The following is a 115343-nucleotide window of genomic DNA, read 5'->3' on the forward strand; positions in this document are numbered from 1 at the left end:
CACGCTTACTAGTAGCTGGACCTAATCAGCTTGACCAATCTTCAGATGAACAATTCCAAAACCGGGTTCATCGGCGGGTTTCGTCAACCAGGCGTTTGAAAACTTTCTCAACGGGCTTGGTTAAAGTCTAGTTCCCCATGTGTAATGATAATTCGCGTTATGAAACGAAGTTTGGTCATACGTTAATTGATTCGTACTTCTTGCAATAAATATTATAGCATATTAAGAGTGCTACTGTATACGTAGATTCATAAAAACAAGGAAATTTATTGGCAGGTAATTATCGTTTATTAGCCGTAAAAACGGGGGCAATTCATCACGTCCTTAAAAGAACGTGTTTTCTTTCCCTATCTCATAAAAAACCAAAGCACATTTTAATTGTTAATAAATATGTAAGCGATTACAATATGGCTGTAGAGACAGTTAGTCACTAGACACGGAAAGGACGTGTTCGGTATGGCAAGATTCGATAATAAAGTTGCCATCGTAACAGGTGGCGCATCCGGTATCGGTTTGGAAACCGTCAAATTATTCTTAAACGAAGGTGCCAAGGTCGTTATTGGTGACTTTTCAGATAAGGGCGACGACGTTGTTGCCGGCCTAAATGCAGGTGGTAACGCCTTATTCGTTAAAACCAATGTGACCAACGAAGACGACGTTAAGAACCTAATCAATAAAACAGTTGATGCATTCGGTCATTTGGATATTATGTTTGCCAACGCCGGTATTGCAAACGACGCTAACATTACAGAATTGCCACTGGATAAATGGCAAAATACCATCAACATTAATTTAACCGGTGTTTTCCTTTCAGATAAGTACGCTTTGGAACAAATGCTCAAACAAGGAACCGGTGGCGCCATTGTCAATGCGGGTTCTATTCACAGTCTGGTTGGGCTTCCTAACGTAACGGCCTATGGCGCAGCTAAGGGTGGCGTTAAGATTCTCACTCAAACATTGGCTGCAACCTATGCAAAGCAGGGTATCCGGGTTAATGCAATCGCCCCTGGATACATTGACACCCCGCTGCTGAGCAAAATCAACCCCGGACTAAAGGAAAAATTGGCGCAGCTTCACCCACTCGGACGTTTAGGAAAACCTGAAGAAATTGCCAAAGCTGTGGCGTTCCTGGCAAGTGACGATGCATCGTTTGTGATCGGTGCAACGTTGGTAGCGGATGGCGGCTATACGTCAGTATAGGAACTGAGTTTCATAAGAAACCTATCACGGCACAAACATTTCAATCAGGTAAATATGACGACAGGGAAAGACCGAGACACATATTCTATTTGTGTCTCGGCCTTTTACTATATCAAAAACACTCTTCCACCCCAAAAGGCTCGACGTCTCTCAACGAGCGTGATAATGTTATCTATAACCATTTCTATTTAAGGAAGTGAAATCAAATCAAAGCACTTTATTTCGACCGTTTCGGCGGTCCCGAAGTCTTACAGTACGGGACTTTGCCAGACCCGTCTTTATCAGATAACGATGTCTTGGTTAAAATGTCCTATATAGGCCTTAATTTCGCTGACATTTATCGAAGAAAGGGAACCTATCATATCGAAAAAAGAGTCTCATCCCCTTACATCGATGGCTACGAAGGACTGGGAATGGTGATTGCAGTTGGTAAAAAGGTTACAAAGCATCAGCTTGGAGAAAAGGTCTTTTTCGTAGATGTACCGTTTGCGAACGCTGAATTAGTGGCAGTTCCGGAAGATCATGCCATTGAAGTCCCAAGCGATCTCGATAATAAAGTAATCGCGTGTGCAGGATTGCAGGGACTGACCGCCGACTTTCTGGCTCATGATTTGGGCAGGAATCGACCGGGACAAAACGTTTTTATCCATGGCATTAGTGGTGGAGTCGGCCAAATTTTATCGCAGATGCTCACAGCAGATGGTATCAACGTTTATGGTGTGACTTCAACTAAGGCAAAACAAAAAATCGCACTTAATCAGGGGGCCAAAGCCGTTTTTCTCAGAACGGATCCCTGGCTTCAGAATTGGCTCGAAAGATTCGATACCGTTTATGATGGCGTTGGCATTACTTTGGAGCAAAGTATTGAATTACTTAAACATCGCGGAAATTTGGTTTTCTTTGGCATGGCAGGCGGTAATCCTCCAAGAGTCGATTTGGTGACGTTATTATCTCAATCCAAAAGCATCTTAACCGGCGATCTGTGGGATTATCTAACCGATTATTGGGAAAGAATTGCACGCAGTAAACGCCTATTCAACTACTTTACCGATGAAAAAATCAAAGTCAGTGAACCCACGGTTTTCCCTTTGAAAGACGGTATTCTTGCCCACAAGTTACTGGAATCAGGAAATAATGTTGGAAAAATTTTGTTAAAACCTTAATTAAGCAGCTTGGCATTATCATTAATGCAAGCCGTTTTTTATTTCAAATATATTCTTGACATGTTTTAAAAGAACTTTATTATAATAACTATGGTCAAATATAATGAACACCGTCATTATAATTGTTAAAATTTTATAACACTTAAACGACTTTTGTTCATCTAGGACATAGCTTTTTAGCAATTCATTTGACAAGCACACATAAACCAACTACCTTGCAATTAGCAGCAATCCTGTTAATAACTGCTTATCATCCATCATTAACCACAGAAGGGGTTTAAAAATTGAGTCTTGCAATCGACATTTTTATCACACTCTATGCTCTACTCACCATGGCTGCAGCCATTGCACATCTTCTCAGTAAAGACATCTCGATTACCCTCATTGTTGGGTTATTTCTATCCGCTTTCATTACTTTGACCAGTTTGATGATTTCTTCCAGGTTGCTTTCACTTGATACCCTCTTACTCGGATTGCTTGGTATTTCAGTTTTTACACTGGCAAATGGCTACCATCTTTATGGTCGACCACACTGGTCACATCATCTGATTCGATTAGTGGTCCACATTGCCATCTTCGTCATTGCACTCATGACATGGTAGAACCACCAGAACCAACCTGATTCAAAGATCCATTGTCAAGTTGCGTGGTTCAAATAATGAGTGTTATCCTGTTTTATAGTGACATATATTCTGATGGGGAACTTTAAATCATTTGATGAAAGGAGCTTCCTCTTGAAGATTCAATGGCGCTACGGCTTGATTAACAATGCCTATTTGCTTGTCACTATTGCCACCGGGTCACTTATTTATCCATTGTCAGACAAGGGACTTTGGTTTCTTCTAACCATTCTTATCCTATTTATCATTTCATGGTTAACCTATAGTTTGATATTTCAGCGGTCATATTTAAGACAACATCCTGAAGATAAAGCAAGTCACCATCAATTGAGAGGTCTTGGTATGATCATGACCGTCATTGTCACTCTCTTAGCATTACTGTTGATGTTAACAACCAATGCGTCAACATTAACCTTCTGCTGGATCATTTTCACATTGCCATTTATTAGGGATTGCTTATCGGTCCTAAAAACAGATTAACGTTTAGCATGTATTTTAGAAAGAAGTCGACTTATTTTTATGAAGATTGAATGGCGTTACAGCCTGGTTAACAACCTGCCGCTTATTGCATTGTGGCTTACTTTTTTGGCATTTAACGGATTAAGTCCCCGGGGATGGGATCGGGTTTCGGTTCCGCTCGTTGTTCTTGGTGGATTTTGGTTGGTTTATTACCTGTTATTTGAGCGATCATACTTTAAACGGCATCCGGAGCAACGACCGGGAAACCACGTTATTTCCGGGCTTGGCTGGATTATGACCTTTTTAATTGTCATGATTGCCGTTATCGTATTACTTAAGTTTAACAATTCAATGATCGCAAGCCCTGCCATTTTACTGGGTGGCTTTGCTTTAATCAGTCTGATACGGGATTCGTTATCCGTCAAAAAGCTTTCAGTTGAAAAATAATATAGCAGCTAAACACTGCAAAATAGCCTATGGTCGATTCAAGTTGACCATAGGCTATTAATTTAACGGCTATATTCTCTGAAACAACGGTAACTTCTCCAAATAAAGAATGTCGTCACGTTTGGCGGCGTCCCCTTCTGCCAAAATAGCACATTTAACCAAAATGGTTGCGCCTGCTTTTTTAAGAAGCTTCTCAGCAGCTTCAAGCGAGCCGCCGGTTGAAATAACATCATCAACTAACACAACCCGTTTGCCACGAAGATAATCGGCATCATGACCATCCAGTACCAGGTTCTGCTGACTTGCAGTCGTGATTGAATCGACGGAAACTTCAAGCGGTGACGCCATATAAGCCTTGACACTTTTTCGTAACACGATGAACTTGGGGTGATCACTCACCCGGCTCAACTCCTCTGCCAACGGAATTCCCTTGCTCTCCAGCGTAACGATACAGTCAAACGGTTCCGAAATCTTGTCTGCCAATTTAGCTGCCGCATAATGGGCCAACTCGGAATCCCCCAACAGGACGAACGACGCAATCGCAGTCGTTTCATTAATTGGGATAATCGGTAATGTTCGTTTTAGTTTTCCAATAGTTAATTCGTATGTTTGTTGCATCATTTAGACCCCCAAGCCAATCAACGGCAAAACAAATTTCAACACGGCACCTGTCATCAACCCGGCAAACGGGTCAATGATCGCTGTCACAACCAACGTCAACGCTGCTATAACACTATCTGAACCCTGCATGGCAGCCGCAGCATTTTCAGGAAAAATAACAACCGCTCCCAAAATCAGCAGGAAACCGGCAATTGATGCCGCCGGCACATACTTACCTATTTTAGGCAGCCAACCGGCAAATAAAATAACGGCCATGATTAACATCATCATCACACCTGCGATAACAGGTTCGGGTGCGCTGGCAGTCGCGGAAATAATCGTTTCAACCGGCGCTCCGCCCAGTAAACTGGTTCCCATATCCGCAAATGCCTGTGTACCGGTCAACAAATTCAAGTTAACCGGATTTGGCTTAATCCCCGTCATCTGACCGGTAATTAGGCCATACGAAATATTGGCGCCAACATTCAAACAAGCCAGACTCAATGCCCCTCGAACCACTCGAGGGTTCAAAATCGGTTTTAAAAACCGGAATCTGCGTTCAACGACGTTTGCCGGCAATTCTGCCCGATAATGGATACCGAAAACAGCCGCTAAACTTGACCCAATCACCGAAAGGGCAATTGTCCAGACCAAATCTTTAGTGAACAAATAAGTCAAAATGGCAATCGCAATGGATGACAATCCAGCGACCCGTTCCTTTCGAGCCATATTAACAGCGATCTTAGCCAACATGATACCAACACCTGCCATCATCCCAGCCATAATACTGCTCCCAAGTACGTCCACGATTTTTGTTAAGGTACCGGTTACCCCAATAACCGCCATAATCAATGATCCGCCAAAGATAATCGAGGTACGTTCACGGGTTGTCTCACCCAAATTTCCCGTTAATGCCAAAGACTCCGCTTGAAACGAAATGGGTGCGACCGAGCCGAACGCTCCGTTAACTGCTGAAGCAAAAACAAACGAAAACGTTGTGGGAAAAACCGCAAATCCCAAAGTCATCGCCATAATTCCCTGAGGAATGCCGTTTAGCACCACACCAATTGCGGCGAGAAAATCTGCCAGCCAATGCATCGAATTCATCCTCCTAAATGCGAATAATTATTGTGTTTGTTTACATATAGTTCGTTTATATCTATTATAATAACTTATTTCAAGGCTATAATCCAACTATTTTTAGTAAAGCATGAACTTTTCTCCCGATATCCTTTTTAAAGTTCGGTCATTTAACCATGTCCACAAAAAGATCCCAGTCCATCCCCATATCCCATGTAGCACGATCATCTGATTAGGGTTACCATAAGCATATATTCAATTAGCAAGCACATTACCAAGGAAGGGACGACTTAAATGAAAGAATACCGAAACAAATACTTCGACGGCGAACGGCCGCTCTTTGCCGAACATGATGCCAATATTATCGGGACAACGTTCGGTAAAGGTGAATCCCCACTTAAAGAAAGTCGCAATATTAACCTTAAAGATGTCATTTTTAAATGGAAATACCCACTCTGGTACACGAGCCACGCCAAAGTCGACCATACTATTTTGGAAAAAATCGCTCATGCCGGTATCTGGTACACACACGATATCGAAATGACCAACTGTTCAATTCAGGCAACCAAAACTTTTCGGCGCAGCAGTCACATTAAATTAGTCGATGATCATTTTTCAAACGCTGCCGAAACCCTTTGGAACTGCGATCACATTACGATCGACCACGTTCAGGCCAATGGGAGTTATTTTGGGATGAACAGCAGTGATATCTATATTGATCACCTCGATCTTATTGGCAACTACTGTTTTGACGGCGCAAAAAACGTTGAAGTTCATCATTCTACCCTGGTTTCAAAAGACGCATTTTGGAACTGTGAAAACGTCACGGTTTATGATTCTGTCATTAATGGTGAATATTTAGGGTGGAACACGAAGAATCTGACACTGATCAACTGTACAATCGAAAGTGATCAGGGCTTGTGCTACATTGATCACTTGACCATGCGCAACTGTCGTTTGATGGAAACCGATCTGGCCTTCGAGTATTGTTCCAACATCGATGCAGAAATCAACTCAACTATCGTGAGTGTTAAAAATCCAATCAGTGGTAAAATTCACGCACACTCAATTGGAGAAATCATTATGGATCCAACCAAAATCGATCCAAGTAAAACAACCATCACAACCGACACTAAAATCACAAAAAGGAAGTCAGCATAATGTATGATTTTAAATCAATTATCCCCCGCCGTAACACCGATTCGGTCAAATGGGACGTCAAACCCAACGAATTGCCGATGTGGGTAGCCGACATGGATTTCAAGGCAGCGCCGGAAATCATTGATGCCATGCAGAAGAAGGTTGCTTTTGGTATTTTTGGTTATGAAGAACCCCATGCTGACTATTTCAATGCCGTTGCCGACTGGTACGCTACCGAACACCACGCCCGGCCCAAAACGGCGTGGATGCTATTCTGTACAGGTGTCGTCCCATCTATTTCATCAACTGTTCGCCGTGTCAGTAACGTCGGTGATAACGTTGTTGTCCAAGCACCGGTTTATAATATTTTCTACAATTCAATTATTAATAACGGCCGTCACATTCTATCAAGCGACTTGCTTTATGATTCCGCCAACCACCAATACAGCATTAATTGGCAGGATCTGGAAGCCAAGTTGGCTGAACCGTTAAGTACCATGATGATTCTATGTAATCCCCATAATCCGGTCGGCAAAGTCTGGTCCCGAGATGAACTGATTAAAATCAGCAGGCTTTGTATGAAATACCACGTCACGTTATTCAGTGATGAAATTCATGGTGACTTGGTGTGCGGCAGCCCTGAATACACCCCTATTTTCTCTTTGCCGGATGATTTGATTCAGAATACCATTGTCAGCGTTTCTCCAAGCAAAACGTTCAACGTGGCCGCACTGCACGCAGCTACCCTCATTGTCCCCAACGAAGGACTGCGAAACATTGTCAATCGTGGTATCAACACCGATGAACTTGGTGAGCCCAACTTATTGGCAATCCCCGGTACCATTGCCGCTTATACAAAGGGACATCAATGGTTGGCCGAATTGAAACAGCAGCTTACCCGAAATCGCGATATTTTTACAAATTATTGTGAACAGTTCATACCGCAGATCAAAGTGATTGCGTCGAATGCGACTTATTTGGTTTGGATAGACTGTAGTACTATTACCCGAGACTCATCCCAACTGGAAGACTTTATCCGTCAGGACACCGGTCTCTATATTTCTGCCGGCTCTGTGTATGGCGGCAACGGCAATCAATTCTTAAGAGTTAATATTGCCTGCCCCGAAACAACGCTTCAGGATGGTTTAAAACGTCTTAAAAAGGGAATTGAAACGTATATCAATCAGAAATAAGTAAAATCACTCATAACCGGAAGGGGCTGAGACAAAAGTCATTTTGTCCAGTCCTTTTTAATTTCATCACGATGATGACCGAGCAAAAATAGCTATGCAATTTTCCCGTCATTCTTATCCAATAGCGCTTATTTTTGCCTTGTTTCCTTCCGAAAAAATCGGTAAGATGGATGTTGCACGGATTTAGTTAAATCAATCATTTTGATTGACACGGTAAACAAAACAATCCGTTGGCTACACCAGATATCGTTGTGGTCAACCCATTGAAAACACAATACTTATGGAAAATCCATTAAATAACAGATAGTTGTTTTAAGACAACGGAGCGTTAAATTTTTTTCGATGGCCGTCAGCCCTTGCCAGTACAAGGCTGGCGCACTCATCTGCTGAATTTCTCCGGACACAATATATTGATTATCCTCTCTCGTCGAGATACTATATATAGTGTTAACTCGAACGAAATACGAGAATCAAGAGTACGGGAGGAATCGTTATGCAAGCAATGAAACTTTCATCAGTTTCACTCTCTGATGAATTTATAAACCAAATTAAAAACGAAGTCACACCGCACTGGGGCGAACTAGGCTGGGTTACATACAAAAGAACTTATGCTCGTTGGATCCCAGAAAAGCAGCGGACAGAAAATTGGGACGAGACGGTTAAACGGGTAGTTGAAGGAAACATCAACCTTGACCCGCGTCTCCACCAAAACAATGTTGATCCACAAGTGATCAGCGAATTAACCGATGAAGCCAAGAAGCTTTATAAATTGATTTACGGATTGGCCGCAACACCTTCGGGCCGTAATCTTTGGATTTCAGGTACACCTTATGAAGCACGTAACGGTGACGCATTAAATAACTGTTGGTTCATTGCTGTACGGCCACAGCCATACGGTGACAGCCACATCGTGCCCGAATACCTTAAAAAGGATCAACCAGCTGTTTCAATGCCCTACTCATTCATGTTTGATCAATTAATGAAGGGCGGCGGTGTCGGTTTTTCTGTCACTAAAGAAAATGTCCACAAGATTCCGCTGGTTGACAACAAAGTCAACCTGACTGTTGTTATCGATAAAGACAGTGAGTCATACGCTGATTCACTTAAGATGGGAGCCGTTGATAAGGACGACTACTTCAAGAACCACTCAATCACGGATGCCGCTTATTATCGTCTACCCGATACCCGTGAAGGTTGGGTATTATCAAACGCTCATCTAATCGATTTACACTTTAAATCAACCAATCCCAAGAACCAACAAAATCTGGTCCTTGATATGAGTGATATTCGACCAAAGGGCGCTAAGATCAAAGGATTCGGCGGTACCGCTTCAGGGCCAATGCCTTTGATTGAGATGCTCTTTGATATTAATGGCGTCCTCAATAATCGTGCCCGTCGTCACCTTTCATCAGTTGATATGACCGATATTGGTAATATGATCGGGAAAACGGTTGTTGCCGGAAACGTTCGTCGTTCGGCCGAATTAGCATTAGGCTCTGCCGACGACGAAGATTTCATTACAATGAAACAAGATAAAGAAAAATTGTATCATCACCGTTGGGCTTCCAACAACAGTGTTGCTGTTGATTCCCAATTCAGCAACTACGGTCCGATTGCCGATTCTATTCGTCACAATGGCGAGCCGGGAATCGTTAACTTGGAACTTTCCAAGAATTATGGTCGTAAAATTGACGGCATTCAAAAAGATATTGATCCAAACGTCGAAGGGACGAACCCTTGTGGTGAGATTTCACTTTCAAACGGTGAACCCTGCAACTTGTTTGAAGTCTTCCCTTACGTTGCCAGCCAACAAAATTGGAATCTTGGTGAAGCCTTTACTTTAGGTACTCGTTTCTCCAAGCGGGTTACTTTCAGTCCATATGACTGGGAAGTTTCTCGAAAGGCGATCAACAAGAATCGTCGAATCGGTATCTCAATGTCCGGTATTCAAGATTGGATTCTAAGTGAATTAGGCAACCGGGTTGTTACAGGCTACCAAGATGCCAAAGATCCGGAAACCGGTGAAACCATCAAGAAGCCGATTTATGATCAACGTGCTATCGATAAAGTAGACGGTCTGTATAAGGCAGTTGTTAAAGCCGATAAGGATTACTCCGATGAACTCGGCTGCAACACGTCAATTAAGCATACAACCGTTAAACCATCCGGTACTGTTGCCAAATTAGCAGGTGTTTCAGAAGGAATGCATTTCCATTATGCCCCATACTTGATTCAACGAATTCGATTCCAGGATTCAGATCCGTTATTGCCAGCCTTAAAGGCATGCGGCTACCACGTAGAAAAGGATATTTACTCAAAGAATACAATGGTTGCCGAATTCCCAATTCGTGCGGCGCATGCTGACAGTAAGAAATTTGCTTCAGCAGGTAACGTTTCAATTGCCGAACAATTTGCAACCCAAGCTTTCTTACAAACCTATTGGTCCGATAATGCGGTTAGCTGTACTGTTACCTTCCAGCCCGAAGAAGGAGATCAGATTGCCCCGCTAATGCACCAATATCGTTTCACTACCAAGTCAACATCTCTTTTGCCGTACGTTGGTAATGAATTTAAACAAGCGCCCAAAGAACCAATCGACACCAAAACCTACGAAAAGAAGGTTATGCAGATCCATGGTGATGTTCAGCGTGTCTTCAATCAGTTGAATGATAACCACGATCAAAAGGGTGCCGAAATCATTGGTCAAACCGACTGCGAAGGCGGCGCTTGCCCAATCAAGTAAGCTGTTAAAATGATATCAAGTCATTCTTCACCCACGAAACAAACCCGAATTTTAAATGATCAATTCTAAACTGATCATAAAAAAACGGAAACCCGCATCAAGGTTTCCGTTTTTACATACCCGTATCGGTTTTACTGAAAGTTTACAATGATTAACCGTTGGTTTCTTGTCGAATTATCCAACTCGCGTTATCGTATAAGTATTATTTGTATAAAGCCAGGAGGATTATTTTGCACCCATTTAAAAAATCAGAAAAAGAACGTGAAGACTTTTTAAGAAATATCCGCTTTATTGATCGCCGTGATTTTCAACGATTTGAACCGGATCCGAATGAAGAACCGCTTAAAGAACTGGTTCGAATTAAGCGGGTTCGCCGAGAGTATCATCACGAAATCAGGAGGGAAAAAGGAGAAATGCGCATCCTTCACCTTAAACTCTTCTTGCTGGGACATGAAGGATTCATCAAGTTTATCCGCCATCTCATTACAGGGAGGAGCCTTCCCTAACCTTCCTTTGACAATTTTTAAAAAAGGTTCGCCAATTCATCGAATTTCGCTTATTATTAAATTACTTACTTTTCATTAAAGGAGCATTTCTCAAGATGGTTAAAATCTACACCAAGGTTGGTGACCATGGTCAAACCAAACAAGTAACCGGAAAAATGGTGCCCAAGTATGACTTACAAATTGAAGCCCTGGGCGCAATCGACGAACTCGATTCGTGGGTTGGTTATGTTATTTCAATTCTGTCACCAAAAGCCCAATCCTTAGCACCAAAGCTCAAAACGATTCAGCGAAATCTGTACGAACTCCAAGCTGATATTACCGTCAAACGCCATCATAACATTTCAACATCGGATACCAAACAACTTGAAACGGAAATCGACGACATTATGGCAAAACTTCCCATTATTAAAGCCTTTATCCTTCCAGGTGGCAATCCTTCGGGGGCTGCATTACAGTATGCACGGGCTTTGGCACGAAAAGCAGAACGTTTAGTCGTTGAATTAAACGATAAGAAGCAGCCTTTAAACGGCGACATTTTAGAATATCTAAATCGCCTTTCTGACTATCTATTTGCATTAGCTCGTTATGCTAACCTTCTGGAAGGCTATGACGAAGAGAAAAGCAAACTGTAACGGGGTGTGATACAGTGCCAGTTAAAGATCATAAACAATTTAAACCACTTAGTCTTGTTGACCAGGTTTCTCAACAAATCCAAGAAGACATTTTAACCCATCAATTGGCCATTGGTGACCGTCTTCCAACGGAGCCCAAATTAATGGCCCGTTTTAACGTTGGTCGCTCAACCGTTCGTGAAGCGATGAAAGTTTTGGTTAATCTCGGCTTAATCGAAGTGAAACAGGGTAAGGGGACGACCATTATCAACGATACCCTGCCCGATCAGACAATTTCATCGACATTGAAAAATGCGCCGGTTATTGAAGCCTACGAGGCACGAAAAGCTTTGGAAGTCGGCATCGTCGACTTAGCATGCCATAATCGTAACGCAACGGATCTCAAAGCCATGAACTACTATTTAGAGATCCGTTCAGCAGCCGCAAAGCTTCATTCACTCGATGCGTACCGCCATGCTGATGAGCAATTTCATGAAGCTATTACTGAAGCTACTCACAATTCCGTCATCACAGATATCTACACTGATTTTTGGAACTCATTTAAGGATCGCTTCGGTGCAGGCTTCACCAAAACAGAACTTTATCACGAGCAGTCCATTATTCATCAAAACATTTTGGAGGCTATCAAACAGCAAGATCCCCACCAAGCAGTTTACTGGATTGAAAAAAATATTACTTTATTGGAACAAACGGTTAATGATTGACCATTTGTTTTTAAAGTAAACATCAGATGATACGATGTTTAAAGTGAGAAAAAATTTGGAGGTCATCAATTGAATACGAAACGGCAAGGTATCAATTTTACATTCGAGGTCTTCCTGCTGGCCGCAAACCTGCGACTGGCAATCATCGGAATTCCACCGATCGTCACAAAAATTCAATCATATTTTCAGCTGACAACTGCTCAGACAGGTGTCCTGACAACTATTCCACTACTTTGTTTCGGTTTTTTATCAGCCACAACCGCACCGATTATTCGAAAGCTCGGCACAAAACGGACGATTGAATATGCGTTACTCATGCTGGCAATTGCAAATCTGCTTCGTACATATGTCAATTGGGGCATGTTTCTTGGAACAATCTTTGTCGGTGCCGGGATTACTATGCTAAATGTCTCATTACCGGCATTGATTGTTGAACGCCATCCTGAGCAATCAACTAAATTAAACGGTGTTTATACCGCATCGATCAATCTTCTTTCAGCAATTGTAGGTGGCATCGCTGTCCCTGTTGCCAACGCCATTGGTTGGCAATTCACCGTTCAGTTATTTTCTATTCCCGCACTGATTGCTTTTCTTGGGACACTTATGTTGCCACATCAAGCAACGAGACCCCGGAAAAGAACTGCCACTGATCACCAGGAAGTAACCGGAAAAGCAGCTGCGACACCTATTTGGAAACGGGGACATGTCTGGCTATTGGCAATCTTCATGGGGCTTCAATCCCTCATTTTTTACACCATTGTTGCCTGGTTGCCAAGTGTTCTAACTTCGCATGGCTTATCAGCCACAACGGCCGGCCTGTTATTTTCAATCTTCCAAATCATCGGTGCACCGTTCGCTTATCTTGTCCCACGGGCAACTACCAAGGCATCAAACTTAAAATTGCTGATGGTTTCCTTACTGATCGGCTACTTATCCGGTATCGGTATTCTGATTATGTTCAACGCCACTTGGCTGCTGATCCTTGCCTGCATTATTGTCGGCATCACAACAGCATCTATTTTCACGCTCTCACTATCAATGATTACCACTATCTCTACCACACCACAGGAAGCAGGTTCCGTCGGCGGCATTGTTCAATCGATCGGCTACCTGATTGCCAGTGTTGGTCCAACGATGTTCGGTGTCATTGAATCGACGCTTGGAAACTGGTCACAAACACTCATTATTTTAATAACCATTTCTATTATTAATATTTTAGTTGGCTTTGTTCTGATTAAAATTGTTCAAAAAAATCATTTTGTTTACTAGATAAGTTTAAGGAACGCCATTACGGGTTTCTTTTTATGTTTCATCGTTATTTAGATATTATCTGTTATTTTGAAGTATGCTAAGAATAGCCTCTAATTTTAAAGAAGGAATCAAAATGACAGCTAAAAATAAGTCTCTTAAAATATGGTGGATCTTTACCGCAATTTCCATTTTTTCATTTATGTCCACACTGACCAGCAGTGTCGTCAACATCGCCATGCCGGTCATGAGTCGTGCAATGGATGTCACGACCACCCAGATCAACTGGGTAGCTTCAAGCTACTTGGTTATGACCTGCATGTTGTTACTGCCATTTGGAAAGCTCGGCGACCTATATGGAAAAGTATCCGTTTTTAAAATCGGCACAGTCATTTTTACAATTAGCTCACTTCTTTGCGGCATAAACTTTGGATTTACTTTCTTACTGATCTGTCGAGGCTTTCAAGCCATAGGTGCCAGCATGACACTAAGTAATAACGCCGGCATTATTACGGAAATCTTTCCACCGAAAAAACGCGGTTTGGCACTTGGCAGCTTTTCTTCGGTTGTTGCTCTTGGAGGGGTTGTTGGGCCGGGATTGGGCGGTCTCATTTTAGCGCATTTATCATGGAACTATATTTTTTGGATTAATATCCCCTTGGGAATTTTGGCAATTATTATCGGTCAACTGTTTTTGCCCAAAACAGCTAATCGACAGAACCAGCAAATTGATTATCTAGGGTTGGTTTCATTTGGCATTATGATGGGCACACTTTTTATTGGTTTGTTATGGGGGCAAGAAATCGGATTTGCCAGTTTACCGTTTATTTTGCTCATGATTGTAACCATCATTTTATTGACCGTCTTCATCTTTACAGAAAGGCGCTTTAAAACACCGGCAGTTAATCTTGATTTATTCAAAAACGTCAATTTCTCATTAAATTTAATTGCGACAATTTTGGTTTATGCGCTAAACTTTGTTGTCAATATCATTGAGCCCCTTTATTTACAGGAAAATCGATTAATTTCACCGGAAGTAACCGGCTTAATTATGATGAGTTTTCCAATTATTCAAATCATTATTGCACCCTTGGCAGGCACCCTGTCCGACCATATGGGTGATTGGCAGGTTTACATCGCCGGCATTATCATCCTGATCATCGGGCAGGTCGGGTTGGCAACTGTTTCCCATGAAACATCCATCAGCACTTTATGTATCTGGTTGGGATTCATTGGTTTGGGTAACGGTATTTTCCAAGCACCCAACAACGTCATGGTCATGGAAGCCGTTCCTAAAAGCCAACTGGGAGTCACCAGCGGATTATTGGGATTATCCAGGAATATCGGTATGACAGTCGGCACTATTTTTTCAAGCGTTTTGCTGTTTGCCGGCATTAATCACGCACTTGGCTATACAGTTCATAATTATCCAACTCATGCGCCCACAGCTTTTATCACGGGCATGCAACTAACATTTATTGCAACAGCCATCGTCTTCTTCATTTTTTTAATCGGAAACGTTACCGCAAGAATTGTGCACAAACAAAGACCCTTCACTGCTTGACCTTGTCACTTTAAGGTAGAATAAATTAACATACTTTTAATAACGAGGAGTGATTGACGTGTCTAATATTTTATTATCTTCACGAGCATTTAAAACAACCGCAATAACGGATGCTTTTCACAATCTATTAATTCATTCTGCTAATAACGCCCCTTCCATTACCGTTATTGTTAATTCTGTAAAGGAAGGGAAAATGCACCCTAAGATTATTGAGCTTCAACAAAGATTAAAACAATTGGGATTCAACGACGTCACATTATTGGATGTTCTTCATGACGACCTATCCGCAATTGGTGCGACCAAAATTCGCATCTATCCGCACTTTGATCAACACATCCAACTTGATCCGCAGTTAGCTACTAAGCTCCGTCATTGGGAAATAGTCAAAAACCAAACAATTACTCGACTAACCAATCAAGAGGCCCTGCTAATCGAAAATGACCGGGTGATTAAGCTATAAAAACTCTCTAAATATCCATATTCAGCCACTCACCGGTTTGCTCAAATCCGAATTTTTCGTACACCGGCCGACCAAGTTTCGAAGTCCCAAGCCATAATTTCGTGACACCTTTCTTTTTGGCCTCATTCACTAATTGATGGAGTAATCGTGTCGCAAGTCCTTTACCGCGATAGCTGTCCGCCGTATACATATTGGTAATATACCCCTTGACACCGGATTGATTACTATAGGTTGGCGGAAACTGCTGAAAGTAGATTGCGGCCGTCGCAATAATTTGCTGCCCATCCAGAATGAGATATTCAATCAGGGAACCCTCCGCAATCGTTTTCTTAAAAAAGGATGCCAGTTGGGAATCAATCGAAACATCCGGTTCAATTCCTTCATCAATTAATTGCTGTTTACGAATTTGGCTTATTATTTTAATATCTGCCAAAGTTGCCTTACGAATATCCATCTTGGCACGCTCCTCTCAACTCGTCTTATATGATTATTATAGAATAAGTTATCCTTATTTGTGATTATGCCGACAAGTTTAATGTCAAACTGTCCGCCGAAAATAAGAAATAACCGGCACAAAAAAACAACTCAAGATTAAAGCAGCGGGAATGATACAACCAATTTTCCCGATCTGCTTTATTCTTGAGTTATTTTCATTTAAATCACTTTTGGCTAAGTAGAAATCAAGTTACCCCAGTCAAACAATATCCCTGTTATTTCTTATAGAAATAGCCAACGTCCAACCTTGGTTTACCATATTCCCTGTCAATATGATATTTATACAATGCCGATTTACCATGATGTTTAACCGGTTTGAAATAAAGTGATTCTTTAGATTCCAAGAGTTTCAAATCCCAATAACCATGCTTGTTCGCTTGCTTGGAGACAGTAAATAATGAATATTTATTTTTGGCGGATTTAGCTGTTTTTACATGGAATGTCATTGGTTTTGACTTCCAATGACCGTCAACTGTCGCACCTTCCTGCAATGTATATTTGGTCAACTTATACATAACCGGTACATGCTGATACTTCCCATACCAAGACCCACGCAGAACTTGTGGAATTGGGTTAACCTCGGTTGCAGCCTGAGCATTTCCCGATGTGAGGACCGTAACCCCCACACCAAACGTTGCAGCCACCAGCAAAACAGATTTTGTTAATGTCATTCAATTAAACCTTCTTTCGCTTGAGCTGGTTTCATGGTAACGCAGGATTAAGACAACAACAAGAAAGGATTCCTTGACATTGGGGTTACATACCGGCAAAAAGCGATCGTTTCCAGTTATAAGTTTTCGATTACCAACAAGCCATTTAAACTATGTGACATTTAACGACAAAAAAGCCGAGGCTCAAAGCAGCCTCGGCTTTCTCGTATCGATGTGATGGTTCGAGTCACATTTTGATTTTAATTACTTGTCTCCAAATGCCTTTGCAGTTCTAATCATATTGGCAACAAAGCCATATTCGTTGTCATACCATGTAGCGGTCTTAACAACTTGGAACTCACCATTGGTTGTAACTTCGGTTTGAGTTGGATCATAAACGGCCCCGTGGGTATCGCCAATGATATCGGATGACACAATTTCATCTTCATTCCAGCCGAATGCCGGGTTATCCTTGGTGTAAGGCTTAATTGCTTCATTAACTTGGTCGGCAGTCACGTCTTTAGTTTTCAAAACGGAAACCAATTCGCAAACCGAACCGTCAACAACTGCTACCCGTTGTGCGTGACCATTCAAATGACCATCGAGTTCTGGAATGACCAGCCCAATCGCTTTAGCAGCACCAGTTGAATGAGGAATAGTATTTGCCGAAGCGGTACGATTTGGACGAGCTTTCTTTCCTTTAGGCCCATCAAGAATCATTTGGGAACTGGTGAAAGCATGGATAGTCGTCATTGTACCGACTTCAATACCAAATTCTTTATTCAGGTAATATGCCATAGGTGCCAGCGCATTTGTCGTACATGACCCTGCAGAAACGATTTGATCACTTGCGTCCAATGTGTCATCGTTGACATTATAAACAATTGTTTTAATTGGACCAGCTGGTGCGGAAATCAAAACTTTCTTAACGCCGGCATCCAAGTGGGCCTGAGATTTTTCTTTAGAAGTGTAGAATCCGGTACATTCAAGAACTAATTCAACACCATCGTCCTTAGCCCAAGGAATTTGTGATGCATCACGTTCAGCATATACGTGAAATTCATGACCGTTGACAATAATCGAATCATCGGTCGAACTAACGTCATATGGTAAAGTGCCATGGGTTGAGTCATATTTGAACAAATAGGCAAGCATTGAAGGTGTCGTCAAATCATTGATGGCTGTTACTTCAATGTCAGGATCGTTAATCTCCAAAATTCGGCGGAGTGCTAAACGACCAATGCGTCCAAAACCATTAATCCCAATTTTAACCATATTTTTCCCTCCTAGAATAACTAAACAGGCACAATTAAACCGTGCCCCAACTTTTAACATTTAAAAGTATATGCCGGTTTCAGTTTTTATCAAGCAATTAGACTCTTCATCTAATAACGCCAAATATGCCAATCAACTTGTCTAAACTGTCGCAATAAAAGGTGATGCATGTCCGTTAAAAAATCGGTCTGAATATAAAAACAGAGATGTCACAAAAACAAACTGTGTCATCTCTGTTTTATTGAATTTACCGATCGTTATTTTTGATCAAGTTCACGTTGAGCTTTTTGTGCTGCAACATTAATAATATTCCATGGACGATCAAACCCGGGTTGGAAGAAGAAATCTGCATAAGCCAGATCATTAACCGTCAATTTTTGTTGGATAGCTAAGGAAATGACATTCATGTTTGCCGTAACATCAGCTTTTGACATGATTTGAGCACCTAAAACCCGACCATCCTTTGGATCAAACGTTAATTTGAACTGGACCTTTGGATTTTGATCTGCCGGCACAAATGGTGGTCGATACGTATCTTCAACGTAAACCGATTGCGTTTCAACTCCGAATTTGTCTGCAGTACCTTCTTTAATACCGGTTGAGGCAAAATGATAATCAAATACGCTTAACGCAGAAGAACCTGATACTGCCGGTGTCGGATTCTTTGCGTCGGTCAGGTTTTTCACTGCGTAACGTCCCTGGCGACGACCATTTGTGGCCAACGCAATTTGAGCGGGCTTATCAGTCGGTGCGAACTTAATCTTAGTTGCATCACCAACCGCAAAGATATCGGGTTGACTTGTTCGTTGGTAGTCGTCTGTTTTGATTGTTCCATTACTGTTCAAATCAAGTGTATCGGCAAGCCACTTGGTATTTGGCTTGACACCAACAGCCTCAACAACCAATTCAGCAGGATATTCGGCCTGATCAGTGACAACCTTTGTCACCTTGCCATCCTTGCCCACAATTTCTTTAACCGTTTCACCCGTAGCGGCATGAATACCATTTGCCTGCATTTCATCTGTTAAAACACTGGTAAATTCTTTATCCAGGTAAACACTTAACAAGCGTGGCAAAATATCAACAACCGTAACATTCTTACCGGCTTTGGCAAAGACTTCTGCTGCTTCAATGCCAATGTAGCCCGAACCGATCACAACGACATTCTTAATAGTCGGTTCAACCGTTGCTCTCTTTAGCTTCATTGCCCAGTCACGACCACGCATGTAATAGACATTTTGTAAATCATTACCGGGAATCGGTAATGCGACCGGAACCGCACCAACACTTAGAATTAACTTATCATAGCTTTCATCGCGTTCTGACCCATCAGCCAAATTTTTAACATGGACTTCATGCTTGTCCGGCGAGATTGACGCGATTTCTTGTTGTACAAAAACATGGACACCTTGGGCACGCATCCCCTCAGCAGTCGCATAACGAACGTTGTTAACGTCCTTGACAACGCCTTCAAGGTATAATTGCATCCCACATGAAAGGAAAGAAACAAAATCTCCTTTTTCATACCATTGAATTTCTGCATCCGGATGAGTTGCTAATAACTCGCGAACTGCTTCGTAACCACCGTGTGATGAACCAACAACAATAACTTTCACTATAAATCCCTCCTGTTATTTAACTACCTCTACATTGTAACAATTCTAAAGTAAAAATTCAACCCAATTTAGAATAATTCTAAACAAGAAGTGAGAATAGATCACTTTTACTTAATAGTAACAATCTCCAATTTCAAAGCCAAGTTCAAACATTGCAAATTTTGTCAATCTCATCAATATGACAAAATAAATCAAACTGTAAACTAATTGTGTCTTGTCTTAATACCAAAAATCAATTATAGTAACATTAATTAACGATAAGCCATGTAAAATACAATAACGCACTCAACCATTACTGGAGGTGGTATCCATGTTAAAACAACTGATTTCCCGCTTTGTTAATTCCCTACTGTTATCAGCAGTTTCGTTGGGAACGGTTCTCTTTATCGTTAAAGGGATCGTCGATCTATCCTATACCGGGACATATGCATGGGCGCAATATACCACTTATTTTGTGACCGGGATGATTGGTGTCAGTATCATCATGTTCGCATTTGAAATGATCGAAATTTTGGCTTCAAGAAACCGAAGATGACCAACAACATCCTTCTGGGCATTTAAGCCTCCCAAGTAACCCTTATCTTTCACCAAAAACATCCGACTGTCTAAACGATCATTGTGTCCAAGAATCATTTAGGCAAACCGGATGTTTTTTGGCATCTCACAGTCAGCAAACTTGTCGCTTCTATTGCGTCACGGCACCCTTTGCAAATTCTTCGATTTCTGTCTTCTGATGACCGCTAATATTACCCATTTTAGGCATAACGCCATGGAGAAATAGGTGTTCATCGGAAACCGGGATCCGTTTCTTTTTTAGTACCTTGGTCAATTGCTTCTCTATTGTGAATACGCTTCCAGAAGTACCAAATAAAAAGACTTCCTTAACAGTTGCAGGATCTAAATCTGCGGCATAGGCCTTCAAACGTTTATCGGCACTCATATTATAAACACCGCCACCAAGAAATAGACGATCAACCGGCTCGCTAATCGGTGAATCAATTGATTCGGCCTTTACGTTTAATTGCTCGCTTAACAAGTTGGCTACTTTTTCAGTATTCCCTGTTCTTGAATAAAATCGAATGGCATCCATATTCTGACCTCCCCAAATTATTTTGCGTTCGGTAATTACACCTTTAATTATAGTTCTGAATCCGCTTTCTTTCAAAGATTAGTTCGCCATCAACCTAATTGGTCATAAAAAAAGACTGAACAATACGATGTCGATCAGCCTCTTGAATCAGTTAAAATCATGCTTTCAGCGTTACTCTTTATTAATTGCTAACTTCTGTTTGGTCTTTTCTGACAATTCATCATTTATACGGCCACTTTTAAAGCCTCAGTCAATACTGGTTAATGGTGCCGCCACAAATCCAATAATTGAATACCCAGACGGCATCGATTGGATAATACAGTAGACAATCTTAGTTAAAGACACAGTCTCCTTTTCTTCCAGACAAACATTGCTTAATGCTTCAAATTTGTGACGTATTTATACGACTGCTCGCCTGCCTGACGGCCAAAGATAACCGTTTCGGCAATTGAATTGCCGCCAATTCGGTTATTACCATGAAGCCCACCGGCAACTTCTCCACCGGCAAATAGTCCTTTAATCGGGTGACCATTGTCAGTCAATACTTGAGCTTTCCGATTAATCTTGACACCACCCATTGTGTAATGAACGGCTGGTGCGATATGAATGGCATAGAACGGGGCTTGTGAAATATCCCGATCCATCCCTGTCGAACGGCCAAATTCAGTATCGTTTTTATCAGCAACGTAACCGTTCCAGTTGGAAACCGTCTTTCCCAAATTGGCTGCATCAACATTAATAGTCTTAGCTAATTCATCGATTGAATCACCGTGAACAACCAGGCCGATGTGATCATAAAACTCAATGGCTTTAACATGGGCTCGAATTCCAGTATCCAAAATCAGATAGGCACTCTTTTCAGGCAACTGATTAATGGCGTTCGTCACGTTCTTTCGGGTATCCAGTTCGTTAACAAATCGCTTACCTTCACCATTCACTAGAATGGCACCTTCACCACGGGTTGCTTCACCAATTAAAAAGGCATGATCGGTATCCTGCTGAACGGTTGGATGAACCTGGATTTGATCCATATCCACCAACCCCGCACCCACACTCTGAGCCAATTTAATACCGTCGCCGGTTGCCCCTGGTTGGTTTGTCGTGTTGTAACCAACCAGATCCGGTCGATATTTTTGAATGATATCCTTGCTGGCACCAAAACCACCCGTGGCCAAAACCACTGCATCGGCTTTGATTTGCTTTTGCGTGCCATCACCTAAAGTGACGCTGACGGCGCTAATTGCCTTGTCGGTTTCTTCTAATTTATCAACGTGAACGTTATTGAAAACCGGGATTTCTTCCTTTTCAATAAGTTTAAGCAATTCTGTAACCAGGAAATTGCCAATCGGTGCCATACTGCCAGGACGGTGCGTCCGCTTAATCTTCATTCCGCCGGTAATCGTCACGTCATCCAAATGAATACCGTGATCTGCCAGCCAATCAATTGCCAATGCCCCGTGAGTGGTGAAGTATTGCAGCATTTCTTTATTGTTTAATTCACCGCCGCCACGGTAAGTATCTTCATAAAATTCTTCATAACTGTCCACAATGTGATGCTTGAGTTGAACGTTGGTTTCAGCCGCATTCATCCCTGAAGAGGCCCGGTTGGTATTACCGCCAAAGTTAGCCATCTTTTCAAAGATCACCGGATTCAATCCCAGCTCATGAGCCTGAAGTGCAGCGGTCATTCCGGTTGAGCCGGACCCAATCACGACTAAATCGTATTGGTCTTTTAATTCTTTAATATCAGTTGATTGAAAGACATATTTTGCCATCTTGCGCTTATTTCCTCTCTGTTCATTAGGTTGCTATTTTTGAAAAATCCCAACCCAGGATTTCCCAAATCGACGTTTTATACACCGGGTGCTAAACGCTTTGTTACGCACGTTCTTAGGACTGCTGCGCTAACCATAAACCTGCATGTAAGCTAACGGCCATCAAATTCCAAAAACGGGGATTTAATGCCTGTCAACTGACACTCCGGCTTGTCCCGATTAGCTTCGCGCACTATCAATATTTGTCATCTTCAATGGGTCAACCCATTTATCAAACTGTTCCGCCGTTACCTTTCCCGATTTAATAGCGGCTTCACGAAGTGTCGTGCCGGCTTTATCAGCGGCCTGGGCAATTTTGGCACTATCGTGATAACCAATATGTGGCGACAGTGCTGTAACGGTCATTAATGACTGATCAACTAATTCGGTCATTCGATCAGCGTTAACAGTCAATCCGTGAATCATCTTGTCTGCAAATCCGGTCATTGTGCCGGCTAATAAGTCCGCTGATTCCAGAAAAGCATCGATCAGGACCGGTTTATAAACGTTCATTTCAAAATTACCTTGTGAAGCGGCCATATCAACAACCACGTCATTTCCCACCACCCGAACAGCAGCCATCGTAACGGCTTCGGCCTGAGTCGGGTTAACTTTCCCGGGCATAATGGAGGACCCCGGTTCGTTTGCCGGAATATTCAACTCATCATACCCGGCACGAGGACCACTTGCCAGAAAACGGACGTCATTCGCAATTTTCATCAGATCAGCAGCTAAGGTCTTCATGGCACCATGGACAACGTTTAATCCCGAATGAGCTGCCAAACCGTCAAATTTATTGGTATCAGCTGTGAATTTAAGCCCGTAAACTTTACTCATTCGTTCAGCAATGTCATCCGCAAAATGTGGTGCAGCATTTAATCCGGTTCCAACTGCCGTACCACCCATTGCTAATTCAAGCAGTGTGCCGTCCAACCCCTTTAAATAGGAAAGATCATGTTCAACCATGCTGACCCAGCCACTTACTTCTTGGCCAAATGTCAGTGGCGTTGCATCCTGAAGATGGGTTCGTCCGATTTTAACCGTTCGCCAATAGGTTTCCTGCTTAATCTTTAATTCATCAATTAGATGTTGGGCAGACTCTTCCAGTTTCTGAATGGCTTCACTGGCCGTAATATTCATGGCAGTCGGAAAAATATCGTTTGAACTCTGACCATGGTTCACATCATCATTAGGTAAAATATCAACGCTGCTGTCGATTTGAGCAGCCCTATGTGCAACAACTTCGTTAACGTTCATATTTGTTTGGGTTCCTGATCCGGTTTGGTAAACTTTCAGCGGGAAGTCTTTTCGGAGGTCTTCATCGGATAACGACAGTAGTGAATCAATTGCTTTAACGATCAAGTCGCCTTTTTCTTGATTCAATGCGCCCTCCTCAGCATTTGATTGTGCGGCGGCTTTCTTGATTTGCAGCAAGGCTTTAATGATTGGTAAGGGCATAAACTGACCGGTTGGAAAATTGTTTCGACTCCTCTCAGTTTGTGGTCCCCATAACGCACTTGCAGGAATTTCAACTGGGCCTATCGTATCTTCTTCAACTCGTACATCTTTGTCTGACATATTGGTTACCTCCATTATGAATAATAGTTAAAGTAAACAGTTAATATTATACAATGCGTTTAATTGTTACATTAATCACAATATAAATAAAAATAGTCGCATTTTTTAAAATGCATTTACAGATCACTACCTGATCATCTTACTATCCCTCGTCAGTTATAGTCAATCTCCGGGTAGGCCATTAATAATATTAATATGAGCAAAGCCTTAAAAATCAATCACCTATGTCATATTCAACTACCTGTTTGAGCTACCTTTCTAGTGGTAGGAATAAATTAGGCTTTCATTCTGATTTTCAAAGGAATCGATTGATGATTGACCTCTTTTCACAATGCAATCAATTTCACGACACCTTTCATTTCACAAGCAGTTCCTTTATTAATGAGCCAAAACATCTATGGTAATAGGATTTATCCTTTAACTTTCGGTGTTTTTATTTAAAATTCACTAACTAAAAAATGAAAAGATTAAATTAAAGCGTTTACATTTCACAATCATGCAACTATACTCGAGTAAGTGAAGAGCATTTTACAAAATAATTTTAGGAGGCTTAATTTATGGTTGAAAAGATTAGTGGTTCTGATGCTGTATTAAAGGTGCTGGAACAATGGGGCGTTAACCACATCTATGGCCTGCCAGGTGGCTCATTTGACTCGACCATGAATGCAATTCATAATCAAAAAGATAAGATTAACTATGTTCAAGTACGTCACGAGGAAGCGGGTGCGATTGCTGCATCGGCAACCGCAAAGTTAACCGGTAAGGTCGGTGTCTGCTTCGGTTCAGCCGGCCCCGGTGCGGTCCATTTACTTAATGGCCTATACGATGCTAAAAGTGATGGCGTTCCGGTTGTTGCTTTAGTTGCTCAAGTGCCTACCAGTAATATGAACATGGACTTCTTCCAAGCCATGGATGAAGAACCTATCTTTGATGATGTAGCGGTCTGGAATCGAACGGCAATGACTGCCGATGCCTTGCCGCGAATGACTGATGAAGCCATCCGTCAAGCGTATATGAAGCACGGTGTTGCTGTATTAACGATTCCAAAAGATCTTGGCTGGGCTCAAATTGATAATACTTACGAACCGAATTTGAAGTCACATACCGCACCGGCATATCCGGATCCACGTCCTGAAGACGTTTCCGAAGCCGTCAAGTTAATCAAAGATGCCAAATCACCAATGATTTACTTCGGTCTTGGTGCCAAAGACGCCGCTGATGAATTAAAAGCCGTTTCCGAAAAGTTTAAGATGCCATTAGTCTCATCCGTTTTGGCTAAGGGCATTATTGATGACGATTATCCAGCTTATCTGGGATCTACCGGCCGGGTTGCACCTAAGCCGGGGGCTGAAATCGGATTTAGTACCGACCTGATTCTTTGGGTTGGTAATGATGTGCCATTCAGTGTTTTCCTGTTCAATAAAAAAGCAAAAGTCATTCAAATTGATATCGAAAGTGAAAAGTTGGGTAAACGTCGTCACAACGATGTTTCCATGCTGACAGACTCCAAGAAGGCCCTGAAGGCTATTTTGGATGCCGGTGAAGAAAGAAAGCCATCCGCATTCTATCAAGCTGCTTTGGCCGATAAAACCAACTGGCTCGATTGGCAAAACAGCTTCAAAGATGCCACCGAAAAGCCGGTTCGTCCGGAACCAATATTTGACGTTATTAATAAGACTGCTAGTGACAAAGCCGTCTTCGCCGTGGATGTCGGAAACGTCAACATTAACTTTGAACGTTTAATTTCAATGCATGGCGATCAAAAGTGGGCAACTTCAGGTATTTACGCAACCATGGGCTTTGCACTACCAACTTCAATTGCTGCCAAGATGGAATATCCAGACCGCGACGTTTACAGTCTGAGTGGTGACGGTGGCTTCGCAATGCTGATGGAAGAGGTTATGACTCAGGTTAAATATGGCTTACATGTCGTTAACGTTATCTTCAGTAATGAAACACTCGGCTATATTGAGGCTGAACAAACAGATGATACCCACCAGCCACTTTCCGGTGTTGACCTACCGGATACCAACTGGGCAGAAGTTGCTGAAGGCATGGGTGCCGTTAGCTATACCGTTCGAACCAAGGATGATATGAAGAAAGCCCTTGAAGATGCCGGTAGCACCGACAAACCAGTTGTGATCGATGTCAAGTTGACTCACGATATGCCACTCACAACCCAACACATGTTCATTGACCCTGCATGGCAAGATCAAAAGAAGATTGATGCATTCGTCAGGAAGTATCAAGCTCAAGATTTGAAGCCATTCAGCTACTTCTTAAAGGAAGCGCAGGAAGGCCAACTTCAAACTAACTAGACAAAATTAAAGATGGTTGCTTTCGAAGTAAAGATAATCAGTTAACCCGCTTCGAGTTAACTGATTATGCCGATATTAATACAAACCACCATCGTTTAATCATAATCAAAAAGTTGGGACAAAATTCTTGTTTTGTGCCCAGCTTTTGTTTTGCTGAAAGATGACCTTTGTGAACTACTCGGTTATGAATGACCGAGCTTCTGGGAACACGAAGTAGTATTTAGGCTGTTACATCGGTATGCCGAAAACCCAACTTACAGAACTCCGCTCTTTTACCATGGCTAGTTCCTAACCAATGGCTTTTAGTCCGCAATTAAGGATATTAACTGCCGCATTAATATCTCTGTCGTGATGAGTCCGGCATTCAGAACACGTCCATTCCCGAATATCTAAGGGCTTGGGGCCGTCATTCTGACCGCATGCTGAACAGATTCGGGAAGTGTTTTTGGCGTTCACCATCATTAATTGCTTACCGTACCAGGCACACTTGTATTCCAGCATGGTCCGGAATTGATACCAACTGGCGTTAGCGATGGACTTGGCTAGGTGGTGATTGCGCATCAGATTCTTGGTTTTCAAATCCTCAATCACAATCACATCATAGTTTCTAACTAAGTCCGTCGTCAGTTTATGCAGGTAATCTTTGCGCTGGTTGGCGATTTTTGCTTGATAACGCGCTTTAACCATCCGCGCCCGTTGCCAATTTTGATAATCGTTGAGTGCCATTTTGGATAATTTATGGTGATGATTCCATTGGCGCATCGCAACGGTGGCCTGACGCTTGCGCCGACTAAACTTCGCTTGCCATAAAGTCGCTTGTTTCTCCAGCCACCGGGCATTGAAAGTCCCGTACTTAACCCCATTGGAAGTAATTGCCAAATCGGCGACACCCATATCCAAGCCCACCATTTGGTGAGTCTTCGGCAAGTCATGAACTTCGGTTTCGACCTGCAGGGAAAGATAGTAGCGCCCCGTGGCATCATGACTAATTGTGTAACGCTTAATTTTGGCGTCGGTTAATTGGTTAGTCTTACTGGTCCGAATACTCCCGAGTTTGGGCAATCTTAAACGCCGCTTAGCTTCCACAACGCAAGTTGATTGTCCGGTATAGGCTTGCTTAGCACTATGGCGGGACTTAAACCGCGGATGACCACTCCGATGTTGGAATAAATTCTTAAAAGCAAGTGCGAGATTATGGTTAACCACAAATAAGCTGGTAGAATCACTGGCTTTGAGGAAGGGGTACTCTTGCTTAAACCGTTTAAGCAGGTAATTCATATCGTATTCGCCAACAAACTGACTTTTCGGGTTATTTTCATAACGTTTATTAGCCATGGCTAACATTTGATTCCAAACAAACCGATCGTTGCCAAACAGTTGCCACAACTGATTGATTTGGGCTTGGTTAGGATATAATCGTAGCTTAACCCCTTTAACCACTGTCGTCACTGGGATGCTCCTCTCTTGATTGTTCTTTCTGGTGCTGAATATCAAAATACTTAGCGATTGCCCATTCATTGACAGCCCTGATCCTTCGGTTGCCAATCGCTTGTCGACAACTCCGGACACTGATGGCAGTCATGCCGTTTAGGCACGCTTACTAGTAGTTGGACCTGAACATCTTGAGCACCTTCAGATGAACAATTTTAAAGCCGGGTTCATCAACGGCTTCGTTAACCAGACGTTTGAAAATTTTCTCAACGTGTTTGGTTAAAGCCTGCTACCCATATGTGTTATGGTAATTCGCGTTATGAAACGCAGTTTTGTCATACGTTAATTGATTCGTACTTTTTGCAATAAATATTATAGCATATTAAGAGTGCTATTGTATACGTAGATTCGTAAAAACAAGGAAATTTATTGGCTGGTAATTATCGTTTATTAGCCGTAAAAACGGGGGCAATTCATCACGTCCTTAAAAGAACGTGTTTTCTTTCCCTATCTCATAAAATAGATTATGGTTGAGCAGTCATCTTTAATACCTTATGATTAGAGTTAAGTGTTTACATTAATTTATTAGATCAAATTCGGGGAGAAACCCGCTCATGCAAGTTATTTATCTTGATTCACGTCAACAATCATTCATCCCGTCAAAAAAGCCGATTGTTCTCGCCCTCGGCTTTTTTGACGGCGTCCACAAGGGACATCAATTTGTGATCCAAACAGCTGGAAAAATTGCGAATCAGCGTGGCCTTCCGCTTGCCGTCATGACGTTTAACCGCCACGCATCACGAATTTTTCATCATGATTCATCATCGACATTTCGCTATTTGACCACACTAAAACAGAAAGCCGAACTAATCGAAAAATTGCACGCTGATATCTTATACGTTGTCGATTTTAATCAGCACTTTGCCGGCCTCTCTCCAAAGACATTCATCGAAAAATACGTCATCGGACTGAATGCCAAGATTGTGGTAGCCGGTTTCGATTATACTTTCGGACAAGGTGGGACAACTACCATTGATTCAATGGCAGCTATCAGCAATCATCGTATTCAAACCGTCACGGTTAGAGAACTGGATAGCCAACGGTTAAAAATCGGTTCCAGCCGGATTAGAAAATTGATTGGTCAGGGTAGGATTAAAGAAGCCAACAAATTATTAGGACATCCTTACGAAACAACCGGTAAACTGATCCATGCTCAAATTGACGGCTTATCAATCGTCAATCCTTCAAGCCGCCTGCAGCAGCTTCCCCAAACCGGCAGTTATCTCTGTGATGTGACCGTTTCTAAAGAAAAACAAAAGATAATTGTTCGGGTTCGCCAACCTAAGAAAGGGCACGCAACGGCCGTCATTTACATCAATCGAAAAGCTTTTCACAATCTGCCACACATTAGTTCACTGCCGGTGTCAATTAAGTGGTTGAGTGAGTAAAGCCACTTTTAATGTAGGGGGGGTATCATAAATGTCATTAACCTTAGTTCCTTTATCTTATAATGTCTTACAAGAAATTGCACGACATGATACACCGATCTAAAAAATCACACTAAGTCAAAAATAGAACTACTCACATCCGTAACAGTTACGTAGGCATCACGATCCAAGATTAATGCAGGATTGTGATACTTTTTTATCTGTTGGCAGTTAGATAAAATCACTAATGTTTTTGTAGTTATTCCAAGTCTTGTTTTTAAACGGATAGCTCAGTAACCAATACATATCTAACTACAGACAAAATAAAATTCCTCTCAAAACATTATTTGACAAATTTATATTTCTTCTTATTCAATAAACTGGATATAACCAAGTAAACTCCTGCGATAAACAGCAATAAATCAATAATCCACAAAGGATTTAAGATCGAAACATGAATAAAAATGTTCCTGTTCAAATAGGCAATTATAAGCCCAATCCAAAAATGAGCGTCTTTAAAAAAATATTTATTAAACATTACAATCCACTCCTCCTATTAAACTAAGTTAAAGGGCTTTGTTCTCCACTCTTGACATCAACTACTCTGATTTCGAGAACTAACAAGCAACTACAGTATCTTACCAACTAACTAAAATGCCTAGCTGTAAATCAAAGACATTGATCTGACAGTACTGTCCGTGTATCTAAACACTAATTAGTTTTTGACATTAGTGACACTAAGTTTCCGTTTTTGCGAACTCATCCATAAGTACCAATCACCGCACAAACAAAGAGGCCGGGGAAAAGCCCTCGGTCTCTTATCGTCTTAAATTTTAATTAGTCATCCTCTGAAAGCCCATCAAAATTACCATTTACTACTTAACACATTGGATTTTCAATTTTTATTAAACTCGCTTACGGTTAAAAAGGATAAGCGAGATTGCAAGGCTGATCAACATTAAAATCACCGTGATAGCCAAAGCCACGCCATATTCACCAAGGCTCTGCTTCCCCTGCAGAAACTGCATATTTTGGTTGATTAGTGAAAATGGATTAATCTTTTTAAAACCTGTAAAAACGGTCGAAAACATTCCCAGCGCATAAAAAACGCCATTGATTAGTAACCCTTTCATGCCATTAGCCGAAACAGTCGACCCAGTAACGACAACTGTCATTAGCAACAATCCAAATAGCCATAAGGCAAAGACTGCCGGAAGTGAACTACTCGGTTATGAATGACCGAGCTTCTGGGAACACGAAGTAGTATTTAGGCTGTTACATCGGTATGCCGAAGACCTAACTTACAGAACTTCGCTCTTTTACCACGGCTAGTTCCTAACCAATAGCTTTTAGTCCGCAATTAAGGATATTAACTGCCGCATTAATATCGCGGTCGTGATGAGCCCGGCATTTAGAACACGTCCATTCCCGAATAGTTAAGGGCTTAGCACCGTCATTCTGACCGCACGCTGAACAGATTCGGGAAGTATTTTTGGCGCTCACTACCACTAATTGCTTACCGTACCAGGCACACTTATATTCCAGCATGGTTCGGAATTGATACCAACTGGCATTAGCAATTGACTTGGCTAGGTGGTGATTGCGCATCAGATTCTTGGTTTTCAAATCCTCAATCACAATCACATCATAGTTTCTAACTAAGTCCGTCGTCAGTTTATGGAGATAGTCCTTGCGCTGGTTGGCGATTTTTGCTTGATAACGCGCTTTGGTTATTTTAGCCCGTTGCCAATTTTGATAATCGTTGAGTGCCATTTTGGATAATTTATGGTGATGATTCCATTGGCGCATCGCAACAGTGGCCTGATGTTTGCGCCGGCTAAACTTCGCTTGCCAACACTTGGCTTGCTTTTCCAGCCACCGGGCATTGAAAGTCCCGTACTTAACCCCGTTGGAGGTAATCGCTAAATCAGCAACGCCCATATCCAAGCCAACCCTCTGGTTGGTTTTCGGCAAATCGTGAACTTCGGTTTCGACCTGTAAGGAAAGGTAGTAGCGTCCCGTGGCATCATGACTAACCGTGTACCGCTTAATTTTGGCATCAACTAATTGGTTAGTCTTGTTGGTTCGAATACTCCCAATTTTAGGCAATCTTAAACGCCGCTTAGCCTCCACAACGCAGATTGATTTCCCGGTGTAGGCTTGCTTAGCGCTATGGCGGGACTTGAACCGCGGATGACCACCCCGATGTTGAAACAAGTTCTTAAACGCCAGCGCGAGGTTATGGTTAACCACAAATAAGCTGGTGGAATCACTAGCTTTTAAGAATGGGTACTCTTGCTTAAACCGTTTAAGCAGATAATTCATATCGTATTCGCCAACAAACTGACTTTTCGGATTATTTTCATAACGTTTATTAGCCATCGCTAACATTTGATTCCAAACAAACCGATCGTTACCAAATAGTTGCCATAATTGATCAATTTGTGTTTGGTTAGGGTATAAGCGCAGTTTAACCCCTTTAACCACTGTGGTCACTGGGATGCCTCCTCTCTTTATTGTTCTTTCTCTGGTGCCAATGCTTTTAACATCATCACGCGGTAACCACCAGTGACGATCCTTTGGTTGTCAATTAAAGTCGGTAACCCTGGACACTGACAAAATAACCGAAAGGCAGTCATGCCGTTTAGGCACGCTTACTAATAGCTGGACCTAATCATCTTGGCCAATCTTTATATGAACAATTCCAAAACCGTGTTCATCGGCGGGCCTTGTAAATCAGAGCATTTGCAAATTCCTCAATGGGACAAGTTAAAGTCTAGTTCCCCACGTGTAATGATAATTCGCGTTATGAAACGAAGTTTTGTCATACGTTAATTGATTCGTACTTTTTGCAATAAATATTATAGCATGTTAAGAGTACTACTGTATACGTAGATTCATAAAAACAAGGAAATTTATTGGCAGGTAATTATCGTTTATTAGCCGTAAAAACGGGGGCAATTCATCACGTCCTTAAAAGAACGTGTTTTCTTGCCCTATCTCATAAATGACGGCTAAGATGATCATTAAACGGACCATCTCATAAAAAACGTTTGGACTTCAACCCACTGATGATTTGAATTAGTTATAAAACTCACATATAATCCGGTATCAGATTATAAAAATCATTAATAACTCGGAAACGATTATAACCAACCGAATTCAACTACGATTGAACATCTCATAACTTGCCTAACCAATCAAGGCTTGATAATGAACAAACACTTATCAATAAACTTCTTAAACTCCAGTCGTTTATCAATTTCTAAAAAAGAGGCCCTATTTGTGGAAAAAGTTCCCACACAACAATACTCCGTTATTCGTGACAGTATTAAATACGGCAGTTACATTTTCTTGTTATTTGCGACCGGTTGGCTATTGGTCATTCTGTACCTGGGAAAGTATCCTTCTCTTCTTGCAATGGCCTTTTTATCGTTCACATTCGGCCTTCAGCATGCTTTTGACGTTGACCACATTACGACCATCGATAATATTACCCGCAAGCTCATTAATGATGGCAAAAACACACATGGTGTCGGCTTTTTCTTCTCCCTTGGGCACTCTTTGGTTGTCATGCTCATGACACTGATTACTATTTTCTTTGTTCACTGGTCCAAAGAAAGACTTCCCCATTTTCAACACATTGGTAACCTCGTCGGGCCGATCTTTTCAGGTACCGTCTTAATTGTTTTAGGATTAATCAATTTGCTGATCCCGATCCAGACGTGCCATCAATTCAACCAGATTCGTCAGGGACATACAGATCAGCCAGCCGACCAAATGACACATTGGACACTTGGCATTTTTAACAGAGCTCTGCAATTAATCCAGCACAGTTGGCAAACATTGATTGTTGGGTTTCTCTTTGGGTTGGGGTTTGACACCGCTACTCAGATCTCAGTCTTGGCAACTTCCGCTGTGGCCACCAATAATGGTGTTCCCTGGCTTGCGGTCATCTCATTTCCCTTATTATTTACCGCAGGAATGTGTTTGATGGACACCAGTGACGGTCTATTTATGAGTACAGCTTACAGCTGGCTGTTCTCTTCCCCGTTTCAAAAAGTCTACTACAATATCGTCCTAACCGGTTTATCGGTCACCACTGCTTTCTTTGTTGGAATCGTTGAATTCGTTCAAGTTGCAGGCAGACAGTTTCACTTACATAATCAACTCGTTCAATGGTGCACCAGATTGAACTTTCAGCATTTGGGTATTATATTAGTCATCCTGTTCATCATCACTTGGTCACTGGCATTAGTTGTCTGGCGTCGACTTAACCATCAAATAAAGTAAAGGATTGTGATCTCATGTTTATAGTCACAATCCCCTTTAGTATGCGCTTGCGATGATTTATTAAATAATGAAGACCACCAAACTCATTTAACAGCGCTCTTCAAGATGGCTACAATCTTCTCCTGGGCCTCACTAAAGACCATTCCCCGCCGCAGAGCCAATCCGATCTTAAACACCGGCTGCAACGGATCATCAAGCCGCAGTCGAACAACGTTTGGATCCTTAATTTTAATGGCGTTGGTTAAAAAGCCAATGCCAATTCCCTGAGCAACCATATTCACAATACTCTGGGCAGCGTTGGTTCGAAAAATGACTTTCGGCCGTACATGGTTGGTGTTTGACAGCTGGCGAAAGACACGGTCATGAACAAAACTGTCCTTAAACAAAATGAAATTTTGATTTTTCAAATCAGCAAAGTTCACGCGCTGTTGCTTCGCTAATCGACTGTTAGTCGCCACCAAAATCGAAAAAGGTTGTTGATCAATCTGGTGAACGTCAATCATTTGATCGGTGAGTTGACCAATATAACCTAAAAATGATATATCAAGCGTCCCGTTTTTCAAATCATTCAGCGCTGAGATAGACCCTTCTTCAACCGTTTGAATACTTGTTAGATCTTCTGGAGACAAGCGCTGGGCAATTTTTGGAAAATAATTTGTTTCAATAATTGGCGGCATCCCCACAACCAAGCGTCTTTTTTCACTATTTTTGATTTCCGTTTTTGCCAGCTGATAATGATACAGGATCTCCTGGGCATGTCCCAACAGTTGCTCACCAGTATGTGTCAGCGCAATGGTCCGATGAGGGTTACCCCGCACCAATAATTGGCTGCCAAATTCATCCTCCAACCGTTTAATCGCTGCTGAAACCGTCGGCTGGCTCACACGGTACTTTTTAGCCACGTTCGAAAAACTTTTTTCTTCAGATAGTGAAACATAATATGCAGCCTCTCTAATATTCACTATGTATCCCCCATTTAAAAGCAGTTTTGTTTGCTACTATAAATAATCATAATCGAATCCGCTGTATTTGACTATAGTTAAAATCAAAGCATACACTGACGGCAATAATATTAAAAAGGAAGTCAGTGATTAAATGTCTACTCAAACTATTTTAAGCGATCCATTTAAAAACAAAGGAACTGCTTTTACAAAGGAAGAACGTCAACAACTCGGACTAACGGGCATGCTGCCGCCAAGGATTCAAACACTGGACCAACAGGTAGCTCAAGTTTACGCGCAATACCAAGAGAAATCATCCAGCCTTGAAAAACGGATTTTTCTAATGAGCATCTTTAACGAAAATCGGGTTCTTTTCTACAAAGTATTCAGCCAACACGTCGCCGAATTCATGCCGATTGTTTACGATCCAACCATCGCCACAACCGTTGAAAACTACAGTCACTTGTTTGTTCAACCTCAAAACGCGGCTTTTCTTTCCATTGATGATCCGGATACAATCGAAGAAAGTCTTAAGAATGCCGCGGCCGGCCGAGATATCCGCCTTCTGGTCGTGACCGATGGTGAAGGTATCCTGGGCATTGGCGACTGGGGCACACAAGGTGTTGATATTGCCGTTGGTAAATTAATGGTTTACACGGCGGCCGCCGGAATTGATCCCCGGCAGGTATTACCGGTCGTCCTCGATGTCGGCACGAATAACCAACAGCTTCTCCATGACCCAATGTATTTGGGCAATCAACATCCCCGCATTCAGGGTGTTAAATACGATGCCTTTGTTAATAGATTTGTTAAAGCCGTCGAAAATAACTTCCCACACGTTTACCTTCATTTCGAAGATTTTGGTCGCGACAATGCGGCTGACATTTTGAATCGTTTTAAAGATAATAACTTGGTTTTCAACGATGATATTCAAGGAACCGGTATTATTGTGTTGGCCGGAATTCTGGGTGCGTTGAATATTTCCAAACAAAAATTAATTGATCAACGATACTTGTGCTTTGGTGCCGGAACAGCCGGTGCCGGTATTACCCAACGCATATTTGAAGAAATGGTTAACCTCGGATTGAGTCCGCAAGAAGCTCGTAAGCACTTCTACATGGTTGACAAACAAGGGCTCCTATTCGATGATACGCCTGACCTAACACCGGAGCAGAAACCCTTTGCCCGCTCACGAAGCGAATTCAACAATGCCGATGACTTAACCGATCTGCTTAGTACCGTTAAAGCTGTCCACCCGACAATCATGGTTGGCACATCAACTCAAGCCGGCGCGTTTACCGAAGACATTGTAAAAGAAATGGCAGCTCATACCGAACGACCGATTATCTTCCCAATTTCAAATCCGACTAAACTAATTGAAGCCCATGCGGACGATTTAATCAAATGGACCGATGGGAAGGCTTTGGTTGCCACCGGAATCCCCTCAAAGAACGTTGACTACCAGGGTGTTTCATACGAAATTGGTCAAGCCAACAATGCCTTGATTTATCCCGGACTTGGTTTAGGTGCGATTGCCAGTACTGCCAGCGTCCTCAATGATAAGATGATTTCGGCAGCCGCCCACTCACTCGGAGGTATCGTTGACGTCAAGAAACCTGGGGCTGCCGTATTACCACCGGTCTCAAAATTATATGAGTTTTCGGAAACAGTCGCTGAAGCCGTTGCGCAAAGTGCCGTCGATCAAAAATTAAATCAACAGCCCATTAAGTCAGTTGTGAAAGCAATCGAAGCCACCAAATGGGAACCTCAGTATTAATTTAACAGAATAGGAGGAAACTCCCAGCAATCGAACGAAACTGCTGGGAGTTTTTTAGCTTTTAGTTCAATGACTATTATACTTTTCCAAGTGAAAAAGTCTTTCATCATCTAATCGCGAATCGTCGTTTTTAAATGTGTACCCCATTTTTTCATAAAATTCAAGCGCAGTTATAGAAGCAGGCACTTCAATTCGTTTTGCTCTTTTAAAAAAGGGATCATTCTCTAAGGTATAAATAAGCTTTCTGCCAATACCACGCCCCTGATAATCAGGTCGTATAAAAATATTAAATAAGCTACTTTCATCTTTTTTATCCCAATAAGGTCCAATTGCACCATAGCCAATAATTTCATCACAGTTTTTGTCTATAAAAACATAGCAGTGGGCATATTGAGACAATTTAATAAAAAAATAAGGTGTTCGCTCCTTGATATCTTTTTCCAAATATTCTCTAGTGTATTCTTTAATATTAGTTGTCAACATCGTGGTTGTAACCAAATTTGATACCATTTGTGCATCACTTTCGCTAAATAATCGACTAATGATCATAATACCTCACCATCCCTTGGGCATTTACGCAACACTTTCAGCCGGTAGTTTTTGATAGGCCTGATCAGCTTTCACCAAATAAATAACGCTGGCAACTAATAAAGGCGTAAAGACTGCTAAAATAATGCCCCAGCTTGCCTGTTGAATATCAAATTTGGTCGATGCACTTGGGAACCAATCCAAAAGAAAATGTATTAGCATCCCCCAAAACAATGTATTCGTGGTGAAGCGAAGAGCCGCAAGAAATACACCGATCACAAAAGCCCAAAAGACTTGCTGGAAAACGGCACTAGAATTACCACCCAGCAGATTAACAAGGTGGAAAGTGCCAAACAATATCGATGAATAAATTGCCGAACGGGTCAGCTTATAGGAACGACTATTGTATTGCGCATATGCCAGAAATCCGGAAAGAAAGAAGCCACGATTAATAGACTCTTCGAAGATGGCCGCAGATAGGGCCACTAGTGTGTTGACGAGAAGATGCTTTGCCTGAAGGACCATAATGACATGCTGTGGAACGCCGCCAAACCCAAAGACGATCCCTAATGTGACTAAAGAAATGATTCCCCAAATAATCATGGGCTTTGTTAATGCCAGTCGATGCACGAAAACTTTCGTTGACTTAAGTGCCCAAAGCATAATCGCAAATGATAATAATGCATATACCAGATCTGCAACAGCCTGCTCTAAAAACGTGCCGTTATAAAATAACATTGACATCATGCTAAAACCTAAAAACAAAACAATCGCTATCGTTATCTGTCTACCCCATGACCACCGATTCTCTATTATCACTCTGACCAACCTCTTCCGGTTTAAACTCGTTCACATTTTATTAAAGTTAGTCACATTATAGCTTTACAAAAGTGACTTGACTAGGGGAGGGCCGACATTTATGGTGAAAATCCCAATCTAAAAATACCTAATTATTGATATCTTTAACCATTCTTTCAAATAGATCTTCTATCTTTTCTGAAGATAGTTTCGTATCATCAGAAGTTAAATAATCTTTGCTTATCCACCATTTTCTCAACTGCTGTATTGCAAATGGCTGTATCTTCAAACGATTGAATTTCAAGCTAAGTTCAAAAGGAATATCTACGTAGTAAACCAGGGATTTTCTTTTAGTTTCTTTGCACAGTCGTCTTAACATCGAACCATATACATCTTTTCGCAGAATTCCTTCCAAAATGACAATTGGATAATGTCTAAACCCAAATTTAACCAGTGTTTCTATTATGTCGACTGCGGGTGTTCCTTTATGATCATCTGCATGCAAAATACTCCGACGCAATACATCTTGTTGGAGCAATAAACACTGCTCATAGCCAAAATATGATTGGAGTTCCTTTGCTAATGTTGTTTTCCCCGTTCCTGAATTTCCACGAATTAGGATAAAAATTGGTTTCAATTAAAATCAGCTCCCTTATATATTTTTCGGGCCGGCACATATACAGTTTGCACACTAGTAATCTCTTTCTTATAAGCATATTCGACTAATTATACATAAATGATCTAATTTATAAGCATCATTATCACTAGAATGAATGCACAGAACTATAATAAAGCCGAGATAGACTAATGGTTACAACTTCACATTATTAGGCAGTGACCACCTTGGTTTTATTCACAATAATCTTAATTAACTCATTTTCATAGTTATTATTTTTAATTGGAGGCCTTATTTATGAAAGCACCAATGTCGATAAGAATCTTACTTGGCATTCTTTTGGTCAGCGTAGCAGTGGCGTTTCTCCTAAAACTTCATATCACCACAGTTGTCCTGATTATTATTACAGGAGTTATTGCTTTCGGCTACCCAATTATACTCAGCAAGAATACCCACAATAATCAAGATAGGAAGTGATTAACATGGCGAAAGTTTTACTGCAAATTAATCATTTAAAAACCGTTCTTGATTCTTTTACACTAAGGGACATTTCATTTACTGCTACTGCGGGTGACATTATTGGCATTATTGGTGAAAACGGATCCGGAAAAACATCTCTTCTTAAATCGATCGTTGGCATTTACCCCCTATCAGACGGAAACATTCATTTAGACACTGATCAAATCGGATTTGCATTTGATTCTATTCCATTTCCACAAAAATTAACTATCAAGGAACTCTCGAACGTTTTGAAGAACTTACTTCCAAGTTGGCAATCAAAAACGTTTGACGCTTACGTTGATTCATTCAACCTGCCACGCAATACTCCACTTGAAAAATTTTCAAAGGGGATGAAGATGCAATTCTCTGTAGCTGTCACATTATCCCATAAAGCATCACTTCTACTTTTTGACGAAATCACAAGTGGCTTGGATCCAATTGTTCGAAACACAGTTCTGGAGGCCATTAAAAACTACGTCATAACCAATCACGCTGCGGTTATTATGACAACTCACAATCTGGATGATGTCATCAAAATAGGCACTAGATTTATTTTACTGGATAATGGCAAAATCATTTTAGAAAGATCCATCAACTATGATGATAATGCCACTTCACTGGAACAAGACTTCGTCCAAGCTGTTAAAGACTGGGGGAATCAAAGATGAATGGACTTATTCTAAAAGACGTTTATAGTCTTGAAAAACTTTGGTTCAAAAAAAGCTATATTTTAGCAGCACTGATTCTTTTAGTCGGAAGCACGATCTGGCTAAAAGAAAGCGGTAGTATTATCTCTGTCATATTTTTAAGCATGCTACTCTTAAATAGCTTACAAACACTCTTTTTAGATGATTCTCATTCAAATTGGCTGTTATTTTTGAAAACATTGAATATCCCATTATCTAAGGTGATCCTTTCTCGTTACACCATTGCATTCATCATTTCTTTAATAGCAACTATTATTACTTTTGCCACAGCTCTTATATCAAGATTATTTTCTAGCGTAATGACAATCACTCAACTCTTTGAATTTAGCTTAATCGTTTTGGTGATCTCAGTAATCTACATTTTCTTTCTAATCCCATTTATCTACCTATTTAATCAAAATGGATTAATAATCGGCTTTCTGACAATCATTGCTTTAACTTTTGGTATCTTTAAACTCTTTTCAATAGACGCACTGACAGTATCAATTGTAAACACTTCTGGCTACATTATTTTTTTAATCGTACTTGGCGTTATAATTTTAGATTTTTCAGTTTCATATGCCATTTCCTTTTTAATTATGAAGAAGAAATCATTTAATGGCTAATTACTCTAAAAGAAGTGGTTATTATGATTGATAACAGGTGTCAAAAATTCATTACTATACATTATTTTCCTTTAATCACACTATCTCCGCTCGTATTATTGCTTTAATTTCTGTATTGAAATTTGATCAAGAAATGTCTTAGAAATACTCAGTTGTTCTGCTAGCTGTCGACCTAGTGTTCATCCCTTTTATGACGGTGATAGTAATTGATGTATTACAACTGATAATTACGACATTTTTTTAATTATTATGATCATGACAAGTGTTTGAAGTAGCTTAATCATTTTAAACTAAGTTCAAAAAATCATAATAGATTATCAAGTAATAGCTATATTCCCAATCAAAAACGGTGTCGTTGACAGGTTATTGTCCACGACACCGTTTTGGTAAATCCATTTCTAACCTATTTATATTCTTCAAACAATTTTTCAAAATTAACCGTACCTAATCCCGAAGCTTGATTATATACAGTGCCGGGTTGACCGGTATAATACATATTATTGTTATCAGTTGTGCTGTTTAAAGGATTAAACGGAGAATTCTGTGTGGTTGCTAATTGATAGATTTGAGCATTCAAGAAGCCCATACGCGTACTTCGACCACTGTTCAAATCAGCAATTGCTCCTGCCATTTGTGGCCCAACAATACTGGTACCTGCTCCCAAGCTCCATGGGCTCTGTCCCTTTTCCTTTTGATACACGATATAAGGCGTCAAAGCATCCGCATTAGCAGAGATATCCGGAAAGTTTCTTCCCTGACCAGTACCCGAAATAAGCGGGGCATTAAGGATCGGATAATTGTATTTCGTTAATAACTTTCGAGCATTAAATGTATTTACACCAGGCACTCCCTTTTGATAGCTTGGTGTCGCGTAGATTTCCGAAAATCCACCGCCACCACCGACCGTGAGCTTAAGTCTGATTATAGGATCCTTTTTTAATAATTCGGGTTTACTTTGTAAAACTTTTATGAAGTTTGAACCCCATGCCCGTTCGTTCTTGTTGCTAATGTTTCCAATATTTCCAAACTCTGATTTTTTTAGCATGGCTCCCTTGTAAAAATAAGGCAACGTTGTTCCACCACAACTTGTTAACCAAGGATTGGTTGTAATAATATCATTAGAATGCTGGCTATATCCTAAAAATGCATGATTTTTCGTAATTCGCTTCACATAGTAACTTCCTGCACCAGTATCACCACTGCCAACAAATGTCGAGATTCCTTGAAGATCACCTTGAGCAAACGTTAAACTCAAAATATCTAAGTATTGTTTAGGAAGCATCCCTTTTTTCTGCATTAAAGCATTTGTTTTATTACTTTGAAGTCCCCAGCTTGAAGATAACGAGCTTACCTTATTTTCGTCGTAAGCCATATTAAACAAGTTTACTGTATTTAAAAATGTAGGCATTTCACTCTTTTGACGATACATTCGAATATTTGCCTGTGGTGCAACCGATCCTGCATATTCAACATCCATGGTAGCCTCTCCACTATCATTTGAAATCATCTTTGGATTAAAGAAATTTCCTTGAACATTTTTTACCGTATAACGAGCTGGAGAAATACTGGCATGTTCATGCTTCCAAAAATGAAACACATTGCTTTTATGAATTCCTTCAAAAGAAATTATGCCAACAGCGTTCCCTTTACCGTTAAAACCCTTTTCAAGCAATGAACTTAGATGATAAGTTCTTGTAAAACGAGTCGTATATCCACCTACCCGATGAACTATTGGACTGATTTTAGCTAATTGAAGATCTGCATTAGGAATAACATTATCTCGATTATGGTCGGCCATGCCTCCAAATGCTAATAAACTTTTAGACAGGTTTTTAGGGAATTTTGGCCCCACTTTTCCGAATTGAAACGGGTTATGGTGATACTTGGCCGAATTCAAATTTGTCTTAAAAAGTTTACCAATTGAACCGGCTTTTCCGGAGACAAAGATAACCCGTTTGTTCTTCGATACGATAGTTTTTAAACCATGCTTTTTCAAAAAAGATGTCCAGCCAGTTATGACTGAATTTGATTGCCCAAATTTATTGCCGATTTCAGTTGGCGTCAGATAGTGCTTAAACTGACTATTCCCCGGAGTATTGACATCAAGTGCTTCTTGGAAATATTGACTTTCGTTCTTAGGCTTTAAGAAAACATCAAAAGTCGTTTCTTGATTTGGTTTGATCTTTGACGGTCGATATAACTTCGATTTAGTCAAGATCGCATTGACCTGTGTATTACTTAACCCTTTTGCCTTTGCAGACACCTGGATATTATTCAAATTAATACCGGTTATCACAGCCGAAATTGCCAGCATGGATAACCATAAACCCTTCATTCTAATCATATCCCATTCCCCCGTTCTCCTATAATTCGTTTTCAGTATACATCAAATCAAATAATTGATATATACAGGACGCTCATCAAAATCCAATTTAATTAGAGTGGCTTAATATATATCTATTAATCTTTTCTAAAAAACAAATAAGATCCATCCAAATCAATCTCTTAACCCCATTTACCATGTTACAACTAACATCAATAAAATTATTCGGGGGAAATTTTGATGAGACATTGCAAACTTATTTTTTGGGGCGTGGGCATCGTTGCATTTATCGGTATTGGATTAGTCTTTGCAAAGGCAACTTGGAGTCCAAACGAGGTACCAACTTCTGTCACCGAGGTTAAACAGACCGTGGCGCCAAATCACATTTACCAATCATATCGATTTCCATATAAATTAACCATTTCGACCCCAAAGGCCAAATTATACTCTGCACCTGCCGGAACCAAGGGAGCTCAATACTTGGGAACAGCTAGTGACAAACATCTCCAAAATCATATTAAGGGTAGCGTAAGAGCTGATTTGAATCACAATCAGCGTGCCGGTTATATCAAGTTCAAGCAAGGTAAACACACCTACTGGATCAGCGCACAGCAAACTCAATTTCGCGATTTAAATGCACTCAAGGGACATAACAAACCAATTGAAACAGCCATTAGCGCCGGTTTAAAACTCGTAGGCCATTCTAAATACGACTACGGTGGCGGACGAAATTTAACCGATATCCGTCACCATCGCTTTGACTGCTCATCCTTTGTCAGATATTGCTACGGCAAAGCCGGTATCACGCTCGGAAATCTGGATAGCGTGACAACTTTCACGCTTGTTACAATGGGCAAGCCCGTTAGTTTTAATCACATGAAACGTGGCGATTTGTTCTTCTTCACAAATGCAAAAGGACAGGTCAACTCACACGTTGCCATTTATTTAGGTGATCATTTATTCTTGCATGACCATGGCCAATCAGATACCGGTGGGGTCGGCATTACCTCACTTAATGCGCCCAGCTGGCGAAAGGAAACAAACGGAACGGTTAGACGAATTGTTAATTAACTGTTAACGTCGCAAACATCAAGAATACTAAAATGATTTGTCCTTTCGAAAAGTCATTCACCAATTTCGCATGACTCTCTCAATCCTTTTTGTTTTCATTCATTTCAGTCTTGAATTAAACTGAGTGTAAACCTGTTGGAGGGGAAGTATCGATCAACATGAGAAAAGTATTATTAGTAATGGCTGGAATTTTTTTACTTATTTTTATCGGTATCTTCAGTTATGACATTGTTAATCATAACTCAATCCTGGTTATTGGTTACAATCGGCCACAAGGCTTACTTGGCTGGTCATTTGTTCTAACCATCATTTTATTTGGCTGTTCTTTTATTTTTCGTCCTACAGATAAAAAATAGGCATAATGTTAACTTGGCAACTTTAATTTATGGCAATAAGAAAATGGCTGCGATCAATAATGATCCAGCCATTTTTATTGCCGAGCATTAATAAGGGGGAAGACAGGCACAGTTTTACCTGTCAGTAATTATATACGTAAGCCTAACGGTTATGTTTTTTAAATTAATGATCTTCTTTTTATTGGTCACCCCGCTATCCCTTTATTAATTAACATAGCCTTATCATTTAACTTAGTTGCAATAGTGCCCTTCATGAATCACAATGAGCATCATTAATCGTTTTATTGACTTCTCATAAATTATCGAAAGAGGTGTCACTATGAACAAATCCTTACTGGCATTCAAATTGGAATGCTCGCTGATTGGTGTCATTACCGTTATCTTTTTTATTTTGTCACCCGCATTGTCAATAACATTTGGAAACCTAGTCTTTGGCATTTTAACAGCTGTTTTGGGGCTTTTAATTACCGCCAAAACAATCATGAAAAGGCCTTATTTACAAGTTATCGACAATTTGGCAAAAATGCTGTTGGTCCTCACTTTTCCAGCAACCTTACTCACCAGTATTTGTTTGTCTTTTTCTTCAATAATGACCGCAAATACATATGTGAAATGGGGGATCCTCGCGGCCATATTGGCCATATTCGGGGTATTGATGCTGCCATTTATCAAAATTATCCTAATGCCACAGTCACAAATTGGTTGGCAAATCGCCAGTAGTATTCTATTGATGACCGTTTTTTTCTCAACATCCTTAAATGCTTTTCAATATCTAAAGATTCCCTTTACTCTCAACTTGGGTTCACCCATTATCTGGATTCTCATTATTGGAAACTTTACGATTGCCATTTATTTAATGATTTATTGGGGCTATCGGCTGCCAAGGCTAAAGATCAATACCAGTGTCAACTACTGGTGGCTTCTACTGGCGGTTGTAATATTGCTTTTAAATATGGGATTATCCGCTGGTAGTTGGATGCGCCTGCTGACAAACTTCGACCTTACCTTGGCTCAGAACTCATTACTAATCGTTCTTTTTACCATTATTTGGACAGGCTTAAAAGAAGAATTTATGTTTCGTTATTTATTTTTGTGGCCGTTAGCATCCATAAAAAGAGTTTCCATTGAATCCAGAGTTTTCTGGTCCAGTCTGATCAGTGCTCTCTTTTTCGGACTTTGTCACGCTCAAAATCTAACTGAGCAAGGCGTTTTACAAACTTGCTTACAAATATTTGCGGCATTTGGTATTGGTTTCCTGTTTAGTGTTATTGCCCTATACACCGGCACAATATGGATTTCAGTGGTTATTCACTGCATGATTGACCTAATTGGTTTTCCAATCAATAATGGTGGCGCCTTTTCGGGCAACACATCTTGGTTCCTGGTCGAATTCATTCTCCTAACCAGAATCATTGAACTGATTGTTGCGTTTTTGCTTATTAAAAATAAAAATAATCAACGTGCTTTTAGCGAAACGTTCAGTCGACTTAGACGCGACGAGTCTAAACTTCTAAAATAAACACTGGAACTGTCCCCTCACAGTTATTGGCAAAGGATTCTCACTCTCCCTGAAACTGCTTATCCCCACGAATATCTTTAAGAATCAATCTCAAAAATCCTATGACATAACCAAGCATCATCACGCCGCTAACCGCAATCACAAGCGCACCACTGAGTTGACTCTGAAACAAGAACGTATAGATAAGTGTGCCAATTGGCATGATTGCCGTTACCGACGTCATGAGTGTTGAATTAACCCTTCCCAAAAGATGACTTGGGACGGTTGTTTGCAGTCGAATATTAGTTGAGACGTTCATCACGCCACTCATTGATCCAGCCACAAACATAATGACAGCCCCGGCCAGCGTTAGTTGAACCGGCTGGGTAACGGTTGCCAAGAGAAGCCCCAACAACGCCATGCAAGCTCCCATAACGATAATCGGCGGTACAATTTTTAATGAAAAATACACGTTGTTCGGTATGATCGACATGATGATACTCCCGATAAAAATGCCGGCGGAAAACCCGGTTTCAATATACCCAATCGGCATGTTTCCAGCGTGAAGCTGGGCCGTAATCACAAACGGAAGACCGATTGTAATCGCTGTAAACAGGAAATTGACAACGATAGCAACTAAAATAAGATCGCGAATCAAAGGCCGGTGCCGAATATACTGTAACCCCGTCTTAAACCCCGACAGTTGGGAAGCAAGCGTCTTGGAAATATTTTTAACTGAACTGACAGCGTCACTGTAGTGAAACTGCATTGAAAGCAGTAACATCAAAGCCGCAAAGGTTGCGATAATTTCAACAACAATAAAAGTTTCAAATCCGATCAGTGCATATACAGCCACACCAATCGCCGGTGACAAAACCGAAGAAAGTGCTGAAGCCGCTTGCGTCAGGGAACTTAACAGCTGAATCTTCTGATCGTTGACAAGCTCGTGAACTGAAGCAGAATAAGCAGTGGTATTAAAATTAGTTGAAATGGCGTTAATAACAACAAAACCAGCAACCGGAACCAATTTATAAATCCCGGTGAAAAGGGGATAGATCAACGCAAAAATAACCAAGCCAACCAGTCGTGCAATCAAACTGACAACCAGAATAATTTTATGATGATATTGATCAACAATGTTTCCGACAGGAATCAAAAAGATCAGCCCGACAATCGGAACAATTGCCGTTTCCAGTCCAAAACTTAACGGGGAATGCGTATCATGCAATAACATTAATCCCATGGCAAGTGAAAACATGCCACCGCTAAGAGAACTAATAAAATTACTGGCGACATCTTTCATAATTTGATGATTTGATTGTCGATTCGTGATTGGCGCGAATTGAGACTTTTTTTCAAGTAAGATGATTGCTTTATTTTCAACCATAAAGGAAGACCTCAAATCTATTTTCAACTTGGCAGGGGCAAGCAATAATTAAATTTATTTTATCGACTAAATTAATTTAATAGACAAATAAAATATAGCCGGTTGAACAAATTTTGTCAAGCGCTTATCATAGTTATGAGGTGAAAGAAATGGCGAAAAATGCAGTTTCCAAATTGGCAAAGCTCATGGCAGACGAAAAAGTCATCGCAATCTTGAAAGCCACCAAAGGCAAGGAAGGATTAACGTCAAAGGAAATCTCACAAAGGGTTAATATTCCGACCAATCAGCTCTACTACACTGTCAAAAAAATGACGGACCAAGGGCTGTTAGAAGTGACGCAAAAGAAGAATATTAAGAATTTTCAGGAATTCTACTACTCCAGTTATCCAATGACGCACCATGATCCCAAACTTGGTCCGGAAGATCCTGAGTTAACCAAAAAAGGCGTTAACATTTCCGCTGAATGGGTTGAAAAGCACAGTCAGGAAGTCGCTCAGATGATTCTTTTTCAAACCCAACAGTTTCTGAGCGCCATGCAGACCGACATTAAAAACTATGCCCAAAATCCTGATATTGATAACATTCACGCAGGTTCAGTCCATAGTACGTGGAAGTTATCACCGGAAAATGAAAAGAAGCTTTGGCAAAAGATTATTAAATTGATTAACGATACCGAAGAAGAGAGCAAGGGACAAGACACGCACGATGTTCACCTTTTAATCGAAAAATGGGTTCAGGAACCAAGTGAGGAATCACAAACAGAGCATAAAGAAGAGGACTTGTAAGCAAACAATTGCTTCAAGTCCCCTTTTTAATTGGCTCTGGCTAAATTAAACCATTGTTATTCCTTCAATTAGACGTCCCAGATTAATTAAATTCACATTTAGTGCGTGTTTGGCAATCGGTGCCAATAACTTGAGCGGCAATTTGGTTTCTGAGTCGTCGATAATTAACTCTTCTTGAATTTGTAAATGGTTATCGCTTTCCAATAACGTGAATACAAGGTCATAATTCAAACGCCCCTGTCTACTGTGATAGATGATTGTTGACTCTGTCAACTCAACGGTAATCACTTCCACTTGGTTTAAAGCCCCTTGGGATCGGGTAATGGTAAAGGAATCTCGACTTTGATCAACCGCGTTGATTTCCGGCACCCATTTCAATAATTGAGATGGATTTGTCAGAACTTGTCGTGCCGCTGCCGCCTTTGCATTAATTGTCACGCTGTTGGTAAATAATTTGTCATTCATGATGAAGCCTCCTCTTATTTAATGGCTTCACTTTACCAATCCCGATCAATAATCAAAAATCAGTATACTGATTTTTCAGAAATTTTCATATGGTTTCTCGTGAAACAATTCCGTAAAGATCTTGGCACGCTCCTGTGCATCGTCATGTATATCTAATTGTGCTTCAACTTCAGCCGTTCTTGCCAACAAATAATACAGATTCGCTAACATATAATGTGAATCGTGACCGGTAGCGAAGTCAATGCCCCTCAACACCCAGTTGGCTGTCTTAGCATAATGTTCTGACTCAAAACAAATCAATCCTGCCAAATAGAAAACAATATTTAAATTTTCTTCATACTCTGCCGTTTCAATATCAGAAACAGCTTGAGCAAGTAACTTTTCGGATGATCGCAGCTGTCCCAACTGTGTCCTTACCATTGCCAAAGACATCATCCCAAGGCGTGTTAGTACCGACAAATGGGTTGGCTGCGCACTCGCCAGCGATAGTTGAAAATCTGCCGCAACATCCTGAAGGCCTTGCTGGAGGTGCCATTTGGAAACCCCAAGATAGTAATAGTATGCCTGCGTCTGCCCATCGGTTTCAATTGCATCAAGAACGGATGGCTTCTGCAAAAAGTCGAACAATTTTTGATACTGATGTTGATTACATAATCGATCCAATTTTTGATTGAAGTCGCGTGTCCGCCCAATAGCAAAATTACTGGATAAGCTAATATCGTCCAAACTGATCTTCAATCGCCTACAGAGTGCAATTAATAAGTTGGCATTTGGTGTATATTGCCCCTTCTCAATAGCCGAAAGCATCGATTGTGAACAGATTCCTTCTGCCAATTGTTTTTGGGTCATGTGCTGTGCCTGACGCGTTTGCTTTAAAATACCGCCAAGTTTGATTGTCATTATGATTCCACCCCCCAAGTGTGGCCGTCAACCTATACAAACAGAAAAATCGCCGTATCCCAGACACAATGCAGAATTGTACTTGGCCACAAGTTTCTTGATCGATAGAAAATCCAGCCAAAAACAATTCCTAACGGTAGCACGGTTGCGACATTGGCAACCCACCCCATCAACGACAATTCTTCAGCCCAATAAATCGGAAAATGAATTGCCTGAAACAGGAGTGCCTGAATCATAATAGCTGTCAGCATATCGTATTTTGTAAGTAAGAAATTACAGAAAAAGCCGCGAAAAACCAGTTCTTCAATTAACCCCGCTGCCAACGTGACGCTAAGAAAATTGCCACCCTCTTTGGTAAAAGGATGGGTTGTGATGTAAAAGCCATGATGTCTGATCCACATTGACATGAATAAATAGCCGATAAAAATAACAAGTGCCAGCCAAAACTCAATCGGAAAACGACTGTTATAAAGTTTCTTTTTTGATAGCCAAAGCTGATTTTGCGTTCTACTAAACCAAAACAGCCCCAATGAAATCCAAATGACAGCTTTAACCACAACATTGATCAAATCATTGGCCATCCCCGTCGTATATTGGGTTTGAATGCCCTTTAAGTATCCCTGAACGACCAGCCAAATCAACCAAAAAATAAGATAGTTTCCATAAACTGTTTTGAGTGACCATTGTTTACGCATTTAAATTGCCCCCATACTGATAGTTTAATTTGGCATATGATCATTTCCAGTCAAATGGTCGCGGAGATATCTGGTAATCTCCGCTCTTAAACGACCGTGTTTTTTCGGATCATATTGATATCGCGGTGCTGACCAGTGATCAGGACTGTATAACCAAACGGGCTTGCCAAGGCGTTCAGGCGGTTCACTGACATATCTGGGAAACACATGGGCATGCAAAAATTGATCCGTATTTCCTAAAATATCATAATTAATTCTTAACGCGCCGGTTGCTTGAAGAACTGCATCACCCAAAATGCTCATATCCTTAAGAAACTCGGTCCGTTCCGACAGTGATAAGTCGTTTAATGACGCAACCTCCCGCTTTGGTAATAACACGGCATATCCGGGCAGAAATTGGGTATCGCCCATCACCGCAAAGCCACCGGAAAGTCTTGCCATTACCGTCGGATTAGTACCATTAATCGCTGAGTAAATGCGATTTTGCTGCCAAGTCTGCATACCATTCACCTTCGATGTATTTCTTCCTATTATCCCGCGTCATTTTTATTTGTCTAGAGCGTCAATAGATTCATTACTTCTCATAACGTGGACTTAAATATTCCTAATCCAATACCTTTCACTAATTAATGTATAAGTATATAAAACAATCAAAAGACATTTTTCTTTTATAAATATTGATCATCAACCAAGTGTTGTAGTGGGCGTCTCTTAATCTCCGCAATAACACCATTTTTGGTTAACAGCTTAATTTCGCGTTGCACTTTATTTTTATGATATATTTTTGAATCTTCTGCATAAAGGACCTTAATTAATTCTATATCTTTAATGCCTGTTTCAGGATTCTCACTAAACAATTTAGACTGGGCAAGAATATAAATAATCGCACGTTGAACCGGATCCTTAAATGATGCTTGAATTTTATGATAGGTTTCTCCAAGCTGATCCGATAACTGCCTTAAATTAACAATCACATCCATTTGCCCTTCACTGATAATCCCCATTATTTTTTGAATAAATATTGTGACATCCGCTCTGTTTTCCCAATTATCTGCTTGTTTAAAAGCTTTATAATAGGCAGACTGATCAGCGTAAATCGCACTTGAGACAGACAGCCCCGTATAGTGATCCAGCTTGCTGGCCAAGTACGATGACAAAAGATACCTACCCGTTCTACCATTTCCATCATTGAAAGGATGACTATTTTCAAACATAAAATGTGTCACAACCGCTTTGGTTAAATCTTGAATCTCATGCTGATTCATAAATTGAATCAAGGGCATCAGTTTCGTTTCAATTTGCTGCTCATTAACCGGTGGTGTATGAATTTTCTGACTTGAAGTACCAATATGTACAGATTGGTTCCTAAATACTTTACCATCTGGCTGCTTATCGTCACCGATTTCGCCACGTAATAATTCATCATAGATCTTGCGAAAATCCCGAAGTTCTTTAATTTGATATGTTTTTCCGGTTAAAGTTGCATGATATAACCTTACTGCCGAAGCCAACCTACGATCTGGCTGATTTTTAGATGACAGTTGCCCAACCACAGTTCCAATTTCTTCTTTAGTAGTTTTAACACCCTCAATTTTATTAGTGTAATAAATTTCAGAAGTCAAAAGTTTCCTAGTATAACTCATTTTAGCCACCCCGGGCAACTTCTCAGCTATTTCTTCAATTTTCCTTGAGTTTCTAGTAATTAGGTTAACCAGCTTATTAATTTCATTTGTTTGAACAAAGAATAATGGATAATTGTCAATTTGCTCATATGCCTTTTTATCCAAAACAGGATACATATCCGTTACAACCGTTGAATACCCGTTTAATCGTCGCTGATATTCAGCTTCCACTTCAGCATCGCGTTTGGAAGGACCACTACCATTGTATTTATAAATTGAAAGTAATTGGTATTCCATAATCTTTGCCTTCTTTCAATAATTAACTGTTTAAAAACTATTATACATCACATTTAATTAAAAACAGCCCATTATTAAAATACACAGGCAATTTTTCATATGTAAATTAATAAATCGTAAAAAATCGATTTATATATCAGTAAATAATGCTTTTTATTTATATAACATTCAAAAATCTATTTACCTCTTTTAAAAGGTACTCATTACTCCAAATAATACCAAAAAGCAGATCTTTTTGCTTCAAAAATAAAGTATAACCATCCTTGCTATTTTTGCAGCTTTGTTATACTGTATTAGTTGAATAGTACAGTAGTATAAAAAGAAGGGGATTATTATGAAGCATATCATCAATAAAGAATCCGCCGGTTTATCAGCACTATTGTTAACCCTGATAATTGTGCCATTTCTTTCAGGATGCAGCGGAAGCCAATCCAAGTCTCTAAACAAATTAATGTCCAGCACAAAAAAAGCCCATCAATATTCTTTTAGAAAATATGACTGGGTTAAAGTTTCAACTGCCAATGGCAAAGAAGTTGCCCAAATCACTAATCGCAGGGATGTTATCTATATTTCCAATATTGTTGGCGATGCTGCCAATGTTGATCAGGTCGGCCTTGGTAAAAAGTATCTTAACAAAGCCCATCTCAACTATCGCTACACTTTCTACCAAGCAAAACCCAAAGTTGCCATTCATATGTCCGTCTATTCGGATTCCAAGCACGCGCAGGTGACGAACATCCCTGTTATTCGCGCCGTTCACTATAAGTTATCGGAAACCAATTATCAAAAATTGAACCATCCGTTTCAATATTTAAATGCGGTTCATGCAAATTAATCCGATTTAAGCTTTAAGTTATTCTGACAGTATTTCGAAAGGTAACTTTCGTCACAGATAGTTGGCTGCTTTCGTTTGATGTTGAACATTAGGGAGGCCTTTTTATGAGTGAAACGATACTGAAGGTTCAGAAGTTAAATAAGTCCTTTGGATCAAAACAAGTTTTACATGATATATCTTTAAATGGTCAAAAGGGCCATGTTATCGGTTTGGTTGGCGCAAACGGTGCCGGAAAAACAACTTTGATGAAAGCCATTTTGGGATTGACTTCAGCGCAGGGAACGATCTCCATTGACGGTCAGTTAAGCTCGTTTGACCACCATGAGATCTTGAAAAGAGTGGGCGCTTTAATTGAATATCCAAGCATTTATCCATTTATTAGCGGTAGGGATCATTTGACATTATTTGCTAAGGGACCCGACCGAAAACAACACATTCAAAAGACTATTAAAGAGTTGCACCTAACCAAGTATATTGATCGACCCGCCAAAAAATATTCATTAGGGATGAAACAAAAATTGGGAATTGCCATGGCGATGGTCAATGAACCCGAGCTGGTCATTCTAGATGAGCCGATGAATGGATTAGATCCTCAAGCAAATAAGGAACTGCGTCTTTTGATTAAGGCCAAAAGCCAATCAGGAACGACTTTCTTAATTTCAAGCCATATTCTTAGTGAATTACAAAAAGTGGCAGATGAACTATTAATCCTCGATCACGGACGAATCATTCAAGAAACAACGATGAAAGATTTACTGGCAGCCAGTGATCATTACCTGATATTGTCAACAAGCAATGATCCTTTAGCCCGAAAAGTATTAACACAAGCCGGCTATCACTTAGTCAGCGATTCTGAATTAAAAATCCATGTGGCGGCTAAAGTTAACCTGGAGCCAATTCTTAAAGCCCTTGATCATCAAAAAATAACCGTTTTGGATATTCAACATCAAGATGGCGGCTTGGAAGAGTCGGTTTTAAAGTTGTTAAACGAAGATCAACTTGAAACGGAGGGACAAAAATGAAAACACTCCTATGGCAGGAGGGATTTAAGTTACTGAGGAAGAAGAGTACTTATTGGGTAACTATCGTATTAGCCGGACTGGTTTTTGGCTCTGCCCTCCTGAGCAGAATGTATCCCAAGACTTTCCCCGCACAGTTATTTTTCACATCCAGCTTTGGCGCAACGACGTGGGTTGTGTTTGTAATGATTGCGGCTTGTGCAACATCGCTTTCAATGGAGTTTCAGTATGGCACCATTAAAGAGCTGATTTATCAACAATATTCCCGTGGGACTATTTTGATAAGCAAGTGGTTGATCATGCTTGCCTATTCAATCTATTTGTATGCCATGACTGGCGTTGTTGCTTTATTGGGAAAAATTGTACTCGTGAATGATAAATTCTCGTTGGGCGATACCGGAACATACACTTATCATCTAACTTTTCTAGAACAATGGCTGGCCACAATCGGCAGCAGTTTCATCACTTTGTGGTTTATATTAAGTATCGTATTCTTGTTTGCAACATTATTCAGAACTTCAACAACAGCCGTTACAGTGGGCATTGTCATGTTCTTCACGTTTAACATTATCAGCACGCTAATGTTCAAATTAATTGATAAGTATCACTGGTTCAAATGGAATCCGTTCAATTTCTTGAATTACTCAAATCAAATCGTAGATCCGACTCGGCATACATTAACGCTCTTGTCTGATAATCAATTATTCTTTGGAAGTCTCGTTTACACACTCTTCTTTCTGTGTATTGGGTTACTGTTCTTCCGAAGACGAAATGTTTAAACCATTTAAAAATGATAGTCAATTCTAAGTCCCGGTAAAATGCAATTTCAGTTACAGTCATCCCTTTAAGACTGCAATTGAGATTGTATTTTTTGTGCTCAAGCATTGAATAAATTATAGATAGTGTTGCTATCCAAAAAAGGTCAAAAAAATTGGAACAAAATTGCTTTTGCCCCAATCCAGATAAATCTTATTTTTTAAAGGATAAACACCTTAATTATTGATCACCAAACGACTTAGCGGTTCTGATCATATTGGAAACAAAACCGTATTCATTGTCAAACCAAGTTGCGGTCTTAACAACCTGGAAGTCGCCATTTGTAGTAACTTCAGTTTGCGTCGGATCAAAGACACCGCCATGTGTATCACCAATAATATCGGATGAAACAATTTCGTCTTCATTCCAACCAAATGCCGGGTTATCTTTGGTATATGGCTTAATAGCACTGTTAATCTTGTCAGCTGTAACGCCTTTCGTCTTTAAAACAGAAACCAATTCGCATACGGATCCATCCACAACGGCAACTCGTTGCGCATGACCATTCAAGTGACCGTCAAGTTCCGGAATAACCAAGCCGATTGCTTTAGCGGCACCTGTTGAATGAGGAATTGTATTCGCTGAAGCGGTACGGTTTGGACGGAACTTCTTACCCTTAGGCCCGTCAAGAATCATCTGCGAACTGGTAAAGGCATGAATAACCGTCATCGTGCCGACTTCAATGCCAAATTCCTTGTTCAACGTGTAAGCCATTGGTGCCAACGCATTGGTTGTGCAGGAACCGGCAGAGATAATTTGGTCATTCGCGTTAAGAATATCTTGATTAACACCATAAACAACCGTCTTCATTGGACCAGCTGGTGCTGAAATCAAAACCTTCTTAACACCGGCATCCAAGTGAGCTTGTGATTTCTCTTTTGATGTATAGAAACCGGTACACTCAAGTACCAATTGAACGCCGTCATTTTTTACCCAGGGAATCTTTGAGGCATCACGTTCTGCGTATACGTTAAATTCATGACCATTAATAATGATTGAATGATCGGTTGAACTAACATCATACGGTGCGGTGCCGTGAGTTGAGTCATATTTAAACAAATAGGCAAGCATTGAGGGAGTGGTTAAATCATTAATCGCTGTAACTTCAATGTTAGGATCTTTAATTTCCATAATACGACGAAGTGCTAACCGGCCAATTCGACCAAAACCATTAATCCCAATTTTAATCAATGTAACTGCCTCCTATAATAATTAGTAAATGAAATACATAAATTTTTATATTCCGATTTCACCTCTCAGTGTATTCGGATTTAGACACTTAGCAATAATTTGGTTTGGCAAATGATGCCTTGATCTCAATAAATAATCAATAGCTGTATTGAGGGCACTTTAAGTGTTAATTCTGATCTTTTTTGTCTATTATGGTACAACCATAAACCTACTATCTGATCTACGCTGTCACCTACTTTAAAGCTTGGTAATCATCATCAAAGCTTCTTCAAGCTTCTCATCATGTTGCGTGCCTTCTTCATCTAAGCAACGGCGCAGGTTTTCGGCAACAACCAGTCCCATAACCTTATCAACACTGGAACGCACTGCCATTAATTGAGGCATGATTTCACGGCAGGATTTATCATCGTCCATCATTTTCAGGATTCCTCTGATTTGGCCTTCTGCCCGTTTAAGTCGGTTGGCAATTTTTGGATCACATGCCATTTCTAATGTCCTCCTATGTGCTGGATTCGTTGCGGATAAGCCGCACTGTATATTAGAAATGCGCCATCCAGGTTTTTGACCTTAAAACCATCGTTTTTTAAAATTCGTTCGGCAATATAACTTCTTTGCCCACTTCGGCAGCTGACAATAATTTGACGATCTTTCGGCAAGTCATTTAAATGATTTCTCAAATCATCCAATGGAATGTTTACTGCATTTGGTAAACGACCATCCCGATCCAGTTCTTCTGGATTTCGAACATCGACCAGGTAAGCACCGGCCTTAACCGCATCATCAACCTCGTCGAATTGAATATTCTCGGACAGTCCTTCTACCAAATTCTCTGCCGCATATCCAATCATATTAACCGGATCCTTCGCCGAACCGAATGGTGGTGCATAGCTTAATTCAAATTCTGGTAAATCAAAAACGGTCATTCGATGCTTAATCGCTACCGATAAGACATCAATTCGCTTGTCAGCACTTGCTTTACCAACGGCTTGAGCACCATAAAGCCTGCCGCTTTTCGGGTCAAACATTAATTTCAGTGAAAGTGGTGTACCTCCCGGATAATAAGCCGCGTGACTTTGACCGGTGATATGAACTGCCTGATAATGAACGCCGGCCTGCTTTAACTGTTCGGTATTCAGTCCGGTTGCAGCTGCAGCGATATCAAATGAACGAACAATTGCAGTCCCAATACCGCCTTGGTTACGCCGATTTTCACCCATAATCACATCAGCCACTTGTCTGCCCTGCCTGTTAGCGGGTGACGCCAATGGAATTGAGGTTAGTTCACCGGTTAATTGCTGTCTGATGAGAATCGCATCCCCAACAGCGTATACATCATCAGCCGATGTTTGATAACAACCGTCCACAAGAATGCCACCATGCTTACCAGTTTTAATTCCCGCCTCCGAAACGAGCTTTGTATCCGGCTTCACACCAGCAGCCACAATAATAATGTCAGCTTGAAGGGTTGAACCATCATTCAACTCAAGCCGGTGATCGGCAATTTTGCTAACCTTAGTATTTAATTTCAACGCCACACCGTGTTCGGTTGTTTCACGTGAAACGATTGCGGCCATTTCGTTATCCATAAAGGGTAGGATGTGGTCGCCTGCCTCGACTAATGTCGTCTTTAACCCACGCTTCGTCAGGTTTTCAACAGCTTCAACGCCAACGGATCCCGCTCCGATAACCGCTGCCGTTTTAAGTCCCTGACCCAATTCAGCCATGATTTTGTCAACATCAGGAATACTGCGCAAGGTAAAGACATTGTCCGCTTCCTTTAATCCAACAATGTCAGGAACAATCGCCTTAGAACCCGGAGATAAAATCAGCCGATCATAATCAAGCGTCTCAGACTGGCCGTCATGGACAGCAGTTACCTGATGACGCCCCGCATTAATTTTAACAACTTCGGTATTTGGTCGGACATCAATATTGAACCGTTCCTTCAGATGGTCAGGCGATTCGACAATTAATGACGAGCGTTGGCTAATCTCTCCAGACATATAATATGGCAACGCACAGTTCGCAAAGGAAACGTAAGGTCCTTTATCCAACACAATAATTTCAGTATCTTCAGACAATCTTCTGAGCCGTGTTGCGGCCGACATACCACCTGCAACACCACCAACAATCACAACGCGCATGCTATTTCCTCCTCTGAGTCAAAGGTCCTCGTTTTCTAAAACCAACTGGTTTATCCCTAACGCTTAATCGGTCCATTCCAAGCGTTCATGCCACCTTTAACATTAATCACATCGTACCCGGCTTTACTTAAAAATGTCGCTGCCCGTTTGCTTCGGGCGCCTGATCGACAAATCAGGTACCACGGTTGTGGCTTGGAAACTTGAGTCATCGTATTTGCCAAACCTGCTAATGGTAAATTAATCGCTGAAAGAATATGACCGACACGATATTCAAAATCTTCCCGAACATCAATAATGGTTGGTCGATTGATCAGCTTTTCCTTTAATTGATCGGTCGTAATTGACTTGAATTTAGCAACTAACAATTAATCGTTTCCTCTTATACCCCATGGGGTATTTTTCTTTATCATAACGATTTCCGCCAATTAAGTAAACAACGAAAAACGCAAAATATAATACCCATCTGCAATCATGTCTCGCCATCCAACTGTTTTGTCAGTACGATACCGATATGATCTCAATGAATTTTGTATTTTACGTTAAATCAAATATTTAACTCATTTGCTCAATTAATCACCACTTCCAATTTGGTGACCGTCTTAATCCAATTCAAGAATCGCGTTAAACACTTCTTGAGGTAACTCAATATCACTTCTGGCAGCCTGGCGTTTGTTGACGTTTTGACGTCTTAGTAACTGCTGTTTCTTGGAAATACTACGTTTATCGCCATTAACCGCCGCATTTTTTCTCAAAGGCGGCACATCGATCCTGGCAATCGATTTTCCCTCCACAAATGCTTGTACCGGCATTGGATATAACCGGCGGGGAACCGTGTACTTCATCTTCTTCACGATTCCCTGAGCGATCTTTTCAGCATCCTGACGATGAACAATCACATCCAAAGCGTCAACAGGCGCATAATTGATGTGAACCTCAATTTTTACAACATCTGCCAACTCATAATCCAAAAAACTGGTGTCAAGCGTTGCATAGCCATGAGATTCAGACTTCAGCTCATTAAAGAAGTCGTAAGCAATTTCAGAAATCGGTAATTTATAAACCAATTCAACTAGATCACCATGATTGTTCATATCCAGTAATGTTCCCAAATGATTATCCGCTAGCCTCATAACAGGTCCCAAAGACGCACTGGGTGTTGTCATAACGGCTTTAACAAAAGATTCCTCAACATAATCGATTTTAGAAAAGTCCGGAAACTTCACTGGATTTGTGACAATTAAAGGTGTTTCAACGCGCTTATCCTTGAGATATACCTGATAAGTTGAATTAGGCGCTGTTGTTAAAACGGCTACCTGGTATTCATCATTCAATCTTTCCCGGATAATCTGCAGATGAAGCATCCCTAAAAAGCCACAACGAAAACCGGGACCAAGTGCATCAGAAGTTTCTTCGACATAGTGAAAAGAAGAATCGTTTAATGCCAGCTTTTCAACAGCCGCCTTGAGTTCTTTATAATGATCATCTTTTGGATAAAAGCCTGCAAATACCATAGACTTGGCGGGTTGATATCCCGGCAATGCCTGGTCAGCCGGTCGGTTGGATTCTGTCAACGTATCACCCACCCGAATCAACTGGGGATCCTTTAATCCTGTAACCACATAGCCAACGTCTCCAGCGGATAATTGCTTGGATTGCTTCATATCCGGGGCAAAAACACCCACTTCATGACTTGTAAAACCAGTTTGATCGGCCATTAGCTTCAAGTGCTGGCCGGCTTTTAATTGACCATCATAAAGCCGTACATACGCCACAATTCCTTTGAAAGGGTCATAAAGAGAATCAAATACAAGTGCTTTCAATGGTTTTTCCAGTTGTCCGGTTGGTGCTGGGATCTCTTGGTAAATTGCTTCCAAAACGCCATGAACATTTTGACCGGTTTTGGCCGAAATTTCCAAGATCTTTGTATAATTGAATATTGGATCCAATTGACGGATTTGCTGAGCCGTTGTGTTAACATCTGCTGTTTCACTATCAATCTTATTAATCACCGGAATAATCGTTAATCCATTTTGTTTTGCCAGTCGAAAATTAGCGACGGTCTGGGCTTGAACGCCCTGAGTTGCATCTACCAACAAAATAGCCCCGTCACTGGCTGCCAAGCTTTTTGAAACTTCATACGAAAAATCGACGTGTCCCGGCGTATCAATAAAATTATAATCATATTCCTCGCCATTATCTGCACGATAATAATTTCGAACGGTTCGTGATTTAACCGTAATACCATGTGCCTGCTCGACTTCCATGTTGTCGAGAAGTTGATCCTTACTTTCCCGTTCACTAACCGTTTTGGTTTGTTCCATAATCCGATCAGCCAACGTTGATTTTCCGTGATCAATGTGGGCAATGATTGCAAAATTTCGAATATGTGTCTGTTTCACAAGAATACCTCCGTTTACTTACCGGTTTTTGAAGCCAGAAAGCCGTCTAAATAAAATTTAAATGCTTGAACGGCATCAGTTTCGAGATTGACACGAAAGTCCTTAAAATTGGATGTCAATTTTTTGTGATTGAATTCATCCAATCCCATCATGTTCATCAAGCCGCTGATAATCGCGCTTTGGACAACAAAAAGATGACTCGCTTCAGAAGCGGAAATGAGTGTGATTCGTTCAGCAATCACCTCACCAAGCCGTTGACTGATTTCATACAGCCTCTTACGGCCGGCAAGTGTTTGCTGAATATTGGCACGGCCCTCCAGAACCGGCGCCCGAAGTGCATTTAACCGAACCAAAACAGATTGATCCCGAATTAAATACCTGGTTTGTGCAATCATAAACTCACAAAACACTTCATTAGAAAGCTCAGGTGGCAGCTGTTGCAATTTTTTGATTAACTTCTTAAAGTAATTTTGATAACCATTCAATAGCAAAAACATAAAAATATTTTCCTTAGTTTCAAAATAATTAAAGAGTGTTCCTTTAGAGACACCGGATTGAGTCGCAATTTGGGACATCGAAATGCTGCCAAACGACTGCGTTTTAAAAAGAGCCAGTGCTGTGTCAGCAATTCTACCCGCTTTTTGCGTCCGTTGTTTTTCTGTTAAAATATTCAACTTAATTCTCCAACCTTCATTTAAACAACTCAAAATTCAATATTGACCAATAGTCATTTTAGACGTAAAACAGTTACTTTGCAACTCATAAATACTTAATTGCCAATTTTACTGCCTCTTATTGCCTAATATAACTAAGTAATATGTAGATAAAAAATGATCGGAATAAACTTAGAATTTACTCCGACCATTTTCTTAATGATATTATCAAATCAATCATCTATTTTAATGAATCACCTGCCGAATCGACAATTCTCTAATCATATTCTCAATTCAGCAGATAATCTTGTAAAATTAAACAGCTTTTACGCCATTATTTAGAAGTATGATGCTTAGCTTCTTTGATAATCTTTAACGCTCTCTTGCGAATCTTAATACTTGGACTCTTTAAACGACGATAGGCACTTGCCAAATCTTGTTTTTCCATTTAAGTCACTTCTTTCAAGAAAACAATTACCAACTAGCCTTATGGACACCAGGAATTTGGCCGAGGTGCGCATATTTTCTAAAATTCAAACGTGACATGTCAAACTTACGCATATAGCCACGGGGACGGCCATCAATATGGTCACGCCGACGCATTCTAATCGGGTTCGAATCTTTTGGCAACTTGGCCAAAGCCTCGTAATCGCCCTTCGCCTTCAGTTCACGACGTAAATCAGCGTATTTAGCAACTAATTTTTGTTGCTTTTCGTACTTAACAATTTTTGATTTTTTTGCCATAAAATAATCTCCTTTACTTAGTTTCTCTAAAAATCGCGCGTCTTCTTAATTTTGGTGAATACTTTTTCAATTCCAGTCTATCCGGATTATTCCGCACATTTTTGCTGGTTAAATAAATCCGTTCACCGGTCTCAACACATTCCAAAACAATATTTTTTCTCATTATTTTCAACTCCACTATTTAATTAACAGTCACAATTAACGTCACAATGATCAAATTCTTGAAGATACATTCCCGCACGCCGATACATCGTGGTTATTCGCGGATTAATTTCAATCCCGATTCGTCTTAAAACCGTTTCGGCAAGCGGCGCAAATCGTTGCCGGTATTTATACACATAGCACAAGTCAGCATCTCCGTGTTGAACCTGGGGGTCCCAGCATAAAAACGTTGGGTAGGATAGTTGATTCATCATGCTCATCAAGCACCGGCCTATTATCTTTATTAATAAACAGTTTCTCGGCTAACGGGCTCAAAATATTAGCAAAACCAGTCGCAAAGATGGGTTGATTCTCCGTTTTGGTAATGGAACCGTCCTTAAACAAGATGACATAATCATCGCCATGATGATCATGCTTAATTGCTAAAACTGACTTCCCAACGTTCAAGTTTATCAGGTCTGCGTGGGCCATATAACGCTCATAGGTGTAAGTCGATAACCGATGGCCGGGGTCCGGGTCATTGGAGTTAAACGCACTCTCAGCTGAAAATAAATCATTAACAATGTTCTTTTCAGCCAAATTGATGGCTAAATCAAACGCCGACTCGTTCCCACCAATGATAACCTGTTCTTCCCCAGATTTAAAATGATTGTAATCCTTAACGTCAACATAGTGAATGCCATAAGCAGAACCCGGAATTTTGGGTACATAGGGATAGGCATAATCTCCAATCGCGATAAACACATAATCAGTAACGAGTGGCGGCTGCCCAACAAGCTGTAATGCATACCGGTGATCGGGCAATGTTTTAACCTCTTCAACTTCTGTATGAACCCGAATCGGTAAGCTTTTATTTTGAGCCACCTTTTGAAGGTAATAAGCATAGTCGCGACCGGAAAGATGCTCAGTTCCCAATGTATAGGCTGGAGATGTCTCTGGTGTAACCGCATTTAAATCAGGAAACCCGAAACCGTTCGTAGTAAACGAAGGTGATATAAACCGGGTATGGCGATTCCACCTTCGAAAACTGTCCCCAATCTCGCCCTTCTCTAAAATGACGAAATCACGAAACCCATATGATTTGACTGCAGCACCGAAACCGATTCCGGCGGCACCTCCTCCGATTACCGTGATTGAAACATGTTGTGCCATAAAAGAAATCGATCCCTTCCAAAAGTCGCTGGTTTGACAGCCTGATTAACGGCCAAACCGTCTTTGGCTAATCGACCAAATTACTATGTATCAGTTATTCAGGTTGATTAATCAGCAAAAGAGTAAACGTTAGCGATTGACATGCAAAGCTTAAATAGTAACTGTTACGATTTAATATTATGACAACTATTTGAAAATTTGTCAAGAAAAAAAGAAGCCTTTTTCAGCCTCCTTAACAAATCTTCTTCAAATAGTTAAAACTTACCAGTTCGTCGTTTCAACCCAGTTTCTTAATAAATAAACGTTAACTGCAGATTCTAGACCTGCCACTACCAATAATGCCAATGAACTAAGATATATTTGATAATAAGAATTATCGTTCACCATGCCATAGAATATATCACCGATTGGATTAACAATCTTTCCCAAGATGTACAAAATCGCAGCAATAACAACCACATAAAGAATGAATCGATACAAACGTGAACGACTATCAGGCAGAAAAGCGGTTAAGGCACTTGTTGTCAAATGAATCAAACTGATGGAAGCCCATGCAAAAATTGTAGACACAATCATCAGAATTACCAGGCCAATTAATGCACCGATAATCTCACTTCTACTATTCATTGATCCCGGTGTAGGAGAGGAATGTTCAAATGCCTGACCAAGCGTTGTCATCACTTGTTGAAAGTTCATCGCCGCTGCAATCATGCTGAAAATAATTTGCGTAACGCCCAGATAAATCATACTGATAAATGCTGAAAGTAGGTTTGCGGAATATAAGCCGGTGTCACTAGTTGGCACCAGACGATATGAATCGTTAACGAAGATCCGCTCGTTATGTCGTGCTATCAGAATGAATGCAACAAAGAAGACAACTAATGAGTAAGACATCGTGTATATCAGTGGATCAGCCGCACTCAAATCTCCTTGATAAACCGCGTATAAGATAGTTAGTAAAATTGCAATAATATCGAGTACCAGAAGATGGTTGATCACTTGTATCTTTCGTCGCGTAAGCGCGTTTGTTAATGCTCCAAAACTAGTCATGTAATTCAGTCCCTTCATAAACTTTTTCGTAGTATTCTTCGATTCCTTCACCAAATTTTTCACGGATTTCTTCAGTACTCTTTTGGGCGAAAACCGTTTTGTCTTTAATGATGACAATTTCATCCAGAACACTGGCAATTTCAGAGACATAGTGATCACTTACCAGGATTGTCGCATTGTCGGGTTTCCAGCGAATAATACTATTAATAATCTTCTTTCGGGACATACTGTCAATCCCACCGAAGGGCTCATCCAGCAAGTAAACTTTTGCCCGTCTGGATAATGCAAGCCCAATAATCAACTTCTCACGCATGCCTTTTGATAATTGTGATAACTTTTGGTCTTCGTTAATTTGTAGAAATCCGGCCATTTGATTATACTTATCTTCTGAAAAGTCGGGATAAACATCCTCATAAAAACGAACGATTCGCTCGATTTTCATATTTTGATTAAAACCGGACAATTGCTCACTAAAACTAACGATCGCTTTTTTAGCTGCTATCTTACTTTCATCTACAACACTAATCTGCCCCTGGTACCCTTTGGCAACTCCTGCAATTAACCGCATAAGCGTCGTTTTACCGGCACCGTTTTCACCTAACAGGCCAACTATTTTTCCAGACGCTATCGTTAAATTAACGTTCGATAGAATCGGTTTCATATTTTTTCGATAGTTCAAATTTTTAATTTCAATTGAATTTGTCATTTTTGATCACGCTCCTGTTTATTTATATATTGACTCACATAATCCAAGATCTCTTGATCACTCACATTTAATTTTCGTAAACTATCATACATTTGTTTAAGTTGTTCCATAATCAATTTACCCTTCAACTCTTTTACCTTATTAATATCTTCAGTGACAAAGTTCCCTCTCCCACGTTTTGATTCGATCATTTTTTCCGTAACCAACTCGCTTAAGGCCCGTTGGATTGTGTTAACGTTAACGGTTAGGTCAACTGCTAACTGCCGAACTGCAGGGATTTTCTCACCAGGTTCAAGCTTGCCGGTAATAATTTGCCTGTAAATATATTCCTTAATCTGGTAATAGATTGGAATCTTATCATCGAAATTCATTGTGCCACCTCCCTAGTGTTATATTCATCTATTACACTATAGCATATTTACACTAAAAGTCTAGCAAAATGTGTTAACTAATTATTTTTGCGTCTGTTCTTCAACAGATAGTAATCTTGTGAAGTCATTATTTCATCATTCAAAAGGCATTTTCATTGATTTTCACAAGGTTTCTGATATATTTAAGGTGATGATCGTTGGAACCGTTTACAGTGTTATAAGGGGGATTTATCATGGCTATCAAAAAAGTGACCGTTGCAGGCAGCGGTGTTTTAGGAAGTCAGATTGCATTTCAAAGCGCTTTTAAGGGTTTTGATGTGACCGTTTATGATATTAATCAGGAAGCCGTTAATAAGGCAAAGGATCGGATTAAGAATTTACGTCATGCTTATCATCGTGATATTGCAGCAAGTGATGAAGAATTCAACGCCGGTATCAGTCGGCTAAAATATACGGATGATTTGGCACAAGCCGTTTCAGATGCTGATCTGGTCATTGAAGCCGTCCCGGAACGTCCGGATATCAAGCATGACTTTTACAAAAAGATCAGCACACTTGCCCCGGCTAAAACGATTTTCGCAAGTAATTCATCAACACTGGTCCCAAGCATGTTTGCAGCTGACACAGGCCGGCCTAAGCAATTTTTAAATATGCACTTTTCAAATCAGGTTTGGTTAAACAATACTGCTGAAATTATGGGCTCTCCCGAAACTGATCCGGCAATCTACAATGAAATTGTTCAATATGCAAGAGATATCGGCATGGTGCCGATTCAATTGAAGAAGGAACAACCGGGATACATCCTGAATTCATTGTTAATTCCATTTCTTGATGCCGCAGAGAAACTCTGGATTAACGGTGTTGCCGATCCACATACTATCGACAGAACCTGGATTGTCGCAACAGGTGCACCATTCGGACCATTTGGAATCTTAGATGCCGTTGGGATCAGAACCGCTTATAACATTACAGCGGCCAGCTTACCTGACAATCCGGGACTTCAGCCAATTCTTGATAAGTTAAAGGAATTATTAGATGAAGGAAAGCTTGGACAGGAGTCCGGTGAAGGCTTCTATAAATATCCAAATCCCGAATTTAAGCAAAAAGACTTTTTGAAGGGCTAATAAAACTATTTTTAAAAGATCAGATTTCAAAATAATAGTTAACTTAAACTAAAGGGACACAAGGCAAAAAGATTATTTTGTCTTGTATCCCGTTTTTTTATGCTTTAAGTTTAAATAATTTCGTAAAGAACCAAAAGTTAACGGTTCCCACTAATAGAATCAGGCCAAAGGCAATCTGACTGCCGACCGCAACGTTTTGTGCATTTGTTAAATGAGGAACCGTGATTGAACTCATTAAAACCGCCATCACAGTCGTCCCGATTGATCCTGCAACCTGTTGGCCGGTGCTGTAAACCGCATTCGCGTCATTCCTCACATCAGCACTGAGAATCTTCAGTCCATAGGTCATACTATTTCCAAATGCCATTGAACGTCCCATCGCAAACACCAAATATAATAGGATAATAGCGATGATCGTTAAATGACGACCAAACACGGTAAACCCGAGCGCTGTAATAAAAAACAACGCATTACCCAGATATAACGGTAATTTGCCACCATAGCGATCCAACATCCAGCCATAAATCGGCTGTCCCAATCCATTTAAAATACTTCCGGGCAATAACACAAGGCCACCGATAAAGGCGCTGGCACCGTCAACAACTTGCACGTAATTGGGTAATAGAAAGTTAATACCGATATTTGAAGCTTGAAGCAGAATGTATGGCAGGAAACTGTAAATAAAAGATGGGTGCTTGAAAACAGACAATTTAAAAAGGGCTTTATGACTGTATTTGGAACGCCAGCCAAACAGGCCAAAAGTGATAATCGTCACAGCAAAGTACCATAGACAATTAATCAAACCATGAGGATCGCCCATAATATTAAGTCCCATAATTAAACTGGTAAGCGCCACCGATAGTAACGCAAACCGCAACCAATCAAATTCATATTTGCGAGTTGGTGAATACTGTTTGATTTTGAAAACACCTAATATAAGTAAAAGTGCGGTTATGGGCAATGTTATCCAAAAAATCATCCGCCAGCTGGCAAAGTAGGCAACGGTTCCGCCAAAAGTTGGTCCCAAAGCAGGTGCGATTAAGATAATGAGGTTTGCCATCCCCATATACGTTCCGAATTTTGTTGCAGGCACGGTATCCATAATAATATTGACCATCAGTGGGCCAGTGAGGCCAACACAGCCGGCCTGAATTAATCTTCCCAGCAGCAATACCCAGTAGCTGGTCGCAATACCTCCTAAAATATCCCCGGTCATAAACAACAACGCTGCGCAAACAAATAATTGTTTATTCGTGAAACGTCGTTTTAAAAATGCGGATGCCAACATTAACAACGCAACCGTCAATAAATAACCAGTTGTTACCCACTGAACGGTTGTTAACGACACATGAAATTGTTTCATTAACGTTGGAAAAGTAACATTCATTGACGTTTCAGTTAAAACACCCATAAATGTCATTAAGGAAATAATTGAAATGACGAAGAATGGATGTTTTTTATTTTCATCTTCAATTGTTGTTTGCGTTTCTGCCACAGTTTAGAAGCCCCCATATCAGTAATTTATCGTTAAGTGCGCATTTAATTATGATAAACCCATAGAGGGGAAACAAACAAGGATAATTTTAGTAAAAATTGGAATTATTTTCCGGTTACTCTATTCACATGAACTTGAGAATTACTTCTAAAAAGCAATTAGCACCAGGGTGATTCCCCCCGCAGTCATTTTTTCACTATTCAAAACCACTATTAATTGATTTTCTTATCATTAATTAATAGCCCAAAGCGAGTATGTTATACGGACTTGATTACTATATGTGGCTAATTGAATCCGGAAAACGTTCGGCCGGCTTTTAATTGCATAGTGTAGAAATAATGACCTTTCAAGCATCATGACAGTTTCTCTTGAAATTCAAGTTAATTAGATATAGGGTTTTGTTTAAATATCTCTTTAAGAAGGGGGAGTGATTGAATGAGCGGTCTAACATCGAGTATCGCTATTTTAGTTTTATTATTATTATTCTGTATTGCCTACATCGTTAATCCTATAAAAGCCCCTTCTAACCACATTGGATACCGCACAAAATTAAGTCGGTCATCCAATGGAAATTGGCAATTATCTCAAAAATTGTTTTACTGTTTATCAATTTCTTGTCAGTCGATTTTAGTGATCGCAAATGCTTTCATAGACATTTCTGTTTCAACTAACAGTTTCATTCTCTTAGGATACATGTTCATTATTTTCGTAATGATTCAATCAATTTTATACAATCGGTCAAAAACACGGTAATTCAAAAGGGTCTGCATTCACTGCAAACCCTTTTATCTTATTCACTTTAGCATTCAATTAGTAACTGTCATAAATGAATCATTCGTAATATGTGTCAGGCAACTCTATGCCTGGTTCCAATCAAACTTTAGATCGGGTTGGTCGCTATGTTGGTTTGATGATTAGTTTCTACTTACACTGGAAACCGATTCCGAAATTGTTTCTTTGATTGCATCCCCCAATCGCTTAATGCCTGTCTTAATATGATCCTCAGACATATTTGAGTAATTCAATCTGAACGTACCAGGGGTAACAGCATCGGGATAGAATGGTTCCCCGGGAACAAACGCCACATTGTGCTTGATACAGGTGTCAAACAACGCCTTGGTATCAACATCACCGGGAACCTCAACCCAAATGAATAAACCACCTTCAGGGTGACTATAATGAACATTCTTAGGGAAGAATGCTTCAATTGCATTCATCATAACCCGTTCACGTTTTCGATAAACCTGTTTAATTTTGTCAATATGATCGTCAATATCATATTCCGACATAAATTTGGCTACGATATGTTGTGTTAAATTATCAGAGTGAACGTCTGCAGATTGCTTCATTAACGTAAACTTCTTAGTAAGAGATTTTTCAGCAACAATCCAGCCCAATCTTAACCCGGGTGCCAGAATCTTGGAAAAAGTACTTAAGTAAATCACCCGCTCGTGATCATCATAAAATTTAATCGGCTCAATATCGTCTCCAGCAAAACGAATCGCTCCATATGGATCATCTTCCACAATCATGATGTCGTAGTTATCAGCGATTTCAATCATTCGTTCACGCCGATCTGCGGACATTGTGCGTCCGGTCGGATTTTGGAAATTTGGAATTGTATAGATAAATTTCGTATTGGGATTTTCAGCTACTGCCTTCTCTAACTGATCAATCTTCATGCCGTTCTCATCCATATCAACACCAACAATATGAGCACCATAACTACGAAAAACATCCAGTGCACATAAATAAGTCGGCTTTTCGACAATTACTGTATCACCGGGATTTACAAACATCTTGGCGGTCAGGTCGATGGATTGCTGCGACCCGGTTGAAATCATAATGTTATCAATCGTTGTTTTAACGCCTTGGTGATCCATTCGTTTAACAATCTGCTCGCGTAACTGGGGATAACCGATTGCAGTGCTGTACTGTAAAGCCTGACGACCGCTTTCATCATAAACTTCATCAGTAACTTTCTTTAATTGTGCCACCGGAAATAATTCCGGGGCTGGTAGACCCCCTGCAAATGAAATCACGTCCGGACTGCCGGCAACCTTCAAAATATTTCCGACTGGATCCTCATCACTTTCTGGTACACGATCTGAAAATTGATATGTCATTGTCGAACACCTTCCCTTTGAGTATTATTATCCGCAACATTTTCCTGTGGTTTGTGGTACTTTCTCATCATTTCAGCCATATGAACTTCATGAACAACAAATTCATGCGTTCGACAAATGTAATCATGTTCCCGACCGATTTTAGCGATATAGCCATTAATATAATCGACTTCTGTGGGACGACCTTTTGAAAAATCCTGATACATTGATGGGTAATGATACTTGTATTCTTGACTGACGGTAATAACTGAATCAACTTGCTGCTGACGGGTTGGAATTAAATAAATTCCGGCACGCTCACACGCATCATATGCTTCATCAAATAATTGTCGTGCCATTGCTCGAACACCCTCATATTCAATAAATTGCCCCATCTGCATTTCAAACATCGTACACAGTGTGTTTGTAACGGCATTGAAAACAACTTTAGACATACACATTCCCATCCAATCATCCGCAAAAACTGGATTTAGCTTGGCTTTTTTAAAATCATCAGCAATCGCTTTTGTCTTTTCATCAGGTTTGTCATTTGTATATCTGGCCATATGCATCACTTCAGTACCTTCAACGCCCATAAAATCAACATTCGCTGGTCCATCCATTCGAGTTGCAATCATCGCCGTGCCACAAATGATATGGTTCTTTGGAAAAAACTTTGCGATTTTTTCAAAATGTCCCATACCATTCATTGCTGAAAAAACGTATTGATCATCGTGAAAAATTCCTGCTACATTGTCGCGATCCAATTCTTCAGCTAATTGCATCTGTTTTTTAAAAATAATCCAAACATCCGGATGACCTGAATACTCTTCCGGGTAGAAAATATTGATCGGAATAATACGACGATTCTTGTGGTCACGAGCAACTGAGACACCGCCTTGTTCGCGAACCTTCTCAACATTCGGCTCCCAGGTGTCGATGAAGTCAACATCAACGCCGGCATTCTTTTGTAACATAACACCATACCTATATCCCATTGCTCCTGCGCCTATAATGCCGTACTTCATATTGACCACTCCTCGTATTTTATTTTTTAAATACAACTAAAAAACGTCCTTTGGTTATCAAAACCAAAGGACGTTAAATTAACGCGGTACCACCTTAATTTGAGTTGTTCTCACAAACAACTTCTCATAACGTGCACGGGAAATTTATGATTCAAAAATCATAAATTCCACTGACACGCTGCACAATAATGGGTGCTACCAGTTCACCTCGAAAAGTGACGTTGTCAAATTCAGTCTTTCTAATCATAGTCTTAATGCACTCTCACCAAACGGCACTCTCTTAGTAAGGCTGTGACTTTAAATCCACTGAATCAAATCAATTAGTCGTATTTAAATGTTGTATGAAGTGTAAGACATTTATTAAGGCAATGTCAACCGCCTTTTTTAGATTTTTTGCTTTTTTCTCATCAAAATGCCATAATACCAATGCTTCTACAAACAAAAAACTTTTTACAAAGCTCTGTGATCATTTGCTGAAATTGCGGTCCGTACGTTATAGTTAGATTGAAAGAAGGCAGTGGCTATGAGGTTATTAATTGGAATTGGGGGACTTATTTCACTACTGCTTTGTATCGGCGCCATAGTGCTTCTTTTCTTAGGAAATGAAGCACTGGCCCTACCGCTCGTCATTGTCGGAACGATTATCATGATACTTAGCTGGCTATTATCCGATCTCATAAGTCGAAAATCAAAAAAGAAATAAATCGGGTTGGTCGCTCAACGCATTGAATGGAGATGTTTAAGTGCAAATCAGGACTGTTCGAAAAGAAGACTATTCAGCTATTTCGGATCTTATTTTAACCGCGTTCTCAAAATCATCCAACGGCTATGGCGGTGAAGCAGAGCTGGTAGAAAAGATTCGATTAGATCCAACTTACCATAAAACACTTGAAGTGGTAGCCGATCAATCGGGCCAAATTATCGGGCACGGCCTACTCAGCGAGGTTCAAGTTAAAAACGCAAACCAATCGAAAACCGGTTTGTGCTTGGCACCGTTAGAAGTCTCGCCATCTTTTCAAAAGCAAGGTATTGGGCAAGCCATACTCGCAGAATTAGAGCAACGGGCTAAACGGGCCAAGTACAACTTTATCAGTATTCTTGGGTGGCCGGATTACTACTCAAGGTTTGGTTATAAAAAAGCCAGCCTATTTAATATTAAAGCACCATTCCCTGCACCGGACGATGCATACATGATAAAGGCATTGGTTCCTAAAGGACTTGAAGGCGTTACCGGTACTGTTAATTATCTATCCGCATTCAATATTTAGCAATATTCTGTCGAAACCTATCTTTCCTGTGGTACCTTGATTTTTTCTGTTGACTGATAAAACCATCGTTTTTGAAGTCATTCGGATTATCCTAAATAAGAGAACTAATATAACCGGGAAAGGAGAAAAACAATGAAAAAGAGATTTTTTTTAATATTGATAATGAGTATCTTTGCCATTGGAATAGTGCTACCTTCAATGACATCACCGGTAGCCGCTCAAAATAAAATTGTTCTTAAGTCAGGTTGGAAGGTTATCAAGGGAGCTGCTTATCCTGGGGTTCCATATCATGCCAAAACCCCCAAGCAAAGTGCTATTCTTTGGACAACACCAACAGTAAGCAAACATACAAACCTAAATAAGTACCCTTATGAAACTTGGAATGTGGTTGGTGTTTGGGTACTTCAAAAGGGGGCAAAGAAGCGGGTATATTATCAAGTTGATGGTGAACATGACACTGGCTGGGTATGGCGTGGTTATTTAACTAAAGGGAAGAACCCAAATGCTGCAAAAGCGAATGATAATCCTAATCGATTACCAGAAGATGACTAGCTAATAATTGAGAACCGCATAAAAAGAAACTTAGGCAATCCTGAATAGGATCTTGTCCGAGTTCCCTTTTAGTTAAGAGCATTTTAAATCGTATGTATCATCTATCACTCGGGCACCCCATTATGAATAAACAATTTATAATTACCAAAAAGCGGAAACCGCATTAAAGGTTTCCGCTTTTTACTTTTTATCAGCCTAATCAACGCTCACTTTAAATGTTCCGCAAAATCGCGGACATTTTTTTGTACAAAATCGACCTGTGAAATATCCAGTCCTGTATCGGTATAAATGTTTTGGATCAGCGCGTGACCCAAAATCAAAGTAATATAATTTGTGGCAGTAATCTCAATATTAACCAACCCATTAATTTCCCCTGAATGCTTCATTTCCGTCATCCGGGACACTAAGATTTTTTTGAGTTTCATCGGTAATTGGATAATCATTTCTTTTAACTTGGGAAACTGAAACGAATCCCGCATACCAATTAGAAATAACGCTTTATGAGCTTCAACAAAATGATTATACAAGTCGGCAACCCGCATTAAATCAGTTACAATGTCGCCACTCGGTATAAACCCTGCGTTGACTGTATCAATATCGCTCATGTATTTCTGAACCAACTCTTTAACAAGCTGTTCTTTATCCTTGAAGTGGCGAAACAAGGTACTCTCATTGACGCCTGCAGCTTGCGCGATTTTCTTCGTTGTTGTTTCCGTATAACCATTTTCTTCCAGAAGCTTGGAAAAAGCATTCAAAATTTTTTCATCTGTCGTTATTTTTTGGACCATTTATCAGCAACCCTACCTTTCAGAATCGACTTGTTAAGCCCATTATATCCGATTAACTTAGTTGATGAAAATCAAGGATTGGCTGATGCTTTCTAAAGGTCACAATAACGATATTTACTATCAAGATTCCAAGTGCCAAAAGAACCAATTGTCCCAAATACATGCCGGCCTGACTACCGCCAAACATAATATTAAAATCTGCTTGAATACTGTAAAACATCGGTGAAATATAATGAGCACCCTTGAAAAACGAATTGAGTGTTACCAAAGGGATCATCCCTGCACCTGAAACAACCTGGATCATTGTTAGAAAAATATTTAACGCGGTGCCAATCTGACCAAGCAGTAAAACCAGAATTAAATTAAAATTCAATGATCCGAAGATTTCTAATCCGTGATTTAACCATAAGTTTGCGAACTGCGAACCTCCAAGCCCCATAAACCCGGTGATGCTCCATGATGTGAACAATGAACCAATAATAGATAATAAGATTGCTGCTGTTTCCAGAAACGCGAATGATTTGAATCGACCAACTATCGGTACAAACTTTGCATATGTGCCATAGAGAAGAAGAGCACCAATTAATGTTCCGAGGTAAACGGCAATATTTGCAATAAATGGAGCCAGTGCATGATTCATTCCCGTCTTAACCGGATGGACCCGAACAAGATTTGTTCCAACGGAGTGATCAACATCTTGATACGTATCGGATACCCGGTTGCGAATGGCTTTGGATTGTTGCTTGACTTGAGCCTCAAGTTTTTGTTTTGCGTTCAACTCCTGATGCTTAAGAAGCGCCTCTAGTCTTGGCTGCTGAGCTTCTGGAGCTTGGGCAATCTGTTGTTTTTTGGCCTGTAATTGATTTTGAAGTTGAGCCTGTTTTGTTTGAACTGTTTTTTCCAAGCCCGTCATTGGCTCTTTTAACAACATCGCCTTACCTTTTTCTATAATCACTTGTTGATTAACGGTATAACCAATCTTTTGAGAGACTGTTTTTAATGCACTCACCTGTGAATAAGGGGTTGCTTCATCGATATAGAAATTCAAATTGGTTTTAGAATTACTACTAATCCTTGATTTAAAGTTCCAAGGAATCTCAATAATCATTGCCGTTTTTTTATTGTGTAACTGCTTTTTAGCGGTTCTTAGACTAGAAACTTTCTTGATATGCTTAAACGGCAACCCTTTTTCAATTTGATCTGCCAACGTCCGAGTATTCTTATTTCGGTTAACCACCGTTACTGTTAGTTCATCAACATGTTTAGGCATTGCCTGATATCCCGTAAAATATATCGCAAAAATCAAGCAACCATACAAAATTGACACAATCGTTGCCAGGATGACACCACGACTCGTTATAAACTTTTTAAAATTCATTTTAAACACGCCTACTTCCTTTATTCGATGCCAGAAGTATAACAGTGTTTTTGAATGCATGCAAGCATTTGCATGCATTCAACTTAATAAATAAGTGCCTGGGACATAATTCCAAAGAACATTACTTTTAAAAAAACTCCCGTGAAATCAGTTTACAAAAATACTGATTTCACGGGAATTTCACTTTGAAGTGGGAACGTTGTCGTATTGATTTTTGACTATTGTCCCAGCCTAACTGGATCTAATCTTAGATTGTTTATTAAGACATTAAAATAGGCTTTCAGCAACCTGCTCAATATCCGCAGGCGTTGTCCGACAACAGCCACCCACGATCTTGGCACCGGCAGCCAACCATTTAGGCGTTAATTCTGCAAAGGTCGTTGCATTGGGATTAGGTGTCCAAGTTTTCGTTTTAGGATCATAAATATCACCATTGTTAGGATAAACAATGATAGGCTTGTTCGTATTTGAAGCAATCGTTTTAATGCTGTCCTCAATTAAATTCATGGACGTACAATTCACACCAACTGCACTAATTTGTGGATTATCTTCAAAGTAGGATACCGCTTTTGCTAAAGATGTACCATCACAAAGATGCTCCGGATCCTTAATACTAAACGTTAGCCATGCAAATCGATCAGAGAATTTTTCTCTCAGCAAATCAGCTAATGCCTTTGTCTCTTCAAAATTTGGCTGAGTTTCAAACGCAAAGACATCCACGCCCGCCTCATCCATTAACCGCATTCTTCTTTGATGAAACGTTTGATATGCCTCATTAGTCAGTTGATAATGACCCGTATACTCACTACCATCCGCCAAGTAGGCACCATATGGACCAACACTTCCGGCAACCAGTGGATAAAGGGCTCGTTTGGCTCGTTCTGCCGTGGGTAACGTTGCGTAAAAATCATCCCTGGATTCCAGTGCCAAACGGACTGCTTCGGTGATCAACTTTTCACTTTGATCCTCGGTAAAACCAACTTTTTTAAAAGCTTCTACATTTGCTTGGTAGGTATCAGTAATTGTAATGTCTGCACCTGCTTCAAAATAACTTGTATGAACAGCTTTAACAGCATCCGGGTCATTAATTAGTGCAGTTGCCGACCATAAATCATTACTTGTATCCACGCCGTGCTTTTCAAGTTCGGTTGCCATTGCGCCATCAAGCACCAGTGCTCGTTTGCTATCTAAATTTTCTTTAATTAAGTCCGTCATGATTTACCTCCGACATATTTTGGGTTGTAACTTCTTCTAATTTAGTGCATTCTTTTATGTATTGGATTCTAATCATTTTATCTCAAAATGAGAAAAAAGCAATTGTTTGGAGGATAACTTTTATGAAAGAAAAACCGCATATTGCACTTGAACGCAAAATGGAATCACGGCATCTTCTAATGATTTCACTAGGCGGTGTCATTGGAACCGGTCTTTTCCTGAGCTCTGGATATACCATCCACGAAGCCGGTCCGGTCGGCACAATTTTGGCCTATGGTATTGGCGCAATTATCGTTTATTTAGTCATGCTTTGTCTGGGGGAACTCTCCGTTGCAATGCCACAAACCGGATCATTCCATGTTTATGCAGATAAATTTATCGGCCCGGGGACCGGGTTCACTGTTGCCATTCTTTATTGGCTGACATGGACCGTTGCGTTAGGGTCAGAATTCACGGCAGCCGGACTAATTATGCGCACCTGGTTTCCAAAATCTCCCACTTGGATCTGGAGCCTGCTGTTTATGATCGTTATTTTCACTTCAAATGCATTGTCTGTCCGGTTTTTTGCGGAAACCGAATTTTGGTTCTCAAGTATTAAAGTGATTGCAATTATTCTTTTTATTATTCTTGGTGGTTTGGCAATTTTTGGGGTTATCCCGATTAAAGGCTATACTCATGCCCCGCTGTTTCATAATTTGGTTAAAGACGGCCTTTTTCCAAACGGCTTCAAAGGCGTTTTTACAACTATGTTGACAGTTAACTTTGCTTTTTCAGGAACTGAATTGATTGGCGTAACAGCCGGTGAAACCAAGAATCCCGAAAAAAATATTCCAAAAGCTATCCATACAACTCTGTTCAGACTTGTGATCTTCTTCATCGGAAGCATCACCGTTATGGCCTCACTAATCCCATGGCAAAAAGCCGGCGTTAATCAAAGTCCATTTGTTTTGGTATTCAACAGTATTGGTTTACCCTTTGCGGGCGATTTAATGAATTTCGTTGTGCTAACTGCCATTTTATCCGCTGCCAACTCAGGACTGTATGCTTCAACGAGAATGCTCTGGTCGCTGGCCCACGAGGGTATGATACCATTAAAATACGCTAAAACGAATTCCCGCGGTGTGCCGATGATCGCACTTGTCCTTAGTATGCTGGGTGGTGTGTTGGCACTTGTCTCAAGCGTAGTTGCCGCCTCAACCGTTTATCTGGTACTGGTTTCGATTTCAGGATTAGCAGTCGTGATTGTTTGGATGGCCATTGCCTATTCAGAAATTAATTTTAGAAAAGCATGGCTTAAAGCCGGTCATACTAAATCTGAATTAAAGTTTAAAACGCCATGGTATCCGTTTGTTCCTTGGGTCGCATTTATCCTAAGTTTTTTATCATGTATCCTTATCATTTTTGACCCTACTCAACGACCAGCGTTATTCTACATGATACCATTTTTGATTGGCTGTTACCTGGTTTACTACGGGAAAACCAAATTCAAAAAATCAAAAAGCCGGCGCAAGTTATAGCTTGCATCCGGTTAGTCGTTCATGTTATTTAGTGAGTGTTTCTTCTTGAGAAGCGCTCACTTTTTGATTTTCCAAAGATTGTTCGGCTAATTGTACTAGGAAGATGCCGTAACGCACAAGCACGAAGATGACCATACAAGTCGCGATGGTTATTTCCACATTTGCTATGATACCGACCAGGTTACTTAACCCGTTGACAAGATGAAAGGTATGATGCCATAAATTAAGTGCTGTTGCGGAAATGACAAGTGGGAAGGTAAAAGCACCAAAACTTGGATAAAATGATAGGCGAACGTACTTAATAATCTTTACGAATGTACCCCAATACAATGTTTGTGCCAGTAACACCATGATTAGTGAAAACAGCCAGGACGGTGCTGGGCTCATATTTAAGTAGCCTGTCAAACAAAGCGAAGCCGGTGCCGCCATAATTGCTAGTAAGGGCAAGGTAGCTTCAAACATGAGCTCGCGGCGCAACAGACGGATACAAACAATTGGCAATAAAATAGCATACAATCCAAGCGATAGCCATAAAATCGGTGTGCCGATTGCAGGAATAAAATTAGGTGCCGTTACCGGAATGACGCCGATACCAACAAAAGTGACAAACCAGCTTGGATAAACATTATCCAAGTGGACGGAAGGTTTTAGAAGGTGACTATAAACAAAATACCCCATTATCAGAAATTGCAGGCAAACTGCAAATACCCAAATAACCATTGGCATCATCGGTAACTGCCATGATTTTAGAAAAGTGCTCAAAATCATCAATGACATTGTAAAGGTCGGTGCAACCGATGCGATAACCGGATCTTGTAGGTCGGCAAAACTGTGTTTAAAGTGAATCACGATTTTAGCAATAACTAATAAAATCAACCCTAAACCAATAATGCCCCATAGATTGCCAATCAGCGTCAGCCCAATGGCCTTGAATAAATTTCCTAAAGACACAATTCCCAATATTAAGCCACAAATCGGTAATGGTAATTTTTTCAAAAATAATCTCATTCATTTTCCCTCCGTTCTTTGATGGGTTTTATTATACGTGCTATGTTAGAATAAATAAAATTGATAATATCTATATTTATTATAGACAAACTTTATAGGTGGTGAGTTGATGTTTAAATTCTTAGAAACATTTATGACTGTTTACAAAACCAGAAGTTTTTCACTGGCGGCTCAGCAACTTTTTATCACACAACCAACCGTTTCAAATCAAATTAAGCAAATTGAAATGCAGTTACATACTACCCTGTTCGAACGTAAAAGCCGTCGTGAGATCACCCCAACTCCTGCTGCAGATCTCCTCTATCAACAGTCAGGAAAAATTTTAAATGATTGGCAGGCAGTTCATGATCAAATCGGACATCTTGAAAATGATAACGTCCGTTATGTTCATTTTGGCATTTCACAAACTATTTCACGAATCTTGTTTTCCAAAACCGCTAGTCGCCTTCTAACCGATTTTCCCGATGTTAACTTCGACATCACCGTTTCAAATTCCGAAAATGTCTTAAACCAGGTAGAAACTTATAAAGTTGATATCGGCATCATCGAAAAACCATTGGTAACCGAAACCATTAGACGACTATCCATTGGTAAGGATCAACTAGTGAAGGCTGGTAAAGATACCGGCACTTGGATAACAAGAGAAGCCGGCTCCGGTATTGGTTACTACACCGAACAATACTTTCGTGAAGCTGACATTCAACGCCAAAAATTAATACGGGTTAACAATAGCGGCTTGATTCGAAGAATGATTTCCCAAGGAGTTGGCCAAGCACTGCTTTCAAGCCAGGATGTGCCACAGGGAATTCCCATCGAAAGCCTAGGGAATCATTTTAAACGCGATTTTTATTTATTAGTGAAGGAGGAAAGGGCAAAGGATCCCTTTATCAATCAATTTTTGGAACTAATTAAATCTGTTTTGCCAACTAACATTTAAGGCACAATAAATCGGAGATAAAAGCAAATGAACTTTTTGTCTCTGGTTTATTGCGTAGGTGTAATTAGTCAAACATTAGTCGTTATTTTTCATGCCGACACATACTCTGGATAACATAACACAGGCAATAGAAAATGCGTTGACAATCCCAGTTAAATATAACAATGATTTAATACATTAAAAGCCCGTCTTCATTAACGAAAGACGGGCCTTTAATGGCAATTCATTTAAATTCAACTTATTGGCAATTCAGTATCAATCACCTAGATTGCCATTCTCAACTTTTTTTCATTCAAACTCACATTTCGATAAATCTTTTCAATGGTTTTTTCATAATCTTTATTGGCAACGCCAAACACTAATTTAATATCACTGCTTTCTTGAATCACCAAATGAATTTTAATTTGACTGTTATCCAAAATATCCAAAATTTTTCCGGCAACCGCTGGTCGTTTTCCAAGTTGATCGGAGACCACTGCAACTAACGAAATATCCTTTTCCAATTTAACACTGTCCAGATCGGACTCTTCCTCAAGGGCACTAATAATTTCCTGTACCTTATTAGAAACGGCTGCCCGCTTCGCAATAAAGCTGAATGAATCAGTTCCAGACGGTAAATAGTCAAAGGAAACGTCAAATCGTTGAATAATAGAGAAGACTTTCGACAAAATGTCCAGTCGCTTACTGAGCTGGTACTTATTAATGGAAATAATCACATAATCTTTTTTACCGGCAATACCCGTAATTAAATTTGCGGTATTTTCCCGCGCCTGATCAACTACCAGCGTACCGTCTTCTTCGGGATGATTAGTGTTCAAAATAGCAATCGGAATCCGTTTTGCCCTCACAGGCTGAACAGCTTCTTCCTGAAAAACACTAATGCCCATGTAGGAAAGTTCCTGTAATTCTTCATATGTTAATTCATTAATTTTTCGAGACTGGTCAATAATACGCGGATCTGCCATCTTTATCCCGGAAACGTCAGTCCAGTTTTCATAAAGATCTGCATCCAACAAATTAGCTAAAATCGAACCGGAAATATCAGATCCACCCCGAGGCATCAAATGGGTTCTCCCACTTTCATCCACACCATAAAAACCGGGAACCACAATTCGCGAACTATCTGCAACAATTGATTTTAAAAGGTTCCTGGACTCCGAATAATCAAATTGATCGTCATTAAAAATCATGAATTGCTTGGCATCCACAAACCGGAAACCAAGAAAATCCGCCATTAACTTTGCCGTCAAGAACTCACCGCGTGACACCAAATAATCATGACCGGCTTGAGCAATTTGAGACTTGATTACCCTCAGATCGTCTTCTATTGCCACATTCAATCCCAGATCATCACGTATTGAAACAAATCGTTCTGCAATATGATTAAACACCGGTAGATAGTCCTGACCTGCATCCCGCAATTGCTCGATTTTAATCAAGAGATCCGTCACTTTAACCGGCTCATTCTCACTTCTACCGGCAGCACTGACAACCACTGCCTTTCTATCCGCGTTACCCATTACGATGGCTTTTACTTTTTTAAACTGATCCGAGTCGGCAACCGAACTACCACCAAATTTTGCTACTTTCATTCTGATTCACCCTCTTTGCTTGGCAAACTTGCCATAAAGGCCGTTTCGTCTTTTTCAAGTACTTTTCTCATCAATCGATGCATCTCACCGACCGGAATCTGTTGAACCAAAAGATAATCGCCTCTGGTACATGGATTAAACTTGGCAAATAAATGTGCACAATCAATCTCTGAACGAACAATATAATTACTTCTGGTTAAATCCGATCGATACTTTAATTTGCTCTTGAATTCACGTTTTAAATGTTCTTTATTTTGGAAAATGTCCAGAATATCTTGAATAACTGCATTAGCAGTAGGGAGTTGCCCGGCTCCTTGCCCCATAAACTTTAAGTTGCCGATGGTTTCACCGTGCAGCGAAATCAAATTGTAGTTATCACAGGTATTGGCTTCAAGCGTATCGCCGTGATATAAGGTAGGTTCAACCACATAGTCAAATTCGTTGCCATGTTGATGACTTTTTCCCATTAATTTAACGGTGTAGCCCTCTTTTGAGAAATGAGAAATGTCATCTTCCGTAATATTTCGAATGCCAAAGATTGGCAATTCGGCTGTCGGTTTCACAAAGTAATCATAAGCAATATCACAACTGATACATAACTTGTTGGCAACATCCAACCCGTCAATGTCTGCGCTTGGATCTGCTTCGGCGTACCCTAAAGCCTGTGCCTTCAATAAGACATCGTTGAAAGTTTCACCACTGCGCTTCATCTGGTCAAGAATGAAATTACTGGTACCATTGAAAATTCCTTGAATTTTGTTAACATCATCGACCCGTAGTGCCCGTTCCAACCCTTGAATCCAAGGAATACCGCCACCCACACTGGATTCAAAATAGAATTTAACGCCGTTTTCGTCGGCAATTTTTGTAAATTCGTCCATATAACGGGCAATCACCGCTTTGTTTGCAGTAATAACGTGTTTTTTATGTTTAAGCGCCTCAAGTATGTATTGGTGCGCTGGTTCGATACCGCCAATTACCTCAACAACCACATCTAAATCTTTATCATTTAAAATTTCATCGAAGCTGTCAGTCATTTCCGGTAAATCAGGTTTTTTATTTTTTCTAATCAAAATATGTTTAACATGGAGGTTTTGGGTTAGACGGTTTGCCTTCTTTATAATTTTATAAACGCCTGTTCCGACCGTTCCAAACCCTAGTATTGCAATATTCACAGCTGTAACCTCCCGATTCTCTCTTTTGTTCATTAATAATAAACACTTGTTTTTTAACTGAAAACAGATTATCATAATAGTCACAGAAATGCAAGGAGTAAAAGTCGATGAATAAAAATTATACGAGTACCAGAAATGATTCAGTATCCATATCAGCCAAAGAAGCAATCAAAAAAGGATTCGCCGATGACAAGGGATTATTCGTTTATCCGGATCTTGGTAATGATCAATTGGATTTAGAAAAAATCCTTACCTTGGATTATAAGAATATTGCCAAAACCGTCCTGGCCAAATTGCTACCGGATTTTTCCAAAGGTGAAATCAACGACAGTGTTGATAACGCGTATAGTTCAAGCTTTGACTCTGACAAAATCACCCCAGTAGCGGCCGTTGATAATTTCCACATTTTGGAACTTTTCCATGGCCCAACCAGCGCATTTAAAGATGTCGGCCTTCAACTATTGCCCCAGCTGATGAAGCACGTTTTAACCGATGATAATAAGGTCATGATTCTAACTGCAACTAGTGGCGATACCGGAAAAGCTGCTTTAGAGGGATTCAAGGATCTTAAAAACATGGGAATCATCGTCTTTTATCCCGATGGCGGCGTCAGCAAGATCCAAAAACTACAAATGATTACAACTGGTGGTAATAATACTAAAGTGGCCGCCATCAAGGGTAATTTTGATGATGCTCAAACAAATGTTAAATTAATTTTCAATGATAACACACTAAAAGAACAATTAGGAAGCACCGTTAGTCTTTCAAGTGCCAATTCAATCAACATTGGCCGGTTGATTCCTCAGGTCGTTTATTATTTTGATTCTTATAAGCAGCTTGTAGAAGATGGCACCATCAAACCAGGTGATAAAGTCAATTTCACTGTTCCAACCGGCAACTTTGGTGATGTTTTGGCAGGTTACTACGCTAAACTATTAGGATTACCGGTCAATAAATTTGTTGTCGCATGTAACGAAAACAATGTCCTGGCAACCTTCTTCGAACATGGTATTTATGATCGAAATCGACCATTCTTCCAAACCGTTGCGCCAAGTATGGACATTCAAATTTCAAGTAACTTTGAACGATTGCTTTATTATAAGAGCGGCGAAAATAGTCAATACGTTAAGCAGCTAATGGACGATCTCGAAAATAATGGTAAGTATGAAGTATCAAAGGACGTTCTCAAAGCCATTCAGGAAGATTTCTATTGCGGCTACAGCACCGATAAAGAAATTGAGGAATCCATTAAAGATGTGTACGAAAAAGACGGCTATTTGATGGATCCGCACACCGCCGCCGGTTATAAAGTGATGCGTGACTATCAAAAACTTGACGATACACCAATGATTTTATTAAGTACCGCAAGTCCCTATAAATTTGTAAATGCCGTAGCAACGGCCGTTTTACCCGAAGAAGCAAACTCGGATAACGTTCTTCAAACAATGAAAGACCTGGCCGCAAAGACCAATGCGCCTATTCCCGAAAATCTTCAAAAGGTTTGGGACCTTCCGGTTAGACATGAAAGTGTTATTCAAAAATCAGATATGGAAAAATACGTCAAAGAACAGGTGGAGGCAGTATTCTATGATAAAGATCAAAGTTCCAGCAACTAGTGCAAATGTCGGCGTCGGATTCGATTGTATGGGTTTGGCAGTGTCTTTTTACTCAACCATCAGCTTTGAAGAAAGCTCGGAAAGATTAGAGATTGTTGGCTGTCCAAAAGAATTCCAAACTGAGGATAATTTAGTTTACGAAGCCTTCGTTAAGGGCTGCGATTATCTAGACAAGCCTGTTCCAAACGTTAAAATTTCAATTGACACAGACGTCCCCGTTGCCCGTGGTTTGGGCAGTTCTTCTGTTTGTGTTGTAGCCGGACTAAAAGCAGCAAGTGCCTGGTTTGATAACGCCATTTCAACTGATCAGCTTTTAGTACTTGCAACTGAAATGGAAGGTCACCCCGACAACGTAACACCGGCAATCCTTGGTGGACTCTGTGTTTCTTTCCTAGACGAGCAAAATCGACCAGTCGTTGTAAAATACGACGTTAACGAAAAGTTAAACTTCGTCGCTTTAATTCCAAATTACGAAGTTAGTACTCATAAAGCACGCAAGGTTTTACCAAAGACAATGAGTTATGCGGACGCCATTCATCAGGTAAGTCGATGTGCCGTTATGACAAAGGCATTGGAATTAGGTGATGCCCATTTAATTCATGAAGCCTGTGATGACCGTATGCATGAACCTTACCGGGCAAAATTAATTCCTGATTATGCGCAAGCAAAGGCCATTTCCGAGCAATCAAATGGTACTATGTATATTAGTGGTAGTGGTTCTACAATGATGGCGATCACACCCAACGAAAAATCAGCAGATGATATTTTAAAAAATGCCAAAGCCGCTTTTCCCGACTGGAAAATTCGGAAAATGGCCGTTGATCTGACTGGTGTGCAGAGTGAGGTAATTGAACGTGGAAAAGTACTACATCGTTGATAGTTCGATTTTGCCCGAATCTTTTGACAAGGTTATTCAGGCAAGACAATTGCTTGAAAGTGGCAAGGTCAGACAAGTCAGCGAGGCCGTAAAGATCGTTGGCATTAGCCGTGGTACGTATTATAAATATAAAGATTTGGTTTTTCTGCCGGAAGAAAATATGATCGATAGAAAAGCGGTCATTTCTCTCATGCTTGAAAATCGTCGTGGCATGCTTTCAAAGATTTTACAGACTGTGTCCGAATCAAGTGCCAGCGTCCTAACAATTAACCAAAACATCCCAATTCATAACATTGCCAGTATCGTGATTTCACTGGATCTAAGCCATCTAACCGGTACGGTTGATGATCTCCTGAATAATTTGAAACAGGTCAGCGGTGCAAGCAATATCCAATTGGTTTCAATCGAATAAACGTCATTAAGAAAACTTGATAACAATAAAAAAGCAGCGATCAAATGATTAAAATCAATGATCGCTGCTTTTATGCGATTAACCCCCACTATTTGATCTTTAAGCCGGCGTCAACATTATTTTGAATAAAAAGTATAGTAAAACAAGCACAATAACAACCCAAATGACCTTTCCCAAAGGATTGTTAGGATTAATTGTAATCCCAACACCCATTGACTTTGGTACAAATAGATCCTTAGAATCCCCATGGTAAAATGATTTCACTTTGAAGTAGCTTAGGGGCACCAATATCAATGCTAATACCATGATTAAAATGCCGATCATCTTCGCCTGCTCGGCCGAATGTAGATTCGTAATCGTGATTGATAGAATGATAATGAGTGCCAGAATGGCCAAAAGTGCGCCATCCAGCCAAGGTTTTTTTGATGATTTGTTGGTTTTTTGATCCAGATTCCTGTCTTGCTTCATCATAACCATCGCCTTTTCCCAATTGATTTTAAAAGCGGATATTTTTAAAACCAATCATTATTTGATCAAAGACTAAAACTAATTTAATTATCAAAATAAGTATATTCCGGACGTTAAAGAAATAACAGAAAATCAACTTTTCATAGGAACCTTTATTTGGATACCGTATTTTATATGATTAAACCGCCCTACATAATTAATATATGATTAGTAATTCGATCACGACCCCACCGATGATTTTTATGATGTATCTGTGTAGATAGTCATTGATTAGACCGTTGATATATCAAGCGTTTAACAATATAATTATCAATCAACGGAAACCCGATTTCATTTCGGTTTGCGATGATTATTTTAAAATAATTTGACAAATACTAAATTGCCTGCTATTTTTAATGGTGTTAATTTCATTAGATTTTAATACTGTTATCTAAACAAGTTGATTCGGAAAGTAGTTTCTAAACATTGTTCAGAGAGTTGGCGGCTGATGGGAGCCAATCTTTGTGAGGGAACGAAAATGGCCGATGATTGGTTGATGTGATCTTAATCGAAAGCATCAAACGGGCTGGTCTTCGTTATTAGACACACCATTTCTTACGAGAGATGGTTGATGAGACTTTTTTAGGTAACTGATTAAGTGAACTCAGAATGGTATCGCGTTTAAGCGCTTTTGTATTTTTATGACAGGAGCGCTTTTTTAGTACCTAAATTTTAGAGGAGTGATTTAAATGACAAAATTAGCAATCGTAACAGGGGCAGGACAAGGAATCGGTGAAGGTATCGCCAATCGTTTAGCAAAAGAAGGTTATGCAATTGCGGTGGCAGATATTAACCAACGAACCGCTAAGAAAGTTGCTAAACAGTTAAAGGATGACGGCTACAAGGCAAAGGCTTATTACGTAGATGTTGCTCATCGCAGTGAGGTTTTCGATTTGGTAAAAACAGCCGTTGAGGACTTTGGTGATTTAGCGGTCTTTGTAAACAACGCCGGCGTTGCGTTTATTGATTCTTTTGTAGACTCACAACCGGCCGATGTCGAGCGTCTATTCGATGTCAACCTAAAAGGGACCTACTGGGGAATTCAAGCTGCTGCCAAACAATTCATTAAACAGGGCAAGGGTGGTCGAATCGTCAACGCTGCTTCACTCGCCGGCGTCGAAGCTTCGGCGCTTCAAAGTGCCTATTCAGCTTCCAAGTTCGGAATCCGTGGGTTAACTCAAGCTGCTTCAAAAGAATTAGCCAAATATAAGATCACCGTCAATGCTTATAATCCAGGCGTTGTTCGGACACCGCTACGGGATGGCATTGACAAAAGAACTGCTGAAATCAAGAAAATTCCAATTAAAGAACAGCAAGCAAACGTTTTGACCGAAATCTCGCTTGGAAGAGAAGCCACACCGGAAGACGTTGCGGACGTTGTGTCATGGTTTGTATCGCCACACGCAAAATATATTACCGGCCAATCTGTTCAGGTAGACGGCGGCATGAGATATCAATAGTAAAAAAAACGATTTTAAGGGAAGTGTAAACATGGCAGAATCGACTCACCCAATTATCAGTCTTCAAGACGTCAGTGTTACTTTTCAATCAAACGGGAAGCCGCTAAACGCCGTGGATAAAGTTAATTTACAAATCCGTCGGGGAGATATTTACGGAATCATCGGTTACTCGGGAGCGGGAAAAAGTACGTTGGTCCGAACTATTAATTTATTGCAAAAACCAACTACAGGAACTGTAACAGTGAGTGATCAAGATCTTCAAAAATTATCTACGCCAAAATTAAGAAACGCCAGAAAAAAAATCGGCATGATCTTTCAGCATTTTAATCTTTTAAATTCAAGAACGGTTTTAAACAATGTTGAATACCCACTGCTCAGTCAAGCTATTGGTAAGCCTAAACGTCAAGCCAAAGCAAAGAAGTTACTTGAACTGGTTGGTTTACGGGAATTTGAAAACTCATATCCCGATCAACTCTCCGGTGGCCAAAAACAGCGGGTCGCAATTGCGAGGGCGCTTGCCAACGATCCCGATATTTTAATTAGTGATGAGGCAACCAGTGCCCTGGATCCCAAAACAACCAATGATATTTTGAAGCTATTAAAACATTTAAATGAAACACTCGGATTAACGATTGTCCTGATTACTCATGAAATGCAAGTGATCAAATCTGTTTGCCGGCACGTAGCGGTTATGGACGAAGGCAAAATTATTGAAAGGGGAGACGTAGCTGACGTCTTTTCAAATCCGCAACAAGCGCTCACCCAAAACTTTGTGGATTCCTCTGCCAACGTTACCGAAGCACTGGAACAAATCAAAGCTGATAAGAGTCTACAAAACCTTTCTAAAAATGAACGACTGCTATTCTTGAAATTCAAAGGCCAGGCAACCAAGCAATCATTGATTTCCGATCTGACCGAGCTTTATCATCTCAGTGCAAATATTCTATTTGGCAATATTGAAAGAATTGGTGCTACATCAATTGGCTACTTAATTATTATTCTTTCCGGTGAGACCAAACAGCTCGCAGATGGTATCAATTTACTGAACAAAAACGGTGTGCAGGTTCGCTTAATCGCAACTGGGAAGAAAGGGGAGAAAAATAATGCTCAAGCAAATATTTCCTAACGTGATTAATATTTGGCCGCAATTTTTACAGTCAATTTGGGAAACAATCTATATGACATTTTGGTCTTCCCTTATTGCGGGAATAAGCGGTTTAGCAATAGGCATTGTACTGGTTATCACCCAAAAGGGCGGCATTGCAGAAGATCCATATGTGTATAGTCTGACTGATAAAATTGTCAATTTTTTGCGGTCAATTCCATTTATTATTCTACTAGCTGTGATGTTTCCAATCACTAACTTCATTGTCCACACCACCGTTGGAACAACCGCCGCATTAGTACCTTTGGTGGTAGGTATTTTCCCATTTTACGCCCGTCAAGTTCAAAATGCGCTCTTGGAAATCGATCCCCAGGTCATCGAAGCTGCTCGCTCAATGGGCTCCAGTACAACTGAAATTATTTTTCGAATTTACCTGAGAGAGGGCCTTCCTGATTTGATTCGTGCGTCGATTGTGACCGTTATCAGTTTAATCGGATTAACCACAATGGCCGGTGCAATCGGATCAGGCGGTCTTGGAGATATAGCCATCAGTATTGGTTATGCCCGTTTTGAAAATGATGTAACCGTTGCGGCCATGTTAGTTATTTTAGTATTAGTGTTCCTGGTTCAAATTATCGGCGATTGGTTCGCTAAAAAAACAGTTCATTTATAAAAATTAATAGTATAGGAGAAACACAATGAAAAAAGGCAAAGGAATTATCATTACCATTATTAGTATCATTGTTATTATCGGTATTATATTTGGTATTCATACCCTAACAGGTAACTCGACAAAATCTTCAAATACAACAATTACCGTTGGCTCGCAAGGATCAGATTACGATATTTGGAATCACATCGCCGCAAGTAAACAGGCAAAAGAATTAGGACTAAAAATTAAAACCAAACAAATTACCGATGGCGTTCAGTTAAACAACGCAACCGCGCAGGGAAGCGTGGACGTGAATGCCTTTCAATCCTACTCATATTTGGAAGCATATAATAAAGAACACAAAAACAGTCAATTAGCTGCCCTAGGCACCACTTACTTGGAACCACTCGGTATTTATTCAGATAAATATAAGCGCATTAGTAAAATCCCCAATGGCGCAACAGTTGCTATTGCTAACAACCCCGCAAACACAGCCAGAGGACTCCTACTGCTGCAAAGTGCCGGTTTAATTAAATTGAAGAAAAATTTTGGTGCCCTTGGCAATACAAACGACATTGCGTCAAATCCAAAACATCTCAAATTTAAAGAAATCGATGATACTACCGGTCCGCGTGTCCTACATACGGTCGACGTTGTCCTAATTTCAAACACCGTTGCACTTGAAGGTCACTTAAACGTATTAAAGGATTCAATTTTCCACGAAAAAATTGACATCAGCACACGAAGTAACATCAATGTGCTTGCAACTGCTAAAAAGAATAAAGACAACAAGAACTACAAAAAACTGGTTAAGCTCTATCATGAACCAGCTATTCAGAAATATATCAAAGATAAATATGATGGCACTAAAGTGGAGGTTCAAAAACCACTGTCGTATCTAAAATAGTCGAACGCAAAAACCGCAACCTGGAAATCAATCTCGATTGCGGTTTTTATTTTAAAAATAATTGCGAACGAAGTCATAGAATGCCATTAACGGCCAAATTGCCACCAGTGTTTCTTTTTTCGCGGTGCAGCTTGATAACTGCTGCCATCACTTGAAAGAACCTGATCTGGACGGTAGCTATCAGAAACTTTTGTTGCCTGCTGGGTATTTTCGGATTGTTTTTGGTTGTCACTTGATTGATTGGTTACGTTTTCTTCGATTGTCTTGGTTTCCGATGAATTCCCCATCTTATTCTGAAGCTGTTTTAACTTATTTTGAACATCAAGCTGTAAGCGTTGTGATTGATCCAATAATTGATGCAATTCGCGAATTTGCTTATCCTTTTCCTCAATCTGTTTACGTTGATCTTCAAGCGTCTCAGCTAACAACGCCGTGGTATCTTTACTATTCTTAGAATCTGCCGAAGCAGTTGCGTTACTTTCAGCCGAGTTTTCAGTACTGGATTCCGAATTCTTGAATTGTTCTTTCAAGACATCGACACCCTCATCTTTAATCAGGATTTTATTTCCCTGTTTAATGGTATATGTACTTCGAAACTCGTCATCCATATGTTTCCGGATTGCGGTTTTGGAAACTGCCAACTCATCTGCGAGTTCTTTGATAGTCAACGACATAACATCGCCCCCTACTACTTAATTTTTTGAATAAATATCTTTCAAAGTGACACACATATCATTATAGTGATTTAACCATAATTGAGCAAATAAAAATCGCAAACGCACTTGATGAGATTATACCAAATTTTATTGTAAAATTAAATTCGGATTAGAGCAACAATTGACAATCTCATCATTTTTGAGGTACACTACTCGCAGCGTCTGACGTTATTTAACACTATTTTATGTGAAATTGATATAATTCTACATAATATACTTTTAAAAAATATTTCAAATTATTCTTTAATTTAGACACAGAATTTGTTATTCTTAGACAATCGAAATTAGTGTTATTCGCCAGGCTAGACATGCTTAGAAAATATAGGAGTGAGTTCAATGAGCAATGTTTTTGCAAAGATGTTCCGTAAAGAGGATCCCTTGGTATACCAGGATAAGGATTCTCATCTTATTCGAAGTCTGACAACTAAAGACTTTTTAGCACTCGGTGTTGGAACAATTGTTTCTACATCAATCTTTACTTTACCCGGTGTTGTTGCCGCACAACACGCCGGCCCCGCCGTTGCACTATCGTTCTTATGTGCCGCAATTGTTGCGGGTATGGTCGCGTTTGCTTACGCTGAAATGGCTGCTGCCATGCCATTTGCCGGGTCCGCCTATTCATGGATCAACGTGGTTTTTGGTGAATTTTGGGGTTGGATTGCCGGCTGGGCATTACTAGCCGAATACTTCATTGCCGTCGCGTTTGTTGCTTCCGGGCTTTCTGCAAACTTTCAAGGTTTGATCTCGCCGCTGGGATTTAAATTACCCGCCACATTATCGACAGCCTCGACCGGTTCCAATGGTGGATTGATGGATTTGTTTGCGATTATCGTTATTCTATTGGTTACCACCTTGCTCTCACGAGGTGCATCGCAAACCGCACGTGTCGAAAACACATTGGTTGTTTTGAAAGTTATTGCTATTCTGGTCTTTATTTTTGTTGGTGCAACCGCAATTAAAACCAAGAACTATACACCATTTATTCCGAAATATCATGTCAATGCAGATGGTTCTGCCTTTGGTGGTTGGCAGGGTATTTATGCCGGCGTTTCGGAAATCTTCCTGGCATATATCGGATTTGATTCAATTGCTGCCAACTCGGCTGAAGCTAAGAACCCACAGAAAACAATGCCCCGTGGTATTTTAGGCTCACTGTTCATTGCCGTGTTCCTGTTCGTTGCCGTTGCATTAGTACTTGTCGGCATGTTCCGTTACTCTGATTACGCAAATAATGCGGAACCGGTTGGCTGGGCACTGCGTCAAAGCGGTCACGAGATTATCGCAACTGTTGTTCAGGCCGTTGCTGTTGTGGGTATGTTCACTGCCCTGATTGGCATGATGCTTGCAGGTTCACGACTTCTTTATTCATTTGGTCGTGATGGCTTGCTTCCAAAGGCCCTCGGTAAGTTAAGCAATAATTTACCAAACCGTGCTTTAATCGTTCTGACAATTATTGGAATTGCATTGGGTGCTTTCTTTCCATTTACTTTCTTAGCTCAGTTGATTTCAGCCGGAACCTTAATCGCGTTCATGTTCGTATCAATCGGAATCTATGCACTTCGTCCTCGCGAAGGAAAAGACATCCCGGAACCAAGTTTTAAGATGCCGCTTTATCCGGTTCTACCTGCCCTTGGATTTTTAGGCGCTTTGGCCATCTTTTGGGGACTTGACATTCAGGCTAAAACCTATGCACTAGGCTGGTTTATCTTCGGAATGATTATCTACTTTGGTTATGGTATGAAACATTCCACTGCAACTATTGATAAAGAAAACGAAGAAGCAAGAAAAGATTAACCTTATTTTTAAACACAGCATGCGTTACTACAGGAAATCGCTATCATTTCCTGTATACTTAAGATAGACGTGATTAAAAACATTGGCATCTCGCAACTTTTTGCACATTGTGTTTGAATTGTTCGCAATGCCAATGTTTTTTACATATATACTAAGGGGACGTGATTTTCATGAGTAATTTAGAGAAAGCATCTCGCTTGATTGATGAAGAAAACAATTACTATGCCCGCTCTGCAAGAATTAATTATTATAATTTAGTCATTGACCATGCTCACGGTGCAACGCTTGTAGACGTTGATGGCAACAAATACATCGACCTGCTGGCCAGTGCCTCTGCAATTAATGTTGGCCATACAAATGAGCGAGTGGTCAAGGCCATCAGTGACCAAGCCCAAAAACTAATTCATTATACACCGGCATATTTTCACCATGTACCGGGAATTGAATTATCAAAAAGATTAGCCGAAATTGCACCTGGAAATTCACCTAAGATGGTTAGTTTCGGTAACTCCGGTTCGGATGCCAATGATGCCATTATCAAATTTTCCCGTGCTTATACCGGACGACAATATATCGTTTCCTACATGGGATCCTATCATGGATCAACCTATGGCTCACAAACTTTGTCAGGTACCAGTTTAAATATGACGCGAAAGATTGGCCCAATGCTTCCTGGGGTTGTCCATGTTCCGTACCCAGATCTTTATCGCCGTTATAAAGGTGAGAGCGAACACGACGTTGCTATGCGTTACTTTGATTCTTTTAAAGCACCCTTTGAATCTTTTCTTCCTGCGGATGAAACTGCTTGTGTATTAATTGAACCCATTCAGGGTGACGGTGGTATTGTCAAGGCCCCGGAAGAATACATGCAACTGGTTTATAAATTCTGCCACGATAATGGCATTTTATTTGCTATCGATGAAGTCAATCAAGGGCTTGGTCGAACCGGTAAAATGTGGGGCATTCAACAATATAAGAATATTGAACCTGATTTAATGTCTGTTGGAAAATCACTGGCTTCAGGAATGCCTCTCAGTGCCGTTATCGGCAAGAAGGACGTCATGCAGAGCTTGGATGCTCCTGCCCATCTATTTACCACCTCTGGTAATCCCGTATGCTCTGCGGCTTCTTTAGCCACCTTAGACGTCATTAAGGATGATCACCTGGTCGAAAAATCAGCTAAGGACGGCGAATATGCAAAACAACGTTTCCTTGACATGCAAAAACGCCACCCAATGATTGGTGACGTTCGAATGTGGGGGCTTAACGGCGGTATTGAACTTGTCAAAGATCCCGAAACAAAGGAACCAGACAATGACGCAGCCACCAAAGTCATCTACTACGCTTTTGCCCATGGCGTTGTTATTATCACGCTGGCAGGCAATATCTTGAGGTTCCAACCACCTTTGGTCATTCCCCGTGCACAATTGGATCAGGCGCTTCAAGTCCTTGACGATGCATTTACTGCTGTTGAAAGCGGAAATGTCACGGTTCCAAAAAATACAGGTAAAATTGGCTGGTAATTAATGGTCGTTTAAATTTAAAAACATGCCTTCAAATCAATTGACTGATTTGAAAGCATGTTTTTTAGTATTTTCATATAGATTAAACTTTAATTTGATTCCTTAATCCCCTAAGTGTGACATATAATCCTATCGCACACAATACATTAATGACAATATCAATAATTGCGATGATGAGAACCGGCCAATGGTTTGCAAATGAAACAACTACCATGCCAATACTTCCCATAATAGTACCACCCGCACTATAAAGTGATGAAGCCGATCCATTATCGTTTTCTTGTTGTTTTAAGATAAGATAAGTCGCAGGTGGTCTACTGGCCGAGCTGGCTAACGTTGCAGGAAGTTCAGTAATCGCAAACAGATATGGATTATTCAGACCAAATCCCAGAATTAAAATACCACCAATAATCCCAAGGAAAAAGCAGGCATATAAAATAACCATCCGATCAATGTACTTTGATAACCGAATATAAAGTAAAGGCCCTATCAACATCCCAATCGCATTGAAGGCAAAAAAATAGCTAAATGCTTGGCTGCTTAAGCCAAAGTGTACTTGAAAAATATAGGATGAGGATGAAATAAAACTTAACGAAATAATCGAAACAGCTGAGAAGTTAATCAACATTGCCGAAAAAGGAGGGTTTTTCATCAAAGCACCCAGTCGACCCAAGGAATGAAGAACACTGATACTTTCTTTTGACGTATCATGTGTTTCTTGAAAAATAACGGCGCCTAAAACCACTATCAATCCTAATAAGGCTTGGGTAAAGAAAATTCCCCGCCAAGAAATAAACGTTAGGAGCAGCGACCCAAGCACAGGAGCCAATGCCGGAGAAATAACCACCATCGATTGAACAATTGCCAGCGTTGTTTCCTGCTTCCGCCCAGTATAAACATCCTTAATAACGGCTGTGGCAATGGTTGTTGCCACGCCACCTCCAATAGCCTGAAGAACTCGAAATAAAATGATTTCAAACGCTGAAGTTGCAACTCCGCACAAAATACCAGCCAGCATATAAATTGTTAATCCGATAAGCAAAATCGACCGCCGACCATATCGATCACTTAGAGGTCCCCAAATTAAAGTTGCAACACTATAGAAGACAAAAAATAGAATCAAGGTTAGATTCATTGTGATTTCTGAAACATTAAAAAACGTTGTCATTGTCGGTAATGCTGGTAAATATAAATCGGTTGATAGTGGTACAAAAGCACTTAATAAAGCCAGAAAAATAATGAAGCCCACATTACCCATTCGTGGTTGAACTTTTTCAGAACTCATTTGAAACGCCCCCTATGATTGGCTTTTTGCCATTCCATATTAAAAACTGTTTCCCCCGTTGCACCGTCAATTTCCGTAGATGTTTTAATGAACCCCTGATGGATATAAAAATGAAAGGCAGCTTTATTCTTCTCATAGACAGATAAAGATAATTTGGATCGACTCCTTTTTGCCGTGTCTAATAATTGACGGCCAATTCCACGGGACCTAAATCGCTTATCAACAAATAACCCAGCTATATAAGTCCCGGAAATACCTAAAAAGCCGGTAATCGTTTGCCCTTGGGTTGCGATAAACAGCTCCGCTTCACCCAGCTGTTTCTTAACCGCAACATAGTTTGACAGCCAATAATCCTTGTTAATGAATGAATGTGCCTCCAAATTGGCTGTCAGCCAAATCTCAGCAATTTTATCCAGTTCTTTTCCAGTCATTCCGGTTCGATGAATCACCATGATTTAATACTCGCTTCCAGTTAGTCATTATCGTTTATTGTACAACGGAACGAAAGGATTTTGGTTCATAAAGCAATTTATGAAAATTATTCAAAAATAAACCATCTTTATTCGGATTTCGTGTACAATATGACTAAATAGGAACTTTTTAATTGAAAGGATGACTACTTATGCCTATTCATCAAAACTCTGTATATTTAGCTTCCCCGTTCTTCAGCGACGGTCAAAAAGATCGTATCGCAACAGTCGTTTCATTGCTCAAACAAAACTCAACTATTGATTCTGATCGCATTTTTATCCCTCAAGATCACCAATTTGAGCAGGAACCATTTGGAAGTTTTAAATGGCAGGATGCCGTTTTTGCTTCAGATATGCGTCAGGTTCGCAAAGCAGATGTCGTCGTTGCAATTCTTGATTACCAACTTGAAGAAGGATTGACGGAACCGGATTCCGGTACGATATTTGAAATTGGTGCCGCTTACCAGGCAAATGTACCGGTCATCATGGTTCAATTTGGCAATAACGGCCAACTGAATCTTATGCTTGCTCGAAGCTATACCGCTTTCTTTAATGGCAAAGATGATGTTACTGATATCAAAAATTATGATTTCAATAACTTGGAAACCAGATACACAGACAAAAAGGTATTGTAATAGAAGTTTATATCATATACAAAGGGATGGTTTGCGAGTATGGTTCGCAAACCATCCCTTTGTACTAAATACCTCTTAAGCCAAAAAGATCCGACCAGATAACTGAGCAAACTCAGTTATCTAATCGGATCCGGTTTAAGATTATGTGTAGTGTATAAAACACTGATGATACATTATGCTATATCAAAAAATGAAAATTTAAATTAAAATGATTGGTATTTTCAAATTAATTATTATGAATTGAGCTTTCTGAACTTGGAATTGGCTCTTTAGCAAACTTGGAAATTGCCCAGCTGCCAAGAAGACCAATAATCATGAACGGCAAGAAATCAAGTCCAACACTATAGAGTGGAATTGTATTTGAAGCCCATGAATCAATATTTGCAAATAATGACATCTTTGCGAATACGGGTGGCAAATTATGAATCAAATCAAGAATGGCCGGAATCATCGTCAAAGAAATGGTGCTTCTATAAATTAGCTTTCGCCGACCAATAAGTGGACGCATAATTCCTAAGATAATCAAAGCAATGGCCAGTGGATACAAGAAGCTTAGGATTGGTGAGGAATATAGAATGATTTGATCCAAACCAAAGTTTGCAATTGAGAAAGAAACAATTGTCGCAAAAATCAAAAACTTATGATAACCGATTCTTGGAAAACGACGGCCCCAGTCTTGCGAAAGTGACGTAATAAGTCCGATTGACGTTGTTAGGCAGGCCATCAGTGTTAAAGCAGCCAGAATTGATGCACCAGCCATACCCGTATAGTGTTGCATAATCGTTGTAAATGCAGTACCCCCATCGGCACTCAACTTAGTGTATGACAAACTCGAAGCACCCAGTGCAATCAGGAAAATATAGATTAAAGCTTCAAATCCCATTGTTAAGGCACCGATTTTAGCAACTGATTTTGAACGATCATGATTATTATTTTGACCAAATAATTTCAGAGCGGTAACGATAGTAACTCCGAAGCCTAACCCAGCTAATGCATCCATCGTATTGTAACCTTGTAAGAACCCATTAATTAATGATCCGGTACCTTTTCCGGCTGTTGGAAGAAGATTCATGCTGCGCATATCGTTGCCCTTCAAAAAGAATGCAACAAAGAACAAAAATGCTAACAAGAGAACCAGGATAGGATTTAAAATCTTACCAACATTTCTGGTAATTTTATTTTGATTATAGGCGAGTGCTAAGGTAGCACCAAAGAATAACAGTGAGAAGATCAGCAAACTCATTTGCGTCCATGCTTTTGGGATAAACGGCTGAATCCCCATTGAAAATGTAACCGTAGCGGTACGTGGTGAGGCAATAAGCAAGCCCAGTGAAGAATGGGTTAAGATCAGGAATGCCAACGCAAAAATTTTTCCTGCGGGCAAGGCCAAATCGTACATGCTATTACTCTCAGTCATGCTGATTGATAAAATCGATAATAATGGCAAACAAATTGCGGAAACCAAAAAACCAATTGCGGCCGGTAACCAGTTTGTACCAGCCATTTGCCCTAGATGAATCGGAAAAATCAAGTTTCCGGCACCAAAGAACATACCAAACAATAAAGATGCTGTAATAATATATTGCTTACGCGTTAAATTAATTCTTTTATCCATATTGCAATTCCTCCTACTAAAAAATGAAATAATCTAAGTTTAAAAATAAATTCTGACAACAAAAACGTCCTTACCTGTTTTTTACAACAGCTAAGGACGTTTTTCACGTGTTACCACCTTTATTCCTAGTTATTTCGCAATAACTAGCTCGAAAAGTACGGCTCAAGAAAGACCGGTCCGGCTTAAGCGATACTCCATTGCGGTAATGGGCGCATTCCCAGTAACTACTACAATTGAAATCATAGTTACAACTTGTAGACTACTTTCATTTTCAATCTAATTGCCTTATCGCACCATTTCAAGGCTCTCTTCAAATTATCATGAAAACTACTCTTCTACGCATCGTTTTTTTTAATATCTGGTTGTCATTGACTAAGATTCTATTAACTTAACATAAGAATGTCAAGCCTTTTTCTTAAATAATGTGAAAGCCCCTTATTAAGGATCCCCAAAATAGCAAGCTAAACAACTGGTAAATTAACTTTCTTAGGCTGTGGTAAATGGTGAATCGCATGCTTCAATAAAAATGGTGCAATCATCGTAGATAAAATAATAACCAAGATTAAATCAGAATAATAGGTTGATGAAAGCACACCGGATGAAAAACCGATTTGTGCCGTAATTAATCCCATTTCACCCCGGCTAATCATACCGCTACCAATCATATAACTACTGTGAATATCAAACCCATTCAGCAGGGCACCAAGCCCACAGCCGAATAGCTTGCTCAGACATGCAAACACAGTCAGTACGCCGACAAAGCCTATTGAATGCCCGATATGAGCAAATGACATGTTTAACCCGATACAAACAAAAAACATGGGTACAAACAGTGCATATCCAATTGGTTCCATGTGATTTTCAATTAATCTTCGATAAGGCGTATGCGCAACGGCAATTCCCGCAAAAAAAGCTCCTACAGCGCCGCTAAGGCCAACTAAGTCTGCCAACCAGGCCATTCCAAGGCAAATAATCATTGACGTGATGGTGACACTTGATGCCATTAATAATCTTTCACCAATTTGCATTAAATAAGGCACGATCCACTTTACCATCAAATAGGTTATACCAAAGAAACCGATTTGCTCAACAAAAACCAAGATCAGGTTATCTGCGGACTGCCCCGTTCTAACGCCATGCGTTCCCATGATACTAATCATAATCGACAGTAAAATAACACCAATAATGTCATCAGCAACTGCTGCCCCAAGAATGGTTGCCCCTTCTTTTGTGTTCAGTGAATGATAGTCTCTCAGAACCTCAACGGAAATCGATACCGATGTTGCGCTGAAAACCACGCCAATAAAAATTGCCTCCAGTGGTTCAAAAGAAAAGGCCAAGCTAGCCGCTCCAATCATCACCACGGGAAAAATAACGCCAATAATGGCGACAATGACTGCAGGCTGTAAATATTTTCGCAATAATGCCAAGTTACTTTCAAGACCACCGATAAACATTAGAATAATGACCCCAATCCCTGAAAATGTGTTTAATAGCAAATCAAGGTGAATCCAATTCAAAATTGCGGGTCCAACAACGACGCCAACTAATATCTGACCAATAACAGATGGCGTACCCAGTCGATTGGACAAATGTCCTGCCAAAGTTGTCAGAATTAAAAGCAAGCACAATGTCCCGATAAAAGCCATGTCCACACGCCCCCTTTCTCGCAGAAGGATTCAAGAAATATCATGGCTTAATGATTATATGTACAATAAATCCCTTGAAATCATCTGATCTCAAAGGATTTATTTAAAAGTCGTTATTATTTAACCATTTCAATAGCCAGCATATCCCGAGAAGCATTGACAACTCGTTTTTTATGACATTGTCAATTGAACTCAATATAAACTGGATAATTTCCAAAGTCAAACAAAACCGAAGAATCGGAAACTGGTTTGCAAACTGTCATAATACAATTATTGAACGACTTTTACCGCTTTATTTGAATAAACAACATGAGCCCCTTTGCCAAATTCGTGAAGCGTAACATGATCAAATTCACCAACACGTTTATTAAAGGTTAATACAGTACCATGCGTATTGGATTTCCCATCGAGAACCAATTTTCCATTCAAATGAGCCGTGCCGTCAATATGTGCCTTATCACCAGCGTTCAATTGGAGAACACCGTTATTACCTTGCGTGTAATTGCCACTAACCGTAACGTTCTTAGAACTCAATGTAACGGTACCGCAATCAAGCTTAACAGCACCCTTTCCTAAAGCTTGATTATTATCAACAACTAAGGAACCTGCTTTAACAGTGGTTCCACCACTGTAGGAATTATCCCCAAGAACTGTCAACTTTCCGGAACCTTCCTTAATTAATCCACCTTTACCGGAAATGGCATTTTTCCAGGTATCATTCGCATTAAATCCACCTTTTGAAGCGTCCAGATTAACAGTGGTATTGGTTAAAAACTCACCGAATCCATTAGCTGCTTTAAATAAATTCAAACGGCCCCAACCTTCTGGATCATCAAGCATTGGGTAACCGGAAGGCAACCCGGTTGTATAAAGAACTTCTCTTCTTTGTGTATCGGACAAGTATGGGAATCTGGTTTTCAAAAGCACTTCAGCGCCCTTAGGAACAACCATCGGTTTATTTGTGCTGCTAATCGGTTTAAATCCATAAGTAAGTCGATAAGTGTAATCTTTAAGGTTTTTCTCGTAGTTTGCAAAAGTATCCTTCACAGTTGAATCACTGGCTTTGCTCAAATCTTTTTGAGCATCCTGATAAGCTTGATCAATTAACTGTTTGTTTGCAGGGTCATTTAATGTTGAAGCTGTCATGGCCGTGCCTAAAATTCGACCACCCATAACAGCAAACGGCGAGTGTCGTCCAGCGAGAACCCGGTCATAACCGACTTCTGAGGAACGGGTTATCAATTGCTGGAATCGTTGCGGGAAAACATACGCTAAACTCTCCCCAGTCTCAAAAGCAGCTGTTGTATGACCGCTAGGGAAATCATAGTCGTTTTGAGCTGCTGAGGCCATCACATTTGTCAAATAAGGGTTAACCTTGACCTGGCTGCTTAAACGGTATGGACGAACATATTTAATATATGCTTTAGGTGTTCCGGTGCTGGACCAATCGGATGCCTCATTGAGATCAACTAGCTTCACCACTGACCCTAGCTTGGAATTTTCATCCGCCCATTTCATCGAACTGTACGGTGAATTTGCAGGCAATGGAGAGCTTGGAACGGAATTAAAGTCAGTTTGTGCATTTGCGTCCTTAATGAATGCAGTTGCATAAGGCCCGAATCCACTAATTAAATTATATCGAAGATCTCGCCGATCGGTTAAGTACGATCGGTCAATTTCGGTCTGCGTTTCGTGATCGGTAATTTGAATTGATTTATTCAAATTTTCCTGCAATAGACCAGCATTTTTTTTGGTGCCATTCGGAGACCAGTAACTCAAAAATGTATTGTTAAAAATAGAAATCGCTGGATTACTATCCGGCGTAGTATTTGCTTTTACATTTTCCTTATAATGATCAATGAAATAACCGTAGGGTCCCTTCACAGGAGTTAACGCTTGTTTAAGCGACTGGGTTTCCGAACCCTTATTACTTGCAGCGTGAGTTTCTGATTCACCACCCATAAACGCAGCTCCGACGACTGATAAAACAAATGCACATTTTAAAACGTTTTTTAACAATGACTTCGATCTGCTTCCCATCAACAAAACCCTCCAAACAATAATATAATGACTAATAAATGCTTATCAGAATCACAATAATGGTCAAAACAACAAGTGAGATAATCCAGCCAATTTTAGGCGTTTGTCTCATTTCGTTAAGTACCGTCGACATGATTTTCACCGTCCCTCAAAAATTTCCTGATAATCATTCACCCTTCATCTATAAGGGTAAAGGTAGTGTGTAAATCGTCAGCCAATAATATGTAAAAAAAGCGTAAAAAAACAAGAAACCAAATCGGAAACCAACCTGCGAACTATTCGCGAACTGGTTTCTGATTTGGTTTCCGATGTTATTGCCAACTATTTCTCTGGTTGTCTGGCACCCATCACTCCAGAATACAACCTCCGAACCAATTCCGGATTTGCTTTTCCGGGATTCAATTCGACAATTTTACCGCTTGCACTATAGACAATCCATTCTGCCAAATTTACAATATGATCTCCTATCCGTTCAAGGAGACGAATAACCATAAAATAACTTGCACTTGACTGAACTGTTTCAGTATCATTATGAACTGCCTTTGTAATTTCATCCCGAATCAGTAGATATTGCTTGTCAACATCGACATCTTCTTTAGACAAGTTTCTAGCCGCCAGCTCATCATTTTTCGAATAAGCATCAAGCGCCTTTTCCAACATATCACGAACTTGATCTGTCATCTGAGCAATTTCTTTTTCGACACCCGGAATTCGAGCTTGACCTTTCATTCTGATTGTTTCACGGGCAATACTAACGGCATGGTCCCCTACCCGTTCCAAATCCGAACTGGCTTTTAAAATACTGATGATAACTCGAAAATCTGTCGCTACCGGTTGCTGAAGTGCAATCAACTTCAAGGCCTGTTTTTCAAGATCCATTTCTTCGCCATTAGTATTGTTATCAGCATCGATCACTTCTTGAGCAAGTTTTTTATCATGTTCGATAAATGCCTGCGTGGAATTATAAATCTGCTCACTGATATTTAACCCCATTTCAACAAATCGACCATGCAATTTTTTTAGTTCGTCGCCAAATAATGCTCTCATTCTAGCATCCTCCTATCCAAACTTTCCGTTAAGATAATCACTGGTTTCTTCTTTTTCAGGATTCATAAATAATTTTTCGGTTTTATCATATTCAACTAGATTCCCATTTAGCAAAAATGCTGTTCGATCGGAAATTCGCGATGCCTGTTGCATATTATGCGTCACAATAATAACGGTATATTTGTCATGAATATTTAACAGCGTGTCTTCGATTTTTGCACTGGAAATTGGGTCCAGAGCACTGGTTGGTTCATCAAGTAGGATAACTTCAGGTTGAACTGCCAAAACCCGGGCAACACAAATCCGCTGTTGCTGACCACCGGAAAATGAAAGTGCACTATCATACAGATTATCTTTAACCTCATCCCAAATGGCTGCTTGTTTCAAACTGGTTTCTACTCGCTCATCCAAAATACTCTTATCACGAATACCTGCCAAACGTAAGCCGTAAGCAACATTTTCATAGACGTTGAACGGAAACGGATTGGGCTGTTGAAAAACCATTCCAACACGCTTTCTTAATTCAACAACGTCAACCTTTGGTGCGTAAATATCCTTACCTTCCAGCTGAATCGACCCATTAATCGTCACGCCTGGAATCAGGTCATTCATTCGATTAAGGCATCGTAGATAGGTTGATTTCCCACATCCTGACGGGCCAATCAGTGCTGTTATTTCATGTTCTGCAAAATCCAAATTAATACCATGAAGCGCTTCAAATGAGCCATAATACAAATGAACGTCTTCAGAAGTAATCATTTGTTTTGTCGTTGTTTTAATTGTTGTCTTTTCCATATGAGGACGCTCCTTTTTAACCAAAATTCCCTGAAATATAATCCTCGGTTGCTTTTATCTGTGGATTTGTAAAAATTTTCTCTGTCTTATCATATTCAAGCACATGCCCCATATGAAAGAATGCTGTGTAATCAGCGATCCGGGAAGCCTGCTGCATGTTGTGAGTCACAATGATAATGGTGTAACTCTTACGCAACTCCTTGAGAGTTTCCTCAATCTTGGCGGTTGAAATGGGATCAAGGGCACTAGCTGGTTCATCCAGTAACAAAATATCTGGCTTCATTGCAACACAGCGAGCAATGCAGAGTCGCTGTTGTTGACCACCGGATAGTGCCAAAGCACTCTTGTCGAGGTCATCTTTTACTTCATCCCAAAGGGCGGCTGATTTCAAACTATTTTCAACTCGATATGCTAATTCTTGTTTATCTTTAATGCCGTTTCTCTTTAAAGCGAAGGTGATATTTTCCCGAATTGATTTTGCAAATGGATTAGGTCGCTGAAATACCATGCTAATGTGTTTACGGACTTCATAAACGTTAATCTTCTTACTATTAATATCAGTATCCCGATAAATGATTTTACCTTTAACGGTGGCAATCGCATCATTCATCCGATTTAAGCATCGCAGATAAGTCGATTTGCCGGATCCGGAAGCTCCAATCAAAGCTGTAATCCGATATCTGGGAAATTCCAGAGTTGCATCATGCATGGCATGGTTGTCACCGTAAAACACTTGCAAGTTTTCAGTTGTCAACGCCTTTTCGGTTGGAATATTAATAATGTGTTTTTGATCAAATGAATAAGTTTGCATAATTTCCTCCTACTTGGCTGCCGTCATCTTTTTAAACATCCAGTTTCCCAAGTATCGAGCACCTAAATTAAATAGTAAAATCACAACAATCAAAACCGCTGAAGCACCACTTGAAATTTGAAGGGCATCTGGTGTGACACCTTCAGTGTTCACTTTCCAAATATGCACGGCTAATGTTTCCGCAGGACGCATTGGATTTAGAAAACTGGTTGGACTAAACGGATTCCAGTTCGAGTAGCTGACAATCGGTGCGCTTTGACCAGCGGTATAGATTAAGGCGGCAGCTTCACCAAATACTCTTCCGGCACTTAGAATAATGCCAGTCAGAATTCCCGGAAGCGCAGCCGGAAAAACAATACCTGTAATCGTCTTCCATCGTGATAAACCAAGTGACAGCCCAGCCTCACGTTGCAAATCCGGTACGTCTTCCAGAGATTCTTCAATACTCCGCGTTAACAACGGCAAATTAAAGAAGGTTAAGGCAATTGCCCCAGCAAGAATTGAAAAACCAACATTAAATTTAATGACAAATACTAAATAACCAAACAAACCAACAACCACTGATGGTAAAGAACTTAGTACTTCAATTGCGGTCCGAATTAAACTGGTAAACCAGTTATTTGGTGCATACTCGGAAAGATAGATTCCTGAACCGAGTGCAATTGGAAATGAAATGATTAATGTTAAGACCAGCAAGTATAATGAGTTGAAAAGTTGATCACGGATACCACCGCCCGCTTTAAATGATTGGGCTGCAGAAGTTAAAAAATGCATCGAGACATGGGGGATACCTGTTACCAAAATATATCCTAGTAAGAAAACCAAGATGCCAACGACTGCAGTAACGAGTAGGTAGATGACGCCGGTTGCAACATTATTCGCAGCTTTTGAGTTCATTTTTTCAAGCTACCTCGCTTTCCAATGAATCGAACCAATACATTAAAGACCAAAGACATAAGCAACAGGATAAGCGCCAACGACCACAAGGCATTATTAGGTAATGTGCCCATTGTCGTATTCCCAATCCCAGTAGTAAGCTGACTGGTTAGAGTTGATGATGGGGTTAACAGCCCATGTGGCATCAGGGTTGCATTCCCAATAACCATCTGAACAGCCAACGCTTCACCAAAAGCTCTTGCCATCCCAAAAATAATAGCCGTCAAGATTCCAGGCGCTGCTGCTCGTAATACAACTTTATAAATTGTTTGCCATCTGGTAGCACCAAGTGCAAGGGAAGCAGATCGATAATACATTGGAACCGAACGAATACTATCAATTGAAAGCGATGTAATGGTTGGTAATACCATGACAAAGAGGACAATCGTACCAGCAAGAATCCCGAATCCGGTTCCACCAAATGCGTGTCGAATCAAAGGTACAATCACTGATAAACCAATGAATCCATAAACAACGGATGGAATTCCAACCAATAATTCAATAACCGGTTGTAAAAACTTGGTGCCTCTTTTGGGCGAAATTTCAGTCATAAACAGGGCAACACCAAGTGCAAACGGTGTTGCAACCAATGCCGCAAGTACCGTGACGCAGAAAGACGTTACGATCATTGGCAATGCGCCGACTTCCGGCTGACCATGAGAGTCAAGCATCCCCGGATTCCAGTTAGTTCCGGACAAGAATGCCCATAAATTAACATGGTTCTCCGTGAATGTCGCCATACCACGAGTCGTTATAAAGTATAAAATTGAGAGTACTAAGAATCCCACAAACGCAATACAGATATAGCTGATTGTTTTACCGAAGTAATCTTGATGAGTGGCTTTAGATGGATTACGCAATTCCTTCTTGATCCCGTCCATTTTAAGCTTATCCTCGGTTCCAGGCTTAATCCCTTCCATAAATTGATACCTCCTAATTTGAAAACAGTTCTGTCATAAGTCCCTTTAAAGCGGATAGAGGCCAGAGACAACAACACAGGTTTGCCTCCAGCCTCCACGTGATGAATCACTATTTAAGTTAGCTTATTACTATAAAATTAATTTACTTAGTTGTTACTGCGCCGCTGGCATTCTTTTGAACTTTCATGTCATGAATGCTGATGTACCCAAGTTTTTGAACCAGACTATCTTGAACCTTACTTGAATTCATGTAGTTTAAGAATTTCTTGGTTGCAGCATTTGGTTGACCTTTAGTGTACATGTGCTCGTATGACCAAATCTTCCACTTGTTATTTTCAACGTTTTGATCAGTTGGCTTAACGTTGTTAACAGATGGTGCTTCAATTTTACTATTAACATAAGAGAAAGCTAAATAACTAATCGTACCCGGTGTGCTTGAAACAATTTTTTGAACCGTTCCGTTAGAATCCTGTTCCTGAGTCTTGATAGCTTTAGCACCTTCAAGAACGGCGCCTTCAAATGTTGCTCGTGTACCACTTCCGGAAACACGGTTCACAACGTTGATTTTTTCGTTCTTACCACCAACTTGGTTCCAGTTCTTGTACTTTCCAGTGAAGATACCTTTTAATTGGGCCATTGTCAGGTTTTTAACACCAACACCTTTATTAACAACTGGAGTCATACCAACAACCGCAACTTTATGATCAACTAACTTATTGGCCTTAATTCCTGATTGCTGTTCTGCGAAGATATCCGAGTTACCAATTGTAACGGCACCTTCTTGAACTTGACTAAGTCCAGTACCGGAACCCCCACCTTGAACAGAAATGTTAACTTTGCTGTTGTCTTTTTGATAATCACTTGCTGCCTGTTCAACTAATGGTTGAAGTGCAGTTGAACCAACGGCCGTAATTTTAACGTTTGAGCTAGAAGATGATTTCTTTGATGAGCTTGCGCTGTTTGAACCACATCCGGCAAGTAAAACCCCCATGGCAGATAAAGCAACGATTGCTGAAAAAAAGGATCTTTTTTTCATGATATGATTTCCTCCTAATTTGAAACCCGTTTTTTTGGTACTCATTTAAGTACAGCCTTAATATATCAACGTCATGTAAATATCGAGTTTCGTTTATGTAAAAGTATCGTAAATGTCTCCGATTTTAGTCAAAAGTATGGCATAACTTAAGATGTAATCAATTTAACTAAAATGGAGGAAGAACAGATGCCATTGGAAATTCTACTAATCAGCCAAGATTTACAGCTAGCCAACAAGCTCGAAAAAATGTTGAATTCCTTTAATATCAAAATGCGGGTATCTTTTGAACCACTAGAACATCTCCTACAGCAAATTTCCGGTGTCGTCTGGGATTTAAGTAGCATTTCACTTCCAAACAACGCCTCAGAAATTCAGATTATGAGAAGCCAAGTGGCCGGCCCAATTTTACTTTTGGATAAAACCGACGAACCTGTTGAAACAATTTGCCGTTACTTTTTAAGTTATCATTTAGATGATTACATCCAAAAATCTTCTATTAAAGAAGTAGCTGCCAGAATTGTTCAAAAATTATGGGTCTATCAAAATAAGGATCGCTTGCAAATTAACAAACAGGGACAGGCCAACAGTAATCTAACTGCCGGACACTTAAAAATCGATTTGAATAAATTTCAAGTTAACAACGGTCATAATCGGCTGAGCCTAAGCCCCATTGAATATAAATTGCTATTATTCTTTATCAGCCACTCAAATACTGTACTTAGTCGTACTCAAATTGCTTCAGCTGTTTGGGGGAATACCAGTGGTGCAACCTTACGAATTATTGACACCCACATTAGTAATTTAAGAAAAAAGATTGAAAAACAACCTAAAAACCCACAGATGCTAAAAACAATCCGGGGATTTGGTTATCTCTTTAAAGTTGAAAATAAAACCGCTGACGCGAGTCACGTAAAATAATAAATGAGCTGAACCAAGTCTAAGACGTTGCTGTCTCGAACTTGATTCAGCTTATTTTAATTGATACTTGCAATGGAGAAGGACCTAAAGCTTAATCATTCTTCCGATTATAAAAACAATTTCATTTAATGAAACTTGGTCCTTAAAATAGCAGAAAACTTAAGGCGCAGCAAAACATTATCATACCAACGGCAAGCCAAAGGAACCGATTTGTTTTGATGTAAAGACTGAAAAACATCAAGTAACCAAAAAGCCCCAAAAAAGCAATGTTGATAAACAATTCGCCATAAAACAAACTAAGCAAACCCGTTATGATTAAACAAATGCCAACGTTAACACCCATTGAAGCAATCATCCAATCACGAAGATTAAGATCTTTATTTTTTGATGAATTTATGTAGTCGTTTAATTTTAATGATCTCTCCTTTGATGAACAGCTTATTAGTGACCTATTTTTATTAATGATATAGGTAATAATAGCCAGAACAATGAAAAAGAAAAAATGGCAGCTCAAAAAACGAAATCACTTTGAACAATCAGAATACGTCGGAAACACAATAACGATCGCCTCATTTTATGAAAAAGATCTCTATAATCTATAGTTTGCAAATTAAACGTCCGTATTTTTAGTGAGCTCAGATTATATTAAAAATGTCTATCCATATTAGGGAAAACGTCATGAAAATATATAGGATTTTAACTAGACATAATTACATAAATTATCGAATTAATAATTGAATTTATTTTAAATGCTTTTAAAGTTTTCACATATTCATACTGGTATGAAAAAAGACATGAAATCTTTATAGGTAAAGAATCAGCCATTATATTATTTGTCTAAGACTGCTTAATAAAATTAAAAAATAAACATTTTATGCTTAATGTTTCAGAAAAATATATGGTATTTCCTGTCGATAAGTTGTAAAATGTTCAATAATTGATCAAAGTTATTTTCAAAAATTGAAAATAACTCAAGAGAGGAGATTGATTATAATGGACAGTGTCAAAAATGATGTCACAACCTATCCTGCTTACTTAGCTGGAAAGTGGCAAACAAGTGAATCGCGAGAAACCATCGCGATTACCTCGCCTTGGCAACATGACGTGATCGGCAAGGTTCAAGCCGTTACTCAATCAGAAGTCGACCAAAGCATTAAAGCATCAAAAAAAGCGCAACACGCTTGGGCATCCCTTTCCCTCGGTGATCGTGGACAATACCTTAACCAGTGGGCAAATGAGCTCGAAAAAGACAAGGAAGTTATTGCCACTTCAGTGATGACTGAAGTTGGAAAAAACTATGATGATGCTGAAAAGGAGGTCACTCGGACAATCGATTTGATTCGTTACACTGTGCAGGAAGCGTTGCACATGCACGGAGAGAGCGTGCGCGGTGACGGATTTCCGGGTGGATCTAAAGAAAAACTTGGAATCATTGAACGGGTACCGCTTGGCGTTGTTCTCGCAATTTCGCCGTTTAATTATCCTGTCAACCTGGCAGCTTCTAAAATCGCCCCAGCGTTAATGGCAGGAAATGGTGTTATTTTTAAACCTGCAACCCAGGGATCAATTAGCGGCATTAAAATGATTCAAGCGTTGGATCGGACTGGTCTGCCAACTGGATTGCTAAGTTTGATTACCGGTCATGGTTCCGTAATTGGTGATTATTTAACTGAACACCCGGGAATTAATATGATTAGCTTTACTGGTAGTACCCAGACCGGAAAACATCTTTCACAAAAATCCATCATGATCCCACTGGTCCTTGAATTAGGCGGTAAAGATCCGGCTATCGTATGTCATGATGCTAACCTTGATTTAACTGCTAAAAATATTGTCAGTGGTGCCTTTTCATATTCTGGGCAGCGTTGTACCGCCGTTAAACGTGTCCTTGTCGATGACAGCATTGCCGATCAATTGGTCGCAAAATTGAAAACTGCCGTTGAAAAGCTTTCAGTTGGTTCACCAGTTGATGATAATGCCATTGTGCCGTTAATCGATAACAAATCCGCTGATTTTGTCCAAGGTTTAATTGACGATGCCCTTTCCAAGGGTGCAACACTCATAACCGGTAATCATCGCGATAAAAATCTATTAGCCCCCACATTATTGGATAACGTCACAGAAGATATGGATGTTGCATGGATTGAACCATTCGGACCGGTTTTGCCGATTATTCGAGTTCACTCCGTTGCGGAAGCAATTGAAATTGCGAACAAATCCAATTTTGGATTACAAGCGAGCGTCTTCACTCAAGATATCGATAAGGCACTCGAAATTGCCGGTGCCGTCGAGGTTGGAACTGTTCAAGTCAACGGTCGTCCCGAAAGAGGTCCTGACAACTTTCCATTTCTGGGTGTTAAAGCTTCAGGTATGGGTACTCAAGGTGTTCACAACAGTATTTTATCAATGTCCCGTGAAAAATTAACTGTCATGAATTTAAAATAAAGATTTTTAACAAAAGGAGCCAAAGCAAAAACGTATTTTGCCTTGACTCCTTTTCAAGTCCTAAATAAATAATCCGGTATAAGGGACAACAATGCTAATATTATTGTTATAACATTTACCACTTACCTGCCGAGAACCTTTTTAGCGCTTGCGGTGAAAATAGATAAACTGGTATACAAGAATTGCTAGAACGATTAACAAAAATATTAACGATTTGATGCTAACTGCTCTGGTTCCTAATAAAATAAAGGCACCCGTTATTAATATCATCTCAAACATTTCGCCACAAAATAGTAATAGTGTTTTTGTAAATGGGGCATTCATACTTATTCGACCTTTCCATTACAGATTGACACTCGCATCATTTGTAAGACATATGATATGAAGATTTACATAGATTGTTTTTTAATGTAAGCGTTTCACTATAATGATATTGTATCATTCTTTTACTAAATAATTAATGGCTTTACGATCATTTCGACAACAAATCACCTTTGATTAAATTAATCACGAAAAATAGTCATTTAATCACTAGCCATGTTTTCATTTTTAAGGGTTTGCTTTTACAGCTGATTTGTTTTTTTTATCTCATCAAAACACAGTTTTACAAAGTCACTGCCATAAGCTTCTTTCAATCGATATTGCCAATTTTCCGGAACTTCTATTTCGGAAACGATCGGCTGTAACCATTGATTTGTTGGTAATAGTTTAAGTAATTGGTGCTTTGTAAACTGTGAAAATAATAAGTTTTGACCGAAAAGCTGAGCTATCTTTCGCTGAAATTCTGGATGATCCATTCTGATCAACAAATGATTTGCATTATTTCTATCACCCAGCATTAACGTTGCTTTCGGGAAATCTGACACTAAATCAAACCGTTGCAATTTATGAGCTTGCGCAATATCAGGTGTCATTCTAATATACCAAATCAATTGATGACGTTCTAATTCGACTAAAAGCTTTAGTGTACTAAGATCAGTCCCGCTCATTTGAAAAAAAGATGCTTTCATTTCTGTGTGATTTAAATGGGTTTGCAAAAGATTTTTAAGCAGATCAAAATGATGTGGATCCCCCCACAATATTTCCAATTGCTGAGCATGTTTCAACCAAACCGGATGTGTTGCAATTCTAAGCGTTAGCCATTGAGGGCCTCGTTTCGTTGTTTTTCTCAACAGCCAATAGGAACTTGCAGTTGAACGCGCAAAGTTTCGTGCTAATAATTTTATGCCAACCGGCAGCGAATCAATCACTATTTTTTCAAGCCGATTTCGATAATCTGGTGTTGTTGTAAATGAAAAATCAGGAATAGATGGACGTAGCTTAACCATAACCATCCTTCTTTCGTTAACTCGTCAAGTATATTTAAGTACCATTCTAACATATCAACAACGCGAACAAGTAACATCGATAGATGGACATAAAAAAGTTGAGGCAGGTATTCTCTTGTCTCAACTTTCTTCTTATAAATGTTTCATGTGTAACTATTATGATTGAAGCGCCTTAATATTCAAGAAATCCCGAATTCCTTCAGAAGGAATCGACTTGATAGCCGGCCCTCCAATTTGATGTAAGTATATTAAGTTCAAATGACCAGCGTGATTCTTTTTGTCATTTTTAATCTTATCAAAAACAGCATCAGAATCCAACAAGGGTGACGTAATCGGTAGTCCAACAGCTTGCAGCCGATCAATTAGTTTTTGGTTCACGCCGGCTTGGGTTAATCCCTTTTCTTCAAAGATTCGCGTAATTGCAACCATTCCGATACTGACGGCCTCTCCATGTCGAAGATCTCCATCAGCTAATGCTTCAATTGCATGACCAATCGTATGACCAAAGTTAAGAACTTGTCTTAAACCGCCTTCTTTTTCATCTCCCATGACAACATCTGCCTTGTATTGAATGGAGAGACGGCTTAGTTCTTCTGCATTAGCAAGGATATCCTCCGGTGAATTAATATCTTGCACTAAATCCCAGAGCTTACCATCGGTGAGAGCCGCTACCTTGACAATTTCACCATAACCCTCAACCAAATCACGCCGATCCAAAGTATTTAAAGTCTCCGGATCAATGATAACCAAATCAGGTTGGTAAAAGGAACCAATAATGTTCTTCGTCGTATCCAAATCAACCGCTGTCTTGCCGCCAACTGAACTATCGACTTGTGCCAATAAAGAGGTTGGTATTTGAATTAAACTAATCCCGCGCATGTAAGTTGCAGCAAGAAATCCTGCCAAATCGCCGGTTACACCGCCACCAAGGGCAATAACACCATCATCACGAGTAAAGCCATCAGCCGCCATATCTCGCGTTAAATCAGCCAATACGCCAAGCGATTTTGATGCTTCACCAGCTGGAAATTGATAATTATGAACCGTAAAACCAACACTTTCCAGTGCACCGGCAACTCTTTCCTGGTACAAAGGGGCAACATTGCTGTCACTAACCAGTGCAATTTTTCGTTCTGACCAAACACTTGAAACCAATTGACCCGTGCAGTTTAAGATGCCGGTCTCAATTTCAACATTGTATGAGTGATCTGGTAAATTAACTTCGATAATTTTCATAATTCAACCTCACTTTTTTCTTGGACGGGTGTCTTGAGAGCATCACGAATGGCGTAGGCTTTTTGGGTCATTTCAAGGTATTCACCCGGCTTGAGTGCTTGAGCACCATCAGAAAAGGCATGGGCCGGATCATCATGAATTTCCACTACTAAGCCGCTGGCACCAACTGCAACACCTGCAAGTGCTTCTGGGATAACAAATTCGGTATGTCCCGCAGCGTGACTTGGGTCAACAATGACTGGGTAGTGAGTTAACTTCTGAAGAACCGGAACGGCACCAACATCTAATGTATTACGAGTGTATTTATTATCAAAAGTTCGAATCCCCCGTTCGGTAATGATGATGTTATGATTACCACCGGCTGCAATGTATTCGGCTGCATTTAAGATATCATCAATGGTTGCTGACATGCCACGCTTGAGCATAACCGGAATATTGGTCTTACCAACTGCCTTAAGCAACGAGAAGTTTTGCATGTTCCGAGCACCGATTTGGAAAATATCAGTGTATTGCGCAATCATATCAACATGATCCTGATCCATGACTTCCGTTAATACGTCTAAATCATAAGCATCCGCAGCTGCGCGTAAGTATTTCAATCCATCTTCGCCCAATCCCTGGAAAGAGTATGGAGAAGTTCGCGGTTTAAATGCGCCACCACGCAGGACTGTCGCGCCACCCTCCTTTGCAACGGCGGCCATTTTCATCACATGTTCGGCAGATTCAACAGAGCATGGGCCTGCCATCATTGTGAAATGATCGCCGCCAATTTTACTATGCGCAGTCTCAACAATCGTATCTTCCGGATGAAACAAGCGACTACCTTGAACTGCTTTTGGTGGATTATCAATAATTTGTTCTGCAGCGGCGCGTTCATCTGAATTTAATTCATCTTCGGTGACTCCCTCCAGTGCCACTCGATTATGATGAGTGAATGCATCATGAGTACCACCGAATCGTTGCTGAAGCTCATCAATAATATGTTCCTGTCCTGCTTTAATAATAATAATCATGTTAACATCCTCTTTTCATTTTTTTCAAATTATAGAACTGAAATATGCATAAAATAAAACTCCCGCAGTGTCCAAAACACCGCGGGAGTTCTTTCGTGTATTATAAGATTCTTCTCGAATCGGTCCCGCAGTATTTTGATAATTTACTGTGTGACCGGTTTAATCATGCTGAAAAACTATTGGTCGCACAGGATTGCTGACAAGTGCCCGCATCCTGTACGATGTGGACACTACCCGAACCAATAGTAATAAAATCGATTTATTTTGCGATTTATTTTCTCCATGATTAGAAGCTCCTTAAAAAGTTAAATTTTAATTGTTGCTAGCATATAATTTATTTCTTTGCTTGTCAACAGAAAAAAGTAAAATTCGTAAATTACCGCTGATTTTGTCTTTGAATGTTCACAAAAAATAAGCTAAAAAACGAGCTAAATAATTGAAATGACTTATGTATCAGTATTTTCAGTACATAAATAACCAATTGGATTTTAAGAATAAAATAATAAGAAAAAATGATCTTTCGTTTTTTATCCTGTTATATGATGTCCAGTCGGATTATTTAGCGAATTGAAGATTCTAAGCCTCTTGACATTTTATGAGAAGTGCCCTATTCTATTAGCAATAAAATATTCGTCCTAAATAAACCATTGATGTGGAGATCAAGATTGTTGTGCACGTAAAGAGAGTCATCGTTGCTGAAAATATGGCCGAACGCAGACAATTAAATGGACCACAGAGGGTTCTCCTGAAAGTTCAACAAGTATGGAGAAACGTTCAGACATACGTCAGTTGTCGGAAGTGTGTTGGCACTTCGCTAAGTGTGATGAGATTATTGATTGTATAAAGATACAGTTGACTCGTCGAATTTAAGGTGGCACCGCGGAAAATCCGTCCTTACAAGTTAAAGCTTGTTTGGGGCGGATTTTTTGTTTTTAAAATTTATTCACCAGGAGGAATCATTCATGAAATTCTTATCTAAACGATGGCAACTTTCAAATTTTAATTAATTAAAAACTAAAATTTGGAGGCTCATCATAATGACAATCGAACAATTAAAGCAATATGCAGATGCCTATCCGGCAATTCCTATTACACAACAATTTCAGGTTGAATCCTTTGATCCGATCGCTATCACACAAGCATTTGACAATCCAAAACATCCCTGCTTTTTGTTAACAGGAAAGCCAAAGAAAACCGAAGATGGTTATTCGTTTATTGGCTTTAACCCTGTTGAATCATTCACTTACCGAAACGGTATCCTCACAACCACACTGAATGACGGTTCTGTTTCACATGAAACAACCAAGCTTCAACCTTTTATTGAAAACATTTTGCGGACAAATCAAACACCGAAACTTAAAGATCTTCCACCTTTTTTAGGTGGTTTGGCTGGCTATTTCAGCTATGATTACGCAAAATATGCAACCACTGCCAAACTGCCAGCAGTTGCCGATCCAATGAATCTTAACGATGCCGATTTAGTCTTGGTTAATCGGGTTATTGCTTACAATCATGCAACAAAAACCGTAACTTTAAGCCAAATTATCCCTTCA

Annotated in this window: 110 protein-coding genes and 2 other annotated features (1 of these 112 cut by a window edge); of the genes, 48 read left to right on the plus strand and 62 right to left on the minus strand. The window is 40.1% G+C overall.

Translation table 11 applies throughout. The annotated features are described in order from the left end of the window. The first annotated feature begins 456 nt into the window (after positions 1 to 456). The 5 genes from GQR93_RS13895 to GQR93_RS13915 all read left to right on the plus strand — a co-directional run bounded on the left by GQR93_RS13895 (position 457) and on the right by GQR93_RS13915 (position 3889). On the plus strand, positions 457 to 1200 hold the full coding sequence (locus tag GQR93_RS13895; protein ID WP_003550717.1) for an SDR family NAD(P)-dependent oxidoreductase: 744 nt from the start codon (positions 457 to 459) through the stop codon (positions 1198 to 1200). A gap of 206 nt (positions 1201 to 1406) precedes the next feature. Further along, the gene (locus GQR93_RS13900) at positions 1407 to 2363 is read left to right on the plus strand and encodes a zinc-binding dehydrogenase (RefSeq protein ID WP_080544189.1); all 957 of its coding nucleotides are present in this window, start codon (positions 1407 to 1409) and stop codon (positions 2361 to 2363) included. Between the two features lie 284 nt (positions 2364 to 2647). Next, on the plus strand, positions 2648 to 2965 hold the full coding sequence (locus GQR93_RS13905) for a hypothetical protein (protein WP_225430352.1): 318 nt from the start codon (positions 2648 to 2650) through the stop codon (positions 2963 to 2965). 132 nt (positions 2966 to 3097) lie between these two features. Further along, on the plus strand, positions 3098 to 3463 hold the full coding sequence (locus GQR93_RS13910) for a hypothetical protein (RefSeq protein WP_225430353.1): 366 nt from the start codon (positions 3098 to 3100) through the stop codon (positions 3461 to 3463). Positions 3464 to 3502: 39 nt separating this feature from the next. Beyond that, a complete protein-coding gene (locus GQR93_RS13915; protein ID WP_003550724.1) occupies positions 3503 to 3889 on the plus strand; it encodes a hypothetical protein in 387 nt (128 codons plus the stop codon). Positions 3890 to 3958: 69 nt separating this feature from the next. On the opposite strand, the gene GQR93_RS13920 is transcribed toward GQR93_RS13915, so the two are convergent. Then, positions 3959 to 4507: a phosphoribosyltransferase family protein gene (locus tag GQR93_RS13920; RefSeq protein WP_187117511.1), complete on the minus strand. Its 549-nt coding sequence runs from the start codon at positions 4505 to 4507 to the stop codon at positions 3959 to 3961. A 3-nt stretch (positions 4508 to 4510) separates the two neighbouring features. Continuing rightward, on the minus strand, positions 4511 to 5587 hold the full coding sequence (locus GQR93_RS13925) for a guanine permease (protein WP_035444155.1): 1077 nt from the start codon (positions 5585 to 5587) through the stop codon (positions 4511 to 4513). Positions 5588 to 5863: 276 nt separating this feature from the next. Between GQR93_RS13925 and GQR93_RS13930 the strand changes: the two genes are divergently transcribed. The 9 genes from GQR93_RS13930 (at position 5864) to GQR93_RS13970 (ending at position 15759) form a co-directional block, all read left to right on the plus strand. Continuing rightward, on the plus strand, positions 5864 to 6730 hold the full coding sequence (locus GQR93_RS13930) for a DUF3737 family protein (RefSeq protein WP_003550729.1): 867 nt from the start codon (positions 5864 to 5866) through the stop codon (positions 6728 to 6730). After that, complete coding sequence (locus tag GQR93_RS13935; RefSeq protein ID WP_003550730.1) at positions 6730 to 7902, plus strand: MalY/PatB family protein; 1173 nt, start codon at positions 6730 to 6732, stop codon at positions 7900 to 7902. The genes GQR93_RS13930 and GQR93_RS13935 overlap by 1 nt, the downstream gene beginning before the upstream one ends. A gap of 493 nt (positions 7903 to 8395) precedes the next feature. Continuing rightward, positions 8396 to 10645: a ribonucleoside-triphosphate reductase, adenosylcobalamin-dependent gene (nrdJ, locus tag GQR93_RS13940; protein ID WP_003550732.1), complete on the plus strand. Its 2250-nt coding sequence runs from the start codon at positions 8396 to 8398 to the stop codon at positions 10643 to 10645. A gap of 230 nt (positions 10646 to 10875) precedes the next feature. Next, positions 10876 to 11151 (plus strand): hypothetical protein, encoded by a 276-nt coding sequence (locus GQR93_RS13945; protein ID WP_003550735.1) that lies wholly within the window; start codon positions 10876 to 10878, stop codon positions 11149 to 11151. Between the two features lie 95 nt (positions 11152 to 11246). Beyond that, positions 11247 to 11783, plus strand: a complete 537-nt coding sequence (locus GQR93_RS13950) for a cob(I)yrinic acid a,c-diamide adenosyltransferase (protein ID WP_003550737.1) — start codon at positions 11247 to 11249, stop codon at positions 11781 to 11783. A gap of 14 nt (positions 11784 to 11797) precedes the next feature. Further along, entirely contained in the window at positions 11798 to 12487 is a 690-nt protein-coding gene (locus tag GQR93_RS13955) for a FadR/GntR family transcriptional regulator (protein WP_003550738.1), read from the plus strand. Positions 12488 to 12556: 69 nt separating this feature from the next. Beyond that, entirely contained in the window at positions 12557 to 13756 is a 1200-nt protein-coding gene (locus tag GQR93_RS13960; protein ID WP_003550740.1) for an MFS transporter, read from the plus strand. 115 nt (positions 13757 to 13871) lie between these two features. Continuing rightward, positions 13872 to 15299 (plus strand): MFS transporter, encoded by a 1428-nt coding sequence (locus GQR93_RS13965; RefSeq protein WP_225430354.1) that lies wholly within the window; start codon positions 13872 to 13874, stop codon positions 15297 to 15299. Positions 15300 to 15357: 58 nt separating this feature from the next. Then, a complete protein-coding gene (locus GQR93_RS13970) occupies positions 15358 to 15759 on the plus strand; it encodes a hypothetical protein (RefSeq protein ID WP_225430355.1) in 402 nt (133 codons plus the stop codon). A gap of 7 nt (positions 15760 to 15766) precedes the next feature. Here GQR93_RS13970 and GQR93_RS13975 read toward each other — a convergent pair whose 3' ends face one another. The 4 genes from GQR93_RS13975 to GQR93_RS13990 all read right to left on the minus strand — a co-directional run bounded on the left by GQR93_RS13975 (position 15767) and on the right by GQR93_RS13990 (position 19795). Next, positions 15767 to 16213: a GNAT family N-acetyltransferase gene (locus GQR93_RS13975; RefSeq protein ID WP_003550746.1), complete on the minus strand. Its 447-nt coding sequence runs from the start codon at positions 16211 to 16213 to the stop codon at positions 15767 to 15769. A gap of 256 nt (positions 16214 to 16469) precedes the next feature. Next, positions 16470 to 16925, minus strand: a complete 456-nt coding sequence (locus tag GQR93_RS13980; RefSeq protein WP_003550747.1) for a hypothetical protein — start codon at positions 16923 to 16925, stop codon at positions 16470 to 16472. Positions 16926 to 17168: 243 nt separating this feature from the next. Beyond that, on the minus strand, positions 17169 to 18179 hold the full coding sequence (gene gap, locus GQR93_RS13985) for a type I glyceraldehyde-3-phosphate dehydrogenase (protein ID WP_035444157.1): 1011 nt from the start codon (positions 18177 to 18179) through the stop codon (positions 17169 to 17171). A 257-nt stretch (positions 18180 to 18436) separates the two neighbouring features. After that, on the minus strand, positions 18437 to 19795 hold the full coding sequence (locus GQR93_RS13990) for an FAD-dependent oxidoreductase (protein ID WP_003550750.1): 1359 nt from the start codon (positions 19793 to 19795) through the stop codon (positions 18437 to 18439). A gap of 310 nt (positions 19796 to 20105) precedes the next feature. Between GQR93_RS13990 and GQR93_RS13995 the strand changes: the two genes are divergently transcribed. Further along, positions 20106 to 20330, plus strand: coding sequence for a hypothetical protein (locus GQR93_RS13995; RefSeq protein WP_003550752.1), 225 nt, complete (start codon positions 20106 to 20108; stop codon positions 20328 to 20330). A 150-nt stretch (positions 20331 to 20480) separates the two neighbouring features. Here the strand turns inward: GQR93_RS13995 and GQR93_RS14000 are convergent, their stop codons facing one another. The 3 genes from GQR93_RS14000 to GQR93_RS14010 all read right to left on the minus strand — a co-directional run bounded on the left by GQR93_RS14000 (position 20481) and on the right by GQR93_RS14010 (position 24292). Next, complete coding sequence (locus GQR93_RS14000) at positions 20481 to 20885, minus strand: flavodoxin family protein (protein WP_223800172.1); 405 nt, start codon at positions 20883 to 20885, stop codon at positions 20481 to 20483. A 374-nt stretch (positions 20886 to 21259) separates the two neighbouring features. Further along, on the minus strand, positions 21260 to 22660 hold the full coding sequence (locus GQR93_RS14005; protein ID WP_003550756.1) for a flavocytochrome c: 1401 nt from the start codon (positions 22658 to 22660) through the stop codon (positions 21260 to 21262). Between the two features lie 219 nt (positions 22661 to 22879). Then, positions 22880 to 24292, minus strand: coding sequence for a class II fumarate hydratase (locus GQR93_RS14010; protein ID WP_003550759.1), 1413 nt, complete (start codon positions 24290 to 24292; stop codon positions 22880 to 22882). A gap of 542 nt (positions 24293 to 24834) precedes the next feature. Between GQR93_RS14010 and spxB the strand changes: the two genes are divergently transcribed. Then, on the plus strand, positions 24835 to 26595 hold the full coding sequence (gene spxB / locus GQR93_RS14015) for a pyruvate oxidase (RefSeq protein WP_003550761.1): 1761 nt from the start codon (positions 24835 to 24837) through the stop codon (positions 26593 to 26595). Positions 26596 to 26883: 288 nt separating this feature from the next. On the opposite strand, the gene GQR93_RS14020 is transcribed toward spxB, so the two are convergent. Further along, positions 26884 to 28044 carry an RNA-guided endonuclease TnpB family protein gene (locus GQR93_RS14020; protein ID WP_035444160.1) on the minus strand — a complete coding sequence of 387 codons (1161 nt, stop codon included), beginning with the start codon at positions 28042 to 28044 and terminating at the stop codon, positions 26884 to 26886. Between the two features lie 596 nt (positions 28045 to 28640). On the opposite strand from GQR93_RS14020, the gene GQR93_RS14025 reads away from it, so the two are divergent. After that, positions 28641 to 29474, plus strand: a complete 834-nt coding sequence (locus tag GQR93_RS14025) for an FAD synthetase family protein (RefSeq protein ID WP_003550765.1) — start codon at positions 28641 to 28643, stop codon at positions 29472 to 29474. 884 nt (positions 29475 to 30358) lie between these two features. Here the strand turns inward: GQR93_RS14025 and GQR93_RS14035 are convergent. After that, positions 30359 to 30628: a hypothetical protein gene (locus GQR93_RS14035; RefSeq protein ID WP_003550769.1), complete on the minus strand. Its 270-nt coding sequence runs from the start codon at positions 30626 to 30628 to the stop codon at positions 30359 to 30361. A 160-nt stretch (positions 30629 to 30788) separates the two neighbouring features. Next, the gene (locus GQR93_RS14040; protein WP_159298816.1) at positions 30789 to 31949 is read right to left on the minus strand and encodes an RNA-guided endonuclease TnpB family protein; all 1161 of its coding nucleotides are present in this window, start codon (positions 31947 to 31949) and stop codon (positions 30789 to 30791) included. Between the two features lie 789 nt (positions 31950 to 32738). Here GQR93_RS14040 and GQR93_RS14045 point away from each other — a divergent pair. Beyond that, positions 32739 to 33746 carry a HoxN/HupN/NixA family nickel/cobalt transporter gene (locus GQR93_RS14045; RefSeq protein WP_225430356.1) on the plus strand — a complete coding sequence of 336 codons (1008 nt, stop codon included), beginning with the start codon at positions 32739 to 32741 and terminating at the stop codon, positions 33744 to 33746. An 83-nt stretch (positions 33747 to 33829) separates the two neighbouring features. Here the strand turns inward: GQR93_RS14045 and GQR93_RS14050 are convergent, their stop codons facing one another. Continuing rightward, positions 33830 to 34708 carry a LysR family transcriptional regulator gene (locus GQR93_RS14050; protein WP_003550776.1) on the minus strand — a complete coding sequence of 293 codons (879 nt, stop codon included), beginning with the start codon at positions 34706 to 34708 and terminating at the stop codon, positions 33830 to 33832. A gap of 133 nt (positions 34709 to 34841) precedes the next feature. Between GQR93_RS14050 and GQR93_RS14055 the strand changes: the two genes are divergently transcribed. Then, the gene (locus GQR93_RS14055) at positions 34842 to 36464 is read left to right on the plus strand and encodes a malolactic enzyme (protein ID WP_003550777.1); all 1623 of its coding nucleotides are present in this window, start codon (positions 34842 to 34844) and stop codon (positions 36462 to 36464) included. Positions 36465 to 36530: 66 nt separating this feature from the next. On the opposite strand, the gene GQR93_RS14060 is transcribed toward GQR93_RS14055, so the two are convergent. From GQR93_RS14060 to GQR93_RS14070, 3 genes are all read right to left on the minus strand, one after another. Continuing rightward, complete coding sequence (locus GQR93_RS14060; protein ID WP_003550778.1) at positions 36531 to 37013, minus strand: GNAT family N-acetyltransferase; 483 nt, start codon at positions 37011 to 37013, stop codon at positions 36531 to 36533. A gap of 24 nt (positions 37014 to 37037) precedes the next feature. Beyond that, positions 37038 to 37811 carry a CPBP family intramembrane glutamic endopeptidase gene (locus GQR93_RS14065; protein ID WP_003550785.1) on the minus strand — a complete coding sequence of 258 codons (774 nt, stop codon included), beginning with the start codon at positions 37809 to 37811 and terminating at the stop codon, positions 37038 to 37040. A gap of 127 nt (positions 37812 to 37938) precedes the next feature. Beyond that, positions 37939 to 38427: a zeta toxin family protein gene (locus GQR93_RS14070; protein WP_003550791.1), complete on the minus strand. Its 489-nt coding sequence runs from the start codon at positions 38425 to 38427 to the stop codon at positions 37939 to 37941. 276 nt (positions 38428 to 38703) lie between these two features. On the opposite strand from GQR93_RS14070, the gene GQR93_RS14075 reads away from it, so the two are divergent. From GQR93_RS14075 to GQR93_RS14085, 3 genes are read left to right on the plus strand one after another with little or no spacing between them, the layout of a single operon-like run. Continuing rightward, the gene (locus GQR93_RS14075) at positions 38704 to 38883 is read left to right on the plus strand and encodes a hypothetical protein (RefSeq protein ID WP_003550792.1); all 180 of its coding nucleotides are present in this window, start codon (positions 38704 to 38706) and stop codon (positions 38881 to 38883) included. Between the two features lie 5 nt (positions 38884 to 38888). After that, entirely contained in the window at positions 38889 to 39575 is a 687-nt protein-coding gene (locus tag GQR93_RS14080; protein WP_003550793.1) for an ATP-binding cassette domain-containing protein, read from the plus strand. Beyond that, on the plus strand, positions 39572 to 40219 hold the full coding sequence (locus tag GQR93_RS14085; protein ID WP_159298817.1) for an ABC-2 transporter permease: 648 nt from the start codon (positions 39572 to 39574) through the stop codon (positions 40217 to 40219). Before GQR93_RS14080 ends, GQR93_RS14085 begins: the two co-directional genes overlap by 4 nt. A 403-nt stretch (positions 40220 to 40622) precedes the next feature. Here GQR93_RS14085 and GQR93_RS14090 read toward each other — a convergent pair whose 3' ends face one another. Continuing rightward, positions 40623 to 42563 carry a S53 family peptidase gene (locus tag GQR93_RS14090; RefSeq protein WP_003550803.1) on the minus strand — a complete coding sequence of 647 codons (1941 nt, stop codon included), beginning with the start codon at positions 42561 to 42563 and terminating at the stop codon, positions 40623 to 40625. 219 nt (positions 42564 to 42782) lie between these two features. Here GQR93_RS14090 and GQR93_RS14095 point away from each other — a divergent pair, with 219 nt between their 5' ends. The 3 genes from GQR93_RS14095 (at position 42783) to GQR93_RS14105 (ending at position 45488) form a co-directional block, all read left to right on the plus strand. Continuing rightward, entirely contained in the window at positions 42783 to 43613 is an 831-nt protein-coding gene (locus GQR93_RS14095; protein WP_003550805.1) for a C40 family peptidase, read from the plus strand. Between the two features lie 158 nt (positions 43614 to 43771). Then, positions 43772 to 43969, plus strand: coding sequence for a hypothetical protein (locus tag GQR93_RS14100; RefSeq protein WP_003550808.1), 198 nt, complete (start codon positions 43772 to 43774; stop codon positions 43967 to 43969). Between the two features lie 319 nt (positions 43970 to 44288). Then, positions 44289 to 45488 carry a CPBP family intramembrane glutamic endopeptidase gene (locus GQR93_RS14105; protein WP_003550809.1) on the plus strand — a complete coding sequence of 400 codons (1200 nt, stop codon included), beginning with the start codon at positions 44289 to 44291 and terminating at the stop codon, positions 45486 to 45488. A 40-nt stretch (positions 45489 to 45528) separates the two neighbouring features. On the opposite strand, the gene GQR93_RS14110 is transcribed toward GQR93_RS14105, so the two are convergent. Beyond that, a complete protein-coding gene (locus GQR93_RS14110; RefSeq protein WP_003550811.1) occupies positions 45529 to 46854 on the minus strand; it encodes an MFS transporter in 1326 nt (441 codons plus the stop codon). 149 nt (positions 46855 to 47003) lie between these two features. Between GQR93_RS14110 and GQR93_RS14115 the strand changes: the two genes are divergently transcribed. Then, the gene (locus tag GQR93_RS14115; RefSeq protein ID WP_003550813.1) at positions 47004 to 47639 is read left to right on the plus strand and encodes a winged helix-turn-helix domain-containing protein; all 636 of its coding nucleotides are present in this window, start codon (positions 47004 to 47006) and stop codon (positions 47637 to 47639) included. 45 nt (positions 47640 to 47684) lie between these two features. On the opposite strand, the gene GQR93_RS14120 is transcribed toward GQR93_RS14115, so the two are convergent. The 5 genes from GQR93_RS14120 to GQR93_RS14140 all read right to left on the minus strand — a co-directional run bounded on the left by GQR93_RS14120 (position 47685) and on the right by GQR93_RS14140 (position 51618). Beyond that, positions 47685 to 48104: a hypothetical protein gene (locus GQR93_RS14120; protein WP_003550815.1), complete on the minus strand. Its 420-nt coding sequence runs from the start codon at positions 48102 to 48104 to the stop codon at positions 47685 to 47687. A 75-nt stretch (positions 48105 to 48179) separates the two neighbouring features. Continuing rightward, positions 48180 to 49004: a helix-turn-helix transcriptional regulator gene (locus tag GQR93_RS14125; protein ID WP_003550818.1), complete on the minus strand. Its 825-nt coding sequence runs from the start codon at positions 49002 to 49004 to the stop codon at positions 48180 to 48182. A gap of 32 nt (positions 49005 to 49036) precedes the next feature. Beyond that, positions 49037 to 49699 (minus strand): CPBP family intramembrane glutamic endopeptidase, encoded by a 663-nt coding sequence (locus tag GQR93_RS14130; RefSeq protein WP_003550820.1) that lies wholly within the window; start codon positions 49697 to 49699, stop codon positions 49037 to 49039. A gap of 24 nt (positions 49700 to 49723) precedes the next feature. Beyond that, positions 49724 to 50200: an HIT family protein gene (locus GQR93_RS14135; protein WP_003550821.1), complete on the minus strand. Its 477-nt coding sequence runs from the start codon at positions 50198 to 50200 to the stop codon at positions 49724 to 49726. Positions 50201 to 50367: 167 nt separating this feature from the next. Then, positions 50368 to 51618: a Fic family protein gene (locus GQR93_RS14140; protein WP_003550823.1), complete on the minus strand. Its 1251-nt coding sequence runs from the start codon at positions 51616 to 51618 to the stop codon at positions 50368 to 50370. A 334-nt stretch (positions 51619 to 51952) separates the two neighbouring features. Here GQR93_RS14140 and GQR93_RS14145 point away from each other — a divergent pair, with 334 nt between their 5' ends. The 3 genes from GQR93_RS14145 (at position 51953) to GQR93_RS14155 (ending at position 54251) form a co-directional block, all read left to right on the plus strand. Next, entirely contained in the window at positions 51953 to 52453 is a 501-nt protein-coding gene (locus tag GQR93_RS14145) for a hypothetical protein (RefSeq protein ID WP_003550824.1), read from the plus strand. A gap of 104 nt (positions 52454 to 52557) precedes the next feature. Then, positions 52558 to 53475, plus strand: coding sequence for an ABC transporter ATP-binding protein (locus tag GQR93_RS14150; RefSeq protein WP_003550826.1), 918 nt, complete (start codon positions 52558 to 52560; stop codon positions 53473 to 53475). Next, positions 53472 to 54251: an ABC transporter permease gene (locus GQR93_RS14155; protein ID WP_003550828.1), complete on the plus strand. Its 780-nt coding sequence runs from the start codon at positions 53472 to 53474 to the stop codon at positions 54249 to 54251. The genes GQR93_RS14150 and GQR93_RS14155 overlap by 4 nt, the downstream gene beginning before the upstream one ends. Before the next feature lie 217 nt (positions 54252 to 54468). Here GQR93_RS14155 and gap (GQR93_RS14160) read toward each other — a convergent pair whose 3' ends face one another. The 14 genes from gap (GQR93_RS14160) to GQR93_RS14225 form a co-directional block, all read right to left on the minus strand. Further along, the gene (gap, locus tag GQR93_RS14160) at positions 54469 to 55479 is read right to left on the minus strand and encodes a type I glyceraldehyde-3-phosphate dehydrogenase (protein ID WP_003550829.1); all 1011 of its coding nucleotides are present in this window, start codon (positions 55477 to 55479) and stop codon (positions 54469 to 54471) included. A 237-nt stretch (positions 55480 to 55716) separates the two neighbouring features. Beyond that, the gene (locus tag GQR93_RS14165; protein WP_003550830.1) at positions 55717 to 55965 is read right to left on the minus strand and encodes a metal-sensitive transcriptional regulator; all 249 of its coding nucleotides are present in this window, start codon (positions 55963 to 55965) and stop codon (positions 55717 to 55719) included. 2 nt (positions 55966 to 55967) lie between these two features. Next, positions 55968 to 57623: an FAD-dependent oxidoreductase gene (locus GQR93_RS14170; RefSeq protein WP_003550831.1), complete on the minus strand. Its 1656-nt coding sequence runs from the start codon at positions 57621 to 57623 to the stop codon at positions 55968 to 55970. Positions 57624 to 57679: 56 nt separating this feature from the next. Beyond that, on the minus strand, positions 57680 to 57988 hold the full coding sequence (locus tag GQR93_RS14175; RefSeq protein WP_003550832.1) for a rhodanese-like domain-containing protein: 309 nt from the start codon (positions 57986 to 57988) through the stop codon (positions 57680 to 57682). 234 nt (positions 57989 to 58222) lie between these two features. Further along, a complete protein-coding gene (gene lepA / locus GQR93_RS14180; RefSeq protein ID WP_003550833.1) occupies positions 58223 to 60022 on the minus strand; it encodes a translation elongation factor 4 in 1800 nt (599 codons plus the stop codon). A gap of 14 nt (positions 60023 to 60036) precedes the next feature. Then, positions 60037 to 60696: a TetR/AcrR family transcriptional regulator gene (locus GQR93_RS14185; RefSeq protein ID WP_035444164.1), complete on the minus strand. Its 660-nt coding sequence runs from the start codon at positions 60694 to 60696 to the stop codon at positions 60037 to 60039. A 313-nt stretch (positions 60697 to 61009) separates the two neighbouring features. Continuing rightward, a complete protein-coding gene (locus GQR93_RS14190; protein ID WP_159298818.1) occupies positions 61010 to 61123 on the minus strand; it encodes a putative metal homeostasis protein in 114 nt (37 codons plus the stop codon). Between the two features lie 26 nt (positions 61124 to 61149). Then, entirely contained in the window at positions 61150 to 61419 is a 270-nt protein-coding gene (rpsN, locus tag GQR93_RS14195; RefSeq protein WP_003550835.1) for a 30S ribosomal protein S14, read from the minus strand. A gap of 13 nt (positions 61420 to 61432) precedes the next feature. After that, entirely contained in the window at positions 61433 to 61582 is a 150-nt protein-coding gene (gene rpmG / locus GQR93_RS14200) for a 50S ribosomal protein L33 (protein ID WP_003550836.1), read from the minus strand. A gap of 22 nt (positions 61583 to 61604) precedes the next feature. Beyond that, a complete protein-coding gene (locus tag GQR93_RS14205; RefSeq protein WP_003550837.1) occupies positions 61605 to 61766 on the minus strand; it encodes a hypothetical protein in 162 nt (53 codons plus the stop codon). Between the two features lies 1 nt (position 61767). Then, positions 61768 to 62733: an NAD(P)/FAD-dependent oxidoreductase gene (locus GQR93_RS14210; RefSeq protein WP_003550845.1), complete on the minus strand. Its 966-nt coding sequence runs from the start codon at positions 62731 to 62733 to the stop codon at positions 61768 to 61770. 261 nt (positions 62734 to 62994) lie between these two features. Continuing rightward, positions 62995 to 63783 carry a hypothetical protein gene (locus tag GQR93_RS14215; protein WP_003550847.1) on the minus strand — a complete coding sequence of 263 codons (789 nt, stop codon included), beginning with the start codon at positions 63781 to 63783 and terminating at the stop codon, positions 62995 to 62997. Then, positions 63776 to 64489 carry an ABC transporter ATP-binding protein gene (locus GQR93_RS14220; RefSeq protein WP_003550849.1) on the minus strand — a complete coding sequence of 238 codons (714 nt, stop codon included), beginning with the start codon at positions 64487 to 64489 and terminating at the stop codon, positions 63776 to 63778. The genes GQR93_RS14215 and GQR93_RS14220 overlap by 8 nt, the downstream gene beginning before the upstream one ends. Beyond that, the gene (locus GQR93_RS14225) at positions 64486 to 64860 is read right to left on the minus strand and encodes a GntR family transcriptional regulator (RefSeq protein ID WP_003550850.1); all 375 of its coding nucleotides are present in this window, start codon (positions 64858 to 64860) and stop codon (positions 64486 to 64488) included. Before GQR93_RS14225 ends, GQR93_RS14220 begins: the two co-directional genes overlap by 4 nt. A gap of 233 nt (positions 64861 to 65093) precedes the next feature. Between GQR93_RS14225 and GQR93_RS14230 the strand changes: the two genes are divergently transcribed. Beyond that, the gene (locus GQR93_RS14230; RefSeq protein ID WP_003550852.1) at positions 65094 to 65984 is read left to right on the plus strand and encodes a 3-hydroxyacyl-CoA dehydrogenase; all 891 of its coding nucleotides are present in this window, start codon (positions 65094 to 65096) and stop codon (positions 65982 to 65984) included. Between the two features lie 97 nt (positions 65985 to 66081). On the opposite strand, the gene GQR93_RS14235 is transcribed toward GQR93_RS14230, so the two are convergent. From GQR93_RS14235 to GQR93_RS14250, 3 genes are all read right to left on the minus strand, one after another. Next, positions 66082 to 67479, minus strand: a complete 1398-nt coding sequence (locus tag GQR93_RS14235; protein WP_003550854.1) for an MFS transporter — start codon at positions 67477 to 67479, stop codon at positions 66082 to 66084. A gap of 914 nt (positions 67480 to 68393) precedes the next feature. Continuing rightward, positions 68394 to 69605 (minus strand): aminotransferase-like domain-containing protein, encoded by a 1212-nt coding sequence (locus GQR93_RS14245; protein ID WP_003550855.1) that lies wholly within the window; start codon positions 69603 to 69605, stop codon positions 68394 to 68396. After that, complete coding sequence (locus GQR93_RS14250) at positions 69602 to 70612, minus strand: ketopantoate reductase family protein (RefSeq protein WP_003550858.1); 1011 nt, start codon at positions 70610 to 70612, stop codon at positions 69602 to 69604. Before GQR93_RS14250 ends, GQR93_RS14245 begins: the two co-directional genes overlap by 4 nt. 523 nt (positions 70613 to 71135) lie before the next feature. Between GQR93_RS14250 and GQR93_RS14255 the strand changes: the two genes are divergently transcribed. The 3 genes from GQR93_RS14255 (at position 71136) to GQR93_RS14265 (ending at position 72432) form a co-directional block, all read left to right on the plus strand. Further along, on the plus strand, positions 71136 to 71315 hold the full coding sequence (locus GQR93_RS14255) for a hypothetical protein (protein WP_003550862.1): 180 nt from the start codon (positions 71136 to 71138) through the stop codon (positions 71313 to 71315). 40 nt (positions 71316 to 71355) lie between these two features. After that, entirely contained in the window at positions 71356 to 71880 is a 525-nt protein-coding gene (locus GQR93_RS14260; RefSeq protein ID WP_003550864.1) for a GNAT family N-acetyltransferase, read from the plus strand. 132 nt (positions 71881 to 72012) lie between these two features. Further along, on the plus strand, positions 72013 to 72432 hold the full coding sequence (locus GQR93_RS14265; protein ID WP_003550866.1) for a hypothetical protein: 420 nt from the start codon (positions 72013 to 72015) through the stop codon (positions 72430 to 72432). A gap of 206 nt (positions 72433 to 72638) precedes the next feature. Here GQR93_RS14265 and GQR93_RS14270 read toward each other — a convergent pair whose 3' ends face one another. The 3 genes from GQR93_RS14270 to mmuM form a co-directional block, all read right to left on the minus strand. Then, positions 72639 to 73220 carry a TetR/AcrR family transcriptional regulator gene (locus GQR93_RS14270; RefSeq protein ID WP_003550867.1) on the minus strand — a complete coding sequence of 194 codons (582 nt, stop codon included), beginning with the start codon at positions 73218 to 73220 and terminating at the stop codon, positions 72639 to 72641. A 52-nt stretch (positions 73221 to 73272) separates the two neighbouring features. After that, a complete protein-coding gene (locus tag GQR93_RS14275; protein ID WP_225430359.1) occupies positions 73273 to 74598 on the minus strand; it encodes a hypothetical protein in 1326 nt (441 codons plus the stop codon). Positions 74599 to 74865: 267 nt separating this feature from the next. Next, the gene (gene mmuM, locus GQR93_RS14280) at positions 74866 to 75813 is read right to left on the minus strand and encodes a homocysteine S-methyltransferase (RefSeq protein ID WP_003550872.1); all 948 of its coding nucleotides are present in this window, start codon (positions 75811 to 75813) and stop codon (positions 74866 to 74868) included. A gap of 122 nt (positions 75814 to 75935) precedes the next feature. Here mmuM and GQR93_RS14285 point away from each other — a divergent pair, with 122 nt between their 5' ends. Continuing rightward, positions 75936 to 77330 carry an amino acid permease gene (locus tag GQR93_RS14285; RefSeq protein WP_035444168.1) on the plus strand — a complete coding sequence of 465 codons (1395 nt, stop codon included), beginning with the start codon at positions 75936 to 75938 and terminating at the stop codon, positions 77328 to 77330. A 24-nt stretch (positions 77331 to 77354) separates the two neighbouring features. Here the strand turns inward: GQR93_RS14285 and GQR93_RS14290 are convergent, their stop codons facing one another. Then, on the minus strand, positions 77355 to 78338 hold the full coding sequence (locus tag GQR93_RS14290; protein ID WP_003550876.1) for a TDT family transporter: 984 nt from the start codon (positions 78336 to 78338) through the stop codon (positions 77355 to 77357). A gap of 109 nt (positions 78339 to 78447) precedes the next feature. On the opposite strand from GQR93_RS14290, the gene GQR93_RS14295 reads away from it, so the two are divergent. Next, positions 78448 to 79275 (plus strand): LysR family transcriptional regulator, encoded by an 828-nt coding sequence (locus tag GQR93_RS14295; RefSeq protein WP_003550878.1) that lies wholly within the window; start codon positions 78448 to 78450, stop codon positions 79273 to 79275. Between the two features lie 263 nt (positions 79276 to 79538). Here GQR93_RS14295 and GQR93_RS14300 read toward each other — a convergent pair whose 3' ends face one another. Beyond that, a complete protein-coding gene (locus GQR93_RS14300; RefSeq protein WP_003550880.1) occupies positions 79539 to 80867 on the minus strand; it encodes an aspartate kinase in 1329 nt (442 codons plus the stop codon). Then, a complete protein-coding gene (locus tag GQR93_RS14305) occupies positions 80864 to 82042 on the minus strand; it encodes a homoserine dehydrogenase (RefSeq protein ID WP_035444169.1) in 1179 nt (392 codons plus the stop codon). Before GQR93_RS14305 ends, GQR93_RS14300 begins: the two co-directional genes overlap by 4 nt. A 107-nt stretch (positions 82043 to 82149) precedes the next feature. Between GQR93_RS14305 and thrC the strand changes: the two genes are divergently transcribed. Genes thrC through GQR93_RS14320 form a run of 3 tightly spaced genes read left to right on the plus strand, consistent with a single transcriptional unit; the run spans position 82150 to position 84947 of the window. Further along, positions 82150 to 83658 (plus strand): threonine synthase, encoded by a 1509-nt coding sequence (gene thrC / locus GQR93_RS14310; RefSeq protein ID WP_003550885.1) that lies wholly within the window; start codon positions 82150 to 82152, stop codon positions 83656 to 83658. Then, on the plus strand, positions 83630 to 84535 hold the full coding sequence (gene thrB, locus GQR93_RS14315; RefSeq protein WP_003550886.1) for a homoserine kinase: 906 nt from the start codon (positions 83630 to 83632) through the stop codon (positions 84533 to 84535). Before thrC ends, thrB begins: the two co-directional genes overlap by 29 nt. After that, positions 84513 to 84947: an ACT domain-containing protein gene (locus GQR93_RS14320; RefSeq protein ID WP_003550889.1), complete on the plus strand. Its 435-nt coding sequence runs from the start codon at positions 84513 to 84515 to the stop codon at positions 84945 to 84947. The genes thrB and GQR93_RS14320 overlap by 23 nt, the downstream gene beginning before the upstream one ends. A gap of 99 nt (positions 84948 to 85046) precedes the next feature. On the opposite strand, the gene GQR93_RS14325 is transcribed toward GQR93_RS14320, so the two are convergent. Next, the gene (locus GQR93_RS14325; RefSeq protein WP_225430360.1) at positions 85047 to 85418 is read right to left on the minus strand and encodes an XRE family transcriptional regulator; all 372 of its coding nucleotides are present in this window, start codon (positions 85416 to 85418) and stop codon (positions 85047 to 85049) included. Positions 85419 to 85845: 427 nt separating this feature from the next. Then, positions 85846 to 86090 (plus strand) — a binding site (T-box leader). Positions 86091 to 86143: 53 nt separating this feature from the next. On the opposite strand from GQR93_RS14325, the gene GQR93_RS14335 reads away from it, so the two are divergent. Genes GQR93_RS14335 through GQR93_RS14350 form a run of 4 tightly spaced genes read left to right on the plus strand, consistent with a single transcriptional unit; the run spans position 86144 to position 89578 of the window. Continuing rightward, entirely contained in the window at positions 86144 to 86914 is a 771-nt protein-coding gene (locus GQR93_RS14335; RefSeq protein WP_003550893.1) for an acetoin reductase, read from the plus strand. 31 nt (positions 86915 to 86945) lie between these two features. Then, the gene (locus GQR93_RS14340) at positions 86946 to 88040 is read left to right on the plus strand and encodes a methionine ABC transporter ATP-binding protein (protein ID WP_003550894.1); all 1095 of its coding nucleotides are present in this window, start codon (positions 86946 to 86948) and stop codon (positions 88038 to 88040) included. Continuing rightward, positions 88018 to 88692, plus strand: a complete 675-nt coding sequence (locus GQR93_RS14345) for a methionine ABC transporter permease (RefSeq protein WP_003550896.1) — start codon at positions 88018 to 88020, stop codon at positions 88690 to 88692. The genes GQR93_RS14340 and GQR93_RS14345 overlap by 23 nt, the downstream gene beginning before the upstream one ends. Before the next feature lie 25 nt (positions 88693 to 88717). Next, entirely contained in the window at positions 88718 to 89578 is an 861-nt protein-coding gene (locus GQR93_RS14350; protein ID WP_003550898.1) for a MetQ/NlpA family ABC transporter substrate-binding protein, read from the plus strand. Positions 89579 to 89664: 86 nt separating this feature from the next. Here the strand turns inward: GQR93_RS14350 and GQR93_RS14355 are convergent, their stop codons facing one another. After that, complete coding sequence (locus GQR93_RS14355; RefSeq protein WP_003550901.1) at positions 89665 to 90252, minus strand: hypothetical protein; 588 nt, start codon at positions 90250 to 90252, stop codon at positions 89665 to 89667. 378 nt (positions 90253 to 90630) lie between these two features. On the opposite strand from GQR93_RS14355, the gene GQR93_RS14360 reads away from it, so the two are divergent. Next, positions 90631 to 92088, plus strand: a complete 1458-nt coding sequence (locus GQR93_RS14360; RefSeq protein WP_003550903.1) for an APC family permease — start codon at positions 90631 to 90633, stop codon at positions 92086 to 92088. A 170-nt stretch (positions 92089 to 92258) separates the two neighbouring features. Beyond that, positions 92259 to 93611 (plus strand): aspartate aminotransferase family protein, encoded by a 1353-nt coding sequence (locus GQR93_RS14365; protein WP_003550905.1) that lies wholly within the window; start codon positions 92259 to 92261, stop codon positions 93609 to 93611. Positions 93612 to 93693: 82 nt separating this feature from the next. On the opposite strand, the gene GQR93_RS14370 is transcribed toward GQR93_RS14365, so the two are convergent. Both GQR93_RS14370 and GQR93_RS14375 read right to left on the minus strand, forming a co-directional pair. After that, complete coding sequence (locus GQR93_RS14370; protein WP_159298819.1) at positions 93694 to 94896, minus strand: MFS transporter; 1203 nt, start codon at positions 94894 to 94896, stop codon at positions 93694 to 93696. Continuing rightward, the gene (locus GQR93_RS14375; RefSeq protein WP_003550910.1) at positions 94893 to 95348 is read right to left on the minus strand and encodes a GNAT family N-acetyltransferase; all 456 of its coding nucleotides are present in this window, start codon (positions 95346 to 95348) and stop codon (positions 94893 to 94895) included. Before GQR93_RS14375 ends, GQR93_RS14370 begins: the two co-directional genes overlap by 4 nt. A 170-nt stretch (positions 95349 to 95518) precedes the next feature. Here GQR93_RS14375 and GQR93_RS14380 point away from each other — a divergent pair, with 170 nt between their 5' ends. Beyond that, the gene (locus tag GQR93_RS14380; RefSeq protein WP_003550912.1) at positions 95519 to 96001 is read left to right on the plus strand and encodes a nucleoside 2-deoxyribosyltransferase; all 483 of its coding nucleotides are present in this window, start codon (positions 95519 to 95521) and stop codon (positions 95999 to 96001) included. A 226-nt stretch (positions 96002 to 96227) separates the two neighbouring features. On the opposite strand, the gene brnQ is transcribed toward GQR93_RS14380, so the two are convergent. From brnQ to GQR93_RS14425, 9 genes are all read right to left on the minus strand, one after another. Further along, entirely contained in the window at positions 96228 to 97616 is a 1389-nt protein-coding gene (gene brnQ, locus GQR93_RS14385) for a branched-chain amino acid transport system II carrier protein (protein WP_003550914.1), read from the minus strand. A gap of 89 nt (positions 97617 to 97705) precedes the next feature. Then, positions 97706 to 97968, minus strand: a binding site (T-box leader). A gap of 109 nt (positions 97969 to 98077) precedes the next feature. After that, positions 98078 to 99265 carry a cation:proton antiporter gene (locus GQR93_RS14390; protein ID WP_003550916.1) on the minus strand — a complete coding sequence of 396 codons (1188 nt, stop codon included), beginning with the start codon at positions 99263 to 99265 and terminating at the stop codon, positions 98078 to 98080. A gap of 270 nt (positions 99266 to 99535) precedes the next feature. Continuing rightward, on the minus strand, positions 99536 to 101305 hold the full coding sequence (locus tag GQR93_RS14395; protein ID WP_159298820.1) for a phosphatase PAP2 family protein: 1770 nt from the start codon (positions 101303 to 101305) through the stop codon (positions 99536 to 99538). A 321-nt stretch (positions 101306 to 101626) separates the two neighbouring features. Further along, on the minus strand, positions 101627 to 102352 hold the full coding sequence (gene phoU, locus GQR93_RS14400; protein WP_003550928.1) for a phosphate signaling complex protein PhoU: 726 nt from the start codon (positions 102350 to 102352) through the stop codon (positions 101627 to 101629). Between the two features lie 12 nt (positions 102353 to 102364). Further along, on the minus strand, positions 102365 to 103147 hold the full coding sequence (gene pstB, locus GQR93_RS14405; RefSeq protein WP_035444172.1) for a phosphate ABC transporter ATP-binding protein PstB: 783 nt from the start codon (positions 103145 to 103147) through the stop codon (positions 102365 to 102367). Between the two features lie 16 nt (positions 103148 to 103163). Then, complete coding sequence (pstB, locus tag GQR93_RS14410) at positions 103164 to 103958, minus strand: phosphate ABC transporter ATP-binding protein PstB (protein WP_003550938.1); 795 nt, start codon at positions 103956 to 103958, stop codon at positions 103164 to 103166. Between the two features lie 9 nt (positions 103959 to 103967). Further along, a complete protein-coding gene (gene pstA, locus GQR93_RS14415) occupies positions 103968 to 104855 on the minus strand; it encodes a phosphate ABC transporter permease PstA (RefSeq protein ID WP_003550940.1) in 888 nt (295 codons plus the stop codon). Further along, complete coding sequence (gene pstC, locus GQR93_RS14420; RefSeq protein ID WP_035444484.1) at positions 104852 to 105775, minus strand: phosphate ABC transporter permease subunit PstC; 924 nt, start codon at positions 105773 to 105775, stop codon at positions 104852 to 104854. The genes pstA and pstC overlap by 4 nt, the downstream gene beginning before the upstream one ends. Positions 105776 to 105956: 181 nt before the next feature. Beyond that, the gene (locus tag GQR93_RS14425; RefSeq protein ID WP_133281490.1) at positions 105957 to 106850 is read right to left on the minus strand and encodes a phosphate ABC transporter substrate-binding protein PstS family protein; all 894 of its coding nucleotides are present in this window, start codon (positions 106848 to 106850) and stop codon (positions 105957 to 105959) included. Positions 106851 to 107021: 171 nt separating this feature from the next. Between GQR93_RS14425 and GQR93_RS14430 the strand changes: the two genes are divergently transcribed. Together GQR93_RS14430 and GQR93_RS14440 are read left to right on the plus strand one after the other, a co-directional pair. Then, positions 107022 to 107768: a winged helix-turn-helix domain-containing protein gene (locus GQR93_RS14430; RefSeq protein ID WP_003550947.1), complete on the plus strand. Its 747-nt coding sequence runs from the start codon at positions 107022 to 107024 to the stop codon at positions 107766 to 107768. A gap of 993 nt (positions 107769 to 108761) precedes the next feature. After that, positions 108762 to 110213: an NADP-dependent glyceraldehyde-3-phosphate dehydrogenase gene (locus tag GQR93_RS14440; protein ID WP_003550950.1), complete on the plus strand. Its 1452-nt coding sequence runs from the start codon at positions 108762 to 108764 to the stop codon at positions 110211 to 110213. A 563-nt stretch (positions 110214 to 110776) separates the two neighbouring features. Here the strand turns inward: GQR93_RS14440 and GQR93_RS14445 are convergent. The 3 genes from GQR93_RS14445 to aroF all read right to left on the minus strand — a co-directional run bounded on the left by GQR93_RS14445 (position 110777) and on the right by aroF (position 113790). Then, a complete protein-coding gene (locus GQR93_RS14445; RefSeq protein WP_003550951.1) occupies positions 110777 to 111547 on the minus strand; it encodes a hypothetical protein in 771 nt (256 codons plus the stop codon). A 150-nt stretch (positions 111548 to 111697) separates the two neighbouring features. Beyond that, on the minus strand, positions 111698 to 112777 hold the full coding sequence (gene aroB, locus GQR93_RS14450; protein ID WP_003550953.1) for a 3-dehydroquinate synthase: 1080 nt from the start codon (positions 112775 to 112777) through the stop codon (positions 111698 to 111700). Next, positions 112774 to 113790, minus strand: a complete 1017-nt coding sequence (gene aroF / locus GQR93_RS14455; RefSeq protein ID WP_003550955.1) for a 3-deoxy-7-phosphoheptulonate synthase — start codon at positions 113788 to 113790, stop codon at positions 112774 to 112776. Before aroF ends, aroB begins: the two co-directional genes overlap by 4 nt. A gap of 1037 nt (positions 113791 to 114827) precedes the next feature. Here aroF and GQR93_RS14460 point away from each other — a divergent pair. Then, positions 114828 to 115343: the 5' end (the start) of an anthranilate synthase component I family protein gene (locus tag GQR93_RS14460; protein ID WP_003550957.1), read on the plus strand. It continues 963 nt past the right edge of the window; 516 of the gene's 1479 nt are visible here — the first part of the coding sequence; its start codon is at positions 114828 to 114830; its stop codon lies beyond the right edge, outside the window.

The organism is Lentilactobacillus hilgardii, from assembly GCF_009832765.1.
Lineage (GTDB): Bacteria > Bacillota > Bacilli > Lactobacillales > Lactobacillaceae > Lentilactobacillus > Lentilactobacillus hilgardii.

Coding starts and splice junctions, on each gene's coding strand:
- thrC (WP_003550885.1), top strand. CDS start 82,150: ATGAATAAAAATTATACGAGTACCAGAAATGATTCAGTATCCATATCA.
- GQR93_RS14325 (WP_225430360.1), bottom strand. CDS start 85,418: ATGATGAAGCAAGACAGGAATCTGGATCAAAAAACCAACAAATCATCA.
- GQR93_RS14220 (WP_003550849.1), bottom strand. CDS start 64,489: ATGACAAATTCAATTGAAATTAAAAATTTGAACTATCGAAAAAATATG.
- GQR93_RS14425 (WP_133281490.1), bottom strand. CDS start 106,850: ATGAAAAAAAGATCCTTTTTTTCAGCAATCGTTGCTTTATCTGCCATG.
- pstB (WP_003550938.1), bottom strand. CDS start 103,958: ATGCAAACTTATTCATTTGATCAAAAACACATTATTAATATTCCAACC.
- nrdJ (WP_003550732.1), top strand. CDS start 8,396: ATGCAAGCAATGAAACTTTCATCAGTTTCACTCTCTGATGAATTTATA.
- GQR93_RS14055 (WP_003550777.1), top strand. CDS start 34,842: ATGTCTACTCAAACTATTTTAAGCGATCCATTTAAAAACAAAGGAACT.
- GQR93_RS14430 (WP_003550947.1), top strand. CDS start 107,022: ATGGAGGAAGAACAGATGCCATTGGAAATTCTACTAATCAGCCAAGAT.
- GQR93_RS14375 (WP_003550910.1), bottom strand. CDS start 95,348: ATGGTGATTCATCGAACCGGAATGACTGGAAAAGAACTGGATAAAATT.
- GQR93_RS14340 (WP_003550894.1), top strand. CDS start 86,946: ATGGCAGAATCGACTCACCCAATTATCAGTCTTCAAGACGTCAGTGTT.
- GQR93_RS14010 (WP_003550759.1), bottom strand. CDS start 24,292: ATGGAGGTAACCAATATGTCAGACAAAGATGTACGAGTTGAAGAAGAT.
- GQR93_RS14135 (WP_003550821.1), bottom strand. CDS start 50,200: ATGCAGACTTGGCAGCAAAATCGCATTTACTCAGCGATTAATGGTACT.
- GQR93_RS14155 (WP_003550828.1), top strand. CDS start 53,472: ATGAAAACACTCCTATGGCAGGAGGGATTTAAGTTACTGAGGAAGAAG.
- GQR93_RS14005 (WP_003550756.1), bottom strand. CDS start 22,660: ATGGCAAAATATGTCTTTCAATCAACTGATATTAAAGAATTAAAAGAC.
- phoU (WP_003550928.1), bottom strand. CDS start 102,352: ATGAGAGCATTATTTGGCGACGAACTAAAAAAATTGCATGGTCGATTT.
- GQR93_RS14105 (WP_003550809.1), top strand. CDS start 44,289: ATGAACAAATCCTTACTGGCATTCAAATTGGAATGCTCGCTGATTGGT.
- GQR93_RS14390 (WP_003550916.1), bottom strand. CDS start 99,265: ATGGCTTTTATCGGGACATTGTGCTTGCTTTTAATTCTGACAACTTTG.
- GQR93_RS13980 (WP_003550747.1), bottom strand. CDS start 16,925: ATGACATTAACAAAATCTGTTTTGCTGGTGGCTGCAACGTTTGGTGTG.
- GQR93_RS14080 (WP_003550793.1), top strand. CDS start 38,889: ATGGCGAAAGTTTTACTGCAAATTAATCATTTAAAAACCGTTCTTGAT.
- pstB (WP_035444172.1), bottom strand. CDS start 103,147: ATGGAAAAGACAACAATTAAAACAACGACAAAACAAATGATTACTTCT.
- GQR93_RS14075 (WP_003550792.1), top strand. CDS start 38,704: ATGAAAGCACCAATGTCGATAAGAATCTTACTTGGCATTCTTTTGGTC.
- GQR93_RS14265 (WP_003550866.1), top strand. CDS start 72,013: ATGAAAAAGAGATTTTTTTTAATATTGATAATGAGTATCTTTGCCATT.
- GQR93_RS14170 (WP_003550831.1), bottom strand. CDS start 57,623: ATGCGCGTTGTGATTGTTGGTGGTGTTGCAGGTGGTATGTCGGCCGCA.
- pstA (WP_003550940.1), bottom strand. CDS start 104,855: ATGAACTCAAAAGCTGCGAATAATGTTGCAACCGGCGTCATCTACCTA.
- GQR93_RS13995 (WP_003550752.1), top strand. CDS start 20,106: ATGTTAAAACAACTGATTTCCCGCTTTGTTAATTCCCTACTGTTATCA.
- GQR93_RS14285 (WP_035444168.1), top strand. CDS start 75,936: ATGAAAGAAAAACCGCATATTGCACTTGAACGCAAAATGGAATCACGG.
- gap (WP_035444157.1), bottom strand. CDS start 18,179: ATGGTTAAAATTGGGATTAATGGTTTTGGACGCATTGGTCGTTTAGCA.
- GQR93_RS14365 (WP_003550905.1), top strand. CDS start 92,259: ATGAGTAATTTAGAGAAAGCATCTCGCTTGATTGATGAAGAAAACAAT.
- brnQ (WP_003550914.1), bottom strand. CDS start 97,616: ATGGATAAAAGAATTAATTTAACGCGTAAGCAATATATTATTACAGCA.
- GQR93_RS14060 (WP_003550778.1), bottom strand. CDS start 37,013: ATGATCATTAGTCGATTATTTAGCGAAAGTGATGCACAAATGGTATCA.
- GQR93_RS14000 (WP_223800172.1), bottom strand. CDS start 20,885: ATGGATGCCATTCGATTTTATTCAAGAACAGGGAATACTGAAAAAGTA.
- GQR93_RS14100 (WP_003550808.1), top strand. CDS start 43,772: ATGAGAAAAGTATTATTAGTAATGGCTGGAATTTTTTTACTTATTTTT.
- spxB (WP_003550761.1), top strand. CDS start 24,835: ATGGTTGAAAAGATTAGTGGTTCTGATGCTGTATTAAAGGTGCTGGAA.
- GQR93_RS14355 (WP_003550901.1), bottom strand. CDS start 90,252: ATGTCGTTGACTATCAAAGAACTCGCAGATGAGTTGGCAGTTTCCAAA.
- GQR93_RS14165 (WP_003550830.1), bottom strand. CDS start 55,965: ATGGCATGTGATCCAAAAATTGCCAACCGACTTAAACGGGCAGAAGGC.
- GQR93_RS14095 (WP_003550805.1), top strand. CDS start 42,783: ATGAGACATTGCAAACTTATTTTTTGGGGCGTGGGCATCGTTGCATTT.
- GQR93_RS14395 (WP_159298820.1), bottom strand. CDS start 101,305: ATGGGAAGCAGATCGAAGTCATTGTTAAAAAACGTTTTAAAATGTGCA.
- aroF (WP_003550955.1), bottom strand. CDS start 113,790: ATGATTATTATTATTAAAGCAGGACAGGAACATATTATTGATGAGCTT.
- GQR93_RS13920 (WP_187117511.1), bottom strand. CDS start 4,507: ATGCAACAAACATACGAATTAACTATTGGAAAACTAAAACGAACATTA.
- GQR93_RS14250 (WP_003550858.1), bottom strand. CDS start 70,612: ATGAAGTACGGCATTATAGGCGCAGGAGCAATGGGATATAGGTATGGT.
- GQR93_RS14295 (WP_003550878.1), top strand. CDS start 78,448: ATGTTTAAATTCTTAGAAACATTTATGACTGTTTACAAAACCAGAAGT.
- GQR93_RS14130 (WP_003550820.1), bottom strand. CDS start 49,699: ATGCGTAAACAATGGTCACTCAAAACAGTTTATGGAAACTATCTTATT.
- GQR93_RS14140 (WP_003550823.1), bottom strand. CDS start 51,618: ATGGAATACCAATTACTTTCAATTTATAAATACAATGGTAGTGGTCCT.
- rpmG (WP_003550836.1), bottom strand. CDS start 61,582: ATGAGAAAAAATATTGTTTTGGAATGTGTTGAGACCGGTGAACGGATT.
- GQR93_RS14085 (WP_159298817.1), top strand. CDS start 39,572: ATGAATGGACTTATTCTAAAAGACGTTTATAGTCTTGAAAAACTTTGG.
- GQR93_RS14120 (WP_003550815.1), bottom strand. CDS start 48,104: ATGAATGACAAATTATTTACCAACAGCGTGACAATTAATGCAAAGGCG.
- GQR93_RS14345 (WP_003550896.1), top strand. CDS start 88,018: ATGCTCAAGCAAATATTTCCTAACGTGATTAATATTTGGCCGCAATTT.
- GQR93_RS14275 (WP_225430359.1), bottom strand. CDS start 74,598: ATGAATTTTAAAAAGTTTATAACGAGTCGTGGTGTCATCCTGGCAACG.
- GQR93_RS14270 (WP_003550867.1), bottom strand. CDS start 73,220: ATGGTCCAAAAAATAACGACAGATGAAAAAATTTTGAATGCTTTTTCC.
- GQR93_RS14150 (WP_003550826.1), top strand. CDS start 52,558: ATGAGTGAAACGATACTGAAGGTTCAGAAGTTAAATAAGTCCTTTGGA.
- GQR93_RS14255 (WP_003550862.1), top strand. CDS start 71,136: ATGAGGTTATTAATTGGAATTGGGGGACTTATTTCACTACTGCTTTGT.
- GQR93_RS14025 (WP_003550765.1), top strand. CDS start 28,641: ATGCAAGTTATTTATCTTGATTCACGTCAACAATCATTCATCCCGTCA.
- GQR93_RS14300 (WP_003550880.1), bottom strand. CDS start 80,867: ATGAAAGTAGCAAAATTTGGTGGTAGTTCGGTTGCCGACTCGGATCAG.
- GQR93_RS14115 (WP_003550813.1), top strand. CDS start 47,004: ATGGCGAAAAATGCAGTTTCCAAATTGGCAAAGCTCATGGCAGACGAA.
- pstC (WP_035444484.1), bottom strand. CDS start 105,775: ATGGACGGGATCAAGAAGGAATTGCGTAATCCATCTAAAGCCACTCAT.
- GQR93_RS14215 (WP_003550847.1), bottom strand. CDS start 63,783: ATGACTAGTTTTGGAGCATTAACAAACGCGCTTACGCGACGAAAGATA.
- GQR93_RS14360 (WP_003550903.1), top strand. CDS start 90,631: ATGAGCAATGTTTTTGCAAAGATGTTCCGTAAAGAGGATCCCTTGGTA.
- GQR93_RS13935 (WP_003550730.1), top strand. CDS start 6,730: ATGTATGATTTTAAATCAATTATCCCCCGCCGTAACACCGATTCGGTC.
- GQR93_RS14335 (WP_003550893.1), top strand. CDS start 86,144: ATGACAAAATTAGCAATCGTAACAGGGGCAGGACAAGGAATCGGTGAA.
- GQR93_RS14090 (WP_003550803.1), bottom strand. CDS start 42,563: ATGATTAGAATGAAGGGTTTATGGTTATCCATGCTGGCAATTTCGGCT.
- GQR93_RS14145 (WP_003550824.1), top strand. CDS start 51,953: ATGAAGCATATCATCAATAAAGAATCCGCCGGTTTATCAGCACTATTG.
- mmuM (WP_003550872.1), bottom strand. CDS start 75,813: ATGACGGACTTAATTAAAGAAAATTTAGATAGCAAACGAGCACTGGTG.
- GQR93_RS13965 (WP_225430354.1), top strand. CDS start 13,872: ATGACAGCTAAAAATAAGTCTCTTAAAATATGGTGGATCTTTACCGCA.
- GQR93_RS14110 (WP_003550811.1), bottom strand. CDS start 46,854: ATGGTTGAAAATAAAGCAATCATCTTACTTGAAAAAAAGTCTCAATTC.
- GQR93_RS14350 (WP_003550898.1), top strand. CDS start 88,718: ATGAAAAAAGGCAAAGGAATTATCATTACCATTATTAGTATCATTGTT.
- GQR93_RS14230 (WP_003550852.1), top strand. CDS start 65,094: ATGGCTATCAAAAAAGTGACCGTTGCAGGCAGCGGTGTTTTAGGAAGT.
- aroB (WP_003550953.1), bottom strand. CDS start 112,777: ATGAAAATTATCGAAGTTAATTTACCAGATCACTCATACAATGTTGAA.
- GQR93_RS14245 (WP_003550855.1), bottom strand. CDS start 69,605: ATGACATATCAATTTTCAGATCGTGTACCAGAAAGTGATGAGGATCCA.
- GQR93_RS13895 (WP_003550717.1), top strand. CDS start 457: ATGGCAAGATTCGATAATAAAGTTGCCATCGTAACAGGTGGCGCATCC.
- GQR93_RS14440 (WP_003550950.1), top strand. CDS start 108,762: ATGGACAGTGTCAAAAATGATGTCACAACCTATCCTGCTTACTTAGCT.
- GQR93_RS14380 (WP_003550912.1), top strand. CDS start 95,519: ATGCCTATTCATCAAAACTCTGTATATTTAGCTTCCCCGTTCTTCAGC.
- GQR93_RS14290 (WP_003550876.1), bottom strand. CDS start 78,338: ATGAGATTATTTTTGAAAAAATTACCATTACCGATTTGTGGCTTAATA.
- GQR93_RS13975 (WP_003550746.1), bottom strand. CDS start 16,213: ATGGATATTCGTAAGGCAACTTTGGCAGATATTAAAATAATAAGCCAA.
- GQR93_RS14370 (WP_159298819.1), bottom strand. CDS start 94,896: ATGAGTTCTGAAAAAGTTCAACCACGAATGGGTAATGTGGGCTTCATT.
- GQR93_RS13915 (WP_003550724.1), top strand. CDS start 3,503: ATGAAGATTGAATGGCGTTACAGCCTGGTTAACAACCTGCCGCTTATT.
- GQR93_RS14125 (WP_003550818.1), bottom strand. CDS start 49,004: ATGACAATCAAACTTGGCGGTATTTTAAAGCAAACGCGTCAGGCACAG.
- GQR93_RS14225 (WP_003550850.1), bottom strand. CDS start 64,860: ATGAATTTCGATGATAAGATTCCAATCTATTACCAGATTAAGGAATAT.
- GQR93_RS14035 (WP_003550769.1), bottom strand. CDS start 30,628: ATGACAGTTGTCGTTACTGGGTCGACTGTTTCGGCTAATGGCATGAAA.
- GQR93_RS13925 (WP_035444155.1), bottom strand. CDS start 5,587: ATGCATTGGCTGGCAGATTTTCTCGCCGCAATTGGTGTGGTGCTAAAC.
- GQR93_RS14190 (WP_159298818.1), bottom strand. CDS start 61,123: ATGGAAAAACAAGATTTGGCAAGTGCCTATCGTCGTTTAAAGAGTCCA.
- rpsN (WP_003550835.1), bottom strand. CDS start 61,419: ATGGCAAAAAAATCAAAAATTGTTAAGTACGAAAAGCAACAAAAATTA.
- GQR93_RS14445 (WP_003550951.1), bottom strand. CDS start 111,547: ATGGTTATGGTTAAGCTACGTCCATCTATTCCTGATTTTTCATTTACA.
- thrB (WP_003550886.1), top strand. CDS start 83,630: ATGATAAAGATCAAAGTTCCAGCAACTAGTGCAAATGTCGGCGTCGGA.
- GQR93_RS14210 (WP_003550845.1), bottom strand. CDS start 62,733: ATGGCACAACATGTTTCAATCACGGTAATCGGAGGAGGTGCCGCCGGA.
- GQR93_RS13930 (WP_003550729.1), top strand. CDS start 5,864: ATGAAAGAATACCGAAACAAATACTTCGACGGCGAACGGCCGCTCTTT.
- GQR93_RS13950 (WP_003550737.1), top strand. CDS start 11,247: ATGGTTAAAATCTACACCAAGGTTGGTGACCATGGTCAAACCAAACAA.